Raw genomic sequence first — 115343 nt, forward strand, 5'->3', positions numbered from 1 at the left:
GTCCTCCACCACGACCAGCGATCGTGTTCCCGAGAACCTGCCGCAACCGGATCCCGAAAACGCGTTGCTCGCCGAACGCATTTCACAGCTCACCGCCACCGGCACGAAGAAGTCGTCCGCCTCCGATGCACCATCGAGCAACACGCCCAAACCATCGAGTGAGGCGTCGCCTTCGTCCCAACGCCGTGAACCCTCACCAAAGTCCACCGGGCAAAACACGGTGCACTCGGCACAGCGGACTCACGCGATGCCGCGGCACCCGGAAGACCAACGTCGTGAGCAACAGCGGGCGCGGCGCAAAACACTGACATCCTTTGGTCCCATCGACCGCGCCAAACAATTCGGCTGGTTGGTTTGGATTCTGACCGCCGCATTGCTGGTCGGAATTTGGAGCATGGCGTTGTGGGTCGATCGCAAAAATCGCGAGCAGAACGCGGCGGCCTCCAAACGTTCGCTCAGCCTGACGCTGCGTGTTGCGACGCTGAAGATGGAACGACTGCTACGACGCGACAAAGACTTCACCAAGGAGCTTGCCGGTCATCGCGAAATTCGTGAAATGTTCGGTGCGTTATCTACCGACGAAGATTCCTCCTCCGTCAACCTGCCAGAAACGATTCAACAGGCGTTGAAAGAAGTGACTCCCGCGGACGACGACATCAATTCGCGGGATATGCCGAGGTTTGAAACGCCGGACGTTCTTTTCTTCAGTCGCGACCTACAACCGATCGCGAAATTTGACTCTCAAGTCGAGTCATCCGATGTCCTGGAAAATCAACCGTTTCGACTGCCGCCGGAAGGAGCCGCGAATCTTGCTCGCGCGCTCAGCGGCCAACCCGTGCTGAATGCCCCCTCATCACTGTCGGATTTGGTCGGCACTGAGATCGCATCACAACTCAGCCGCGACCACACGAATTCGCTCGCGTGGATCATTCCAGTTCGCGGTGACGATTCGGAATCGCCGGCTCAGCAATCATCATCCAGCGGCGAAGTCCTTGGCGTCGCGGTCGCGGTCATGTCCAACACCAGTCGCTTGCTGAATTTGATGTTGGCCTCCATCAGCAACAACAACCAAGCCGACGCTTACTTGGTCGACCGCGACGGATACATGTTGAGCCACAGCGTGAACCTGAATCCCAACATAGGAACCACGCAAACAACAGCCCTGCGGGTTTCAGAGATCCCAACACCAGTGGAAGCGGAACAACGCATGCGGCGTTTGGCACAACGAGCCGAACAACTCGCCGAGACGGACGACGCGAGTGCCCGTCAAGCAAGCTCAGAAACCGTTTATCCGCTGACCTTCGCCGCGGCTTCGATCGCACAAAGTGCTGACTCACAATATCGCGACCAACCTTACCGAACTTACACCGGTCAATTGTGCCGGGGCGCGTGGCAATGGCTACCAGAATTCGGGATGGGTATGATCGTGGAAAGTCCCGCGAATTTAGGCCAAACCCTATTCGCGTCCGCTTGGCCATGGGCGGCTGTGCTTTCGCTGTTTTCAATCGCTCCCATCGTGATCGCAAAACGCCTCTGCAAGAGGTCTCAACCATCCACCACCAAGCAACCTTTGGGGCGTTATCAAATTCACGAAGAACTCGGTGCCGGCGGCATGGGAGTCGTGTACCGAGCCAGCCACATGGAACTCGGGCGCGAAATCGCTTTGAAAGTGCTGCGAGTGGACCGTCAAGACGATGATGACCACAAACGTTTCGACCGCGAAGCCCGATTGGCCGCCAGCCTGAGCAGTCCTCACAGCGTCACAATTTATGACTACGGACGCAACGAACGGGACGAAGCGTTCTGCGTGATGCAGTTGCTGGAAGGCCTGACGCTTTCCGAGGTTGTCGCTCGAAGCAACCATCAAAATCCCGGTCGCGCCATTTGGATCATGCGGCAGGTGTGCCAAGCCGTCCTCGAGGCTCATTCCAAAGGCCTGATGCATCGTGATCTGAAACCGCAGAACATCATGCTCAACTTCGACGCGATCGTTGGCGATTGGGCCGTGGTGTTTGATTTTGGCTTGGCCAAACCATTGGAACCCAACCAAGGCGTCTTCCAAACGGCGGAAACCGTTTGGGCGGGAACCCCCATGTACATGGCTCCCGAACGATTCCGCGCACCATCCGTGATGGACCCGCGGAGTGATGTCTACTCGCTGGGATGTGTCTTATACTTTCTGTTGTCGGGACGCCCTCCGTTCGCGGAGTGTGATCCCGAGTCCATGTTTGCGTTGATCCTGACGCAAAAACCGCTTGAGATCGCGACACATCGCGGAGAAGCCATCGATCCGGAACTGGACGCCATGGTTCAGGCTTGCATGGCCAAAGACAAACACGATCGCGTGGGATCGATTGCTGACCTGATCCGACGCCTTGACGCACTCGCTCCACGCTACCCTTGGACACTCGAAGACGCTCGTCGATGGTGGCAGCGTCACGCTGATGAAGAACTTGCCAAAAAGCTTTGAATGGATCCGTGGATGGTGGCTGCGTTTTTGGCGTCGGCCACGATCCTGGGTGATACTGATCGCGGTGGTGAGCATCGTCGATGCGATCACCCCACCGGACTGGGCGGTCGTCGTCGCTCACTTGATCGTTCTGCCACTGGCTTGGGTCTTTTTACACCGTCGGTTCATCACTTGGTTAACGGCAATCCAAAGTGTGTCCGTCGCGGCGGTTGGCTTGCTACATGTCTTTGGCCCGATCAGCCGGTGGTTCACCGAAAGCACGGAACTGGAAACGTTGTCCTGGATCGAACCGGTCCGACTGTGGACGTTCTTCGCTTTGATGGCGACGGGTTACTTTCACGTCTATTTGCAAGGCCGACTGCGCACACGTCTGAAGCATCAACGGATGCTGCAACACCGTGTCAATCGAAGGTCGCTGCAAATTCGTCGCGTCAACCGTGCCTTGCGGAACGAGGTCACGCGACGGCAAGAAACCCAACACCGGCTGGATCAAAGCGAGACAACCTTTCAATCCTTGATCGACCGCATGCATCTTCAGGTCGCACGCAAGAGTGCCGAAGGCGTCTTCACTTACGCCAACGAGCAGTTTTGCAACGACATTGGAATGACTCCGGTCGATGTCATCGGCAGCACCGACGCGGAACTGTTTGGTGAATCGATTGGCGAAAAGTATCGCGCCGATGACTTGGTCGTGATGTCCACCGGCCAAGCCGTCGACAAGGTCGAGGTGCACCCGGGCCCGGATGGACGCATCGGTTTTGCTCAAGTCTTCAAAGCGCCAGAATACGATCAAAACGGACAGTGCGTCGGTGTTCAGATCATCTTCTGGGACATCACCGAAAAGCACCGAAACGAAATTGCACTGCGTGACAGCGAAGCTCGCAAACGCGCTTTGTTTGACGCAGCGGGCGACGCGGTTCTGCTCATCGATTCCGAACGATCAATCGTCGAAGCCAACCCTTCGGCGAGCAACTTATTGCAGGCCGGCGGCGGTCGATTGGTGGGTCGCCCGCTGAACGATTTGATCTCACCCGCTGACACCCACTGGTCCACATTGCCGTTGACGCAGCGCCACCAACTTCGTCTTCAACGAGGTGATGGCACGTCGTTTGAGAGCGAAGTCTCCATGCACAACATCCCGGTGGGTGACGCCACGGGACATGCCGTCATCATTCGCGACGTCACGCTCCAACAGGAAGCTTTCGATGCCATGCGGGAGGCGAAGGCCGCTGCGGAACAAGCCAACCGAACCAAGACTCAGTTCATGGCCGGCATCTCACACGAACTGCGCACCCCGCTGGGCGGCATCCGCGGGCTAACGGACCTGCTGGGTCAACAAACATTGCCCAATGCGGCACGTCGATATGTGAACTTGATCGCGCAAAACACGGAACTGCTGCGCGACGTGATTGAAGACATCCTGGACTTCGCCGCGATCGAAGCCGGGCGTGTCGCGATTGATCCGATTCCGATCGATCTGCACGAGGTCGTCGGAGACGCTTTTGGTTGTCTCGCGGTTCGCGTTGCTGACAAACCAGTTCGCCTCTGCATGTCGATCGATCCGAACACGTCTCGCCGCGTGATCGCGGATCCCAAACGACTTCGTCAAATCGTGATCAACCTGGCGGGCAACGCCATCAAATTCACCAAAGAAGGCGAAGTCAGCCTGCGACTTCGCGTGTTGCCGGATTCTTCTGACTCACGCATCGGCGGCGATTCAGTCGCGCATGTCGATCACGACAGCGAATACAAGAATGCAGAACTCGCTCGGTTTGAGTTGGTGGTTGCTGACACGGGAATCGGCATCGCCCCTGAAAATCAAACTCGAATCTTTGACGCGTTCGAACAAGCCGACCGGGGGACCAACAAGCAATTCGGTGGAACCGGGTTGGGGCTGGCGATTGCCAGAGGCTTGGCACAGCGAATGGGCGGCGACATCACGGTCAGCAGCACCGTCGGCGAAGGCAGCCAGTTTCGCTGCGTGGTCGTGCTGCCGCTGGACGAGAAAACCAAGCATGTCGGCGTCGCATGTCCTGTTCCTCGAGAAGGTGACACCGTGGTTGTCTCGGTTGGCAACGCAACCATGCAAGACTCCATTGCGGAAACGTTGCTGCATTGCCAATGGCCGATTCGCACACCGTCGAAACTGGACACCACTTGCAAACACTTGCATTGGATCCTGACCGATCAAACGGCGGATGCGGCGTTTCGAATTCGGGCTCGCAAATCAAGCGACCGGGTCATTTGGATCACTCGCGCGGGTGAACCCACGCCCCGTCGTGCCAAACGCGAAGACGCGGTGGTCATCGAACCACTGCACCCCGACGAACTACGCCGTTGGCTCGCCGGCAAACCTTTGCTTCAATCCAGTCGCGGTCAACGAAAACGAAGACGTGGGACCAAAGGCTTCACCACCAAACGGATCGAATCGGCCGTCCCCGCGGACACCCCAAAAAATCTGACCAAACACCCCACCCAAGCAGAGCCAGCGGACGGAAGCCATGGAGCATCTGAACCTGCGGAAGAATCCGGGTATCGATTGTTGGTCGTCGACGACAGTGCCACCAACCGGCTGGTCATCCACGATCAGCTTGTCGCTTCGGGACACCGAGTTCAGACCGCCGACTCGGGCGAAGTCGCGGTCGAACGCGTCGCCAACGAAGCATTCGATTGCGTCATGATGGACTTGCAAATGCCAAACATGGATGGCACGGAAGCGACGCGGAAAATTCATGAAATCGCAACGACCGAAGGCCGCACCGCACCGCCAATCATCGCACTGACGGCGCACGTCACGGATCAACACCGCAAACTTTGCCGCGAAGCCGGAATGGATGGTTACATCACCAAACCAGTGGACCTTGATTTGTTGTTGTCAGAGATCGAACGTGTCCTCGCGTTGCGCGGTGAGTTGCGTGGAGAATCGGGTCCAAACATCGGGTCCGCGTTCAAAATCGAAAACGAAACGTCGTCCGCAAACTCACCACCTGATCGAGCCCTGAATCAGACATCCGACGACGGATCGCTGAAAACTGCAGATCAATCGATCGATTCATCCGCCAACCATCAATCCTCCATCCCCGCGAATGACGATTGGGATTGGCGATCGCAACTGTCCAAACACTGCGGTGGCGACCCGGCCACGATGGATTCCGTTTGTGATGCGTTTTTGATGGAAGTCCCGGCGCTGCTCACCAATCTCAAACGAGGTGCCAAACAAGGCGACCCCAAAAAACTGCGTTCCGCATCGCACACATTGAAGTCGTGCCTGCGATACTTCGCTCCGAAAGACGACGTGGCTCATGCGGCGAAGATCGAATCGGCCGTCCAAGACAAACAGTGGGTTGAACGATTGAAACAAGCGACGCAGACCGGTTCCGCTGCCGATGGCTCTTCCGAGGAAGCAGCCGCCATCGAAGAACTTCATGCGACCGCCACCAAATGGGTGACTCTCATTCGCGAATCTGCGGACCAACGTTAGAATGAATCACCGGGTGAAGAGTTCGATTCTTCACACGAATCGTTTTCGCGTTGAGTGCGCGAAAACCGTTGTACGCATGGTGGATTGCCCTTCGTTTCGAGTTGCCACATGAAAGCCGCTTTCATCACTGAACCTGGACCTGCGAACTCCATCGAGATTGGTGAGTTGCCGGATCCAACTCCCGGCAACGGTCAAGTCGTGATTCGCGTCTACGCTTCCGCGATCAATCCCATCGACACCTACATTCGTTCGGGCACGATCGCGATGGAATTGCCGCAACCGTTCGTTCCGGGATGCGATGCGGCGGGGGTCGTGGAAAGCGTTGGCCCTGGCGTCAAACGACTGGCCATCGGAGACCGCGTGTGGTGCACCAACCAAGGTCTGCTCGGCCGGCAAGGCACGTTGTCAGAATTGATTGCGGTCGATGAAGGTTGGACGTTTAAACTGCCGGAGCCTGTTCCCTACGAAGACGCCGCCGCTTGCGCGTTGGTTGGTGTCACCGCCCATCTTGGACTCTTTCGCGAAGCCCAACTTTCGCCGGGCGAGAGCATTTTGGTGATCGGCGGCAGCGGCGGTGTCGGTTCGATGGTTGTTCAAATGGCCGCGGCCAAGGGTGCTCGCGTGATCACCACCGCCGGCAGCGAGTCCAAGGCTCAGATGTGCCGCGACTTGGGTGCCGATGAGGTCATTCTTTACAAAACTGAATCGATCGAAGAACGAACCAAAGCGTTGGCTCCGGATGGAGTGAACGTGTTTTGGGAGACTCGTCGCGAACCTGATTTCGAAATGGCTGTCGATCTGATGGCGGGACGCGGACGAATGGTTTTGATGGCGGGTCGCGATGCGAAACCGGCGTTTCCTGTTGGTCCGTTTTATGTCAAAGAATGCTCGCTGCATGGCTTTGTCATGTTCAAAGCGACTCCCATGGAAATGAAGAACGCCGCCGAGGAAATCTCGCAATGGCTGGCCGCTGGCAAACTTTCGGCCAACATCAGCGCTCGCTTCGATTTGGACGACGCCGCCAAGGCTCACGAACTGCAAGAATCCGCGACGCTGGATGACAGCAGTCACCTGGCCGGGAAAATCATCGTCAAACTCAACTCGTAATCCAACATGTCATCAACCATCCCCAATTTTGAAGCTGGTGTTCCCTGCCCCAACACCGGACAACCGCTGCTGCCCGCCATTGCGCAAGACGCCGAGACCGGCCGCGTGTTGATGCTCGCTTGGATGAACCGCGAAGCATGGGAAGAAACACTGGCGGGTGAACGTGCCGTTTACTTCAGCCGTTCGCGAGGCAAACTTTGGCGGAAGGGTGACACCAGCGGGCACGCACAAATTGTCCGCGAGATTCGGATCGATTGCGATGCGGATACCATTCTGCTGTCAGTCGAACAGACCGGAGCCGCGTGCCACGAAAATTATCGAAGCTGTTTCTTCCGACGCGTCGATGCCGATGGATCGACTCACATCACCGAAGAAAAACTCGCCTGAGCCGAGACTTCACGATGTAGGCTTAATCTGTTTCGCAGCGGGAAATCCGTCGGGCAATGGATGTACATCCGGATGCAGCGTGTTGGCCAGAATCTCCAAGCTGTCCACCAATCGCGGCCCGGGGCGGCTGAAGTAAGCTGAACCGTCGACCACATAAACGCGTCCGTGCTGAACGCATTGCATCGATTGCCAACCGGGATAGTTTTTTAGAATCGGCAGGTCTTGCAGAGTTCGCTCGACACTGAACCCGCAACACGCGATGAACAAGACCTCCGGATCGGCTTGCCGAATTGCATCCCATGGTGTGGTGACCGATCGTTCACCGGCTTTGCCGATGCATTCGCGACCACCGGCCAAGTGAACCAATTCGGGACTCCAGTGCCCCGCGCTGAAGGGTGGATCGATCCATTCCAACAACATCACGCTGGGAATGGAATTCTGCGAACTGGATCTTAGCTCGTGACTTCGCTTGGCGACCTGCTCCACGCGACGGGTCAGTTGCTTGATCAGTTGTTGTGCTTGGCTTGGACACTCCGCCGCATCACCCACCATCTGAATGCACTGCATCATCTCGGAAAGGTTGGTGGGCTCCAGGTTCACGACGTTCGGCTGTCCCGGCAGCGAACACGCGGCGGCGTTGACCTCCGATTCCGCGACGGCACAAACATCACACAATGCTTGCGTGACGATCAAATCAGGCTGGAGCGATTCCAGCACCGGCATGTCCAACGAATACAACGCCCGTTCGGTTTGAAGGCGTTCGCGCACGAGAGCGTCAATCTCGCCACTCGTTGCATCGTTCGGGATCAACGTTTGCGTCACCTTGGGCAGCTCTTCCACGCCGGTCGGGTAATCGCACTCGTGCGTGACGCCCACCAATTGGTCCTGCAAACCAAGAGAGCAAATGATCTCGGTCGCACTGGGAAGCAGCGAAACAATCTTCATAGATGTTGGTCGTTGAGAATTGATGCAAACCGGTCACTGTAGCACCGTCATTGAGAGCCCAACATGTGCCCAGCCCCGGCAAGGCCCGGATTCAATCGCTGGCACTTGCTTGGCGAGTTCGCAGCAACGATGATCGAAGCCCTCTCATTCCCACCCACGGGAAAGATCCCGCCCACACCCCACCTCGAGTCGCCCCCATGAAGCTCGCTGCACTTCGGAATCCCGGCATTGGAATGTTCCTGCCGAAGCTTTCCATCTCTCGCGGAAAACAATCGCTCACTTGTTTGTCGTTGTTTCTGCTGATCACGTCGTTCACGAATTCATTGCCGGCGGACTCACCCGATGCATCCAACCAGGCTCGGCGAGAGATCCAAGAAGGTGTTCCCCAAGGGAAATTGACGCGAGGCGTTTTCGAGGCGAGCAAGGTGTTCCCGGGGACTCGTCGTGACTATGCGGTCTACGTTCCGGCTCAATATCAATCCGACCAACCCGCCAACCTGATGGTCTTCATGGATGGGTTGAACTACGCCAAGCCCAATGGTGCTTATCGCGTTCCGACGGTGCTCGACAACATGATCGCCGACGGAACCTTGCAACCCACCATTGCGGTGTTCGTAAACCCCGGAACCATCGTCGCAACCAAGCCCGACGCAAAGAACCGTAGCAATCGATCGTTCGAATACGATTCGCTCGGTGATCGCTACGCAACGTTCTTGATCGACGAATTCCTTCCAGTCGCATTGGGTGATTTGAATGTCGCGACCGATCCCAAACAACGCGCCGTCGCGGGCAGTTCCTCCGGTGGGATTTGTGCCTTCACCGTGGCTTGGGAACGACCGGACCAATTCGGAAAAGTGTTGTCGCACATCGGCAGTTACACCAACATTCGTGGTGGATGGGAATACCCTGGCTTGATCCGCAAAACAAAATCCAATCCAAAACCACTTCGTGTCTATTTGCAAGACGGACGTGATGACCTGAGCAACTTGCACGGCAGTTGGCCACTCGGAAATCGTGACATGGCAGCCGCGTTGCAGTTCGCCGGTTATCCCTACAAATTCGTGATGACCGATGGTGGACACAGTGGCAAATGGGCGGGTGAAGAACTTCCCGCGGCGTTGGAATGGTTGTGGGACGAGAACGCTGAATCCACCCACATTCCTCATGTCTCGACCAAGCCTAAATGGGAACCGCACCCGTTGGCTGTTGCACGCGAAGATGTCCCCCACGGCACCGTCACCGAAATGCCCATTTGGGAATCCAAAGTGTTTCCCAACACGATTCGGAAGTGGGCGATCTATGTGCCGGCTCAGTACGATCCCAGCACGCCAGCAGCATTGATGGTGTTCCAAGACGGCGAGCGGATGCGTGACACGAAAGGCCGCTGGCGGATCCCGACCGTGCTGGACAACCTGATCGCCAGCGGCGACATGCCGCCAACCATCGCCGTCTTTCTCGATCCCGGCCACGACAAGGACAAACCTAGGCGAGGAAAGAAATCATCCAATCGTGGGTTTGAGTACGACAGTCTTGGAGATCGCTACAGCCGGTTCCTGTTAGAAGAGATCCTGCCGGAAGTCGAGAAGCAATACAACTTGTCCGACGATCCCAAGATGCGAGCCATCGGTGGATCCAGCTCCGGTGCCATTTGTGCCTTCACCGTCGCTTGGGAACGCCCCGATCAATTCGGCAAGGTCTATTCGAGCGTTGGCAGCTTCGTGAATCTTCGCGGCGGCGATGCGTACCCAGGATTGATCCGCAAGACGGAACCCAAACCGATTCGCATCACGATGTCGGACACCAGCGGTGACAACGACAATCCATTTGGGCATTGGCCCATCGCGAATTTACGCATGGCTGATGCGCTGCAGTACATGGGTTACGACGCTCGATTGGATTGGGCCGAAGGCTATGGGCACAACGCCGACTACGGCAGCTATCAGTTTCCCGCCGCGATGAAGTGGCTGTGGCGAAACGAGTCCCACACACCGCAAATTGACACATCAGATGACTTGCGCGGCGACCTGACGTTGTTGAACCTATTGATCCCGGATAAAGATTGGGAAGTGGTGGCCAAAGACTTGGGATTTTCAGACGCACCATGCAGTGATAACGAAGGCAACTTCTACTACTGCGACATGCGTGCTCCTGCCATCGTTCGAGTCGATGCTAGAGATCAATCCAAAACCACCATCGCGAAGGAATCCGTCAGCGGTTTGATGTTTGGCCCGGACGGTTTGATGTACGCCTGCCAAGGATCTCAAAAGCGAGTCATCTCGATCGATCCCAACAACGGCGAAGTCAAAATCATCGCGGAAGACGTCGCCCCGAATGACTTGGCCGTCACCGATGACGGTTACCTGTTCATCACCGAAACACGCACGCATCACGTCACGCGAATCAACATTGCCACCGGAGAGAAAACGATTGCCGATGAAGGGTTGGTCCGCCCTAATGGCATCGCCTTGTCCAATGACGGAGGAACATTGGCCGTGTCGGATCACGGCGGCGAAGTCACTTGGACTTTCCGAGTCAATCCAGGCGGAATCTTGGACGCGAAGATGCCGACCATGCCTATGCGATTGCCAATCGACCCCAAAGGCGAATTCAATTTCAACCAACCACCGCCGTACTTGACGGCCTCCAAGGGAGACGGAATGGCCGTCGACAAAAAGGGTCGCTACTACGTCACCAGCGCCGTCGGTGTGCAGATCTTTGATCCGACCGGGCGTCCTTGCGGAGTGCTCCCCACGCCCGATCCGACGAAACCACTGACCAGTTGTTTTTTGGCGGGGCCCGAACATTCACATCTGTATGTGACCAACGGCCCAACGATTTTTCGTCGCCAGCTTAGCGTCGAGAAGTAGCGAGGAAAGACCAACGTCGTTCAGGCTGGCGTGACTCCGCCTGAACGACCAATGGTCGACATCGCTTCCACTCTGACGCGGCCTCGATCCGCGTGAGCATGCCTCAGGCGGATCGATTGCTGGGCAGCAACGATCGAAAGAATCGCGGCAGCATCCCCATGTAGCAGGAACACTGCGGGCACACGGTGCTTTGTTCACTGACGAGGAATTCACACCTTGGGCAGGGGCGTCTTGATTCGGTTGTCTCGGCGACCGTTTCCTTGGTAGCGGACTGTGAACCGGGAGCGACATCGGCCACGCCCAAGATTCGCATCACCCCGGTGTCTGACAGGGGATCCCGCGGTGCAGTGCTGTTCATGGACGGCATAACTGGTTCCTCCATCGGGATGGTGACCATCGCTTGGCATTTGGGACAGGGAAGAGTTTTCCCCGCCAGCGCCCCAGCGGCTCGCAAATGATGCCCGTTCGGACAGGTCAGTGATCTTCGATTCATTGTTTTCATCCTGAGTTTGAGTTCCGCGCTGCGATCCAATGGCGTTCGGCACTGCTGAGCTTCAATGCCACTGACCGGCCGGAGTTCCGGGGAAACAACTGAAAAGAATGATTCTCAATAAAACGCACGCTCCATAGAGTTCCGGCGGAACCTTCGCGCCGCATTGGGGTTCCAACGCACGAACGTTCAGCTACGAGTAGGAAATCCTGATGCAGAATCGACTGTTACTAGTCGAAGACGATCCCCATTTGGCAGCGATGGTCTGTGACTTTCTTCATGAAAACGGTTTCGAAGTCGAAATCGAAAACGATGGAGAGTTAGCCGCCAAACGAATTGTCCACGACCGCTTTGATGCGGTTGTGCTGGACATCGGTTTACCCGGAATGAACGGGATCGATGTGTGCCGCGAGGTACGCCGTCAATTCAACGGTCCGATTCTGATCCTGACTGCTCGTGGCGAAGAAATCGACGAAGTGGTCGCGTTGGAAGTGGGGGCCGACGACTTCATGAGCAAACCGGTTCGGCCGCGTGCATTGCTTGCGCGGCTCAAGAACCACCTTCGAAAATCGGATTCGCAAATGCTAGAGGAAGATCAAATTGTCGTTGGCGATCTGATCGTTCATCCCGCAAAACGCCAAGTCACCATCGCTGGCACCACCGTCGACATGACCACCGCGGAGTTTGACTTGATTGAATACCTGGCGATTCGTGCCGGATCGGTCGTGGCCCGCAAAGACATCTACGTCGATTTGCTGGGATTACCGTATGACGGTTTGGATCGATCCATCGACCTGCGAGTCTCTCGGGTTCGTCGCAAACTCGGGGACGATCCCAACCAACCCACGCGAATCAAATCCGTTCGCGGGGTGGGTTACCTGATGGCGAAGTGAGCCGTTGCGGCTCAGTGGGCCGCCGCGTGTTGCTCCATCCGTTTCGCCAATTCCCGAGCGTGTTCGCCTGTCAGCATCGAGAAGTGATCCCCGCTGGTCTGCTCACTGCGAACTTCACTGGCCAATCGCGTCGACCAATCCAGGTGGTCAGTCCAGTTCTCCCCAGATGAGCTTTCCAAAGCCGTCGTGCTTTCGGGCAAGATCAATTGCACCGAAGGACTCTTTGGATTGATCTGGTACCCCTTGATGAACTTCACATGTTGCCGGCTGGTGTCGATCAACTTGCGGACCATCTCCGGGGACGCGGATTGACTCAGTACTCCAGCACGTTGAGCCTCTTCCAACACGCGTTGCCAAATGCGGTCCGTGCCTCGAACATCTTCCAGTTCGTCCGAGGTCAGGTGCATATCCGTTCCTGAGAACGCATTGGAAAATTGGATCAGATCAGCGACGAACTGAACGTCATCGTTGGGATCCACGTTGCGATAGATCGACGGCAAAGGCGTGTCGAGCAAACTGACCGAAATATTTTCGCGGCCCGCTTCTTCTAAACGACGAGCCAACTCCAAAGCGAACACGCCGCCGGCGGACCAACCGATCAATCTCAGTTCATCGTCGGCAAAGTGTTGTTCAACGAGACCAACATACTCGCGCATCATCGAATCCAACGACGTTGGCGGTTCGCTGACGCCATCGGATCCACCACCCACCAACGCGTACACGGGTTGATCCTCGTCCACTTGCTGAGAGAAATCGAGGTAGCACGCGGATGAACCACCCAACGGGTGCACACACAACCAAGGCGACCGGTTCCCGTCAGACTTCAAAGGAACAATCAAAGCCGACGCTTCTTGCTTTCCGGATCCCTTCGCAGTCGTTTTGTCGGTCGCCTTGGAACCGTCGCCGTCACCAAACTGAGACACGACATGTGACACCAAACTGTTGATCGAAGGAGATTCCACCAAAGCTGACATCGGGATCGTGATCGCCAAGCGTTGTTCGAGGTTGTTCTTCAGTTCCATCGCGATCAACGAGTCCATCCCCAACTCGCTCAGCTTTTGCTTGACGTCAATTTGCTCGGCTTCCCATCCCATCAGACGAGCCAGCTCCGTCGCAAAGTACTCCCGCAAACGCTCGGATCGGTCGTCCTCATTGAGCCCTGCAATCTGTCCCCGGAATTCATGATCGACCTGATCTGTCGAACGTTCCGAGTCCGCTGTTGCTTGATCAGCAAACTCAGCGAAGAACGGTCGGGTGCGACGCATGCTCTGAATCATCGCCGGCCAATCGACGTCCATCACGGCGACATAGCGATCACCAGCATCGACGACTTCCTGCATGGTTTCGAAACAGGCTTCCGCGGGAAGCAACCGCATGCCACGAGACTGCAACTGCGACGAGCGATCTTCGGTCGCTGCCATTCCCGATTCCGCCCAGGGCCCCCAAGCGATGCTGGTCGCTGGCAAACCCATTCCCCGTCGGTAATCTGCCAGTCCATCCAGAAAACTATTCGCCGCAGCGTAGTTGGCTTGTCCGGGCGAACCCAAACACGCAGCGATGGACGAGAACATCACAAATGATTCCAGAGGCAGGTTTTTTGTCGCCTCATGCAAGTTCCATCCACCCTGAACCTTGGGCTGGAACGGCACTCGCAGTTGTTCGTCGGTCATGTCCATCAGCAATCCATCACGAAGCACTCCCGCAGCGTGATAGACATGGCGAATCGGAGGCATCGTTGCTGGCAGGCTGGTCAGAGCCGCCTGAAGCGATTCCAGCCGACCGACGTCTCCTTGCACCACCTCGATGTTGACGCTGTCCGCTGACGCTCGAATGGAATCAATCGCCGACGCAACTTCGGCGGATGGTTCCCGGCGTGACAGCAATGCCAAACTGCGGTGCCCATCTTCCACCAGTCGTTGAGCCAGCTTGAGCCCGATCGCTCCCGTTCCGCCGGTGATCAACACCGATCCTAATTCCGTTTGCGTCGAGGATTCCGACTCACCCGAATCAAGATCCACCCCGGTCGCCATCCGCGTGATGACTTTGCCGATATTCTTTCGCTGCGCCATGTAGCGGAAAGTTTCGACCATTTCGGTTTGATCGAATTCGGTGCAGGCAATCGGTTGCAGTTCGCCCGAGTCAACCTTCTCCGACAGCTCGTTCCACAACTTTTCAATCTTTGTCGGACGTTGGCGAAGCACACGGTCCAAGTCGATGGCGTGATATGACAAATTGTCCTGAAAGGGAAGCAAACCGACTTTGCGGTCTTGGTAGATGTCCGTCTTGCCGATCTCCAAGAACCGTCCGTAGGCATTCAGCACGCCCAAGCTCTTAGGAATCGCATCACCGGGAAGCGAGTTCAGGACAACATCGACTCCTTCGCCGCCAAAGGTACGTCGAATGTCATCGGCAAACTGAGTCGTCCGTGAATTGAAGACGTGCTTCACGCCGCAGCCACGCAAAAATTCACGTTTCTCGTCGCTGCCCGCGGTCGCGATGACTTCTGCCCCCAACAATTGAGCGATCTGGGTCGCAGCCAATCCAACGCCGCCTGCACCGGCGTGAATCAAGACTCTCTCACCGGGTTGAACATCGGCCAAATGCACCAAGCCGTACCACGCCGTTAAAAACGCGATGGGAATCGTCGCCGCATCCACGTCGTCCATTCCGGCTGGCCTTTTGACCAACGTGTACTCGGGCGTCTTCGCATGAGAACCAAATGCAAACGGAGCGACTCCCATCACGGAATCCCCCACTTCGAAACGCTTGGCATCGGGACCGACCGCCGTCACCGTCCCAGAGCACTCGATCCCCAATGGAACCACTTTGTCAGTGATCCCGGGATACAGCCCCATCACTTTCAACACGTCGCTGAAGTTCAAACCAGCGGCGGCGATACGAATCTCGACCTCGTTTCCGATCGGCTCCTCGCGTTCCATCGGCTCGAAGTACAGTGAATCAAAACTACCGGTTTGACGGAAACGCAAACGGTGCGGTTGAGCCGGGATGGTGATCGCGGTGTCACCATCGGTTGACTGCGGCAACTGCCGTTTCGCCAATCGACCGACCAGTCGTTCCCCACCGCGAAATAGCACGTGGTCTTCGCCATCTGCGTTCACCAGTTCCGAGGCAAGCAAGGAGGCGTTCTGGGCTGCTGATTGTTGCGGATCCAAATCCACCAAAGCCGGCTTCAGGTCGGCGAGTTCCATCATGCCAACACGAACCATTCCCCACAGAGACGACTGCGTCAATTGCGTCGTTTCCATGTTGCGTGCATTCCCCGAAACGCTAGATTGTGCACCTTCGGTGACATGCCACCACCCACGAAATTCGCTTGAGACGGGGACGTCGACGATCGCGGAGCGAAGTTGTTGCAATGCCAATTGGCAAAGCGTTTCCGATTGATTCGCCACGTCAGAAACTTCCGCCGAATCGCCAGCGGCCCACAGCGAAACGATCGCAGCCAACGGCCCCGCGTCTGACTGTTCACCCGCGAGCGTTTTCCAATCGCTCTGGAGATCGCCAGCGACGACCGTCGCGCCCTGTGCTCGCAAGCTCGAAACGACCGCATCGCGACGCGTGACATCGTCACCAAGCACCCACACTTGTTTTCCGCCAAGATCGCCCTCCGATTCAGCCGGAAATTCCTTCGATGCTTCCCAAGATAGCTGATACAACGCATCGTCGAGCGACTCCGTGGCCTCGCCACCAGCACGCCCAACGCGAGTCACTCGCACTCCGGTCCATTCCGCGACCACCTCATCGCGATCATTGACCAGCCACACGTCGCCTTCCACGAACTCCGGATCCAAGACGTCGCCGGCGGAAGTTCGTTTGCCGTAGGTCCGCAGCGTTCCCGCGGGGGCTTGGTACACCGTGGCCACACCAACCTTCGTCGGCATGTAAGTGGCTTCGCTGAACGTGTCATGGTTGGGGCGAGGCACCAACGCAGAAAACGTTTGCATCAACGCATCGCCGAGCACGGGATGCAAAACGTATTCTGCGAACTCGTTCTGCGTTGCTTCATCACATTGGATCAAACCGACGGCTTCATCCAAGGAATAATCCACTCGCTGCAGCATTCGAAAACGCGGCCCGTATTCCAATCGCCGTTGCGACATCAGGTCGTAAAATTCGCCGTGATCCTTGCCCCCGACATAACGTTGACCGACCGTTGCCAACTCGTCGGGAGCCGCGACCGCGACGGGCTCTGATCCCTCATTTACTTCGGCGGGCACCAGCGTTGCTGACATGTGGCGTTGCCAGGTGTCCGAATCGTCGGATCGATTGCGAGAAAAAATCTCCAGCGAAAGGCTTTCGTCAACGATGGTCTGGAACGCTTTCCAACTTTCCTTGCTGACGAACATCGCCTGTTCAATCGATGCGTCCGTCACTTGGTGATGGCCCTCGCCGAACCGTTGTCGTGCAGCGGCGAAGGCAGTTTCCACAAACGCCGCTCCCGGCAAATTGACAGAACCCTGCACCGCGTGATCGGCCAAGAACTCGGGCGAATCGGCCGACAACGCATTTTCAAACAGACGACTTTGAAGAGCCGTCGGTTGCAGTCGCCCCAGCAACGGATGCAACGCATCACCGGACGCATGACTCCGTGACGGATCCCCCACAATTTCGTCGGATGGATCCAACCAATACCGTTGTCGATCAAACGGATAAGTCGGCAACACCAATCGCCGACGTTTCCACGGCTGATCAAACGCCTTCCAATTAACCTTGGCTCCTCGACAGTGCACATCCCCAAGTGCTTCGCAGAGCGTGTTTTCGTCATCGTTTCCGGATCGCAATGACGTGGCCCAAGTCAACTTCGAATCAGGCAAACAACGACGTCCCATGCCGGTCAAGATCGGAGAGGGCCCAACCTCGAGCATCACGTCAACATCCATTTCTTGCAAAGCATGCATGCTCGGTTCAAACCGAACCGCTTGGCGAATGTGGTTGCACAAATAATCCGCATCCCACGTGCCCTCAAGCGTCTTGCCGGTCAGGTTACTGACCAGCGGAACGCGGGGCTTCTGGAACTCGCATTGCTCTGCGATGGATCGAAACTCATCCAGCATCGGTTCCATCAATTGCGAATGAAATGCGTGAGACACCTGCAGCGACTTCGATGCGATTCCGGCTTGCTCGCAGTGACCGGCGAACTCCTGCAACTCAGTCAAAGAACCGGAAACGACCGTATTCTGAGGCCCATTCTCCGCGGCGATCGACAGTGTTTGCTCATCATCGACGCAGAACATCCGCAATTGTTCGGCAATCACATCGGACGATTCAAACATGGCCGTCATGCCGCCGCCCTCCGGCAAGGCTCCCATCAAACGACCTCGATGAGCGATGAGCCGCAACGCGTCGTCCAAAGTGACAATGCCTGCGACACAAGCAGCCGCGAATTCGCCCACGCTGTGCCCCATGACGACGTGCGGCTTCACGCCCCAAGACAACCAAAGCTGTGCCAACGAGTATTCGATCGCGAACAAAGCCGGTTGGGTGTACTTCGTTTGATGAATCAGATTTGAGTCCTGTTCATCGCCATACAAGACGTCCAACAAACGTTTGGGCAGCAGGTCTTTCAACCCTTCGTCGCATTGGTTCATCGCCTCGCGAAAAACGCCGTGCGTTTCATACAGCCCACGCCCCATCCCGGGAGCTTGCGACCCTTGGCCGGTGAACAAGAACGCGGTGCGAGTCGATCGACTGGTGACCGTGTGGCCACTTCGGATTCCGGGGCCTTTCTTTCCTTCACTCAGCGACGTCAATTGCTTGAGCAGTTGAGCTTCATCGGAAAAGACGACGGCCGCACGTTGCGGATGATGCACACGTCCCACGTTCATCGTGTGAGCGACATCCAGCACGTCGTCTTCGGTGCTTTCTAGATGCTGCTGCAATCGCAAGGCGACTTGGGAAATCGCTTGTTCACTTTTTCCGCTGAGCGTCATGACATGACTGGTTCTCTCTGGCGGTGGTGCCTTGGGTTCGCCCGCATCCACCGTTGCGGACGAGAGATGCTGCTGCAACACCAAGTGCGTATTCGCACCTCCAAAACCAAACGAGCTCACCCCAGCGACCAAGGGTTCTCCATCCACCGGCCAAGCGGGTGATTCACTGGGGATCACGATTCGCGAACGTTTGAGCGACATTCGCGGATTCAGTTTCTGCAAGTGAAGCTGTCCAGGAATGGTTTGATGTCGCATCATCAGCAACAACTTGATGATGCCAGCCACACCCGAGACCGTTTCCATGTGACCGACGTTGGCTTTGACGCTGGTGACATAACATGGCGGATCGACGCCGGGTTGCCCTGCAAACACCTTGGTCAGCGCGTCAACTTCGATGGGATCTCCCAGAGGCGTTCCGGTGCCATGTGCCTCGATGTAGTTGACTCGCGAAGCGGGAATACCGGCTTCCTTGAGAGCCGCGCGAATGACCGCTTGTTGAGAAACGCCGTTGGGCGCAGTGATCCCGCTGGTGCGACCATCTTGGTTGGTGGCGCTGGCAAGAATGGTTCCCCAAATGTGGTCGCCGTCGCGTTCCGCGTCACGCAAACGTTTCAGCAACAGCATGCCGCAACCTTCGCCGCGAACGTAACCGTTGGCATCGGCGTCGAATGGTCGGCACTGACCATCCGGCGACAACATGCGAGCCTTCGAAAACGCGATCGTTGTCTCAGGAGTCAGGATCGCGTTCACTCCGCCGGCCAGCGCCGCATCGCATTCGCCCGATCGGAGACTCTGCACCGCCAAGTGAATCGCCATGGTCGACGATGAACACGCCGTATCAATCGCCATACTGGGACCGCGAAGATCCATGATGTATGACAACCGGTTGGCAGCAATGGACAACGCGTTGCCCGTTCCGACGTGGGCATCGATGTATTGGTAGTAACCATCGTAGGTCGATGGCACCTTCGAATAGTCCGTCCCACCGATGCCGACGTAGGCACCGACCGAAGTGCCCGCTAATTGGCTGACGGGAATACCTGCGACTTCAAATGCCTCCCAACTGACTTCCAACAGCATCCGTTGCTGCGGGTCCATCCGAGCCGCTTCGCGTGGTGAGATGCCAAAGAACTTAGGATCAAATTGGTCGATGCCATCGACCATGCCGGCACGACGCACCGACATCCGCCCCGCTTTTTGACCGGTCGGATCATAGAGCGAATCCACGTTCCATCGTTCGGGCGGGATTTCGGCCGTGGCATCAATGCCTTCTGAGATCACTCGCCAATACGCATCCAGATCCGGTGCACCGGGGAAGCGGCACGACACGCCCACGATGGCAATCGGTTCGGCGGAATCACTCGCTCCCAGTTTCGCATTTCCGCTTTCGCTCTTGGTTTGTGATCCGCCCGCGGCCGTGGCACTTTGCGATTTGGCCAGTCGTTTTCGCAGGGCCGCTCTTTGTTCCGGAGAGAGCTTTGCGAGTCGTTCGGAAAGATCACGTTCGGGCGAATTCACGATGCAGAAGCTGGGTTGTTTGGTCAGGCGGTTGTCGAACGGATTCACGGAGCCGAGCGATTCCCACGATTTTGGTTAGAAAGCCGAGAATTACTAGCACGGAGTCAGACCGGGAAGCTCTCAATTGTCAGTCGTCGATGCGGGAGTTTGCATCTATACTAACGACGAAACGCTCCCCTGATCGCCCATTCTCCTCTCGGGTGAGCCTCCCTGGCGTTCCTTTTCGACCACGCACCTTCCTGCCGACGATTTCTTGATGCCGATTCGCTTGCAATGCTCCTGTGGCAAACAACTTAGCGTCCGAGATGAATTCGCTGGAAAAGCGGTGAAATGCCCGGCTTGCTCCAAACCCATTCGGGTGCCAGCCGCCGGTGCGGCCAAACCCGCGGCGGCTCAGGCGGGGAAACCTCGCGCGGCAGCAGCGGCCCGAACAGCCCCAGCCCCTACACAACAGGCCCGGCCGACCCCGACGCGAGCACCTGGACAAGCCGATTCGCTGGACGATTTGTTTTCGGAAGAAGGGTTCGACCGCCAAATTTCCGCGGTCTGCCCCGCGTGCAAGAGTGAAATGGCCCCCAACGCCGTGCTGTGCACGAAATGCGGTTTCAACAAAGAGACCGGAACCATTCTGGAAGGCCACAAGGTCGCGGGTGTCGACATCGATATGGGAACTCTGGCTCTGATGAAAGCCGAGAGCGACATGGTTCGCGACGAGGCCTTGCAACAGAAGATGCACAAAGGTGCCGGCATGCCTCCGTGGATGCTGGCGTTGGTCTTGTTCATCCTTGGCAGTGCCGTGGCGATCGCCGTGTTGGCCGTGAACGCCTCGCGACGAACCGAACAACTTCAGTTCAAACCACTGCAGATGTTCTGCAACCTCGGTGGCACCGCGTTCGCGTTGGTCGCAATCGGAACCGTGCTGACACTGATCGGACGCGCATTCAAGGTCAGCCGCAATGAAGGCCTGCTGTCACTGACGCTGATCTATGTTCCGGTCTTTGTCATCCGCCACTTCCGAGCAAACTGGAAAGCCGGTCTGACCGCTATCATCTGTGGCGGATGCGCCGGCGGCTTCTTCGCCGCCGCATCTGGCATGTGATCACGGGTGTGAATGCTCACGGGCGTTCACGGCCGGTGGTCGAACCAACCAAGCCGTCCAGGCAAGGCGACCGGTCCGTTTTGATCAACAACCTTCATCCACCAGCGGGCAACCCGCGGGGCCTTCCACATTCCAACGTATCTGGTCACTCCCACCGCGAAACGTGACCTCGTGTGAACCGTTTGGGTTCCAAACGGAAGTCAGGTTTCCATCGGTCAGGTGACGCACACCCACATACGACGTGGTCATTCGCGGATTGATCTCAATCACGCAATCGTCCTCCGGCCGGTCCCCGAGAATCATGTCGATTCCAATGAATCCCAACTGAGAACTCGGCAGAGCACGACAAACTCGCTCCGCCAACGCCAGCCCGCGATGTTGCATTGCCTCCGTGGCTGGACCGCTGCCCCCGCGGTATCGGACCGACGAATCACCCGGTGATGAGCCCAGTGATAAGCCCGGTGATGAGCCCGGTGATGAGCCCGGTGATGAGCCACCCCGAACGCCGGACTCCCAAGGACAATCCTGCCACATCACCGGACAGACCATCGGTCCGACTCTATCGGCACGCTCGCGAAAGAACTCATGGTCGTAGCTGAGCACAATCACCGAAGCGGAACGTCCGTCCACACGTGCTTGAAGAACGTCGCTAGTGTCCATGCCCGCAACAAGTGATCTCCAATCGCGACTCGCACGCACCGCGTCTCCGCTGCAACCGTCGCGTGGCTTCCGCAGCCAATTAGAACCTTCGTGACGCGACGTGCTGCCGACGCATCCAACGGCCAGTTCACGCGGCGGGCCGGATGGATGCTCCGCGGCCAGCAGTTGCTCAGCAGACCATGTCAGCGGTGTCGGAATGCCATGTTGGCTCAACCACTGAGCGGTCAGCCATTTATCCGACGCCATGCGGATCACTGATTCCGTGCACGCCAACATTTGAACGCCGGCCTCGCGAAACGCCGCAAACGTGCTTTCGAGTACCTGGCCCGTTTCCGGAGCAACAACCAATGCCCAATCGCAAGCCTTTGCTTCCGCGATCCAGTCATTCAGAAAGCAGTCCGCATCATCGATCTTCACCGAGCGAACCCGCGGGTTTGCTTGCGAAAACTCGTCCACCAGCCGTCGATCAAGAGGCGTGACGACTTCCGCCCATTGACTGAAATCTTCGACCAAGGCTTGCCACATCGACGTGCCTTCGCAAAGCAACGTCGACGGAATCCGCTCAAGATCCGTGGCCGGCATTCCACCACCACAAAGAAATTCACCCACGAAGATTCGCATGCTGATCGCCGCGGCGGAGACTATTGCGGCTGGGGATCCAACTTGGGCAAACGGGTGAGTTTGCCACTTCGATCAATGCACGCAATCACCGAATCAGCCTCAACCAACAACTGGCCATCACGATGGATCTGATAGCGATGACGCATTCGGACCTTGCGAACTTCGGTGACCGTCGTGGTCAGTTCAAGACAGTCATCAAATTCCGCGGGCGCCATGTAGCGGACATTCATTTCCGCCACGACCAACATCCGACCGTCGTCTTCGATCGATTTGTAGTTATGGCCGAGATCGCGCAACATCTCGACGCGACCGCGTTCGAAGTAGTTGAGATAATTCGCGTGGTGTACACGGCGTTGCCCATCCGTTTCTTGATAGGCAACACGAAATCGGTACACGTGCGTCAGAGGAGAATCGCTCACCGAGATCAAAAGATGCCGAGGTGATCACGGGCTTCGTCTGTCATGCAGTCGGGAGTCCAAGCGGGCTCCATCACGACTTTGACTTCGCAGGTATCGACCTCTTCCAACGACTCAGCGGCATTCTTGGTACCGGCAACCAACTGTGGACCCGCGGGGCACATGGGGCTGGTCATTGTCATTTCGACGTTCACGTCGTGACGGCCATCTTCTTTCTCTTCTCCCACTTTCACGACGTACACCAATCCCAAGTCAACAATGTTGACGTACAACTCGGGGTCGATGACTTCTTTCAGTGCTTCGCGGACTTTGTCTTCAGCCAGAGCCATTGCAGTGCTCGTTTCGGTCAATGGTGGGATGCAGTTTTAACAAACGGTCGGTCGCGGCTAACTGTGACAGGGCACAATCGCGATGCCGACAACATCGCTTGAGATGTTCTTGATTCGACAAGTGACCGCCGATCGGATGAGCCCTGCCTCTCGCAAAGAGATTTCCGGGCGTCGACGGTCTTGCTTCGAAAACCCGTACGAATCGGCTTTCGTCAGGGGTTCATCATGGCTGGCTCTTGCGAAATCGTCAAACCGAACTGCCACTCGGCGAGGTCTCGGTCGATTCCGGCTGGCTGAATTGCTGGCCCGACCCTTTCAGGTACTTCCACGTGCACCCACCGTCTCAGCGACGCCAGCAATTTGGGCCCGACGCCATGGACATCGCCAAGATGTTCGATCGACCGGAACGGTCCATTCTGTTCGCGGTGCCGGACGACGCGTTCGGCCAGTTTTGGACCGATTCCGGGTAGCAACGTCAGCTCTCGGCAGTCAGATGCGTTCAGGTCGACACTGAGCGGCGGCGAAAGCTCGGCGTCCGCAGTGATCGAAACATCTGGATTTGCCGTCGGCTGCTGCGACGTGAACCGACTGAAGCCCAGCAAAACGACCATGCCAGCAAACAACGTCGATTGGATGCCCGGGACCGTCAATGCAATCTTGGGCGTTGGCGTGGCAATCATCGAAACCGAATCGCCACGGCCCATTTCGGCGTGATCGGATCCGTCCTTTGCGGCAACTTCCATGACAGCGTCCCGGCGATGTCGTCAGTCAAACCTGCTCAGATTCCGTTCTGCCCAAACTCCGCGGGTCATCCTTCCCGTCGGGTGGTCCCTTCCCATCCAGTGGTCATTGTGCGACCGCCGAGTAGCGGGGCAACGCGAAAGTCTCGCAATTGTGAGAGATGTTGCGAGTCAGGAAGCGAGCACTGCCGGGTTTCCCGATTTTGCAGCGGCGACAATCACCGTGCCTCAGGGACGCTGGCTCGGCCGCTCCTCCCTGTCGATTTCGCGAGCCGCTCGCTAGATTGGCGAGTTGGCAAGCGATTCATTCATCTTCCCTTTCACCCCATGGTTCAGTTCGGTGGCAGATTCAACAGGTCCAATTCTCCTGACAGTTCACGGTGCCGCGGGACGCATGGGCCGTCGCGTGGTGGCTCTCGGGTTGGCGGATCCAACGTTCCAATTGGTCGGTGCGATCGACCATGCGGACAGCGACCAAGCGGGACAGGATTCGGGATCGGTGGCTGGTGAAGCTCCCTCCGGCGTGGAGATTTCGGCACAGTGGCCCACCCTGGACGACGCATCGTCACCCAAAGCCGTGGTGGACTTTTCGTTGCCCGAAGCCATCGATGGGTGCATCGAACAATGCGTGAAAACTCAGTCGCCATTGGTGGTGGCCACCACCGGATTGTCCGAAGAACAAAAACAGCGTTTGGCCGAAGCCGCCAAGACCATCCCGATCGTTTGGGCTCCCAGCATGTCGCTGGCGGTGAATCTGTCGATGAAAATCGCGGAACAGATCACAGCCGCTCTGAAGGACGTTTCGGGCGGTCTCGACGTGGAAATTTTGGAACGGCACCACCGATTCAAAGCCGACGCTCCCAGCGGAACCGCTTTGAAGTTTGGTGAGTTGATCGCGGGACAGTTGGGTGAATCAACACAACATGTTCACGGTCGAGAAGGACACACGGGGGCGCGGACTCGCGAAGAAATCGGCTACCACGCAATCCGAGTGGGCGATAACCCGGGTGAACACACCATCGTGTTCGGGATGCTGGGCGAGAAGATTGAACTGAACGTCGCCGCAAGCAACCGTGACTGCTACGCGTCCGGTGCATTGGCCGCGGCCAAGTGGTTGATTCAACAGCAAAAAGGCCCAGGGCTGTACAGCATGTTCGACGTGCTGGGCATGGCTTAGGCGACCAAGTGTGCATGGTGTCTTCGGCCTTCAAAACCTCCTCAGCTAGCGAACCTTTCTTAGCAAACCGGTGAACGCCATCGATTCCGCACCTCATGAGCTTCGCATCGGCGAAGGCCCCGAATTGCACCTGGGCATCTCCACCTGCCCCAATGACACCTTCGCGTTTTCGCGATTGCTGGACGCGGCCGCGGGGAATGACCAAGCATCGTTTGATACCGGCGGGTTCACTTGGCGGATCGAGCTTTTGGACATCGACGAGCTGAACCAGCGATTGCTGGCTGGCGAGTTTGATCTGGCCAAAACCAGCTTTCACGCGGCATTGCTGATGGCGGACGAAACCGTCGTCTTGCCCGTTGGATCGGCGTTGGGATTCGGCGTCGGACCGTTGCTGCTGGCCGCCCGAGGCAACACCCGGCCGGAAGATTCGCAGCAGATCACGCTCTGTCCGGGTGAACACACCACGGCACACTTGTTGTTCCGGCTGTTTTTCCCCGAAACGACGTCCGTTCGGCAGGTCATCTTTTCGGACATCATGCCGGCGTTGCAGAACGAGTCGGCCGATTTCGGCGTCTGCATCCACGAAGGCCGATTCACTTATCAAGATTCGGGACTGCATTTGGCCGCCGATTTGGGCGAAATGTGGGAAAAAGAGACCCGCCGGCCTCTCCCGTTGGGGGGATTGGTCATGCGGGACCGTTTCGACAGTTCGGCGATGGCGACCGCCTGTAACGTGATTCGTCGATCGCTTGAATCGGCGCGTCAAAACCCCGATTCAGCTCTTCCGGCGATGCGACGATACGCCCAAGAGATGGACGATAACGTGCTGATGAAGCACGTGGAGCTCTACGTGAACGATTGGACCGTCGATCTGGGCGAGCTCGGCCGGGACGCTCTCACCACGCTGTCGCTGCGGGCTCAGCAGGTTGGCTTGGGCACATCGAAGCTCCGCTTTTTCTGCGGCGAAACCGGCATCCACGGTTAACGTTTGTTTGCTCGTTGCGGGGGAAAGAACTATCCTGGAAGGGAATGGATTGCCTCTTCTCTTTGCTCTCTTCCGCCGCTGCGTCGCATGGATTCCCGGTCGCTTCCACCTGCCGATTCCTCGCACCCGGACCGTTCAGCGGTTTTGCCGGAGGGGTCCACGGTGCAGCGTCGCCAAATGGCGGCGGCTGAATCCGATGCAGCTTCCGAGTCGGCGGGCCCAGAGCTGCACAGAAGCTCAGGGCGGCCCACAAGCTCAGAGCGATCCAATCAAGAAGCCGAATTGGCCGAAGCCTCGCCATCAGACGAAAGCCGTTCGTCCAGCAAAGCGGCACGTTCCAAATCGAGCGGGTCGGCCTTTGACGAAGTGATCGAAGGTGCGGACACGGTCATTCGAGCGGGCTCGAGCCGGTCCAACATTTCTGCAACGCAGTCTCACCGGATGACCGGCGACTCCTTTCCGCTTCGTGGTTCGTCGCACAACTCTCACCGTGCTAACACGCCGGCGTCCATTACTCGCGAACTCGGTGGGCAGCGACTGAATCACTTCCTGCTGCTGGATCAAATCGGTGGCGGTGGGATGGGCGCGGTCTTCCGGGCTCGCGATGAACAACTGGGTCGCACCGTCGCGGTGAAAGTGATTCCGTTTGCCGCTGACGATCCGGACTTGCAACGTCGATTTCGAAACGAGGCACAAAGTGCGGCCAAGCTTGATCACCCACTGATCGCTCGCGTCTTTGATGTGGGCAACGACGGACCGTGGCACTACATCGTTTTTGAATACATCGATGGGGCGAACGTTCGTGACATGGTCGCCAACGAAGGCCCGTTGTCGCTGGACGATGCGTTGTACTTCACCATCCAAGTCGCCGAAGCGATTGGCCACGCGTCGCGCCGGGGCATCGTTCATCGCGACATCAAACCGTCCAACGTGATTGTGACAACGGATGGATCCGTGAAGTTGGTGGACATGGGCTTGGCCCGATCCGACAACTTCGACACCAGCGAAGACATGACGGCCAGCGGTGTTACCTTGGGCACGTTTGATTACATCTCGCCCGAGCAAGCTCGCGACCCGCGGTTGGCGGACATTCGCAGCGACCTCTATTCGCTCGGTTGTTCGCTGTTTTACATGCTGACAGGATCGCCACCGTTTCCCGGTGGAACGATGCTGCAAAAGCTGCTGAGCCACGGCAACGCGGCCATCCCCGACGTTCGTGAACAGCGCGAAGATGTGCCCGCGGAAATGACGGCGATTCTGAACAAGATGCTCGCCAAAACACCGGAGGAACGCTATCAGCGCAGCGAAACGCTGATCGCTGACCTGCGCGAATTGGCGGCTCGCGAGAATCTGCCACGCAGCCGGGGCGTCGCCGTCACGATGGTTGAAGACGACGACCACCGCGAATCCATGCGGCGATTGCGTCGCCATTTGCCTTGGATGATTGCGGCTGCCGTGTTGCTGTTCAGCGCGTTGGCGGTGGAACTGATCTCGCTCCCCACTCGACGTGAATTCAACCGAGTTGTCTCGTCGTCGGTTTCCGAAGATGCCATCGAATCCAAAGCTCCCCGTTCGATCGACTTGCCACCGGGAATACAAGGCGAACTGAGAACGGAGGAAGCGACCGGCAACGGGACCGACACGATCAATCCTCCCGGTACAGAATCCAACATGGAATCGATGCCGAGAGCAGCCGCAGACGCCGACCTTCCCAGCGCGAATGGCACCACCAATGTCGCTCCCGGCATCACCAATCCCGGCCTATTGCCACCGGGACAATTACCCGCGTCATCCGTGGGCGATCGCATTCCGGACAACGGAGTTGCTGCAACCGGAACGGCGAGCGGCGGGACGGCGGGCATGCCGGACGCTCGCACGCTTCCCGGCGACGCTTCACCAACCGCCGGTGCACTCAGTGGCAACACCGCAACCTCAGCCATCGGCAGCGAGATCCCCTCCTTGCCGCCCAATCTGCAACCGGGATCGGTTGTGTCAGGTTCCGTCATCCCTGGGAATACACCACTGGCCGGCGGGCTGACCGCATCGGAAGGCGTCTCGCCGAGCAGCACCGAAGCCAGCGCCGGCAATCCAATGCCCAGCTTGGAAATCGATCCGCCGCAACTGAGCGGTTTGCCACTTCCGCCCGGCATGGGCAACGAAGTCTTTCAAACGCTTCCTTTGGTTCCTCGCGTGGTTGAGCCCGACGAAGCAACCATGGACACCGCCCCAGCAACCAGCCTCACTGACTCTGCCACGGATTCTGCCACTGACCGCGACGGCAATACCAGCCCGCTGACCGGTGATTCCGTCGGCACTCCTGTCCCTCCAAACGCACTCGCAGCCAGCATGCTGCTGCCCAACGCAGAACGCTCCGCTGACACGGTGGCGGGCATCGATAGCACCTCGCCTCGTTCGCGAACCAGCGGCTCACCAACGGAGGCGATGACCATTCCGGCACCAACACGGATCCAGATTGTTTCGGCCGAAGCGTTGCGGGTTCCTCAACTGCGCGAAGAAGCGGCTCGTGCGGGCGTCCAGTTGGCGACGACGCTAGCCGATGCATTGCAGCTGTCGAATGAGTTTGAAATTGAACGCATCGACATCGCGACTCCCAAACTGGTTTCGGCCCCCGTCATCATTCCCCGAAGCGATTTGATTCTGTCATCGAGTTTGCCAGGCGGAACCGAAATCGTGTTTCGCTCGACCGACAACGTCGACATGCAGCGAAGTGAAATGATGACCATTGGTTCGCACCGCATCGAGATGTCCGGTCTGCACTTCAGTTGGACCGTGCCTGCGACCGAAACCGATGGCGGCGCACTCTTCGCGATCAATGACAACCGTCGTGTTCGCCTACGCGATTGCTCCATCACAATCGACAATGCGACACGACGCGATGACGTCCAAGCGTTCAGCGTCGTCACCGATCCGGAACGGTTGCCTTACGACCGCATTGAGAGCACCGCTGTGACGCAGACCAATGGTGCACTGCCGTTGGTGTCGATTGAAATGTTCAACGTCATTATCCGCGGCCAGATCACCATGCTTCGCATGGACGTTGCCGCCGAGTTGCAATTGCTGTGGGAAAACGGACTGCTCGCGGTATCACGCCGGATGATTGAAATGGGCGGAGCGTTGGAACCACCACGTCCATCGTCGGGGTCCGTTCGATTGTCGCTGGAACAATTGACCGCGATCACCCCAAAAGGCTTGCTGCAGATGCGGATGGGCGTCAGCTCTCGATATCCGGTCGAAATCGAACGTCGCGCGGAAGAATGCGTCTTCGTCGTCGATGCGGGAATTCCTCACATTGAATTAACCGGAATCCCACGTGTCGACCGCGATGAGATTTGGGTCCGTCTGCGTGGTTCCGGAAACGCGTATGACACCGACACGACCCTCGACGACCCGATGCTCCTGATTCGCGACGAATTGGGGCAAACTCGGATCACGACCATGAGTGATTTGCTTGAAATCCTGGAGGACCCGCCGCCTTGGATGAACGAGCGTCCACCTCGATGGACCGTCCGCTGGACCGAAAAACTGCCTGAAACCACCCCCTCCAACAGGTGGACACCGAGTGATTTTAGGCAAGATGGATCGGTCGTGGGTGGATTCCAGGAGCGGACTCTCCCTAGAATGCCGATGGAAGCAACATTTGACTTTCCCCCCTCACCGTGACTTTAATAGGACGCCGACGGATTTGTCGGTCCCGCCTAAAACCCACCTTGATCTTTACCTGAGGAACTCTCTTGATGAAACGTTTGGCTCTTGTTCTGGGCATCGCTGCCTGTTTCTGCACCCCTTCTTTCGCGATCAGCGAATTCGGCAAACAGTGGAAGGCTGACTACCTGACGGACGACACGGACGCTGACTTCGTCAAATCCGCTCGTCGCGCCGGTTGCAACGTTTGCCACGTCAAAGGAGCACCCGAGAAGAAAGAAGCTCGCAACGAGTACGGACGTGCGCTGCACAAACTGCTCGACAAGAAAGACTTCCCCAAGGAATACTTCAAAGAGAAACCAGAAGAAGCTGCCGCCAAGATCACCGCTGCTTTCAAGAAAGTGGAAGAAGTGAAGAGCAAAGACGGCAAGACCTTCGGCGAGAAGATCAAGAACAACGAATTGCCAGCGACCGACGCAGGTCTCTGATTCGATCTGATCCGAACTAGCGACCCACGAGTCTATAGAAGGATCCAATTCGACTAGACTACGAAGCCCAACGAGTGTCTCGCTCGTTGGGCTTTTTTTGCGCTTCCTGCCAAATGCATTCCCACCTCCCGTCCTCTCCCCACCGGACTCATCCTCCCATGCACACTCCTCTCCATCTGCCAACAAGACTTCGTCATGGCTGGCACCGCTTTGGCTGCTGGCAAATTGGTTTGGCTTGCCTGCTGCTCGCGAACGCGTCCCACTTCGCCTTCGCCGACGATACCAAGCACGACGTGGTGGTTTACGGTGGCACGGCCGCAGCGGTTACCGCCGCCATCCAGTCGGCCGACATGGGGCAATCCGTCGTCATGGTTTCACCCGATGTGCACCTCGGCGGACTCACCAGCGGCGGCCTCGGGTGGACAGACACCGGCAACAAGAACGTGATTGGTGGACTGGCCAAAAACTTCTATCACCGCGTCTACAAACACTATCGAGACGATGCGTCGTGGAACTTCCAAACCCGGGCCAGCTACGGCAACCGAGCTCAGGGCCACCGTGCCAGCGACGACGATGATGCGACGATGTGGGTATTCGAACCGCACGTCGCCGAAATGATCCTGGAAGAGATGCTCGCCGAACGCGATATCACCGTGATCCGCGACGCGTGGCTGAATCGCGAAAATGGAGTGACCACGTCCGATGGACGCATTCAATCCATTCGAACGCTGGACGGCCAAACCTTCGCCGGCCGCATGTTTATTGACGCAACTTACGAAGGCGACTTGATCGCCGCTGCCGGGGTCTCGACGACGTTTGGACGCGAGGGCATCGCGGACTACAACGAACCTCACGCCGGCGTGCAAACCGGCGTGCTGCATCACTCTCACCACTTTGACGTGTTGCCGCGGCGAGTTGATCCCTACATCGTCCCCGGTGACCCCAGCAGTGGGGTGTTGCCTTTGGTCAGCCCCGACCCACCGGGCGAATTTGGTTCCGCCGATCATCGTGTTCAAGCTTATTGCTTTCGGACCTGCATGACGAATCACGAGGCAAACCGCATCCCATGGAAGAAGCCCGAAGGCTATGACCCTGCGACCTACGAGATCATGGCTCGCACCTTTGAAGCGGGATGGCGGAACGTGTTCAACAAATTCGATCCGCTTCCCAACTTCAAAACGGACACCAACAACCACGGCCCCGTCAGCTTCGACAACATCGGTGCCAACTACGACTATCCCGAAGCAAGCTACGAGCGACGGAAGGAAATCATCGAACAGCATGAGCGTTATCAACGTGGGCTGCTGTACTTCATCGCGACTGACCCACGTGTTCCCAAGGAAGTCCAAGATGAGATCAATCGTTGGGGTTTGGCGGCGGATGAATTCACCGACAACGACCATTGGCCGCATCAGATCTATGTCCGCGAAGCGCGACGCATGGTGGGTCAATTTGTGATGACAGAAAACCATCTTCGCAAAGACCTGCCCACTCCCGAATCGGTCGGAATGGGTTCGTACAGCATCGACTCGCACAACACCCAGCGATACATCACGCCCGAAGGTTACGTGCAAAACGAAGGCGATCTTGGTGTCTCCACTCGCGGGCCGTACATGATCGCCATGGGATCGTTGTTGCCCAAAAAAGACCAGTGCGAGAATCTGCTGTCGCCCGTTTGCGTTTCGGCAACCCACGCCGCCTTTGGTTCGATCCGTATGGAACCCGTGTTCATGATTTTGGGCCAATCCGCCGCGACCATCGCGGCACTGGCCAACGAATCAGACGTTGCCGTGCAAGAGGTTCCCTACGAAACCGTCCGCAAACGCTTGTTGGACGACAAGCAAATTTTGGAAGCACCGGCGGGCAGCACCACAACGCAGCACGCCAATGCGCGGAACTTGAAATCGATCGCGGGAATCACCGTGGATGACGCTCAAGCAAAACGCAGCAGCGGTTGGAGCCAAAGTCATGCGACGGGCGACTTCTACGGATGGGGTTACCATCACGATGGCAACGCTCGCGACGTGGTGAAGACCGCGACGTTTCAGACCAATCTGCCGAAGTCGGGGGCATATGAAGTTCGCGTGAGCTATCCCGCCAGTGACAATCGATCCAAACAAACTCGCATCGACATCGAACACTCCGAAGGCACCACCACGCACCGCATCGATCAAACGAAGCCGGTTGGTGACAAGAAAGCCAATTCGTTGTTGCTGCTTGGAACGTACCGCTTTGACAAGAATCAGCCCGCGAAAGTGGTGATTTCCAATGAAGACGCCAACGGCTATGTCGTGATCGACGTCGTCAATTGGCAACCGGTGTCGGAGCAATGAAGCCGGTTCAGTCGTCGATGTTCAGACCGTAGTCTTTCATCTTCTTCGACAACGTGTTTCGATTCATTCCCAAACGCGATGCGGTTTTGGTTTGCACACCGCCGCATCGCATGAGCAACTGGGAAATCAATTCTCGTTCGACTTGATCGACGACGACCGAATGCAGGTTCTCGGCGTCGTCGGCTTCGTCCAATCCGCGCTGCACCACGATTCGTGCCAGCGTTTTTAGATCCATTCGGTTGATATCAAACGCGGGATTGTGGCCGCCTGGACCGCCCGCACGATTCTCGGTGGCAGGCATGGCCGCGGGGGTCTTGCCGACAACCGGCGTTGACTTCAAACCGCCCGCCAAACTCTGCAATTCGCGAACGGGTGCACTTTGGTGTGGGTCGCGAACGCACAACGGCAAGGCATCGAGCACCAATTCATCCGTGTCGCTCATCACCACGGCGCGTTCGATGTAGTTTTGCAACTCACGAACGTTTCCGGGCCAATGGTAATCTTGCAGGGCTCGCATCACGCCGCTGCCCAAGTGCGCGACATAACGGTCGTTGACTTCGTTGTAGTGATCCAAGAAGAACGCAACGAGCGCCGGAATGTCTTCGCGACGATGCCTCAATGCGGGCAACTCGATTGGCACCACGTTCAATCGCCAATAAAGGTCTTCACGAAACTCATCCAGTTGCACCTGACGCATCAAGTCGCGGTTGCTGGCGGCGATGATGCGAGCGTCCGTGCGATGACTGGATGTGTCACCGACGCGTTCGAATTCTTTCTCTTGCAACACACGAAGCAGCTTGACCTGCAACGTCAGCGTTGTGGAGTTGATCTCGTCCAAAAAGATACTGCCACCGTCGGCGGCTTCGAATCGTCCGGCACGATTGGCAACGGCACCGGTGAAGGCCCCACGCACGTGACCGAACAATTCACTTTCCAGCAAACTTTCGCTGAGTGCGCCGCAGTTGACCTTCACGAACGGACCGCCGCTACGGTGACTCAAACGATGCACCGCGGATGCGATCAGCTCTTTCCCCGTTCCGGTTTCCCCGAGGATCAGCACCGATGCATTGCTCACCGCGACTTTTCGCGTGACGCGATCGACTTCGCGCATCGCGGGCGAATGGCCGATGACGCCAGGCAGCAACTGTCCTCGAGAACTCACGAAATCACAACCAAGATGCGGATTGCCCGAACGCGTCAGCGAAGACTTGATTCGTCAGCGGCGTGCGTTCACGCGGCCCGCTTTGACGGTCTTCCAATTCCTGTTCCAGATCGGAATTGGGCTCCCGTTCATCGGCATAGCCAATCGCGATGGCCGTCGCGGGCTCGTAGCCTTCGGGAATTTGGTACTGGCCGCGGATCTGACTCATGTTGATGCCCGCCATTTGGTGCACCTGCAGTCCCAATGACGTGGCTTGAAGTGTCAGGTGTGCGGCGGCGGCCCCCAAATCGTGCAGGGCAACGCGATTGGGTTTTTGATTGTAGGAAAAGTTGGTTCGGATCACGGTGCAAATCAAAACGCCGGCCCGCGCCGCCCAATCTCGGTTGGCTTCCACCAAACATTGCAACATCGCGTCAAACGCCTCGCCGTCTTGGCGACGTGCAACAATCCAGGCCCACGGCTGATCGTTGAAACTGCTGGCCGCCCAACGAGCGGCTTCCAAGCACTGACGCAATTTGTCATCTTCCACTTCGCGACTATCAAATCGGTAGGGGCTCCATCGCTCCGTGATGACGGGTAATACTTCTACATCCGTTTCGTTCACAGCCATCTTTACCCAACACTTTCCAAGATTGTTTTGAGTCACGCACCCCAGGATGTTTCGTCGGACGACGCAATGTCGCACCGCCCCGGAGCGGAGCGAACAGGGTATCACGGCGGTGCAAATTGGGCTACGTGGCCGATCAACCAGCGATGCCGAATTGTCGGCAACACACGTTTCGAACTGGCGTCTCTGGTCGTCCAGTTCACACGATTGAGCCGCACAGAACAACGCGTCGACGACGCAGAAACGGTGGCGTCGGAGTTGTTCCCCTTGTGCGATGCGTTGCGGTGGATAACCACACACGGCGCCAAAACTTTGGCCGACCGGAAAGTGGGGTGGAAAGGTCGTCCGGTGTGGATGTGGGGAGTCCACAGCGTGGTTCAACGCGTGCCGCTGGGGCGGGTGCTGATCCTGGGAACTTGGAATTACCCCTTGCTACTGCCCGGCGTGCAAATGGCCCAGGCTCTCGCCGCGGGAAACGAAGTGTGGCTCAAACCCGCCGAAGGCACCGAAGCGGTATCGGCGGAGCTTGTGAGATGCTTCCATCGCTCTGGCGTGCCGGAGACAGCCTTGCGTTTGCTGGATTCCTCTCCGCAAGCCGCCATGGACGCACAATCCAAAGGCGTCGATCTGGTGGTGCTGACCGGATCGGCGGCCACGGGCAAAAAGGTTATGCACCAAGCCGCGGACACGCTGACCCCATCGATCATGGAACTGTCCGGTGTCGATGCCGCGGTGGTGCTTCCCGGTGCGAAGCTGAACCGAGTCATCGATGCGGTCGCGTTTGGACTGCTTTTCAACAGCGGCGCCACATGCATTGGTCCGCGGAGGTTGATGGTGAGCCCATCGGAGCAAACGGACCTCCTGGTGAAAGGCTTGACCAAGCGATTGAAAGCCGCTGATGCCGTCACGGTTCACCCGGCGGCTCGCGAAGAAGTCGCTCGTTTGGTTCAAGACGCAATCCATTGCGGTGCCACGGACCTGACCGAACGTTTTGATGGCGAGAAACTTCTGCGAACGGGACGAATGCATCCGGTGATGCTGAACAACGTTCCCGGCGATCATGCGGTTCTTTCCAGCGACATCTTCGCACCCGTGATTTCGATCGTGCCGGTCAAGACCAAGGACGATGCGGTCAAGCAAATCAACGAATGCCCCTACCGCTTGGCAGCATCCGTGTTTGGTCCCACCGCCGAGGCTGGGGCGTTTGCGAAACGACTCAACGTCGGCGTGGTCACCGTCAATGACATGGTCGCTCCCACCGCGGATCCACGGCTTCCGTTCGGCGGACGGGGGCAAAGCGGGTTCGGAGTCACGCGCGGTCCCGAAGGCTTGCTGGCGATGACCACCACGCGAGTCATCGCGACGCGAAAGGGCAAAACGGCCATGCACTTGTCACCTCGGAACGATGCCGATGCGGAACTGTTGTCCGCGGCGCTGCAATGGACGCACGGATCGAAATGGTCGAAGCGAAAAGCCGCCTTGAAACGACTCACCTCTGCCGCCGGGAAATGGCGTGCATTAAAAAAGAAGTGACGAAACGTCGGTTCATGACCGAACCACAACTGCACGTCGCGAATTCGCCATACTGTTTCGCCATGCGGTGCTGAATTCCAAGACAGATGAAATTCGAAACCGCCGACTCACCCAACATCGGAAACCTGATCGACGAGACAACTACCGTCGGTTTCCCTTCCTCTCTTCTCCACCGTTCATTTGCCACCTGGAGCGAAAGCCTTCGATGATCGCCACTGAAACCCCTGCGAATGAATCGCTCGCTTCCGCCCAAAAAACAGATCGACCGCAACACGTCGTTGTGGTGGGAGGCGGCTTGGCTGGCCTCTCGTCGGCCTGCGTCTTAGCGGCTCGCGGCCACAAAGTGACGTTGTGCGATAAAAATGATTGGGTGGGCGGCAAAGCGGCGGTGCACCGCACCGATGGTTACCGATTCGACATGGGTCCCACCATCCTGACCTTGCCCAGCGTCCTGCGTCGCGTTTTCGCAGAAGCCGGTCGAAAGATGGAAGACTATCTCGAGCTGGTCGCATTGGATCCGCAGTGGCGATGTTTTTTTGAGGGCTCGTCACACGCCAACACCACCGAGAACACGGTTTTGGATTTGGTCGCCGATGTCGACCAAATGAAACGGCACCTGCGAGACTTCACAGGAAACGACATCGCAGGGCAGGGGTACGAATCCTTTATCGAACGCAGCCAACAACTGCACCGGGTCTCCGATCGCTTTTTCTTCTGGCGTTCGGTTGGTGGTTTGTCCGACACGATGGAAGTTGGCGGAGCCTTCAGTGCCGCCGTGCTGAAGGATGTGCTGTCGCTCAAGATGGGACGCAGTGTCGCTTCGATCGTGCGTTCGCATGTGCCAGAACATCGCGTTTCACAGATGATGGATCACTTCACGCAGTACGTGGGTTCCTCGCCCTATGCGTCGCCAGCCGTGCTCTGCGGCATCGCTCACATGCAAACTGAAGAAGGTATTTGGTACCCCATCGGTGGCACGCGAGCCGTCCCAGAAGCCCTCTCGAAATTAGCGGGTGAACTGGGTGTCGACATTCGTACCGGCACCGACATCATGCGAATTGAAACCAGTGGCAACCAGGTCAGCGGCGTCACGACCGCCGGCGGAGAAACCATCACTTGCGATGCCGTGGTCAGCAACTGCGACGCCGTTCGCACCTATCGCGAATTGCTGAGCGGAACACCAGAATCCACCAAATTTGAAAAGTCCAACCGGTACGAGGCGGCTTGCAGCGGCGTCGTGCTGTACCTGGGATTGAACCGTCGATTCGATCAACTGCTGCACCACAACTTTGTGTTCTCGAAAGATCCCGAAGAAGAGTTCGATTACATCTACAAAAAAGGCGAACCGGCTCCCGACCCAACGGCCTATGTCTGTGCACCCTCGATCAGTGAACCCGAGGTTGCACCGGAGGGCGGTGAAGCGTTGTACATTCTTGTGCACACGCCGTACTTGCGGCCGAGTCATGACTGGAAATCCATGTTGCCAAACTATCGCGAAGTCATCCTCGATAAACTCGAACGCACCGCGGGAATGGAAGGCATTCGCGACGCGATTGTGACGGAAGATTCGCTGACTCCTGAGGGAATTCACAATCGCTATCGTGTACTGAATGGTGCGATCTACGGATTGGCCAGCCACGGCAAATATCTGGGTGCGTTCAAACCGGGCAACCGCCGCAAGGATCTGCATGGGTTGTACCTGGCGGGCGGCGCGGCTCATCCCGGCCCAGGCATGCCGATGGTCTTGATGAGCGGCTGGATCGCGGCGGATTCGCTGGACCAAGACGTCAGCAACGGAAAATTCGCGTGACGTCGCAACCCGACGTCATTGCGAAACCGGCCGATTGGTTCCAAAACGGATTTCATCGGTTCCTGCATTCTTACCTCCGCCGCAACTTCCACGCGATTGCAATCGATCGCGAAACTCGACTGCGTGAACAATTCGCGGCGGCGTCATCGGATCAGGCCGCACCGCAGGACGACGAAAGCTTGCCGTTGATCGTGTACAGCAACCACGCGTCGTGGTGGGATCCGCTGCTGGCTCACTTCATCAATGAACGATTGCTCGCACCGCGCCAGTTTTACGCTCCCATCGACGCCGAAGCGTTGCAGCAATACAAGGTGTTTGAAAAGCTCGGCTTCTTTGGCGTGCAAGCGGATTCCAAGCAAGGTGCCGTTCAATTTTTGAAGACCACCGAAGCGTTGTTCCAACGACCACACAGCGCCCTTTGGATCACACCCGAAGGCCGCTTTGCCGACCCGCGAGACCACTCGGCTGAACTGATGCCCGGACTGTCACATCTTTGTTCCAAACTCGATCGTGGCTGGGTCATTCCGCTGGCGATGGAATACGTGTTTTGGGACGAACGCTTGCCGATGGTTCTGTTTCGATTCGGCGAGGTGGTGGCAATTCCCGACGCCTCGGATTGGGACAAACCTCGGTGGTCACAGGAACTGACCACGCGTTTGCGAACATCCCAGCAACGACTCGCGGAACTCAGCATGGCGCGCAGCAGTGATCCATTCGAAAACTTGCTTCGCGGCAAACGCGGAGCTTCGGGCTTGTACGATGTCGCGAGGCGTCTGAAAGCGTTCGCATCGGGTAAATCGTTTCAGGCCAGCCACGGGGACCAATTCGAATGATCGAATGGTTGACTTGGTTCATCGCCGTTGTGCTGCCGTTTGTGGCGTTGGGCTTGGCCGGCATGGCAGCGGGTTTGTTCATGCAGAACCTGCCCCTGTTCACCGACGGTCGTTCGACGGAGGGTGCTCAACCGGCGGAACAAACGGAACCACCTGCTGTCTCCGTCTTGATCCCGGCTCGCGACGAAGAAGGCTCCATCGAGGCCTGCGTGCGGTCGATTTTGCAATCGCAGAACGTCGAACTGGAAGTCATTGTGTTGGATGACGGATCCACGGACGCAACAGGATCAATCGTCGCGAAATTGGCTGACGAAGACAGCCGGGTTCGTTTGCTTGCCGGCATCGACCTGCCGTCCGGTTGGAACGGCAAACAGCATGCATGTTGTCGGTTGTCACAAGCCGCCAGCCTTCCGCATTTGTTGTTCTTGGATGCCGACGTTCGGTTGCAGCCAAACGCCATTCGCGAATTGCACGAGCGGTATCAAGTCCGCTTGCATGATTCTTCGATCGGATTGCTCAGTGCGTTTCCGCATCAACAGACGGGCACCGTGGCAGAGAAGATGCTGATCCCGATGATGCACTTTTTGCTGCTGTGCTACTTGCCGTTTGCCCGCATGCGAGCCAGTGCCCATCCGGCGTACGCTTCGGGTTGCGGCCAGTTATTTTTCACATCGAAGGAAGCTTACGAGAACGCGGGCACCCACGCCGCGATTCGTGACAGCCGACACGATGGATTGAAGCTTCCCAAAACGTATCGCGAGCAGGGAATGCTGAGCGACTGCGTCGACGGGACCGATTGGGCGTCTTGCCGGATGTACACCTCGACCGGTGAAGTCGTCCAAGGATTGTTGAAGAACGCGAATGAAGGGATCGCCAATCCGAAGCTGTTGATCCCATTCACGATTCTGCTGGGCGGCGCCAATCTATTGCCTTGGTTCACTTTGCCAGTCGGGCTTTGGCTGAGGACGGAAACGATTGCTGAGAGCCAAACGATTCCCATCTCGCTGGTGGCCGGGATTTTAGCGGGTCTGCTGGCGATATTGATCAGTTACGTGCCCCGGTTGGTGGCCGTTTTTAGGCTGCGACAAAGCTTTCTCGGAGCCATCCTGCATCCCGTCGCGATCGCGACGTTTTTGCTGATTCAGTGGTGGGCCTTTTTCAATCAATTGCGCGGACGCCAGGTCGCTTGGCGTGGCCGAGCCAACTGATCCCGGGAACGGCTCCGATCGATCGGCGACGGATTGACGCAGCCGGTTTGAATGCGTCTTTTTTTCCGGTTGGCTGTCCAGGGCAAATGTGCTCCGATGAGCGATTCCCCTCCGTCCCTGGGTTCCCCGTTTCATGGCAAGGAAGAGTTCTTTGTTTGGTCGTCACTGGCATCGTTGGCTATTCGCACTGGGGTGCGTCGTGGTTTTCGCGGGGTGCAGCGATGGCACTTTGGAATTCACTCCCAACCGAGTCCATGCGTTGGCAACCGAGCGTTCGCGAGACATGCCGACGCAGGCGGCCCTCGACGACGTCACGGTCGTGCTGAACAAGCTTTTCGGCACACCGGAGGAGCCTCGCTGGCCAGCGGATCTGCTGGAAAACGAGCAACAAGAACTGGTCTCCCTCGAACGATTGCAACAAGCCTCCGGATCGGTTGAGAGCGACGAAGAGAACGTCCACCGCGGGCTCTACACCGAGCACTGCGTGATCTGCCACGGCGTTTCTGGCAGCGGCACCGGTCCTGCATCGATGTATCAGTGGCCTTATCCGCGAGACTTCCGAGCTGGGGTTTTCAAATGGAAATCGACCGAGCATGACGCCAAACCGACTCGCGAGGATCTGCGAGCCTTGCTCCAGCACGGCATCCCCGGCTCACCAATGCCCTCCTTTGCCACGGTGTCCACCGATGACCGCGAATCGTTGATTGATTACTTGGTCTACCTTTCTGTTCGTGGCGAATTGGAACGCAAACTGATCGCGTTGGCGGTGGACGAGATGGACTACGGTGACGAGGCACCGGAGCAGGATTGGCGATTGTCGATCACCGATTCGGAGGAAAAGTCAGAAGGCGAGCAGGCGGTCATTGATACCCTTCGCGAAGTCGCGGGTGATTGGGTCGCCGCATCCCAAACCAGCGTGCCGCCGGAACCCATTCCCGGCGCCGCGGATGAACTGCATGCTTCGATCGCTCGGGGTGCCGCTCTGTTTGGCGGCCAAGTTGCGAATTGTGCAGGGTGCCACGGCCCGCAAGGGCAGGGCGGTATGGTGCTCAATGACTTTGACGATTGGACCAAAGAATTCACGACTCGGGTCGGCATCACCCCCACGGATTCGGATGCGGTCAAACCGTTCCGCAAAGCCGGAGCGTTGCCACCACGCACAATTGAACCACGACGTTTGGCCGGTGGCGTTCTGCGAGGCGGCGACGATGCGGAGACGATCTTCCGTCGCATCCAACACGGCATCGCGGGAACCCCGATGCCTGGGATCGAGCTGAGTGAACAGGCGGCGGGAACGACGGGGCTGTCTCCCGCTGACGTCTGGGATTTGGTCCACTACGTTCAGTCGCTGGTCCGCCCCACGCCAAAACCCACCGCTCACGCGGAAGAGGAGAATTCTTTGGCGGCGATTCCTGAATCAGGTGCAACGTTATGAGTCGCGAACACTTTCGAATGATTGGTGCAATCGTCGGTTTGGCGTTGGGGCTGGGTGCGATGTTTTTGGCGGGGATGTCAGGCGTGGTCCCCGGTGCGGCGTTTGGTGCGGGCGGATGCGTGCTGGGCGGGATCGCAGGCGAGCAACTTCATGATCGAAAGGGGCAATCATGAGCGACGTTGCCGAGAACGAACCCGCGTTGAACGCGATGCCTGATTCAGTCAACGAACCTGTTCCGACTCACGCGGACCAAGCCGCCTCGTCTTCGGATGGTGTCGAATCCGTGCCCAAGTGGCCACGATTGCTGACGCGAGTGATGGTTTGCCTGACTTGGCCACTGATCTGGGTCGGCGGGCTGGTCACCACTTACGACGCGGGCATGTCCGTTCCCGATTGGCCGGGGACTTACGGGTACAACTTGCTGCTGTACCCGCTGTCGACATGGTTGCTTGGGCCGTTTGACTTGTTCATCGAACACGGGCACCGATTGCTGGCTGCGTTGGTCGGATTCATCGCGATCGGATTGGTTGTGGCCTCGTTCACCTCCGAAAAACGACGCTGGGCCATTGGATTGTCGGTGCTGGTCCTGGCCGCGGTGATCGGACAGGGTGTCCTGGGTGGCTTGCGAGTCACGCTCAGTGCTCGAACGCTGGCGATGATTCACGGTTGCACCGGACCGGCGTTTTTTGTGCTTTGCGTTGTTGCCGCGAGTGTGACCGGTCGAAATTGGATCACCAGCTCCGTTCGCCGATCCGCAGAGGGAACCTCGTCCGAAACGCCCACGGCCTTTTGGCCCATCGCTCTTTTGGCTTTGGCGTACATGCAGTTGGTGCTGGGTGCCCTGATGCGGCACGCGTTGCCCGGAGCCAGCCCCGTTGGATTTGCTCATATTGTGAAGACGCACATCACCATTGCGTTCGTTTTGTGGGCGGTGTCGGGGCTTTCGTACTGGCGAATGCGGCGCTGCGGCGATTTGACGCTGTCGCGACCGGCGGGTGCCTTGATATGCTTTGTGGCCGTGCAAATCGGCCTGGGTGTGGCGACGTGGATCGTCAACTACGGCTACCCACGGATTCTGGCGTCATTCGCGGCTTCTGATTCGTATTTGCTTCACAGCAAAAACGTGTTGGACGCGTGGATTGTCACCGGACACGTCGCGACCGGATCGCTGATTTTGGCGGTTTCCTCGTTGTTGCTCGTCCGGTTACTACGGCGTCGCCGCGTTTTATCCTTCTCTGTCTCATCCTGAATCCGGAACGATCATGGCGTCTGATTGCCGCGAAACGCTCGAGATAGTTGCCGGGAATGGCTTGTCCCTGGATGGCAGTTTCGGCACCGCCGTGCTGGAGCCGTCTTCACGGGTGAAACCCAGTTCTCAACCGCGCCCCTCGACCGACCGAGTCAGCCCATTGAACGATGAGATTCCAGTGTCGAATCCCGTCGTCGCCGCTGACGAACCTGCTGCATCCACCGGCAAATCTCGCAGCCGCACCGAACGCGGATGGATGTCGGATGTGGTGGAACTGACGAAACCTCGTATCGTGACCATGATTTTGGTCACGACCGTTGCCTCGGCCTTGATCGCCGGAACCGCAACGTTGTCGTTGGTCGATTGGTTTTGGTTGATGATCGGCACCGGATTGATTGCGGGCAGCGCGGGTGCCGCCAACCAGGTTTGGGAAAGCGTCATCGACCTTCGCATGCCTCGCACAGCGAATCGCCCGGTCCCCGGGGGTCGGCTGAGCCGTGGTTTGGCAATCGCCATTACAAGCTCGATGGGCATCGCTGGAGCCGCCATGTTGTGGCTGGGCAACGGCATGGTGCCAGCCGGCGTCGGCATCGCGACTTGGTTGCTGTATGTGTTGGTTTACACACCGATGAAGACACGCACGTCTTGGAACACGACCGTGGGTGCGATCGCCGGAGCCTTGCCCGTCTTCATGGGTTACACCGCCGCCGGAGGATCGCTGACTGACATTCCCGGTTGGATGCTGTTTGGCGTCTTGGCGTGCTGGCAATACCCACACTTCATGGCGATCGCATGGTTGTACCGGACTCAGTACGCCAACGCCGGTTTTCAGATGACCACGACCGTCGAACCCACCGGACGACACGCGGCTTGGCAAAGCATCGCGGGCAGCTTGGCGTTGGCCACTTGTGGTGTTGTCATGGCGTGGTTCCCCGCCGGCGAATTGGTTGTTTCGATCGCCAGCGTTGCCGCAACCGTTTTGATTCTCGCCGCGTCGTGGCCACTGCTTCGTGCTTCGCTGAACTTCCGAGCCACGCCGAATGACCAAACAGCTCGCAAGATGATGCGTTGGTCACTGGTGGTGCTTCCAGCGGTCCTGTTGGTGATGACTCTTCGAGCCGCCCTGTAGCGACATTCATGGCATTGAGTTCCACCGCCTCCGCTCCTGACGAGGCCCCCGCGACCACGTCCGACCCCTCGCTCGGCGACGTGCTGTGCGAAGTCCGTGACCTGCACCACCGCTACGGTGAACACGTGGCCTTGGCCGGTGTCGATCTTTCGGTGCGGGGCGGCGAGATTGTCGCCGTGCTCGGTAAGAATGGCAGCGGCAAGACAACCCTGTTTCGTTTGCTGAGCACGCTGCTGCCGATTCAAAAGGGCGCCGCCATCATCGATGGTTTGGACGTTTCTCAGCACGTCCACGCGGTCCGAAGTCGGTTGGGAATCATTTTCCAATCACCCAGTTTGGATATCAAACTCACCGTCGATGAGAACCTTCGTTGCCAAGGTGCACTCTACGGGCTGTCGGGACGCGAACTTTCCAACCGCTGCGATGAGTTACTCAATCAATTCGCTCTGACGGATCGCCGACGCGATTTTTGCCAGACATTGTCAGGTGGTCTGAAGCGACGGGTGGAACTGGCCAAAGGCTTGTTGCATCGTCCGCGAGTGATGCTGTTGGATGAACCCAGCACGGGATTGGACCCAGCCGCGCGGCTTTCGCTCTGGGAGGCGTTGCAACAGTTGGCCGATTCGGGCGTCGCCGTTCTGCTGACAACGCACCTGATGGAAGAAGCCGCCAAGGCAAACCGCGTCGTTCTGATGGACCAAGGCCAAAAAATCGCCGACGACACTCCCTCGCGATTGCGAGCGGGACTTGGCGGAGGCGTCCTGACCATCGTGCCCGACGACATCGCCACCGCGAAAGAAACTCTGCAGCGTGAATTGCAACTCGATACACAAACCGTTGGCGAAACTCTCCGCACACCATGCGATGCACCGGAGTTGGTGGCAACGGTTTCGCGAATCTTGGGTGACAACGTGCAATCAATCAGCATTGGTCGCCCGAACCTAGAAGACGTCTTTGTGGCCAAAACAGGGAAGCAATTTCAATGAGTTCGGCCAGCGTCCACCAATCGGAGATGCCAACCTCGGCTCGCATGGGCGCCGCTTGGATGCTGGCACGTCGTGAGTGGACGCGGTTCTTCCGCCAACGCAATCGAGTCACCGCGGCGATCGTTCAACCGCTCCTGTTTTGGTTGCTCTTCGGGACGGGCCTGCGGGGATCGTTTGAATCGGCCGGAGGCGAAAGCTTCTCGCAGTTCTTTCTGCCCGGCACTATTGGCTTGATCGTTTTATTCACCGCCATTTTCGCGACGATCTCGGTGATCGAAGACCGCCGCGAAGGCTTCATGCAATCGGTGTTGGTTTCTCCGGCTGGGCGTTTTCCAGTCCTGGTGGGCAAAGTCTTGGGCGGGGCCGCGATTGCATGGGCTCAGGCGCTGATCTTCCTGGCTTTGGTTTATCTGGTCGGCGCCGCCTCGATCGCGTGGACGTTTCCGCTGCTGTTGCTGCTGTTGGCGGTGATCGCCATTGCGATGTGCGCCCTCGGGATGATCGTTGCCTGGCCGATGGAAAGCACGCAAGGCTTTCACGCGATCATGATGCTGGGCTTGATGCCCATGTGGCTGTTGGCGGGAACCTTCTTTCCAATTCCCGCCTGGAAGATCACCGGTCCCGTTGTCGAATCGGGGACCGCGACGCTGGGCGACTGGGGCGGCTGGGCCTTGGCCGGTGTGATGCAGGCCAATCCTCTCAGTTATTCCATGTTGGAACTGCGTCGTTTGCTCAATCCCACGTTGGACCTCAGCGACGCCGGGTTCGCCCCGTCATCAGCAACCTGTTGGGCAGTGACCTTGATCGCGACCGTTGCCGTGGTGGTGATCGCGTGGTTGCTGATGCGAGGAAGTCGCAAAGCCGACACGATGGTGTAAATTCAACGCGGCAAAGTTTCCTTCCTCTTGCAGGCCAATCGTGTGAATTTCATTTGGAATGATGGCGGGCGTTCGACGTCAGGATTTGTTGGCTTGGCCGGAGACTGCGTGACTCGCGCCATCGCGATCGCAACCGGATTGAACTACCGCGACGTTTACAACTCACTGGGGAAAGCGGCCAACAAAACGGTTCGCAACGGAGTGGCCTGCTCGGTCGGCGACGACTTCCTTCGCCAGCGTGGTTGGAACGTGGAACCAGGCGGCGATCTCCCGTTCCAAATGGAACACCTGCCTCGTGGCGTCGTTGTCACGCACTTGGAGAAACGAGATTCGCGTCGCGGAGGGCATTTCTGCTGTGTGATCGATCACGAGATTCATGACACATGGAACCCAATGGACGATGGCGACTACGTCATTGTCGGTTACTGGATTCATTCCGGTGCCAAGACTGGTGACGACAAACTTTCACGAGCCCCACTGCGTCCGCGAGACGACAAACAGGAACTGACGCAGAACGAGTTTGAGAAGATTCTGAAACGATTGCGGGCGTTGGACACCACGGCCAGCAACCACGCCAGCACGGAAGGAGAGAAACGCAACGCTCTTCGGATGATGCAGAGTTTGATGCTGCGTCACAATTTGTCTCGCGATGACATCACAGACGACGACAACGTCGAGAATGTCTCCTACACGCGGATGGCGTGCCCGGTCAACGGACGTCGCGCGTGCACGTGGGAGAAGTCGCTGGCCGCCTACGTGTGCGATGAAATGTTTCCGATGGTGCAGTGGTACTACGGACGCAAGCAAAACCGAACGCTGTTTTGGTTCTACGGTCCCGTTGACGACGTGCAGAATTGCATCGCCTTGTTTCGCGAACTGCTACTGACAATCGCCACCGCGGCGCAGCTGCAATACGGCGGCTACTCACGTGGCAGCGGCGCCTCGTATGCGGAAGGTTACGTTCGCGGCATGCCCAAACAACTTTCTGAGCCGGCTCCTGAAACGTCAGCCGATCACATCTTCAGCCAATCCGCTTTGATTCATGTACGAACGCTGGCGGTGCATCAGGCCGCATTGGATTGGCTGCGTTTGGAGTGTGGCATTTCATTGGTGACCACACGCGGCAGCGGTCGCGGACAACACGATCCCGAAGCCGCGAACCGTGGAAAACGTCACGGTTCGAAACATGATCTGTCGTCAGTCGCTGGCAGGAAGCGGATCACCCATTCCAACCGATGACTCAGCGTCTTTTCAGCAACGAATCGACAAACTCGAGCACGTCATTGTTGTAGACCTCGTCATCAAACTTCTGATCACCATGACGAGCCCCTTCGACGACAACCAACTTGCTGGACACGCCGTGACTTTTCAGTAGCGAGTTCAATAACACGCTTTGCGTCATTGGGACACGCGTGTCTTCGTCACCGTGAAAGATCAAGAATGGCGGCGAGTCTTCGCTCACATAATTCGTCGGTGATGCGGCGCGAGCTAGATCAGGGCGAGTCAGTGGCGAATGCCCCAGAAAGCGAGCCTCCGGAGAAGCATCGTTTTCGTAGTCGATTTCGTCGCGTTTGCCTTGCAAGAAAACCAAGTCAGCCGGACCGTAGAAATCCACCACACCGAGCAGCGTCCCCAGGGATTGCTGCGGGTCCGAAACAAACTCCGCTGGCAAATCATTGAATGCGGAACCGATCAACGAAACCAAATGTCCTCCTGCCGAAGTCCCCATCAAGAACATCCGATCCGTATCCAAGTGATACTCATCGCGATTGCGATTCAGAAACGCCAGGGCGTCGACACAGTCGCGAACGGGTTCTGGATAGCTGGCTTGGCCGGACAATCGATACTCGATGGAAACAAAGGCCATTTTTCGCTGGAGCAGGCGTGACGTCAGTTGATCGAAACGATGCAGGTCGCGGGCTTTGTTGCCTCGCATCCAGGCTCCACCGTGAATCCAAACCGCGACCGGCAACGATTCACCGGATGGATTTTCAGGAAGCAGCAGGTCGAGCTTCAACTCCGTTTCGTCAACGGTCTTGAAGACCACATCGCTGATGTATCGCGTTCCCTTTGGCAGCTTCGTTTCAATGAATTCCTGATCCAAGACCGGAGACGTTTCGTTGCGAGTGCGACCACCGGATCGCTCGCCGCCGCTGGGGCCGCCGCGATTGCTTCGCTCACTGCGGATACCACCCGATCGATCGGGGCGTTGAGCGGAGACTGGCCCGCAAACAATCATTCCCATGACAATCGCCAGCAGCGAACCTCCATGAAAACAACGGCCCCCAAAAAGGCAGCGACTTAGGAGCGAACATTTCATATCGGATTCGTTTGAAACGAGTGGGTGGTAGGTAGGCGTGAGCCATCCCGTTGGCAGAAAGAGACCGGAACGATCGGAAATCGGTTTGTCCGCCAAGAATGCTCAAGAAGCCCCATCCCTTCAAGCTGTCGACGAGCATTTGTTACGAATGATTCTCAATAAGACAAGATTCCCTTCTGGTTTCGATTGTCGCACAACCGGATTGCCGGTTAAGCAACGAGGAAAGCTGGCTTACAATTTTGTATTCGCATCGCATACCGAAAACTTTTTTGGCGGATTTGCATCGATCCAACTTTGGTGCACGCTCGTCTTGACCAGCGGACGCTGAGTCAAAATCAACCCAAATATTCATGCTGACATGAAAACCTTTGTTCACATCGGATTGATCCTTTGCACGGGAGTCGTGCTGGGTTTGATCACTCGCCATTTTCGATCGCCAGGCCGCACGATGGATGGACCTCCGCCGGGCGAAGTCGTTTACACGAACGACAACGCGGTGATCGACAACGACACTCTTTCGCCCGAAGACGTGGCCAACGACACGCCGTCCAAGCCACCCGAAGACGTCGCTTGGCTCAGTGAATTTGAACTGCTCGAACGCAGTGGCGAATTGGTGTCCACGCGAGACCTGAAGGGCATGCCTTACGTGGTCAGTTTTTTCTTCAGCACCTGCCCCAGCATCTGCGTCAGCCAAAATCAGAAACTGAAAGAACTGCAGGATGAATTCGAAGGACGCGGTGTCCGATTTGTCGCGATCTCGGTCGACCCTGAGACGGACACGCCTGAAGTTCTTCGCGAATACGCGGCGAGGTTTGGCGCCGACGAAGACCAATGGCTGTTTCTGACTGGTGAACTGAATTACATTCGCCGCATCGGAGCGGAGATCTTCCAACAACCCGTCAACAAACAATTCCACACCGAGCGTTTTGTGTTGGTTGACAGGCAGGGAAAGATTGAAGGCTTTTACAACTGGCCTGAGAAACGCCAATTCGCAGAATTGAAAGAGAGCATTGAATCGATGCTCGACCAAGACGCCTCTTCATAGAACCAACGACACATGTGGGACACTTTGGCGGCCAACTTGCCGCACTTGAACGCGGCATTGAACCTGACTGCGACCGTGCTGTTGGGCTTGGGTCTGTACTACATCAAGAACGGCAGAGCCAAGATTCACAAACAAATGATGCTGCGTGCGTTTGGCGTCAGCATTGTTTTCTTGCTGTGCTATTTGCTTCACAAATTCGCGTTGTTTCAATCGACGGGCGAGTGGAACCGTAAGTTTCCCTCGGACGCTCCCGTGGCGGCTCGTTACACGTACCTATCGATTTTGATTCCCCACATTTTGCTGGCGATCGCGGTTCCCTTCTTGGCTTTACGAGCGATCTACCTCGCCAAAAACGGACGCATCGTGGCTCACAAAAAGCTGGTCCGAATTGCCTATCCGATTTGGATGTATGTCTCAGTGACGGGAGTTCTGGTCTACCTCATGCTGTACCAATTGTACGGGTAACCGTTTGAAACATTCCGTCTCGGCGGTTCGGTTCGTGCGAACGTTGGTGCGGCAATTGCGTATTGATTGGCATGGCGCAGCGAGTGCCTGCCCAATTGGCCCGATGATGTCCAAAACCTTTGTTTTGGGCTGTCAAAACGGCTGATTCCTGGAGTTCCAGTGTTTTTCTTTCACGAGATCGCCTGGCTCCCAGAAGCGTTTGCAATCGATGTTTTTAGGGAACATTCCTTCGATGGGTATCTACTTCCTGTTTGTTTTGCCTCCGTTCTTGCTGGGCCTGTACGCGCAGTGGAAGGTGAAATCGTCGTTCGCAGCAATGGCACAAGTGCCCGCTCGCATGACCGGTGCCGAGGCGGCGCGTCGCATGCTGGATCAGGGTGGATTGCAGTCGGTGGGCATTGAACACGTCGGTGGTCACTTGTCTGACCACTATGACCCCCGAGCCAAAGTCCTGCGTCTAAGCGACGAGGTGTATCGCGGCCGTTCGATGGCGGCTTTAGGTGTGGCCTGTCACGAGGCCGGACACGCCTTTCAAGACGCGAAAAATTACGCCCCGTTGGTCGTGCGCAACCTCGCCGTTCCCGCCGCGAATTTTGGCAGTGGCATTGGTGCCACGTTGTTGTTCATTGGGGCGATCATGTCGTTTCCCGCTCTGATGTGGCTCGGCGTGATTCTGTTCTCGGCCGTGGTGTTTTTCCAAGTCGTTAACTTGCCGGTGGAATTCAATGCTTCCAGTCGTGCTCGCGAGCATCTGGTCGAGTATGGTTTGATCTCGGCGCAGGAAGAACGCTATGTCGCAAAAGTTCTGAATGCTGCCGCGTTGACCTATGTTGCCGCGACATTGCAATCGATCATGACGCTGGCGTATTACCTCCTGATTCTCACCGGTGGCCGACGTAGTGATTGATCCCGCTGATTACTTTGCCGCCTTGGACGCTCCAGAAACCCTGGCGACCAAGGCGGATGGTCCAGATGGCAAACTTCCTCTTTCGGATGAAATCCTTCGCACCTGGACCAGCGGTGATCTGTTTGGATTGACTCAAAGCGTCGGCATGGGATTTGACCCACGACGCGTTCTCGGCGATCAGTATTTGATTCTCAGCACGCAAGGTGGTGTGCGGAATCCTGATGGCACGCCACAAGCTCTCGGGTATCACACCGGGCACTGGGAAGTCGGCTTGCTCGGCCAAGCCGCCGCGGAACAAATCGAAAAGGATGGCGGCGTTCCTTTCGCCGCATTTGTCAGCGACCCATGCGACGGACGAACGCAGGGCACAGACGGCATGTTCGATTCGCTGCCCTATCGCAACGATGCCGCGATCGTGATGCGACGCCTGATTCGATCTTTGCCACGACGCAAAGGTGTCATCGGCATCGCGACGTGCGACAAAGGGTTGCCCGCGATGATGATGGCTCTCGCCGGTACAGGTCATTTGGCGAATGTTTTGGTCCCCGGCGGCGTGACGTTGCCACCGACCGTGGGTGAAGACGCGGGCAAAGTCCAAACCATCGGCGCCCGATACACTCGTGGCGAGATGAGTCTCGAAGAAGCCTCGGTTGCCGGCTGCAAAGCATGCGGCACGCCCGGCGGCGGATGCCAATTCTTGGGCACCGCGGCGACCAGCCAAGTCATCGCTGAAGCACTCGGCATGACCGTACCCCACGCGGCTTTGGCACCCAGTGGCCAACCCATCTGGACACGATTGGCACGTGACGCGGCGGCATCCTCCGCAGCCATGCACTCCGCCGGCATGACGCTTCGCGACGTGTTGACGGACAAAGCGTTTGAAAACGCGATGCTGATGCACGCGGCGGTCGGTGGCAGCACCAATCTCTTGCTGCACATTCCCGCGATCGCTGCCGCGGCCGGACGTCGTCGCCCAACGGCGGAGGACTTTCGAAAAGTCAACCAATCGGTGCCCCGGTTCGTGGATTGCTTGCCCAATGGGCCCGTCGGCCATCCGACCGTTCGCCTGTTCTTGGCTGGCGGCGTTCCCGAGGTGGCTTGGCATCTTCGCGAAGCCGGTTTGTGGAACGGCGAAGAAAAAACCGTGTCCGGGATGACCTGGAACGAACTGCTGGATCGCTGGCAATCTTCTGACCGACGCGCGGTATGCCGCGAACGTTTGCAAATGGCCGACGGTGTTGATCCCGATGATGTCATCATGCCACCGGCCATCGCCAAACAACGCGGACTGACCAGCACCGTTTGTTTCCCAACAGGCAATCTGTGTCCGGAAGGCTCGGTCATCAAAGCCACCTCGATCGACCCGACGGTCATTGATGATGATGGTGTCTATCGCAAACGAGGACGTGCACGCGTTTTCACTTCCGAACGTGATGCCATCGCGGCGGTGAAAGGACAAACCGACACTCCCATCGAAGCCGGCGATGTGATCGTCCTGATCGGCCGAGGCCCATTGGGCTGCGGCATGGAAGAGACCTATCAAATTACATCAGCGCTCAAGTATCTATCCTTTGGCAAACATGTTGCCTTGGTCACCGACGCTCGTTTTTCTGGCGTGAGTACCGGAGCCTGCATCGGTCACGTCGGACCAGAAGCATTGGCGGGTGGCCCAATCGGCAAAGTTCGCGACGGCGACACAGTCCAAATCACGGTGGACCGAAACACCTTGGATGGCACCGTGAATTTGGTCGAGACCGTCGACGGTTTGGATCCAATCACCGCTTTGAACGAACGCAGTATCGCGGATGGATTGAGCAGCGACGCAGCGATCCCGGATGACACTCGTCTGTGGGCAGCTTTGCAACAGGTGGGTGGCGGCTCCTGGGGCGGATGCGTCTACGATGTCGACAAAATCATCGAGACGCTTCAAGCAGGACAGGCCGCGTTGGCCGCCAAAGCATCCGGCGAACCGAAGTCGTCCATGGCGGAGCAATCATGACTTTTCGCGAACGCAAGATCGAAGATCCTGTCGCTTACACGCCCACTTCAATTCAGCGCGAAGGCGAACGCGGCATCCGAATCGAATGGAACGACGGCGAAGTCAGCACGTGGACCGCGAGAGAACTTCGCGACACGTGTCCGTGCGCGACCTGCCGAGAGAAACGCGGTGAGACCGGTGGTCACCAAGCGTTTACGGTGACCGATGCGAACGCGCCAGCCAAACCCATGGGACTGCCCGTGCTCAGTGCCGCGGAAGCACGGCCGCTCACGATCGATGGCATGCAGCCCGTCGGAACGTATGCCTACAACATCCGCTTCAGCGACGGCCATTCTTCCGGCCTGTTCACGCTGGAACGTTTGCGGCGACCGGCGGACTGAGCTTCACCGCCTCGTGTTCGCCGCGGTAGCACGCCACCGCGTGATCCCGATACCAATCGGCAGCACGCAATAATTCCTCGCGAGCGGGACTGTCAGTGGTCTCGACTTCCAAACGAGTCGCAAAACGATGCAGCGTTTCACTGGGACTTCGGACCCAACCAAGACGTCGGATTCGGCGGTCCATGCGTCGACGCTCCGCTGCCAGACGAACGCTGCGTTCGTCAATCTCATTCCCACGATTGCGTCGCCATAAAACCGCGACCAAGAAGATCAACAAAGGAACCTGCGCCCAACGGAACAAAGTCACCAAGGTGTCCGTTGTCCGCACCGACGCCCACCACTGAAGCAAGGGTGAAAAGAAACTGGTGCTGACGTCTTCGGCCGCATCCGCTCCGCCATCACCACCAGCCGCCAACAACGCTTGCTCTTTGCGACGCAGAGTGAAGTACGAACGCCCCGGAGTGGACTCAACCGGCAACCAGCGTGATGACTCTCGGTCAAAGTACTCCACCCAAGCGTGTGCATCACGGTTTCGGGCCAGGTACGCGTCACCGGCGTCATTCAGCTCGTCCATGATGTAGCCGGTGACATACCGCGATGGGATGCCCTCCGTTCGCAGCATCAACGCCGTTGCGCTGGCAAACAATTCGCAGTGGGCTGGATGCCGAGATCGCAAGAAATGAATCAACGGATCCAATCCCTCGGGCACCGTCACCGGCTTGAGCGAGTATTGATAGTTTGATTGAAAGTGTTCCGCGATCCGTTCGGCCTTTTCCGCATCCGTTGACGCTCCGCGAACCAACTCCCGAGTCAATCGTGCGGCCTCGCGTTCAATTGCCGTCTCCACCCGCGTCATGGAATCACGTTCTAGTTGGTAAAGCGTTTCCGCCGGGGGTAGATCCTGCACCGCGACCACCCATGGGTGACGCACTTCGACGCCATAGCTGAGCAGCCCGTGCGGCGAGACCCCCACGCCTTCGCCCGCAAGCTCCACCCAACGTGTCGTCGCCGGCAAGAAAACTTTCCGCCCCTTCGCGGGATCCCCCTGAATTTCAATCGTCCCAACGAAGTCACCGCCACCCGGATCTGCACCTTCGACGCCGTTCCAATTCAACAGTTGGATGGAGTCATCGACCTCCTCCTCCACCGAACCGAATCGCATGCTGTACCGGCGTCGTTGGTGGTCAGCCATTTCTCTCAGTGGCACCGTCGCGGGACCGGTTGATCGCAAAAAGCGAGCTTCGGCGACTCGCCGCACACCGCTGTCCGGCGGTGATTGAAAGATCCATTTTCGCGACGTTCGCCAACGCCCATCGCTGTACGAGTCATACACGTTGCCTCGAAGGTACCCCGGTTCCGTTTCAGCGAAACCTCGCAGGGCCACGTTCGCTGGGTCATTCAAAATGGACTCTCGAACATTCCCAATTCGCGACCCGTTGACGTATCGATCACCGCCTCCCCAACCGCGAGTGGTGTTGGCTTCCAAGCGTTCGTTCAGTTGTGCCATCACGCCCGCCTGAACTTCCGGCAGCACGGCAATCGTCGCGTGCGTGGTGGCTGAGGCTGCGACCAACATGGCAAAGAGTGCAAAGAACCGAAACAGTCCCGCGCTCATTCGCTTTGGATTTCGGTAGGCATCGGATGTCCCGCCGCTGGACAACGGTTGGAACGCGGACTCGGTGGAATCATGGTTTCCGGAAATGACATGTGCGGCAAAAACGAAGCCCACACAAACGATCAAACCAAGCCCCGTTTGTGCGGTGACGGTCGTGCTCAAACCACCGCCGGCGACGGCCATCAATACAACGATCATTCCCAAGATCAACATCATCACGTGCCCGTGCTTGGGCCAGCGGATCCAAAGAATGCAAAGCAAAACAAACGCGGTGTGACCGATCGTGTCGACCGCGACCAACAGGATGTTGGGCACACCTTGCAAGGCGGGAACGAATCGCCAGACAAACACGAGAAAGACTCCGCCCACCAGACTGACAAAGAGTAGCAAGCCTCGGATCAACTGCTTCTTCCACGACTCTTGCTTGACCGGACTCGTCGTCTCGCCCGCACGCGTTTCACGCAAATGCGACACCACCACCGCGACAACGGCAATGATCGCAAACGTCAGGCAACCCGGTGTCGAAACGAATGTCCCACCAATGAAGAACGCCAACCCGACCGTCAGTGCACCCAGGATCGTCCGGTTGTCTGTCAACCAATCTCGCCAATCCATTGGCCTCGTCACGGCAGTTTCTCTCACGCCAGCACCCCTTCACGAGATTCGCTTGGATTTTCAGTACGGATTTCGGTGGAAGCACCTGCTGGATCGTTTCCAAACCACTCCTCAGCAAAGTCCTCCACATTGATCCACATCAAATCGGGCATGTTGGAACCATTGACCGTTTCACGGTCACGTCTCGAAAACACCACCCCGTGGAACGTGCCGCCGGGATGAGGCAGGGCGTTCAGAATCTCGTCCGCCTTCGAAGCATCGATGGGCTGCGCCTCCGCCAGCGCCATCAGCAACGGGATCGGATCCGCAGCACCTTCGCAGAGAACGATCTGCAGATCGCCCGACTGCTCTTGCTTGTGAAGCACCGACGGCGCGTTCCATGGAACCACCAATTGCACCTGAACGTTGGCTCCCACCAACGTTTCCAATCCCGCCGAAGCGATGGACAACAACCTTTCCAATGAAATGTCTTCGTCTTCCGTGACACGCCGCCAACGAAACGATTGCGGCAACGGAACGGCTTCCTCGTTGGGTGACGTGTCGACAAATACGGTCACGGTTTGCTTCGCCGCCGAGTTGAACTCACGCAAAATCGGTTTGCCCAATCGTGCCCAGGACGCAAAGTCCCAACGCCGCACCGACATGCCAACTCGATATTCACGACTGCCGACATAGTGTTGGTGATCACCTTGGGCCAACCCGACCGCGAGCCCCCGCAGGTTCGCCTGAATCGCTCGCCAAGCCATGTCGTTCTCAAAATCCATTCGACGTGGCGTGACCACCACGGTTTCATCGCTTGCGATCCACTGCGTGCTTCGGAACAAGTGGAACGGGAACAACGACTCAACTCGTACCGCAGGCATGGACTGAACGCCCCGTCGAACAAACGTCAGTACCTGATCGAAGTAGGCGCTGCCGCGGGGTTCCATCTCGGGAATCGACAGCATTCGAATCTTGTGTTGATCCAGTTCGATCGTTGCGCGTCCCGCCGCGTCCCGTTTGGGATCCAATCCCGCATAAAGATTCATTGCCGGCAAGCGTCCTTGATGCAGAAGGTTCACCCGCGTCATCAACGGATCACCAGCGCGCACCGCAATTGGCAAATCCATCGCCACTTTCAAACGAGGCGTCATCACACGATTGATGGCCCAACCAACAACAAACATCGCGAAGCAACTCGCGAACATTCCCATCCAAGGATATCCCCAGACGATGTTCATTGAGATGATGCCAATCAACAACAACGTGACGGAACCACCCGTCAAGCTGCGTCGCAGACTCAACCACCAACCAATGGGATTGCACCAACGCAGAGTTTTGAGAAACAAACGCCGCATCGAACGCCGACGTTTCAATGCGGCCGCCTCAGCTGTCAATTCTCGTTTGCTTTGTGCCATCGTGATCTTCCGGTTCGCCGTGTGCCATCACACCAGCCAAGTTGGATGTTTCTCATCGGTCCCGCGGACGGAAACGGGGTCTGTCTCAAACGGGGATCGGCGTTTGATCCACAATCGACGCGATGATCTGACGTGCTTCCATCGAGGTGGCGGTTCCGTGACGCGTGCTAACACGGTGGGACAACACCAACGTCGCGAAATGTTGCACATCATCAGGCAACACATAGTCCCGCCCACGCAACACCGCTCGCGCCTGTGCCGCACGCAACAACATTTTGCTTCCTCGCGGGCTGCATCCAACCCGCAACCGAGTGTCCTGACGCGTCGCAGTTGCCAACGCCACCACGTACGACGCCACTTTCCGATCCGTCCGAATTCGTCGCACCCAGTTTTGCAATAAGATCAATTCGTCCGCATGCATCACCGGCTTCAAGCCGACTACTGGCTCGGACTCGGACTGCTCCAGCAACAGTTCAATTTCGCTTTCGGCATCGGGGTAATCCATCGACAACCGTAGCAGGAACCGGTCCAGTTGCGATTCGGGCAGTGGGAACGTGCCTTCAAATCCAGCCGGGTTCTGAGTGGCGATGACCATGAATGGATGCTTCAGATCGTAGCGTTCCCCATCGATCGTGACTTGCGATTCCGCCATCGCTTCAAGCAATGCACTCTGCGTTCGCGGTGACGCTCGGTTGACCTCGTCCGCGACCAACAGATTGCAAAACACCGGTCCAGGACGAAACTCAAACTCGCCTTTGGATTGCAAGTAAATCGGACCACCCAAAATATCCGCGGGCAGCAAATCGGGCGTGCATTGAATCCGCTGGTATTCCAAATCGATCAAACGCGAAACGGATTTGGCCAGGGTGGTTTTGCCGACGCCCGGTACGTCCTCCAGCAACACGGACCCTTCGGCCAGCAGAGCCGTCAGCACCGCTTCGATCACGTCGTCTTTTCCACGAATGACCTGACGCAAACGCACGGACACTTCCTGCAAATGCTTCCAAGGCAACTGCAACTCATCCGGCAAATTGGATTCAGTGTCTTTGGCGACCGTCACAGGATTCGCGGACGGGGCATCGGATGGGGCAGGGGAATACAAAACAGTTCACTCGGAAGAAAAGAGAGAAGAGGCTGCCAACGTGAAATGGATCCAGCGGGATCCGCCGCGATGACTCACGAAGGATCGTTCGTTTTGTTCTGCGACGTTGCGTTGTCTGAAGTTGTGTTGTATGACGTTGCGTTGTCCGAAGCGGCTTCGCCACCTTTGTTCTTGACCAGACAATGAAATCCGTAACAGGGTTGTTCGTCTTCGCGTTCTTCAACCGAAGCCTGCAGGATCTCTTGGACCTGCGCCATTCGGTCTTCGTCCAGCGTCATCGAAACCACTCGCTGTTGTCCGTCGGGTCCCAGCACCGCGGTGGTCAGCACCGCAACGCAACCAGGGTAACGCAGGGCTCCGATGATATTCTCCCCGACTTGCTGTTCAGCGTTCTTGATCGTCGTCACGAACTGAGCCAACTGATTCGCGTCCGGCGGATTCGCGATTTGAAAATTGGACAGTTTTTCAGGCGGCGGTTGCCCCTCGGGGAAATCCTCCGAAGGCGAGGGAAACGATGGGGAACTCATGAAGCAGCGTTCTCGAGATGGAAAGACAAGATGGAATCGATGGAACGACGACAGCAGGGTAAACAGTAGAAAAGAAACGAGACTTCATCGCACGGGAAGAACACCGCCAACGTTCCTGCCGCCTCCCCATTCTAGCCAACTCGTCCGTGCAGTCGTGACGCCGGAACAGTCTCGATCCGCCCTAATCCCGCGATGACGTGGCATACGTTGACCCGTAGAACATAAAACGCGAAATCGGAGAAGTCCGCCACCATTCGCGAATTGGGATGACGCCGCAAGAAAACTTCTCGCGCATTCATCTCCTCATCATGCGACAAAGGTTGCAGTTCCCCGATCAAGGTCGCACGTCCGGAACTCATGGGGTCGATCCCTGACAATGTCGATTCGCACAGCAAGAGCGACACCGCCGACGACCGCGCCAGGTTTTGGGTATGCACCGCCAAACGGCTCAGCAACATCGCCACCGACGCCGCCCCAACTCGAGCCACCGACACCAATGAGACATACGGAACCACATCGTCCAGCGACGCGGATGTCACAGGTGGATCCTTCGCCGGTGATTCCGCAGAGACGGTCGGCCAATCCGATCGGACGGAAACGGTCCCCAAGAAACCAGCGCCGCACTCGTTCATCAACTGCGATGCCACGTCCTCGGCCGAGCGTTTAGGCGTCGTCATACGGCTTCACCATTTTGCGGTGTGGTAAAGAAATTTCCGTGAAGGTTTCTCCCACCTGCGTGTAGCCCGCTTTCTCGTAGAACCCGATGGCGGTTTCTCGAGCGTGCAAATGGAACTGTTGATAGCCGCGTTCCTTCAGGGCTTCTTCGACCTTCTGCAACAGTTGCTTGCCGACCCCGGTTCCTTGGCACTCAGGGTCCACCGCCATCTGACGCAACTTCACCGAACTGGAGGTCAGCGGTTTCGCGGAAATCACCGCGGCGAGCTGGTCGGAACCGTTTCGCAATCCAAAGTGCAGGTCAGCGTATTCGCCGTCCAATTCTTCCGCCGTCAACTTCAGTCCCAGCGGTTCGCGCAGCACGCGATGCCGTAGATCAAGAGCTTCTTGATACAGCGGTGTGCACCATTCGATTTCCAGGAATTCCAACCGATCGTCTCCCGGTCCAGTCCAACGTGTAGGTTCCTCTCGCGGCATCGACAGAAACCATTGTAGCGGACCGAGCGAGCGTTCACCCGCCAGCACACCCGTCAGCAGGCATTCATCCGATCGGGCTCATTCGTACTCGTCGAATTCGTCTGGATCGCCGCAAATCGGATCCAAAACCAGACCGCTCCACACGACCATTCGTCCGGCGGTGGGCCACAGAGCCAACACGGCCGCGATGGAAATCGCCGTAACAAGTTCGTCCAGCATCCACGGCAATTCGACTCGAGCCAGCAAACATCCGGCCGCGGAAAAGCAGGCGGCGGAGATCAACAAGGCGGATCGATAGGCCCACGCGATGCGGCGGCTGACCCGGCATGATTCATAAATGTTCCGGCTGGGGTTGTCCCACTGAGCGATGAAGCTGCGAAGCGCCACACCACGAGGGTAGTGACGCAAACCGTTGAGCAACGAATCAAATCGAGCTTGCCGATACAGGTGAGGCATTTGCCAGTGAATCAGACCACCGGCAACCAAAGCCACAACCGCCAGTCCGAACATCCACCACGGCGACAACCAAGGTGCCAAGCCTTCTCGCACGGACGCACGCAGTGACACGGAGTGCGCGAGGCTGGTTTGCAATGGGAACATCGCCAGGGCGATCAAGCTGGCTCGCAAGAAACGTCGCTCAACCGCCAGATTCGAAAGCTGCAATTTCCGGCGTGCGATCGCGGGATACCGATGCTTCACTCGAACGCCGAACGCACGTGCAAACAGCGGAAACACGAAGAGGCTGATTCCGATCACCAGCGTCGTTGCAACCACGGCATTCAAAACGCTGATGGTCGCACCGCTCACCGATGACAACACCAACAACAGTTGGATCGTCTCCGTCACCACACAAGCGAACGCTAAAGACAACGCCAAGGAACCAGTGGCAGCCAACGTCAACGCGCCGCGGCGCATCGAGACTCGGTTGGACGTGGAAGTAGTGGGTTTCCAGAGCAAGGGAACGTCCGGGTTGGCATCGCCAATTTCGATCGATCATGGACAGACAAAGTCGTCCAACTGAGCAATCTCAGGCGGAGTGAGGAAAAGGGATTCAAAGGGAGGAGAAGACGACGACGAATGTCGACCCGCTTTCCAAAACGCGTGATCATCCGTGGGTGCCCGCATTGCAGCGTTGGCTACCTCGGCCATGCGTTTAGGAAAGCGATGGCACCGACAAAACGGTGCGTCATCCAAAGCCGGGTGATTCGCGGAAATGCCAATGGAGTCTCCGCCATCACTCACAAGCTTGGGTCACATTAGTTTCCCAAATCCTTCATAGCAAACGTTTTGCGACGACACGGGGAATTCGAGCACCCCCTAAAAGGACAATCCTTTCAACCGTCACAAACGGTCGACTTTCGGCTGTGACCAAACGTGTCACAGGCCTGGCGAACAATCTTTTCAGTGAGACGTGACCCCCACGTCCTCTCGGCCTCCCGCCCCACTGACGAAGGTTTTTCGAATGACTCAGCTGTCCCTTTTCGACGCCATCGCACCGGTTTCTCCCGTGGTCGTCCCGGCTTCCGCAGTCACTGCATCGGAACCGGCGGCATCCTCCGCTTCAAAGCCATCGTCAGCCTCTTCGAATGACTCCGGCCGCACCGACGATTCGGGCACCTCGTTGCTGGCCCTCGCCGAATTGATTCGCGAAGGCCGTGAACAGCTCGCCGCTCACCGCGGCACCACTCAGCGTCCCATTCAACGCATCGGTGATTTGGCTCAAGCCGTTTTACATCGCCACGATCTGGTGGCACGTCGCCGGGCCGCTTCGCGTCAGAAAGCCAACGACTTTGACGCTGCCACGGACAACGTTCAGGTCGCTTCCTGATCGATGCCGATGGACTCTTCCGCGGAACGGTTGTTCCCGAGCCCTTTTTTCTTGCTCGGGGGGGACGCTGCTTTGGCGGAAGTGTCTTCCTTCTTGGCTTTCGCGTTCGATTCCGTTTTGGCTTTGGAGTCGCGTGCTGACTGAGCCTTGTGGCGACTTCGAATTCGCCATGCGGTCATCAAACATCCCAGCACAAAGCTGACTCCCGAACATCCCAACAACAGCAATGTCAGTGGGTATTCGCCACTGAAAAAGAGGATGGTCAGCGGCACCGCATCTTGGTTTTGGAAGGCCACGATGACGACGACCAAAACGGCGATCAACGACAACGACCAGCGAATTTTCTGAAGCATCGGGAAATCAGCGAGAGGGAAATCTGACAAAAAAGGGATTTGCTAGCAAATGTTTGCTAGGATCAAAGGACTGACCAAATGAGGCAGGCAACAAGACGATGCCAAACAGCATTTCCACCCCCAACGATCACGCTTCGAAACGTCAGGCCGCCAATTCGGGTGTCTTGGGCGCCCATGCTTTGGATCGAACTCCTCAGCAGCAAACCTTCGCGTTTTGGGAGGAACCTGCCATTGCCCGCCCGATGGTCGCTCCCCCAATCGGTTCTTCCACTGTAACCGCAAAACCCAAACGTCGTCACAAAGAGACACGCTTTGCCGTCCCGCAGACGGTTCCCGAAGAAGCCATTTCGTCCACCCCCGCAGCAGAGGTCACGGCGGAGAAAGTCGCTGCGGAAAAAGTCACTACGGAAGACGAACCCGCATCGCTGACCCGCGAAGCACTGCTGCAAAAGCTTCGTCGGCAAACCCAAGCCATCTCGGACCCGCTGGCCTCCTCCGAATCGATCGATTGCTTTTCGACCGGATCCAACGTGTTGGATTCTTGGTTGCCCGACGGCGGCATGCGCCGCGGCACGATCAATGAATGGATCTCCGAAACCGAAGCCGGTGGGGCGGGCACGTTGTCGCTGATCGCGGCCGCGAAACTGATGGGAGCCCATCACAACTCATTGCCACATCGCTCACCGCCTCATCGCTCGTCAACCTTCACGCACCGTGGGCCCACCACGCACAACGGCCCCTTGATCGTGGTGGATCCGGGCGGGCACTTCTACGCTCCCGCCGCAATTGCTTGCGGCATTCCCGCTGAACGAATCGTTTGGTGTCGAGTGACCAATCGCCGCGACGCGGTGTGGACCCTCGACCAATCTTTGCGATGTGGTTCCGTGGCCGCGGTGTGGTCCATGTTGCCATGGAACCTGGACGATCGAGACGCGAGACGATTGCAACTCGCGGCGGAAACCGGACAAACACCTGGACTGTTCGTTCGCACGGCTTCCGCGGGAAAGCGGCCTTCGTTTGCTTCCGTTCGTTGGCACGTCCGTTCGGTGCCCGCGGCGCCCGAGCAAATTGTTCCGCTCGCTCATCCGCGTTCCGCTTTGCCGCCGATCAATCTCAAACGTTCCCGCGACCTTCGGGTCACTCATGTCAGTCTGCCTCATGCCAAAGGCAACGTGACTCGCCAAGCCTTTTTGGCTCTGACTCCTGACGCGGCCATTCACAATTTGGATTCACGTCCATTCCTTGCCGCATCGTCCACCACAGTTTCCTCTCAACCCACCACTTCCACACTCGTGGGGACCTCCGACTCCGCAGACACATCCACGGCAAACACTCATGAAAAGGCTGCTGTGCATCTGGCTGCCCAATTGGCCCATCCAACGTCGACTCGCCGAGACAACAGCCAAACCCAACGAAACGCAAACTCCCGAAGCAACGAACGACGCGACCGTCGCCGTCGCGCGGGATAGCCCGCCTCTGATCCTGTGGCACCAAGACCCACGTCGCGGACGCATCGTTGCCGCCAGTTGTGCCAAGGCGGCGCGCCTCGGAGTGCGTTTGGGGATGCCGATCGCACAAGCCGTCGATCTGACCAGCTCACAAGCCACGTCGCCTGGTCAACCAAAACACCATGTTACAAAGCCGACCAGCAACCACGCGTCAGACACAACCAACGCACGTGCTGCCACTGCCGAACACGCTACGATCGACGAACACAACCGAGTGGCCGACCGACGGGCGTTGCATTCGCTCGCCACCGAACTGCAACATCACCTCTGCCCACAAATCGCGACCGAAACGTTGGACCGTTTCAAATGGTCAGGTCGTTTTCGCCATGATCCCGAAGCCTTGGTTGCGGAGATTCAAAGCGTCACGCATCTGTTCGGCAACGAAACCGATCTTTTGGCCGCCGCGGCCAGCATCCTTCAACGACGTGGACTGCGGGCACGACTGGCCATTGCCAGCACACTAGGAGCCGCGTGGGCACTGGCCAATCATGCCCCTTCGCATTCTCGCAAACCGGACGTGTCCGATCAAAACGCCCCTTCGTTCGACTTCTTCGTGGCACCACCGGAACGCACCCACGAAGCATTGCAAACGCTGCCGCCCTCGGCGTTGCGTTTGAATCCCACCGACGTGGAAACACTGCATCGATTGGGAATCGATACCGTTGGTTCACTGCTGCGATTACCACGCAACGGATTGGCGACCCGCATCGGTCATGGACTGTGCCAACGAATCGCTCAAGCACTGGGGGAGATCGACGAACCCATCTTGGCAATCGACTTGCCGACCGAGCACGCGGCTGAACTGGAACTGGAATATCCCACCGACGCGGTCGACCTCCTTCGAGATCGCATCATTCGGCTGATTGATTCCGCCACGCAAAACCTGCGTCCACTCAACCGCGGCGTTTTGCGTTTGCGATGCCAAGTCGAGTTCACGGAATCACCGCCGGTGACTTTGGAATCGGGATTGTTCTCGCCCACGTTGGATCTGAATCACCTCAGCAACTTGATGATCGGAGCTTTTGAATCTCACCACATTGCATCCAAAGTTTCGCATCTTCGAATCGGTGTCTTGCAAGACGCTCCGTTGGCGAGCACGCAACCTTCCATCTTCGGTCCCGGTTTCGAAAACGATGCCCAAACCGATTGGACGCGGCAAACCGACGTCGCGAGATTGATCGATTCGTTGAGCGGGCGTCTGGGCGAGGACGCTGTGCGTGGTGTTCGCATCAACCGTGACCCGCTGCCTGAAAATGCGGTGACGGAATTCCCGCTGACACAATCCCGCGGTCGCAAACTGGCAACCGCTCGGCCCAAACGAAACCGTTCCAAACCACGTTCGGGAAATCAGCCACCGGATTCACCTCTTCCGCGAACCGGGCATCGTGCGGGTGTGCCCACCGCAACGGATGCCGGCCGCCGCCCGCTGCAATTGCACACATCGCCCCAACGAATCACGCCCCTGAGTCACGGCAAAGAGCCGGTTCCCGAAAACCAATTCCCACCGCGATTCCGATTCCGCGGTCGCGTTTGGGACGTGCGTCAACACTGGGGCCCGGAACGGATCGAAACGCGGTGGTGGCAGGGCCCCATGATCCGCCGAGATTACTTTCGGGTGGAGCTTCAAGACGGGACGCGGTGGTGGATTTTTCGCGACTTGAACCAACCTGCGGATTGGCAACTTCACGGTTGGTTCGATTGAATCCAGGCATCCGGCTCGGCATCAACAAAACCCCGCCCGAAAACCCCGCCCGTTGGGGACGCCCCGCGACTTGGTGGGACGGCCAAAGTTTGCAAAAAACCGCGGCCGCGGACCTCCAACGCTCGGATTGAAACCGTGATCCCCACCAGCCATAATGGTTGCACCGGATCGAGCGAAAGAAAGTCCCCGCCTTTTGCTTTTCCTCCGCATGTTCCAAGGCATGCGGACGCTCCATCCTCCCGCCTTTCTCCCCCCGCCTCATGCCTGCCAAACCATTCCCAGTGAATGCGCTTGTCCGATTTGTGCTACTCGGATGTTGCTCGCTTGGGGCGATGCCCGCTTTGGCGGTCGAGAAGTCTCCGGCGTCCGCACCGACTCTGCAGGAACTGAAAACTGAAGGTGCTCGTCAATCGAAGTACTTGCACCCAACCTCGCGTTCGACGCCGACCGAGACCCCGGAAGCTGACCTGGCCACGTTTCAGGAAACCATTGCTCCGATCTTGGAAGCATCCTGCATCGACTGCCACAACGATGACAACACGGAAGGCAACATCTCCATCGAATCCTTGGATCCCAATCTGCTGGAAGGAGACGATGTCGATTGGTGGGTGGAAGTGTTGGCGGTGCTGAACAACGGCGAGATGCCACCGCCCGAAGACATGGAAATGGACGACGCCGATCGCCGAACCATCGTCGAGTGGTTGTCGGGCGAAGTTCAAACGGCCTCCATGTTCCGTCGAGCCACCGGTGGGCACTCGTCGTTTCGCAGGCTGACGCGATACGAAACCAACTACGCACTGCAAGACTTGCTCGGTCTGCCCAACCAATTTGCCGGTGATCTCCCGCCGGAAGCTCACTCCGACGATGGTTTCCAAAACAGCTCCGAGATGCTTCACATGTCGGTGAAGCAACTTGAAACCTACCAAACGCTCGCTCGCCAAGCTCTGCGTCGCGCGATCGCTTTGGAGGAACGCCCCGCACCGCTTCACTGGAGCATCAGCATGCGGGACGCCAGCCAAATTGATTGGAAGCAACAACAAGCCTCCGTGGACCAAGCCGCTGAAAAGCTGAAGGACGATCCCGAAAAGCAGCGAGCCAAAATAGAAGAAATGCGAGCCAGCTTTCTTCGGCCAACCAACCAAACTCACTATCGCAATCTAAAAACCGGAGCCAATGTCCCGACGAGCTGGGCTTATCAAGGGGCTCGTTATTCCTTCGCCCCCGAAGAGGCTCCCACGGTCATGCCGCCGGACTTTGACCATGTGGCCATTCTGCCGGGAGCACGCAGTCGCCGATTGATCGTCGAACTGGGCAACCAAATTCCCGACACCGGCGTCATGCGAGTGCGTGTCCGAGCCGCACGTGTGCTCAAGGACGGGCAAGCCGCCGATTCGTTTCCGCCGAGTCTGCAATTGGAATTTGGCTGGCGTGCCAGCAACGAAGGCCGGGCCGACATGCGAGTCAGCGACGCCGACATTCCCATCACCGCTACCGTGGACGCACCGGAGATCTACGAATTTGAGTTTCAGCTGGGCGACATCTACCCACGCAACTCCGTCCGAAAAACCTCCCCGATGGGAAAGATGCCCAACCCTTCGGAATACATTCGGTTCGTCAACAGTTCGGTTTCGGATCAAGCCGTTCAAATTGACCATGTTGAAATCGTCGCCCCGGTGATCACGCAGTGGCCTCCCGAATCGCACACGCGAATTTTCTTTGATAGCCCACACCGCGAAAACGAAACCCGCTACGTCAGCGAAGTTCTGGCTGCCTTCATGCGGAAAGCGTGGCGTCGTCCTCCCACACCCGAAGAACTGCGTCGCAAAGAACAGCTCTTCCGCACGCTGCGTCCGCATTGCGGTTCAATGGAAGAGGCCGTCTTAGAGGTGCTATCGACCGTACTGGCGTCGCCTCACTTCTTGTACGTCGTGCGGACGAAGTCACCGTCCACGGATTCCGATTCGCAAACGGCGATGGCATCGTCACCCAAGCTGACACCGCACGAACTAGCAACGCGATTGTCTTTGTTTTTGTGGTGCAGCATTCCAGATGATGAACTGCTGACTCTGGCTAGCACCGGAGCGTTGCAAGAACCAGACGTCCTTCGGGAACAAGTGCAACGCATGCTGGCAGACCCCAAATCGCGACGTCTCAGCGAGCAGTTCGTGCACCAATGGTTGGACATGCAGTTACTGGATTTCCTCAACATCAAGGAAACCACACCAAGACTGAACACGCCATTGAAAGAAGCCATGCAGGAAGAACCCATCGCTTTCTTCCACGAGTTGCTGCAACAGGACGAAAGCGTGTTGCAATTCATTCACGCCGAATTCGCGATGTTGAACGAACGACTCGCACGGCACTACGGATGGAACACCGTGCATGGCAACCATTTTCGCCGTGTCCCCATTGGATCCGATCCACGACGAGGCGGTTTGTTGACGCAAGCTGGCCTGTTGGCAATGAACTCCGCCGGCGCGGATTCACACCCGCTGAAGCGTGGCGTTTGGTTGCTCGAAAGCATCCTGAATGATCCGCCACCGCCGCCCCCACCGGCCGTTCCTGAAATTGACCTTGCCGATCCGCGAATCGCGGAGATGACGCTGATCGAACGCATGGCTGATCACCGCAACCATCCGGCGTGCATGTCATGCCATTCCAAAATCGATCCTTGGGGCATCGCGTTTGAAAACTACGACTCGGTGGGTCGCTGGCGAACCAAGATCAACGACAAACCCGTCGTCGCATCGGCCACGTTGTTCAATCAACAAGAACTCGCGGGTATCGATGGCTTGAAGCGATACCTACTCAGTGAGCGACAAGACCAGTTTGTCCGCGCGCTGGTCCACAAGCTCGCAACCTATGGGCTGGGTCGCCCCCTCACATTCGCGGACCATGCCCACATCGACCAGATCACAGCCGAAGTCCGCAAACGCGGCGACGGCTTGTCGACGATGGTTCAACAAGTCGCCACCAGCGATCTGTTTCAATCCAACTGATTCAATCGCCCCACCTTCACGCCATCCGAATTGCCAACGAAACGTCCGAAGGATTCTGCCATGACATCGCCACTGAACCGATTGGATCGCCGTCGCTTTCTTCGCGGTACCGGGGTCGCTCTCGCCTTGCCGTGGCTGGAGTGTGCACGCCCTAATTCAGCGTTCGGCACGGAAACTGTCAGCAATCCTAAACGTCTGGCGTGTTTCTACTTTCCCGATGGCGTTCCGATGCCTTTGGCCGAAGACCCCGCTCACCAAGATTGGTCTTGGTTTCCGCATGGCGGCGGATCGGAGTTCACATTCACTCAGTGCATGACGCCCTTTGAATCGTTGCGAGAGGACCTCAGTGTGCTGTCCGGGTTCTCCCATCCCAAGTCACGCAGCGTTCATGGTCACTCCAATGCCGATCAATTCTTGACGGCAGCCGACACCGGATCCAACGGTCCCTACGAGAACAACATTTCGCTGGACCAAATCGTTGCGGAACATGTTGGTAACCAAACACGTTACTCGTCGTTGGTGATGTCCACCGACGGAGGCACCGGGACGCCGCGTGGGACGCACACGCTGTCGTTCAATCGCAATGGACGCCCGATCCCAGCGGAGAATCGCCCCAAGCGGATCTTCGACATGTTGTTTGTCAAAAGCGACAACAACGCCGCTCAACGTTTGGCACTCAGCCAAAGTGCATTGGATGATCTGTTGGCCGATGCCAAGGCACTTCGCAAAACACTGTCGGCCAATGACCAATCCAGCCTGGACGAATACTTGGACTCCGTTCGCGAAGCGGAGATCAAGGTTGAAAAGGCCAAACACTGGCTCAACACGCCACTGCCAACCGTCGATGCAGACCATCTGAATTTGAACGTCACTCCGGACGAACCACGTCAGTATCTGCAGACCATGTTCGAGTTGATCTACCTCGCGTTTCGGACCGATTCGACTCGTGTGGCGACCTATCAAATTGGACGTGAAAACGGTGTCGGAATCAGCGATCACTTGGCACGTGCGGTTGGATTCAATCTCTCGCACGCTTTGTCACATGAAACCAAGAACCCCGGTGGCTGGAAAAACTTCGGCATCTACTGCCATTTTCTGAACGAAGAGTTCGCCCGTTTCCTCACGCGATTGAAAGAGACCGCCGAACCCGCCGGAACCGGATCGATGCTCGACAATACCATGTTGCTGTACGGTTCCGCGTCCAGCGCTTTCCACCTTTCGAGAAACTATCCGTTGGTGCTGGCCGGTGGCAAGAACATGGGTCTCCAACATGGCAAGTATCTGAACTTTGCCGGAGCCAACCCGCAGGGCGGAGCATGGGACGGCGGGCGAGAACCGTGGCAACAAGAGATCTCGCACGAAGATCGACCGCTGTCAAATTTGTTCGTCACGATGCTGCAGCAACTCGACGTGCAAACCGAACAATTCGCGGACAGCGACGGCAAGGTGAATGAATTGGTCGCTTGAGAAAGTCAGCCGAACCAGTGCAGACTTTTCAAAATTGTCCTGGACACTTCTGCGTGGTCTCAAGCACGTTCTCGTTGCGTCACGCCAGAGTCGAAGACGCAATCGATCAGCGGTTCGGAATGTCTGACGTCGAAAAGGCGTCAGGCAGCAACTCAGAAAGACGACGCATTTGTTGATCACCGTCGATCACGTCAATCGTGTAGACGAACAAATCGGAACCAAACTCAGCCAAGACCTGGCGACAGGCACCGCAGGGCATCGCACCACCGATGCTGGCAATTGCAACCGCGTGGAACATTCGGTAACCACCCGCGACCGCCGTGCAGACCGCTGTTCGCTCCGCACACTGTGTCAGCGAATAACTGGCGTTCTCAACGTTGCAGCCTTCCACAATCCGACCGTCATGGGTCAGCAGTGCGGCACCCACATAGAAATGACTGTGCGGTGCATAGGCATGGTCTCGCGCCGAGATCGCCGCATGGATCAACCGTTGAACCTCTTCGTCAGAGGGAGGATCGATCTCGGACGTTTGGCTGTGGACATCGGTCATGGCAGGATAAAGAGACAAGGATGTAGACTCGCCGAAGAGAGGAGCTGATTCCGCCATCATTCCTCATTAGAGTACCCAGATCCCTCCGTGAAGCAATGCGGCAGAGCGTAAGTTCGACTCCTCCGGCGACATTCTAATCTCTTCTCACCATCGCTTGCCGCAAAGTCATCCTGAACGTCCCACTCACCCAAAAATTGACATCTCCCATCTCACCGCCTCAGGGGAGCTCAACCAGCGACTCGCAATTGTCCTGGCACGAAGTTCTCCCTCACGGCATGCCACGAAGGATTCGCAGCACGGTGAAGGATTCAGAAATGCCGTCCGCGCGGTACATTGGTTCATTCTGCTGAGCTGTCCCCCTTGGAATTCTCTCCGCGCATCATGACTTCACGTTCAACTCTCGTTGCTGACATCTCCACCCGCTGTCACCGTCCGCGTTGCCACCGTTATTGCTTCCACGGTCACTCCTTCCAAAGTCATTGTGGTTGGCCCGCCGCATTGATTGTGATGCTGCTTGGATTGACCTTCGGACTCCATCACGCAAGTCGCCTTCATGCTGACGATGCCGCACAGGTGAGTGCCCGGACACTTTCCAAAGCCTTTCGTGATGCGGCTCGCCAAGCCACTCCTTCCGTCGTCACCGTTTCCTCCTACGGCCAAAACGACACGTCCTCGAACAATGCGTCGTCCGATTCGCAAGATGGATCAGATGATTTCCAAGAGGACCTTCCGAATGAACAAGTTCAACCGTCGCCACCGAGGGAATTTGAAGATGGCAAGTATGAGCTGACGGGCCTGGGTTCGGGGGTGATCATCAATCCGTTTCACGACGCGAGCGATGACGATGCATTGGAAAGCTCCAATCAATACTGGGTGATGACAAACAATCACGTGATCAACAATGCGAAGAAAGTAACCATCCAATTCCCAGACGAAACCGAACTTGTGGCCGAAAAAGTGCATGGCGATCCAGCCAGCGATATCGCGGTGCTTCAGGTGACTTCCGATGAACCTTTGACCGTCGCCCAATACGGCGATTCAACGACGCTGGACATCGGTGATTGGGTGCTGGCGATCGGCAGCCCTTTTAAACTGGAAGCCACAGTGAGTGCGGGCATCATCAGCGCGAAAAACCGTATTCTGAAACAGATCCGACGGAGCCGTTTGCTGCAGACCGATGCGGCGATCAATCCAGGCAACTCCGGCGGCCCTTTGGTCGACCTGGACGGCAACGTGGTCGCGATCAACACCGCCATCGCGACTCGCAACGGAAGTTACCAAGGCATCGGGTTTGCAATTCCAATTGACCAAGCCAAATGGTTGGCTCGAGAGCTGGCAAAGTATGGCACCGTGCGTCGCTCGACGCTTGGTATCACGACCGCGGAGCTGACCGCCAAAATTGCCAAGAAAGTTCGCTTGCCCGAAGGGCTTGGCGTGCTGGTCTACGAGATCATTCGCAACAGTGCCGCGGACCGTGCTGGCCTGAAACAACTGGACGTCATCACCGAATTCGCGGGCCAGCCGGTTCACAAACCGATTGATCTGCGGGACGCCATTGAGCGTCAACCGGTTGGATCCAAGCAATCATTCAAGATCATTCGCGGTGGCGAAGAAATGGAACTGGAAGCGACGCTCGCTCCGGTTGACGACCCCACCGCATCCCCCGGCGAAGAAGAATAGTCGCCGGGCGTCGATTCACGTCACCGGTCCAAGCAAGCCACGACGCCGGTCACTCGGCGGCGGCTCGTTTGGGCAACACCCAATCGGGACGAGCGAAGTGACACGTGTACCCGTCGGGATATCGCTCCAAGTAATCCTGATGCTCGGGCTCGGCTTCCCAAAAGTCACTCACCGGTTCGACCTCGGTGACCACTTTCCCGGGCCATAACCCCGACACATTCACATCGGCGATCGTATCCAGAGCCGTTTGCTTTTGCGTCTCATCGACATAGTAGATCGCTGAGCGATAGGACGGGCCTCGGTCGTTGCCCTGACGGTTGGGCGTTGTCGGGTCGTGGATTTGAAAGAAGAACTCCAGCAACCGCCGATAGCTGATTTGCTCGGGATCGAAAAAGATCTCGATCCCTTCGGCATGGTTGCCGTGGTTGCGGTACGTGGCATTGGGGACTTCGCCACCGGTGTAACCCACGCGGGTTTTCTCGATGCCGGGGAGCTTGCGAATCAAGTCCTGCATTCCCCAAAAACATCCCCCCGCCAATACAGCTCGTTCGCTCATTTTTCCGTTCCAAAGTCAAAAGAAATTTGTCGCACAACAGGCGGTCGCACCATGACGCAGGCCGCAGGAGACGAGTGCGTCCGGTGGAACCGGACCTACGGTTGCGGTGCGTCCGGTGGAACCGGACCTACTGGGACGCATCCCATCATAGGCACCCGACCAGCCGTCACTTCCCGATACAGAACCGGCCAAACACTCGATCCAAAATGTCATCGGTATAAACCTGCCCGGTGACCTCACCGATCGCCTCCACGGCCAATCGCATTTCCGCCGCGACCAATTCGTGACCAGCCGATTGCTCCGTCCACACAATCGCCTGCTGCAAATGCTGCGTGGCGGATGCGAGCGACTCTCGGCAGCGTGCCGCGGTACCGATGACGTTCCCCGTCTCGCCAGCGTCTCGCGTTTCGGCAAAGGAATGTAACCGATCAAGCAACATGTCCAAACCGAATCCAGATTCGCTGCTGACCGCCAAGTCGGCTTGGATCGCTTCCGCCTTCCAATCGCTCGGCAACAAATCTCGTTTCGTGGCCACACAAATCAGCTCGGCTGACTGTTTTGCAGTTTCGATCGACAAGCCCGATTGCTTCAACTCGGCAAAGCTCGGATCGCCTGACGCGTCAATGCACCATAAATGCACGTCAGCGTTTTGTGCCGCTTCGGTCGCTTGTTGCTGTGCCTCGGCCGAGATCGTCGCTTCCGGGTCAGTGTCCTCACGCGTCTCGATTCCGGCGGTGTCAATCAGCAAAAACCGTTGACCGCGAACGACCAATTCAACGGTCACCAAGTCTCGCGTCGTCCCGGCTTGATTTGTCACAATCGCGGATTCGGATCGCGTCAACGCGTTCAACAAACGGCTCTTACCCGCGTTGGGCAAGCCTCGCAGGATCACGCGAATGGCTTCGGATCCGCCGCCTCGTTCATTCATTTGATCCCGAGTCGTGTTGAGCTGATCACAAAGCTGTGCCAGACGCTGCACCAGTGCCTCGTCCGAGATGAACTCAATGTCTTCATCGACGAAGTCCAACCCAGCTTCCACGTCAGCGATCAAATCCAACAACGTCGACCGGGCTTCTTGCAACGGACGCGAAAGATTGCCTGCCAACTGCGAGAGCGCCTGATCCAACGTCCCGCGATCTTCCGCTTCGATCACTCCCAAGACCGCTTCCGCTTGGGTCAGATCCAAACGTCCTGCCAAGAAAGAACGCATGGTGAATTCGCCCGGTTGTGCCGGACGGGCTCCCGCTTCAATCGCTCGGTCCAAGCTCGATTGCAGCAGCGGCAGGGAACCAATCAAATGCAACTCGGCGGACGGTTGCCCCGTGTAGCTGCAGCCTGTTGGCCACACCAACAGATCCACCTCGATTTCGCCGAGCGGTTGGCCGAGATCCAACGAGCGCGACGTCCGAAAAGATCGCGATGGCAACGGGTCGTCATTCAACAACCCCATTCGCCGCAGCACGTCCATGCAATCAAACCCAGACAGTCGCACGATGCCGCGAATCGCCGGGGTCACCGGCGAAGCAATGGCTGCGATCGTGTCATCCGCCTGCGAGATCACCGAGACGCCATGCCCACACTGGCCATGGCCGCTTCCGCGCCGGATGGCGATGATTGCTTCGCGGGCTGACGTGCAAGCTTGGACGCACCCGTCGTTTGACTCGGGCCGGCTTCCTTCAATGCATCCAACACCATTTGTTGCGACACCAAGTCTCGCAGCACGATCGGCTCTTCGGGCGACTTGCCGGGATAGATCGCAAGGATAGGAATCGAACGGCTTTGAAGCTCTTTCAGCTTGGCTTCAATCTCTTCGTCTTGATCGGTCCAGTCGGCCAGCATTGGCACCGCATCCAACTCTTCGATCAACTGACGAGTCGGCTCGGTGTTGAGCGCGACGTTGTAGTTCACGATGCAGTTCACGCACCATTTGGCAGTGAAGTCAATCATGACCGTGCGTCCTTCGGCTTGCAGTTGCTGCAACTTGGCCTCGTCGTAAGGCTGCCAAGCAATCGTCTTCACGCCCTCGGCAGGTTCCGGCGCGGGGCCTAACCAACTGAACGCGGCGACACCAATGACAACCGCCGAAACCACGCCACCAGCCCAAGCGTACAAACGCGAGGTCAAACTTCCCCAGTTGGGAACTTTGCCAATCATCCAACAACCGAACCAAACACCGATCAACGCTACGAACACTGGCAGCTTGTGATCATCACTGAACTGATTGAAGAAGAACGCCACCGTTCCAAGGAACAGGAACGCCAAGAACTCCTTCAACGTTTCCATCCACGTTCCCGGTTTGGGCAACCAAGCCACCAAAGCAGGCCAAATTCCAATCAGCAGATAGGGCAATGCCATGCCGATGCCGACCGTCATGATCACCGCCGTGGTTTGCAGACTGGTCAAAGCAAACGTCAAACCCAAGATGCCGCCCAACAGCGGTCCGCTGCATGGCGTCGCCAAGACGGTCGCGAAAACACCTTTGAAGTAGGCTCCCGTGTAGCCTTCCCGTTGCTGCAAAGATTGCGACGTCTTGCCCGCGGCCATCCCGGGCACGGGAATCTCCCACACGCCCAAGTAGCTCAGCGCCATCGCGAACATCAACAACGTCAGTCCCAAACGCACGGGGAAGTAAGTGAATTGCTGCCCCCAGTTGAACGACAACGCCACCGCCAGTGCCGTCAACACGGCAAAGACAGACAAGATGCCGACCGCGTAGACCAAGTTCAGCAAGAAGATTCGCTTGCGATCTTCGCCTGCCTGCTGGACAAAGCTCATCACCTTCAAGCCCACAACGGGCAACACGCACGGCATGAAGTTCAAGATCACACCGCCGATAAAAGCGAATAACAACGTGGCTCCAAAGCCGTTGCTTTTCTGCATCTCTTCGGCGTCTGGTCCGACCGACGCATCCGCAACTTCAGCCGCAGCTTTTGTCGTCGCCGCAGCGATCGCTTCTTCCGATTGAGATGCATCACCAGCATCCGCGATGGCCTGTGCCGGTTCGGTCGCCGATGGTAGAGCATCGGTTTTTGGTTGGGATTGGGCGTTCAACGCAGCATTCGCCTGCGGATCAACCCACTGAATCGTGGCCGCGTCATCCAGCACCAGCACGCGTTTTTTCGCGGCGACTTGCATCACAACGGGCGAGTCCGATGCGGTCGCCTCTTCGACCACATTCACGACCGTTTGAAATTCAAACGCTTTGGGTTGCTGGCAACTGTCATCCGTGCAGGCTTGATAAGCGATTCCGCCGACCAACTTGTGCTCACCGGCCTCAGCATCGCTTGGGATGGCAACGGGCAACGTCCAAGTCACGTTGCCTTTGTGATAAGTCACACCGGGCAACAGGTCATAGTCGATCGGCGCGGACTTCGTTTGTGGAGCACCGACCATCAATCCTGACTTCTCGCTGACAACGAAATTTGTCTTGGATTGCTCGTCGTCCACGGCGGAGGTGTAAACGTGATAGCCAGCATCCGGAATCGCGGTGAAGCGAAGCAACCCAGTTTGTCCCGGTTGCAAATTGGGCGTCAGGTTGATGGCTTCCCATCGCACCACGTAGTCTTCGTCGCGAAAGGTTTTCTTCAGGTTGACCGGATGTGCTTTCAAACTAGCCGGATCTTTGGCGTTCGCGGAAACCATGACCGGCGAATTTCCAGCCTTCGTTTCACCAACGAACTTTGCCGTGAGTGTTTCTTTAACGGGCATACACGCACCGCCCGTCATGCAGGCGAGCGCATCGACGCGAATTTCTAGATCGCCTAGTTCGCTGATTGAGGTGGTTTGATCGGTCAGCTTCGCGGTGGCGGTGAAGGTGACTTTGTCTTCGAACTCTTCCACGGTGATCCCGCCGAAGTCTTGCGAGACGCTTCGCAGGGGTTCACGGTCGCTCTTCCATTCGCCGGCGATGGAGACCGATTGCGAATCAGCCAAACTCAACTTCGTTGGTTTCGGACCGCCTTTGGGCTGAGTGGTGGAATAGAGATGCCACTTGGGTTGCAACGTGACGTCGACGCGAATTTCGATTTCACCTTCGTTCGCGCCGGGTCGATAGCTCGCAGTCAGATCCGCCGGATCGTCGGTCTGCAATGCATTGGTGGCGGAGTCGAAATCGTCGAGCGAAAAGTCCGAGAACAACCCCGTCACATCCGGCTTGTCCGCACGCGCAGGCACCACAACCAAGGCGACCAGCAGCGTCGTCAGGAACGCGGGGAAGAACAGCCCTAGGCTGCGAATAACTCGAGGTTCCGAATAGCGATCCATCGAAATCAACCTCCGACGAGACAATGCAATGAGATGAAGAGGCATCGAACCCCATCGTTCGACCGAAATGAGTCCCGTAGCTTAGCAAAAGTGGCAAACTGAATCGATCAAGCCGGAAATTCGTGCTCCCAGCCGTTTGGGCGAGGCGTGAAACACTCGCCGACGCAGCCCGATCCACTCCACCCAGTTCGCCAAGCTCACCCAAGCGTTGATACGCATCAAACTGTCGCCCAGTGCGACTTCCTCGGGTGAAGGGCTCTGCAATCGAAATGGGCCCTGTTGCGTGTGATCCGCCATTTTCGTTGAGCTGAATGGCATCAAATCATGTTCCGTCCGCTTTTGCTCCCACCGTGCCTCGCACTGATGAGCGTAGGCCCGCACGGCCCAGGCCAGGCGAACGCTGTGGACGGCACCATCGGCCGCCGTTTCCAATTGCACCGTTTCCAATTGCGCCGGAAAGCTGCCTGCCCAACGAGCCAAGTCCATGATCGGTAGATCCCAGTCCATCGAATCATGGTCGATGATGCCGGTGACTCGAGTCCGGCCCTCGTCGAAAAACACATGTTCGCGATGCACATCTCTTAGCACCCAACTCGATCGCCACGGCGACGGTTCATCATTCGAAGAATGAACGGAGTGCATCTCGCAATACGTGCTGAGCTCCGATTCCAATCGCGGGTGAACGGTGGCGGCATGTCGCCGCAACACTTCGGTTGCGCGTGACATCTGGTTTGCCAACTCTTCCATCCGATCAGGCGTGCGGCCGAACGTTGCCGCAGACACTTCTTCTTGGATCGCCCTGGCCAACAAAGCTGACCACTCCGCCGTCGTGCCGGGCAACTTCGAAACCATCGGCGACATCAACCACGAACGGATCGAACGCAAGCGTTCAGCACGATCTCGCAAACAACGCGGCAGCATGGCCGCCGTTGTCGGGAACGTCGATTCCGCTGCATCGTGACCCGCAGGTGATGGCAGATCCAGCAAGCATGCATGGGCCGCCGCGATGGCTTCGGCCCCAAGACGAATCAGCGTTTCGCTGTTTGGCGACGGATCAGCGGGAAACGCAGCCGCCTCCTCGTCATCACACGGTCGCCCGGCGACCCACGGCGAACACTGCCAACGAAAGGATGCATCGTTAACGAAGTAACGACCGTCCGACGTGACCAGAGGCGAGGGCAGCAACCCGTGCGTGTTAGAAACACCATCCAGCAGCGGCTCAGGTTGCTCGTGCGATGAATCGAACCAAGTTGGACTGGCGGCCTTGCTCGCTTGCTTCGCCAAAGAGTCTTTCAACTGGTGGGCAAAGGCATGCCAGCGAGGCGGAGGCGACAGCGCAGGCAACGCCTTGAGCGCGAAGCAAAAGGGTTGGGCGGCGGGTCGAACACGATAGACTCGCCCGCCGCTGAACCCTGAGTTCCACGAATCGATTTCGAGCGATGCCGCGTCTGGAAACCAGCATCGTGCGATTCGTGCAACGTCCAAATTCGGTCACTCGGTTTTGATGAAGCTTACGATCGTCTGTTCAGGAATCGGCAATTTTAGCAACGGTGCGAACTCCGCGGTTTGCTCATCGACCTCGTTCAAACAATCCGTCAGCTGTTCAATGTTCATGCCGGTCAAACGCTCGCAAGCGCTTTGGAATTTGTCTTTCTCGTGCCATTCCTCTTCACTGCACGAAGGCAACAACGACGCGAGTGCCACGCAAGCTGCGCCGCGAGCTGGCTTGCCCAATTCCAGCAACTGTTCCATTTCGGTGTGCTGAGCGATCAGGGACACGAATTCCTCGGGCAAGTTCCAACGTGTGGCCAAAACGGCGGCGGCATCAGCGTGATTCCAACCGAACATTTCCTTTTCCAAACCACTGAGCCGCTTGCCTTCGGCGGCGCGTTTTTCGACGAGGGCTTCGTATTCGGTGGGCAGTTCTTTCAGCAACAACGGGATGGCCATGTCCTGCAACAAGGCTCCCGCGAACAGGTCTTCGGAATCCTCCAAACGAAGAACGCGTCCCATCTTTCGGGCAAAGATCGCTCGACGCAGCGAGTCTTGCCAAAGTGCCTTCAAATCGAACGGACCAAACTTGGGATTGGGGATCACGCTGAAGACGGCGTTCCAAAGTGCGAAGTTCACGATCGCGCGAGACCCAACCAAGGTGATCGCTTGAGGCACGCTCATGATTTCGCGGCTGAACCCGAAGTAAGACGAGTTCACAAAACGCAGAACCTGGCCCATCAAGCCGGGGTCCGCTTCAATTGGTTTGGCGAAGTCCGCCGGTCCCGCTTCTTCTTTCTGGGACAGTTGCAACAAGCTGATGGCGCTGTGGGGCAGGGCAGGCAGAATGTCGACATGGAAAACATCTTCCAGGTTGGTGCTTTCAGCGACGGTTGGCATCGATCTTGTCTCGTGGGTCAATGGTGTGGTTGGCCTCCGCATGTAGGAGCATCATGCGGTTTCGATTCCGAAGGCAAATCAAACTTAGGACACAAATCCACTTCTGGACTTTGCTCCATGGATTCCTGGTTGGTTGCTCGGCGGATGTTCAACTTTCGCTGTGAGCCTTTGCCGGTCCTAGCGATTGTGCCGTCACCCGCGGATCTGAAATTTCAGACGTCGTCATCGCTCCCCATGCGTTGTGATTTGGCAACCCATGTTGCGTGTGCTCCACGGCCCTTCGGTCGATCCTGGAGTGCGGTGAAGCATGCAAACCTCTTTGAGAACAGCACTTAAGAGGACAAACACTGGCCGACGCTCACCGTGGTCTGCCGCGTGCATGGATGCGGACCATGGAATTCGTTCGTCATCGTCACCATCCAATCCGAAAGTGCGCCTGGGCGCTGCGTGGGTCGTTTGCGCGTTGTCGCTCGAGCCTCCTTGGTTGGCCCACGGCCGTTGAAGCGGTCGACGCCTCTTTCTATTGGCGTCGCCTTCGCCGCACCGCTTGTTTGGCGGGTCTGCTTGGTGTGATCAATGCGGTCAGCGGCATGTCGGGCTCAGTTCCCGCAACGCCTCCACCAGCGAATCCGCAAACAACGTCTGTCTCGAGCACAACCTTGATGGCAAGCACACCATCGGTCGACGCGGCAGACCGAGAAGCCGCGTCTCGTGAACGCACTGCGGCAACTTCAGAAGAGCGAATTTCCATTGGTCCACGGTCGGTGCCACCGGTCGGATGGCGTCGCACCGCGAACGGTTGGGAACACGTGTCGGAATGGCCTTCTGCACACACCCCACTAAAGGGGATCTCTGCCCAAGTGTCCATCTCAGATCGGATCGTTTCGCTGGAGAAAAGTGAACCCGCTCATTTGCGTCACTGGATGGATCGACTCCGCGCAACCCACCCCGTAATCATCGCACTGGGACAGATCGCTTGCGTGGGATTGCTCCTCGGCGGCGGGTGGGTGTTTCGCACCAAAGTTTCGCCAGACAGGACGACTTCTGCTCCGAACCAGCTCGCATCGTGACTCGCTCGATTGCGCTGAATCGTTTGAAATAGCGAGAAAACGGTGCGTTTAGCTGTCGCTTGCTAGGGCCGCTGCGATGCCGTGACCAAACGTGTCACGCCGGCACCGAATACTACTCGTGTGACGGCAAGACCACTTCTCGCGGTCTTGTTCTCAACCCGTCCCGTGTCGTGGAAAAGGTGTCTGGCTTTCATTGCCGAGACACGCTGCCGCGATACGATCGACCTTGCATTCACAAGGATCGCGGTGTCCCTCTCGCTTCAGTTCAGCAGGACATTGGAAAGGTCGGATTGGGAATTCAAAACGAGTATCGAAACAGAATTCAAACGTTGTTCAGGGAATAAAGGAATCAGGACATGGCGAAGAAACCTCGCACAGCAACCGCTGCACAAGCCAAGGGCGTGAAGCTGGATCCCGGGATGAAAACCATCTTGGAGAAAGAACCCGGACTGAAGACCACGTTGCAGCAAATCGAGAAGTCATTTGGTGATGGGGCCATCATGCCCTTGGGTGCTTCTCAGAAGCTGACGATCGACTGCATCTCAACAGGCAGTCTCAGCCTCGACATGGCACTCGGTGGACAGGGCATCCCTCGCGGTCGGATCATCGAAGTGTTCGGTCCCGAGTCGTCCGGTAAAACGACGCTGGCACTCCACATTGGTGCGGAGGCCCAAAAGGCCGGCGGCATCGCAGCCATCATCGATGCCGAGCACGCGTTCGATCCGAGTTGGGCGAAGAAGCTCGGCGTGGAACTGGACAGCTTGCTGGTCAGCCAACCGGGCAGCGGCGAAGAAGCGATGCAGATCTGTGAGATGCTGGTCAAATCCAATGCGGTCGACGTCATTATCGTTGACTCGGTCGCGGCTTTGGTTCCCAAGGCGGAACTCGAAGGCGAGATTGGCGACAGCCACGTGGGCCTGCAAGCTCGCTTGATGAGCCAATCGATGAGGAAGCTGACCGGTGCGATCGCGAAAAGCAAATCGGCCGTGATTTTCATCAACCAAATTCGCGAAAAGGTCGGCGTGATGTTCGGTAGCCCGGAAACCACACCCGGCGGTCGGGCACTCAAGTTCTATTGCTCGTGCCGAATCGATGTGCGTCGGATCGGCAGCTTGAAAGATGGTGAGGAACAAGTCGGTCAACGCGTCAAAGCAAAGATCGTGAAGAACAAGGTCGCGCCCCCGTTCCGCATCGCCGAGTTCGACATGATGCACTCCAACGGCATCAGTTACGAAGGCGACTTGTTGGATCTGGGAACCGAGAACAAAGTCATCAACCGCAGTGGTTCTTGGTTCAAGTACGGCGACACTTATCTGGGACAAGGCAAGGAGAAGGCGCGTAACTTCTTGATCGAGAACCCCGATGTCTCCGATGAGATCAAACAAAAGGTCTTGTCCGCGGGAGGATTCATCGCCCCGCTGGAACCCGAAGCAGAAGAGACTGCGGAAGAAACCGAAGCCGTCGCCAACAGCTGACCCGCGCATCGGGTTGGTCGTGAAGTCAGCTGACCGCGAATCGAACGGATCGCCTCAAGGAAACTTGGGACGATCCGTTTTTTTGTGCCTGCCTGAGTCACCGTCTCCACCCAATGAAATCCTGGTGCTTCCAACCCGCCAACTGGATGCCGCGATCAGAAACGGCAACGTCCACTAACTCCCAGCAAGGGAGCCCAGCCTGCCGCTGGATCAATTGCGATGCTTCTTTCTTGCCAGGGTGCAATCAGAGCCCTTCAACACTCAAACATAGCCCCATGTCTTCTCCATTCGCATGACATTGGAACAGTTCAGGCGTCGTGAACCATCAAGGAGTTTCAGTTGTGAAGATGCAAACATTTGCCCTGGCGGCTTGCTTCGTCCTTACGTTTCAAACCTGTTACGCAGAGGAATACCGTCATCTCGAACGGCTCCGAACTCCGAGCCCGGAGGACTTCAAGGAACTCGACAAAGAAGACGCCGGGATGGTGGTCGGCTGGATGCGGGACATTGAGTCACTGCTTTTGGCCTCGTCTTACGAGGTCAGCGTGGTCTCAGAAATGCTGGAAAGCACCGCAATCGGCACCAAACACTCAACCATGCACTGGAGAAATAGTTTCCGGATCGCCCGTGATCCATCATCCGCCAGGATGAGGGTCATTGTGGTGCGTCAGAACCTACTCGACAACGCTGCAATTGCGACCAGTCTTGGGATCGCTCGCGATAGCCGCCAGCATCTCGACATCCTGCGGGACTCAGACAAATGCTACCAAAGTCAGGTTGTAGCATTTGAGAACAGCACGGATGAGCAAACGGGGGAGTGCGACTGGAAGTACGGGCTCAGTGCACTTCGCTTGAGAGACGTATTCAGTCCTTGTCTCGCAACCACAGTTGGGTCAGTTCAAACAGCCAATGGCAGCGCCTGGGATTTTTCGCGACACAATGTCCGCGTGAACTCAGTGCATGGAGTCATTCAACGTCGAGGACAGACTCACGTCCTGTTACGATTCAAAGGAGCTAACTGGCTTGGACAATTGATAACGTTTGAGAACCAAGTCCCTATTCAGATGATTGAGTTGAACTGGCGTGGCGTCGATGAGTCACTTGCGAAGGTCACGTCGATCACGCGGTCCGAATGGACGGAAACTGGTCCGAGCAAGCAGAGACTGCCGACGACCATTTATGGCATCTCATACTCCGATCATCATCCGGTAGAACTCTTTGCCAACATTCGCTGGAAGCTCGGTGACGAAGTCGACAAAAATCTCTTCAAGAAAAGTACTCTTGGATCGGAGCAACCGGGCGACAAGCAAGACTTCGGAATCCCGATCAACCTTCGCTGATCGCCAGAAGCGATGATTGTTGCTCCACACCTCACCTGCACGAGGCTGCTCACCCGCGATAATATCGCTGCATGACCGCCTCTGAATCTGCCAACTCCGATTCCTACGAAACCAATCCACCGTCCTCGGACATCACCCCTGAAGTGATCTTTCTGGGGACCGGGACCAGCGTGGGTGTGCCGGCGATTGGTTGCGAATGCGATGTCTGTCAAAGCACTGACCCACGTAACAACCGAACACGGTGTGCGATTCTGATCCGTTTGCCCGAAGGCAATTTGTTGATCGACACGCCACCCGATTTGCGAACGCAACTGCTGCGAGAAAAAATCGGCTTGGTTCATGCCGTAGTGTTCACGCACGAACACGCTGACCACATCTACGGGCTGGATGACCTGCGGTTGTTTCCATTTCGCTTGCAGCGTCCTGTTCCGTTGTATTGCCGCGAAGAGGTGGAATCTCGGATTCGCACATCCTACGACTACGCCTTCTCAACACGAACTCAAACACACGCGGGTTCGCGACCGCAGCTGCAGATCCACTCCATCAACAACGACGATTCGTTCGAGGTGCTTGGCGTTCAAATGACCCCCGTTCCGTTGAAGCACGGCCCGCACTTTGATGTGCTGGGGTTTCGGATGGGTGACTTTGCTTACTGCACGGACACGAACCACATCCCGGAATCGTCGATGGAACGCTTGCGTGGTCTCGACACGCTGGTCTTGGACGCGTTGCGCTTCACACCCCACCCCACTCACTTCAACATCGACGAAGCCCTCGAAGTGATTGACCAGCTTCAACCTCGCCAAGCCTTCCTGACTCACCTGGGTCACGACATCGATCACGGTCCGGTGGAAGCCTCCTTGCCGGACCACGTCCACCTCGCCCATGACGGACTGCGTCTGTCGATGCCATCCATCTCGTAGCCGGATTGGCAAACAATTCGAAATGGGTCATCCGTTGCTCGATGGAAATCCGGCGGAGGAGATGTGGGCAAGTGTGTCCGTGAAGGGATGGGGGGTTCCGAATTCTTGACGAATTCGGCTACGGGATTTTGGGAACCGACTTCTTGATGAATTCGGCTACGGAGTTCGCCGTGTTCGTCGGCTACGGATTTGTGAAAGGATGCGCGGCTAACAGATTCTCGACTGGCTCAATTCGAGCATTCGTGGCGTGAATCGCTGCGCCAACTTCCCCCAGATTAACTGGTGGTTTGTTCACACCCGAAAGACATCCAAAAGTTCTTTCGGCGATGGACCGTGACCTAAGTCTCATGACACGCGTGGTTTCTGGAGATCGCAATCGTCACAACCACCGTTGCCGGGCCGCTTTCGATCGAAAAGGGGCTTTTCGTGTTGCGGTCAATCGCAATGGTTCGCGGCGACGGATTTTTGCCGGTGTCACGCAAGGAAGTGACGTGTGGGAGCAATGGAGGTGCTCGGCCGGTCCCTCTTCTTCAGGAGTGTTGAATGTCTCGTTTGTTTGAAACGGTCGGTTTGTCAGAAACAACCTTGTTGCCCCAGTTGGCTCAAGGTTCCATGCCACGTTTGTCGCTGCCACACCTGCCTCTTTGGTTGGCCGCGATGGGTTGCTGCATCGGTTGGTCCCTCGCCACGCCCACCGAATCTCACGCAGCTAACGGCCGAGTGGTCTATAGCGGAGCCATGCCCACCGGGGCCGGTTGCGTCAACTGTGCCCGCAATCGTAGCGGCAACCAAAACGTGGTGACTCATTCGAGTGTGCCATCATCCGCGGTGTCCAGCTCGGCAATTCCCAGCTCGCAGATGCCCAGCTCGCAGATGCCCAGCTCAACGGTTCACAACCCGGTCGTGCACAGTTCGACGGTACACAATCCAACCGTGCATGGGTCCAACCTGGTCGGCTCGAACATCGTGGTCGATGGGAAGATCATCTCGTCAAGCCAGCCCACCATCCATTCGAGCCAGCCGATGACGAGTTCAAATGTCATTCATTCGGCACCCGTGCAGGCCAATCGCGTGTCTTATGCGGCTCCGAGCCATCATGGCGGTCCCGTTTCGAACGTCTTGTCGACTTTGAACGCACAACGGTCTCGACAAGGACTACGGTCGCTTGCGTATGATCCGCAACTGCAAGCGGTCGCGCAGCGTCGAGCCCAGCAGATGGCAGCCTCGGGTTTGAAAACGCATCCATCGGGATCGTTTGCTCCCGGTCGCTACGAAGGCGTCGGGTGGAGCAGTTCCTATTCGCCGCGTGGAGTCTCAGCTTGTTACACCAGCGACCCGAACATGCGAGTCGCGGGCGCCGCGATGGCTCGCGGACGAGACGGCGTTTATTTCTGCGTCGTGTATCGCTGATCGGATCGACAGCGCTCGCGGTGCTGCTGGCGTTTTCGACGGCAGCACCTTCGAGTTATCCGATAAGTACGGCGCGATGCAGTGGGCAAGTTCCGCTGGTCGCGCCCGCCAACGGCGTCACAGGCCAGCCCGCCAACGCGGACACCTCGGCGACCGTGGAGATGACTCCCGATCAAGCCCGCCAATCTGTGCAGTGGTTGGCGGATCAACTGCTGCGTCACATGCCCAGCAAGTTCGATGGCGACGACGATTGGGGAAACACCAAATCCATTTGGGCGGGCGTGAAAGTCCGCCGAGATGGTTGGAAGATTTCCACCAAACGGCGTCGCAAAGAACTCCGGCACGGCCGATGGGTTCGCTATGACATCCAGCTACCACAGCTCGAGCGATCAACACCGCCGCAAACCGGAGGTGTGCCGATCATTCCGCGAGCGGTCCTTCCGCCCGAAGCTTCGCCGCTGCTGGTTCGTTCGGTGGTGCCGACGCGAACTCCCGCCGGGCAACCCGGTTGGTTGGTGGACGCTGTCGTGCGAACACCGGCAAAGTTCCACATTCGAATCGAACGCTGGAACTTGGGCGTGCAAGCTTTCAGCATCAGCGTCGATGGCACCATGGAAGTGAATCTGGACTGCAAGTTTGTGATGGGATTGTCCGCCGATTATCGCGAAGTGATCCCAGCGATTCAGCTGAACGTTCAGGTGCAAGAAGCCCGCGTGAAGATGAATCGTTTTAACGTGGAGCGTATCAGCAAGCTGGGCGGCGACGCGGCGGAAGAGCTGGGCAATTTGGCCGAGGACACACTGATTCGGCTTTGGCTCAAGAAAGAAAATGCACGTTTGGCGGATCGCTTGAATCAAGAAATCGAGGAACATCAGTCGGACCTCCGCTGGTCGATGATGCAGTGGTTGGGACAATGGAACGCCGCAGACGCTTCCACCGAATCCTTTCTACGCTAGACGCCACGCTTGTTCCGCCGGCGTGGTTGTTGCCCCTCGCCAATGAATTTTCTTTGTCACGCCCTGCCATATCTCGATCAGCCCGTGATGGCGGTGGCGACGGGGATTCCCGATTTTCTGTCGGTGATTGATCGCAAGATCCGGGCTCGTGGAAAGATGGCAGCGCTGCACCTGAAGGCGGACGATGAGGTGCTGCGAGACGTCGCGCGAGGCGTGGTGGCTCATGTCGAAGATGATCGCTGGTTTCATGGTGGCGAAACCTTTGCTCGCATGAACCTCGAATTCGCGGTGCAGTTGCGGGATCTGTTGCCCGGCGATGCGGGGTTTCGCCCCAGCTTTGTCGGTCACATTTTGATCGAGATGTTGCTGGATGCAAATGTGATGGAGCAACATGCGGGGCTGGCCGATCGATATTACTCGCTGTTTGATGAGGTCCCCATGCAGCAAGTGTCGGACGCCGTGCAGACCATCGCGGAGAATCGAACCGACAAGATCCCGGCAACGCTGCAGAGGTTCGCTTCCACACGGTTCTTGTACGATTACCTGGACGACGACACACTGCTGTTCCGGTTGAACCAAGTCATGGCTCGCGTCGGTTTGGCCGAGTTGCCCAAGGCGGTCGGCGATTGGTTGCCAAGTGCTCGCCTAGAGGTTCGGCGGAACCACACTCGCCTGCTCGCCCCCGATGGGCGTTCCATGGCGTATCCTGAGCTCGCCTGAGTTTGGCCCGGCTCGTGGTCGGTGACTTTCGGGCTCACCTCCATCTCCCTTTTTGAAAATCTGTAGAGAAAGACATCATGAAGTACGGCATGAACCTGCTGTTGTGGTCCGGCGAAGTCACCGAGGAAATGTTGCCGGTCTGCGAGCAACTCAAAGCGATCGGTTACGACAGCGTCGAACTGCCGATGTTCAATCTCGATTTGGACTACGCCGCGATCGGCAAGCGATTGGACGAAATGGGACTCGGACGGACCGCGGTGACCATTCGTGGCGAAGAAGACAACCCGATCTCGTGCGACCCGGCCGTCCGTGCCAAAGGCGTCGAACTCAACAAGAAGACACTTGATTGCTGTGCCGCCGCGGGTGTGGAAATCTTGGTCGGCCCGTATCACTCCGCGATCGGATTGTTCAGTGGATCGGGCCCCACCGAAGACGAATGGAAGTGGGGCGTCGAGTCCATGCGTGCCACCGCCGAGTATGCCGAGACCGTTGGTGTCAAACTTGGTGTTGAAGCCTTGAATCGATTCGAGTGCTACCTTCTGAATTGCCATGGTGACTCGGCACGATTCGCCCGCGAAGTGGATCACCCGTCGTGCGGCATCATGTACGACACCTTCCACAGCAACATCGAAGAGAAGTCGATCACCGAAGCCATCCAAGCCGGCGGGGACAAGCTCTTCCACATTCACATCAGCGAAAACGATCGCAGCACGCCCGGAAAAGGCGGCGTGAACTGGAAGGAAAACTTCGACGCGATCGTGAAATCTGGATACGACGGCTACCTGACCATCGAAGCTTTCGGATTGGCTCTGCCCGAGATTGCCGCCGCGACGAAGATCTGGCGGAAGATGTTCAAGGACGAAATCACGCTGGCAACCGAGGGGCTGGAGTTCATGAAAGCCGAACTCGCCGCCCGCGGAGCCTGATATCGGTATCTTGGGTGCCCTTGAGGCATCCCTGCAAGTTGCCCAATCGGCATCGCCCCCCTAGCTCCGTCGAACTTCCCTGATCCGCCGTCTTCCGCGCCGGATCGGATAAATATCGACGAAACCACCCATGCGGGGGTGTGGTGCCGATTTTCGCGTGGCTACATTGTTCGCACGTGTATCGCACCAGGCTCGCCGGGGGGTTTCGATCAAACGGCGAGTGATCACGTGCGTGAGACTGGAAATCACCGATCTTTGAAAGTTGGATGTCTCCCAGATGTGCTTGCTTGCTGTTCAGTACCGTTTGGTTCCCGAAAGTCCGATCCTCGTTGCGGCCAACCGCGAAGAGTATGTCGACCGCCCGAGCCAAACGCCGTCCATCCAATCCGGTAAACCTCGCGTGTTGTGCGGGATTGACCAAAAGGCCGGTGGAACTTGGTTGGGGGTGAATCAAAATGGTTTATTTGTTGGCCTGACCAACCGTGCCACCGCGACGCCGTTGTTCGGTCAACGGTCTCGCGGCCAATTGGCGATGGACTTGTTGCGATGCACCTCTTCGCGACGTGCTTTGGAAAAGGCTCACGCCGAGTTCGCCAAAAACCGCTACGAAGGCTGCAATATCATCTTGGCCGATGCCAAGGCGGGTTTTGCGATTCACGCCGATGAGCGTCAGGAAGTGGTCGAACTACAAGAAGGTTTGAACATCATCGGTGCTCGCAATCTGAACGATCCAGAAGACGGACGCGTTCAGTTGGCTCGCCGCCTGCTGACCCTTCAGACGCTCGATTCGCCGGTCAAGTTCCTGGCCGTCGCCAGCAAAGTTTTCGCCCGTTCGCCGGTCGGTCCCGGTCGCCCCAGCATGGTTGTTCGCAATGGCGACTACGCCACGGTCAGCAGCACGTTGATCGCCTTGGGTGTGAAGCCTCGGGACGCGATCTATCAGTTCAGCAGCGGAGCCCCAGACGAAACCAAGTACGAGGATTACTCGCCCATGCTGCGTGACATCCTCAGCCGCGGCCTCCGGGAAGCCCGCACCAAAGCCAAAGTCGGATCTTGATCGCGACCGCCTCGGCCCCGTCCACCGGACCGTCGTAAGTTTGGCTCCATTGGATAAGGGTGCGAGGCAACTGGTTAAACAACTCAACCTTCATCGAAACGCCCTGGCGACAAGTTCCTTTGTCGCCAGGGCGTTTTTTGATATGCACAAACGTCGTCACTTTGCCTGTGGCCGGATCAACGTGACAACCGCAACGTTTCCCATTGCGACCCAGGATTCCGCAAAGGTTTCGCTGAAAAAGAAAAAAAGAATTTTCTTTTTTAGAAATTTGGTGCGCTGACGACATCGCGAACCTGGGCGAAATACGCAACCCCTGAAAACGGATCCAGGCTAAGAAATAGAGTCACACGGAGTTCTGCGGTGAGTTTGCTACGGAACGCAGATATCGCGCCAAATCAAACGAGCATCGCCCAGGCCCCCAATTGGTGTTTGACTCAGCCCCAGCGATCCGGCACCATCAACCCGAAGTGGTGTTCCGTCGCACTAGCGATCCCTAGCGGGCAATCCAGCCCCTCTGCCGCTCGTGCTTTGGTTGTCTAGCAGTTGTGGATGGATGCAGATGATGAATCGAGTTTCTTGGTGGACCGCGTCGTTCTTTCTGGTCGCGTCTCTCGTGACAGGGGCCGGATGCACTTCTGAGCCCGTTGTGATTCAGGAGGACGAAGATGCTTTCGCAGCATACGACGCCGCCATGGAAGGAGCGGAATCCGAGGCGGCCGAAAATGCAGACGAGGTCGCTCCCTAAAGCTCGCATGGAGCCACTGTCTGTCGTTGCGACGCGTTGAGACGGGACACCACAACCAGCGGCGAACGCCGCGAAAACGTCCGAGGCGATTTGCCCGGCGAATTCATTCTTTTCTCTTTTCTGGATTTGGTGAGATGCTCTCTTTCGAAAACAGGAGTCAGTGCCCGAACGTTTGGGCGAGTGAGAATCGCGACTCGCGTCGTGGTTTCACCTTGGTGGAGTTGCTGGTGGTGATCGCCATCATCGGTGTCTTGGTCGGTCTGCTGTTACCGGCGGTTCAAGCCGCCCGCGAAGCGGCGCGGCGAATGAGTTGCAGCAACAACTTCAAACAGATCGGCTTGGGGGTTCACAACTATCACGCCGCTTACAACCAAATGCCGATGCACGGCACGGGGGCAACGAACGAGACCACCGACCTATGGTCACTGGCGGATGACCACGGAACCGCGCCGGCACCGCCCGTTGGTTTCAGCCGGCACATGCTGAGCTACCTGGTTGGCATTTTGCCTTTCATCGAGCAACAGGGCATGTGGGAGCAGATCTCCAACCCGTTGACGGATGAAGCCAATCGAACTTGGCCAGCCATGGGCCCCGCGCCGTATGCCGTTCGTTATCAAGCATGGCGGACCGATGTCCCAACGTACCGCTGCCCCAGTGATCCTGGCCGAGGCTTGCCAACCGTTGGACGCACGAATTACGCCGCGTGCACGGGCGACGCAACCAGTCGCACCCAAATCGGTGCATCGCGGTTCAATGGCGGTCAAGGACGCTGGCGTTACCAAGACGAAAACTGGTTGGTGCGTCAGTGCCGAGCAAACCTCCGCGGTGTGTTTGTTCCTCGCGGCAACACGCGTTTCCGCGACATCCTTGATGGGACGTCCAACACCATCATGTGCGGCGAGATCATCACTGACCTGGGTGACCGCGACATTCGCTCCGCGGCCGCACTTCAGAATGGCGGTCACGGCGGCCAGTGGGGCAACGGAATCATGGGCAACCCGAAGACTTGCGAAGACAACAACTTGATCGACCCCGCTCGCCCATCGTTTTGGCTCGCCGGGACAACGACCAGCGGTGGAGCCACCACTCGCGGCGGACGCTGGGCTGACTTCCGTCCCTTGTACTCCCAGTTCCTCTGCATTCTTCCTCCCAACAGCGAAGTCTGCTTGGGCGGGAATCACGGGACGGAGGGGATCACCACCGCCAGCAGCCGACACCAAGGCGGGGTGCACGTGTTGATGGCCGACGGTGCGGTCAAGTTCATCACGGACTCGATCGAAGCCGGCAACAGCCGTGCGGAAACCGTTTGGCACCGCAACGCCTCCCAGGAAAGCAGCAACGTTCCCGGGTCCGCCAGCCCCTATGGCTTGTGGGGTTCGCTGGGAACGCGTGCAGCGAAAGAAGTGATTGACGAGGAATTCTGATGCGACGATCGATTGCGTTGGAAGGTGACTGGAGGTCTTAGCGAAGCCTCAATCTTGCGAATTTCTTTCACGAGCCGAACGCTCGACGTATCCGTGATGCGTCGAGCGTTTCTCGTTTGACGCCGAAAATTCGCTCCCGAATGATCGATTTCAGCGTTTGCCGAGATCACGCGGGGGATCTATTGTGGGGGCGTCCACTCCATATAGATTTGATACGGTTCGCTTCTTCGCCACTGCGGTGTCCGAAGGCGAAGACGGGATCGATTCACGCGATCAAGTTCGCTAGCCGCGTCAGCCCGCGTTGCATTCCCCGCGTCGGATGGAGTCGGGCTCATCCACGATCACTGCCAACAGGGGTCTCTAGCAATGGGATCTTTGGCTCTCCGGGATGATCGTCAATCGATTCACTTTCTGTGTTCGTTCTGCAAATGAACTATTTCAATCTCGTCCTGCGTTGCAGCATCGTTTGGCTTGCAACCGGTTTCGGCGTTCCGGCAACCTCCCGCGCGGTTGATTTTGGAGCCGATATTCAACCGATCCTCAACGAACACTGCCTTGCTTGTCATGGCGGGGTGAAACAGGCCGGCGACTTGTCGTTCATCCATCGCGACAGTGCACTGTCCGTGATTGAACCCGGCGACGTCGACGGGTCGTACATGATCGATCGGATTGTGTCTGAGGACGAAGATGAAGTGATGCCACCGCCGGAACATGGGGCACCACTCAGCGAGAAAAAGATCGCTCTCTTGAAAGAATGGATCCAGGAAGGTGCTCAATGGAAACAAGCCTGGGGCTATGAACCACCGGTTGCCCCGGAGATTCCGCAAATCGAAAATCCAGACGCGTGCCGACAAACGATCGATCATTTCGTACGCAAGGAACTGCAAGAAAAAGGCGTTGAGCCAGCGAAAGACGCCCCGCCTCACCAATGGCTGCGTCGGGTGACGTTGGACCTGACCGGCGTGCCGCCCACGTTGCAAGAAGTTCGCGAATTCGAGGCGGATGCAAACTCCAGCGGTGATGCGGCCTATGCCGACAAAGTCGATCAGTTGCTTCAGACACCCGGCTATGGCGAACGATGGGCATCGGTATGGTTGGATCAAATTCGCTATGCCGATAGCCGCGGACTCGGGCTGGATGGCCGTCGCAATGCCTGGAAATATCGGGACTGGGTCATCGACGCACTCAACGATGACATGCCGTTTGATGAGTTCACGATCAAACAGATCGCGGGTGACCTACTGCCCGATCCCGATGTCCGTGACCTGCTGGCCACCACCGCCAGTCGACTGACGCAAACCAACGAAGAAGGCGGTACCGACGACGAAGAGTTTCGCGTGAGTGCGGTGTTGGATCGAGTCAGCACGGTTTGGCAGACATGGCAAGGCATCACGTTCGGTTGCGTGCAGTGTCACAGCCATCCTTACGATCCAATCGAGCACGATGAGTTCTATGAATTCATGGCGTTCTTCAACAACACCGTCGACTGCGATCTCAACGGCGAGGATCCGTTGCTGTCTGTCCCGCTGGATCCGAAGGATGAAGCACGTGCGACGCAGCTCGACCGAAAACTTCGCCCGTTGCGTCAACAGGTATGGCAGCAGGAGTACGACGCCGTCAGCGATGCGTCGCTGCAGTGGACTCACATCGAATCCTTGAAGGCATCGGCGACGAAGCAGACCAAGGTCGACGTCGAGCAACGCGAAGGACGCACTGAGTTCTTCACCATCGACACGCTTTCCAATGGCACCACGGTCTCACTGGACTGCGAGTTACCGGAATCCACCGACCAACTCACCGCGATCCGAACCACTTTCCTTCCACGTGATCCCAAGACTGCCTTGGCCGATTCCGAATGGGGCTTCGTGCTCTCCCATCTCAAAGCGGTTGTGGTGGATTCGGAAGGCAATGAACAGGAGCTGGAGTTCTCGCATGTGATCGCGGACGAACCTCAACCGCTGAAGAACCCTCGCTCGAGCATGGATTCCAAGAACAGCGATGGATTTGCGGCCTACAGCCGAATTCATCATGCCCGCGTCGCGGTGTTCTTGTTGAAAGACGCGGCGAAGGTAACTCCCGGTTCGCGTCTGAAGCTCGACATGAGTTGCCGTGTCCAAGCCCTGGGTGCTTTCCCGTTGGTGGTGCGTCGCGGCAGCGTGGATGTTTGCTCGGATCCGGCGGCGATGCAGGTTTGGACGGATGAGCGTTTCGCTTCCAAACGAGACGAGTTGTCCAAGCTTTCTGGCGAGCGTCGATCCATCAAGTCCGTTCGCATCCCGATCATGCGAGAACGCCCGGACCATCTGGCTCGCCCGAGTCATGTGTTCATCCGAGGACTGTTCCTGACGAAAGACAAACAGGTGCAACCCGATGTCCCCGCGGCCATGCCGCCATTGTCTGGTGAAGGTCCATACGATCGCATGGACTTGGCAAAGTGGTTGGTCGACCCGAGTAATCCACTCACGGCTCGAGTGACCGTGAACCGAATCTGGGCTCGTCTGTTTGGGCTGGGATTGGTTCCCACCGAAGAAGACTTTGGCTCCAGTGGCGAGCGTCCGACTCATCCGGAATTGCTCGATCACTTGGCATTGAAATTCCAAAATGAGCTCGGGTGGAGTTGGAAGCAACTGATTCGCTCCATTGTGCTGTCCAGCACCTATCGACAAGACTCAACGATCGATCCCGATTCCGAGTTCATCGACGAGCAAAACCGATGGTTGGCCCGAGGCCCGCGTTTCCGGATGCCAGCCGAAATGGTTCGCGACCAGGCCTTGTTCGTGTCCGGTTTGCTCTCGCCGGACGTGCACGGTGCTCCGGTTCATCCACCGATCCCCGATGGTGTGTGGAAACCGTTCCACGGTGGCGACAAATGGAGCACGCCCGAAGTGGGACATCCCGATCGTTACCGCCGTTCGATCTACACCTACACCAAACGCAGCATTCCTTACCCGATGTTTGCTGCCTTCGACGCGCCCTCTCGCGAATTTTGCACACCACGTCGTTTGCGGTCCAACACTCCCTTGCAGGCACTGACCACGCTCAATGACACGACATTTGTGGAGTGCACTCAAGCGTTGGCGAAACGGATCCAAAAGCTGGACGGTTCAGTAGGCGACCAACTTTGCGAAGGCTTTGAATTGGTCACGTCGCGCAAACCGACCGATGCGGAACGAAGAATCTTGGTGACCTTGCACGAACAAGCCAGCCAAACCAAACAAGAATCCGATGCCGAGCAAGGCTTGGCCGCATACGAAGCTGTTGCCTCGGCATTGCTGAACCTCGACGAAATCATGAGCAAATAAGATGCATCGCGAAACGATCTCTCAAACCCTTTTTCGTCAGTCCTTGCTGCAAACTAGCCGTCGGCACTTTTTGACCGAGTCGGCGGCGGGACTGGGGGCCATTTACTTGGCTACCGAGGGTGCGGCGAATGCTGTTCATGCAAGCTCCGAAACACCTCAAGGCTTTGCACCGCAACACGAAGCCACCAATCCACTCAGTCCCTTGGCACCACCCAAACCAGCCAAGGTGAAGCGGGTAATCTACTTGCACATGGTCGGTGCACCCAGCCAACTGGAGTTGTTCGACTACAAACCCGACCTGAAGGCACTCGATGGCAAAGAGTGCCCGCAATCGTTCCTGGAAGGCAAACGCTTCGCCTTCATCAATGGCACGCCACGCATGCTGGGCCCACAGTATGACTTCCAGCAACATGGTGAATCCGGAGCTTGGGTCTCTGAGTTGATGCCCAATGTGGCGAAACAAGTGGACGAACTGTGCTTTCTGAAAACGGTCAAGACAGATCAGTTCAACCATGGTCCGGCGCAGTTGATGGTCCACACCGGAGCCGCACCGATGGGATCGCCTTCCATCGGTTCTTGGGTCACCTACGGACTGGGCAGCGAGAACGAAGACCTGCCGGGCTTCATCGTTTTGCTTTCCGGCGGCCGCCTGCCTCGGGTTGGCAAAGCGTTGTGGAGTTCGGGTTTTCTGCCATCGGTCTATCAAGGTGTGCAGTGTCGATCCAAAGGCGATCCGGTTTTGAACGTCGCCAACCCGGAAGGCGTTTCCCGACAGGAACGCCGGCAAGTCTTGGACGCCTTGGCCGCGTTGAACCAGGAATCATTGAAACAGTACGGCGATCCTGAAACCGTCACTCGTATCGCCCAATACGAAATGGCTTACCGGATGCAAGCCGCGGCTCCCGAAGCCATGGACCTGTCGCGAGAGAGTGCCGAAACGCTGCAGGCCTACGGCGCGGAACCGGGCAAGGAATCCTTCGCCAACAACTGCCTGCTGGCTCGTCGTTTGGTCGAACAAGGCGTGCGGTTTGTGCAACTGTTCGATTGGGGATGGGACACCCACGGTTCCAACCGCAGCGAGTCATTGGAGCACGGTTTGCCGGACAAGTGCAAACAAACGGACCAACCCATCGCGGCATTGCTGGCCGATCTGAAACAACGTGGGATGTTGGAAGACACCTTGGTAGTTTGGGGCGGTGAATTTGGACGCACGCCAATGCGTGAAAACCGAGGCGGAACAACCATGGCATTCCACGGTCGCGACCACAGCCCCGAGGCATTCACGATGTGGATGGCGGGAGGCGGAGTCAAAGCCGGAATGACGTACGGCGAGACGGACCCGGTCGGCTACACCGCGGCCACCGAATCCGTGCACCTGAGAGACTTCCACGCAACGATGCTCCACCTGCTCGGTTTCAACCACGAGACCATGATCTACCCTTTCAAAGGCCTCAACCAACGCCTCACGGGAGTCAAAGAGAGCCGGGTCATCGAGGAAATTTTGGCTTAGAGATCGGCGTAGCCACCTCGTCACCGGTCGTCGCATCAATCAACGCTACTAAATCGACACTACTAAATTCGCCAAGCATTCGGACCTCACAACCGCTCGTCGCCGGATTCGCCAGAATTCGGGCTTCAACCAAATCGATTATCTAAATCCTGGACGAGTCCATCTGCAGCCGCTGCGTCACAACGGGGACTTTGATTCGTATAGACTGCGTCGTTCGATGATGGCCGTCTCGTCCCTTCGTAGAAAAAGTCCCCGCCTTGTCCGATCACGACCCCGCCTTGTCCGCCCACGCCCCTGATTCGTCTGTCGACTCCGCGTCACAAACCGTGACTTCCGCCTCCGCCCCGAAAGCCTCCCGGTTGGGGTTGGTTCTGTTTGTGGTTTACCTGCTGCTCTACGGCGGGTTCGTCTTGCTCAATGCGTTTGACGCCGAGACGATGGAAACGATCGTCTTCGCAGGCCTGAACTTGGCGATCGTGTATGGCTTTGGCTTGATCTTGGTAGCAATCGGAATGTCGTTGATCTACGGGCTGAAAACCGTGGACGAAGCTGCTGCGACGGAGGCATCCGAATGATCTACGAACCATCCATGACCGCGGTGGTGGTCTTCTTCGCTTTTGTTGGATTCACCATTGGGCTGAGTTTTTATCTCGGCGGCAAAGCAAAATCATCAGCCGGCTACTTCGCCGCTCACGGTGAGATCCCCTGGTTCATCAACGGCATCGCCTTCGCCGGTGACTACCTTTCCGCGGCGTCGTTCCTGGGGATCTGCGGGATGATCGCGGCCTACGGCTACGACGGATTCCTTTACTCCATTGGCTACTTGGCCGGTTGGATCGTCGCGTTGTTCGTGATCGCCGAACCCATGAAGCGGCTTGGCAAGTTCACCTTCGCCGACGCGCTCGACGCCAAATTCGATTCGCGAGGCATCAAGGCCGCGGCGGGGATCAGCACGTTGATCGTCAGCGTGTTCTATCTCATTCCACAAATGGTTGGTGCGGGAGTCCTGATTCAACCTTTGCTCGGTTTCCCTCATTGGGTCGGCGTGCTGTTGGTCGGCGCGGTTGTGATCACCATCGTGGTCACCGCCGGAATGGTTTCGACCACCTGGGTTCAATTTTTGAAAGGCTCACTGCTCGTTGTCTTCAGTGCGATCTTGGTCGTCATGGTTCTCCGTCAAGGATTCCAGGTCGACAATCAATCGTTTCCGTCTCGAGTGGTCCCCGTCCAAACGTTCGACCGCCAAGCAATCGCGGACGTGATGGGACGCTCGTTGTACGAACCTTCGAACTGGGATCCAGACAACCAGTACCTGCAATTCGCACGGGAAGATGGCGAGGGATACGACGTCTTTCGAGCGGACCAGCAGGAGGGCGGTTCGTTCGTCGTTTCAGAAGCTCAATCCATGACGACCTTGGCCGATGGGTCCATCTTGATCGGCGGACTCCCCAAAGGCGGCGAAGCCGGGCAAGGTCAACTGCGTCCCGTCGGCCGAATCAAGATGCTCCCCAACGAATACATTGGGCAGACCGGAACAGGACCTCTTGGACCGCTGAAATTCTTCGATGTGCTGAATCGCAGCACGGTGGTTTTGTGGGGCAACGAAACACTTCAAAACGCTGACGGTTCGACCACCAAAGTCTTTTATCAAAAGCCCACCAGCGGTTCACAGGTGCTTCGCCCCGGCGAACACCCACGCTTCGCGGGAATTCGAGGCGATGACTGGATGGGCAAGTTGAACTTTCTATCGCTCATGTTGGCGTTGTTTTGCGGCACCGCTTCGCTGCCACACATTCTGATCCGTTATTACACGGTCAAAGACGCCGCCGCAGCACGCAAGAGCACGGTGGTCGGTATCACCAGCATTGGTTTCTTCTATGTGCTGACGCTGTATCTGGGATTGGGTGCCATGACCAGCGGAACATTGGACGTGACCAACAGCAACATGGCCGCGCCTCTTCTGGCTCGCGGGATGAGCGGTTTGTTATTTGCCATCATTTCCGCGATCGCGTTCACCACGGTGCTTGGCACGGTCAGCGGATTGATCTTGGCCAGCAGCGGAGCGGTCGCTCACGATTTGCTCAGCGGAGTGTTCGGCATCGAGCTTCGTGAACACAAGCAAGTCCGCGTGGCCAAGTTGGCGGCCGTCGTCGTCGGAGCGATCGCGATTGTGCTGGGGATTGTGTTTCGCAACCTCAACGTCAGCTACTTGGTTGGATGGGCGTTCAGTATTGCTGCCAGCGCCAACCTTCCCGCGTTGATCATGTTGCTCTTTTGGAAACGCACGACCGCAAAAGGCATCATCGCCAGCGTCATTGTTGGGATGTTCAGCTCGCTCGGATGGATCCTGCTTTCCGCCGACACGTTCGAGAAAGTGTACGGAATCGATCCCGCCAGCAGCCCCGTCCCGTTCAGCCAACCTGGTTTGGTCACGATCCCGCTGGCGCTGATGACCTTGATCGTCGTGTCGCTCATGACCAAGCCAAAGTAGGTCAGGCCCCGCCTGACGATCAAAAATTCTCAGGTCTCACCTGACGAAACGACTGCTCGGCGTGGAACGTGGCAACACACCTAACATGGCAATGTCCGGTGGAACCGGACCTACGGATTTCGGCGACCTCAACGTGGTACGGTCCGGTGGAATCGGACCGACATCGTGCGCCGCCGAAACAACGGGCGTGTCAGTTCGATTGGCGGTTGATCAGACCCAACACTTCGGCGCGAGATTTCGGATCTGTCTTGAACGCACCACGCATCGCACTGGTCAAGCACAAACTGCCGGGTTTGCGAATGCCACGCATCGTCATGCAACTGTGCGTGGACTCGACCACCACGGCGACACCGCGAGCCGACAGACGGTCTTCGATCAAGTTGGCAACCGTGTGCGTCAAACGTTCTTGCACCTGAGGACGCCGCGCGACTTCTTCCACCACGCGTGCCAGCTTGCTCAGTCCGACGACTTTCCCGCTGGGCAGATAAGCGATGTGAGCTTTGCCCGTGAACGGCAACAGGTGGTGCTCGCACATGCTGCAAAAGCTGATGTCGCGGACCAAGACAATTTCGTCATAGTCCTCTTCGAACACCTTGGCCAAATGGCGACCGGGATCGGAATGCAAACCGGCAAACATTTCGGCATACATCCGCGCGACGCGAGCCGGCGTTTCCAACAACCCGTCTCGTTCAGGATCTTCGCCCACGGCGTCCAAGATCTCACGGACAGCCGCCTCAATCCGTGGGAAGTCAACGCGGTCGTTGTGAGGCGCGTTCTTGTCGACAAAAAAGGGAGTTCGTTCGGAGGTCGGTTCTTTGTCGGCCACAGGCTTGTTCGAATTCTGGTTGGTGGGGGCAATCATGGGCATCGGTGGAAAAACGAGGCGGTCGCAAAGACGACGGGCGAAATCGGCGTGCTCCATGGGAGTCCGCCTGCTCAACAACGAGATGTCGAGCTCGCCGCACGCTCGCGGTCGCAACTCAACCCAGGACTATAAACGAGTGACCAGGGTTGCGAAGATGAGCAATCGCACCGAGAGCCAGATTTGCTTCAAAACCAGGCAAAAACCGCATCGCGTGTCCGAATATTGATCTGAAGCACCTCATTTTGGCGATTTCAAATCGGCTCAAATCCCTGCTGGTAAAACCCCATGACTTTTCCAAAGATGCGGAAGATCATGAAAATCAAGAACATTGAAACGGCCACCCAAATGATCCCCGTGGCCACTCCCGCGATAGTTTTCATTGCCCCCTTAGCACGCTCGTCATAGTCCTTGGCCAACTGGTCGATGGACTCCGCGTCGGTGCCGGAAAGTTCCGCGATTTCGATTTGGGTAATGAACTCCTCAGGAAACAAATGAGTCCCATTCAATGCTTCGCTCAAGGTCGCGCCGCCACGAATGGCATCCTCGGCCGGCTTGGCTCCGCTTCGATAGTACGAGCTATCAGTGGAATCGAGCGATAGCTTGATGGAGTCGATCGGATTGATTCCAGCGTCCAACGACAGCGACAACGTCCACGCAAACCGAGCCAGTGTGATGGTCTGAATCGCGGGTCCAATCGAAGGAACCTGGTACACCAACGGCACGATGTTCTGTACCCCACCGACGTTCTTACTGAAGGCAACATAAAGTCCGCCGAGCATGGCTGCGAACGCGGCGATGTAAGCCCAAAAGATCAGGACACCTTTGGGTCCGCGCAAGCCGAAACCAAGCATGTCCTCCATCTGACCGCCTGAGGCCGGCGTCAGCACTCCCATGATCCAAATCATGAGCGACACAACGCCGATGCCGATCAAGAATTGCAACGCGGGCCAAGCAATCGCAAGAATGAAATTCCGACGCAACGTGTACTGCTGCGCGTAATGTTCAGCGAGCGCCAACATGGTGCGTTCCAGCCGGCCAGTCGTCTCGCCCACGCGAGTCATCACGACCATCAATGGCGGGAAGAAGGATGACTCCTTCCGCATCATTTCGCTGATTGCATGCCCGTCTTTCGCACCCTCGCGAATTTTGGTCATGGCGACTCGCTGACGAGCGGAACCGTGCTTGGCCTCGCTCTCCAGCAACTTCAACAAATCCGCACCCGCTCGCAATCCAACGCCAAACCGGCGACTGAAATCGCGGCAAGAACGCAAACCCATCCGACGCGAAATCACCGCTTCACCTCCCCGGCATGTACCGAAGCACGGGCACGCAGCCGATCGTTCGGCGAAGCGATCCACGCGGGCAACTGACCAAAGTGGTGAGCGTATTCTCGTTTTGCATAAGCCAACAGGTAATGCGGATCAGCAGCCTTGGACCTCTCGGTGCTGACAGATGACTTCGACGAAGGTGATGGATGCTTTGTCAGACGGCTCAACCGATGCAGAGCCAATTCGTAAGCCCCTTGGGCTCGCAAGCGTTCACCGTCATTCAACAAACGACGTGCGTTCTGAACCAATGCCTTCGCATCCGCGATGGTTTGTTCGGTCGATGATTTCGCCGCGAACGAGCGAGGATCATCGCCCAAAATTTGTCGGTCCATCTCTTCTTGATCAATGATGGTTGCCGAAACCGACACACCGCCGGCAAGTGCGGAACCGCCCATGGCTGTTCCGTGGGTAAGCCCACGCCGTGACGCTCGTCCGCTCTGATACGAACTACCGCCTCCAAACGTGCCTGTGCCACGGTCGGGAATCAACATGCCGCCCGTCGACGAAAACCGTCGCACGCTGGGAAGCTGCACCACTTGAGCTTGAGACACCTCCGCACCAGCGGACAGCCCCCAAATGACACTGACGACAATCAGCAAAGCACGCTGACATTGAAGCGGCACGGCGCAAGCCGTCCGGTAACCGAGCCATCCCGCCAAGCTACATCGGCCCGCCAAACAACACCGGCCCGCAACGCCAACGAAGGAAACGACCGCTCCCCTCGCATGCGTCTGGCTCTGGTATCGCTTTTCTGGCTGTCCAACGTTCACAAGGCTGCCGTCACATATGCCGTTACTTTCCCACCCGTAGCTTCAGCCAGGGCACACGACCAATGTAACGCATCACCCAGAAAACACAGCGGCCGGCCCAAACACTACTTGGCCGAGTCTTTGATCTTATCGCCAAAGGTTCGATTGAACTTGCGAACCTTGTTAGCGACCACGGCGCGACAATAACCAGCGTTCGGATTCAACCGAAAGTAATCCTGGTGATACTCCTCGGCCACGTAGAATTTGGTGGCGGGTTCGATCAAGGTCACGATGGGATCGCGGTACTCCTTGCTCATCTTCTCGATGACCTTCTTCGCAATCTCGCGTTGCTCATCGTTGTGGACGAAGACGCTGCTTCGGTACTGGGGTCCCGCGTCGGCGCCTTGGCGATTGAGCGTGGTGGGGTCGTGGGTTTTGAAGAAGACTTCCAGGATCTCTTCGTAGTTCGTTTTTTCTGGATCGTAGTAGACCTGCACGGCTTCCGCGTGGCCCGTCTTTTTGCCGCAAACCTGCTCGTAGTTCGGGTTCGGGACTTTCCCGCCGATGTAACCCGAGACCACATCATTGATGCCTTCCATGCGTTCAAAGACGGCTTCCGTGCACCAGAAACATCCGCCGGCCAGCGTCGCGATCTTTTCACCGGAACGCGTTTTCACGTCCACGATTTCCGAATCCAGCGGCAACCCGTTGTAGTTGGGATTCGCGTTGGGATCGCTGGACTGATTTTGAGGCGGAGCGGCTTGTGAGCAGGACACCGAAATCGCCATCATCCCGATCGCCGCGAAAGAGGCCAGCGAACGCGAGAACAAGGTTTGGATCGAGGATACCGGCATCAAATGCTCCTTCAGAAATCGGGATTTCGGCCGTGATCGAGGTGGTAAATGGGACTCGAGGTGGCCTACCGGGTTGATTGTTACGCCGTGGAAACTGAATACGCAGTGGATTCCGAGCTGGATCGCGGGATATGGCCCGCAGAAAACACTTTTTTGCGGTGTGGAAAGGTTCGAAGGCCAAAGATTGTGGCTGGGAGGTCGCCGCCGAAGACATTCCATGAGGCCGGTCGAACGCCAATTGGCCACCACTTTCCAAGTGACGAGCGACCACCACCAATCCGTTCAATCTCATCAGTGAGACACTGGCTCACCAGAAAGACCTCACCAGAAAGACACTGGGTTCGAGGATTGCTTGGTTCGAGGATTGCTCGGCCGCGATAGGATGATACGCCCTCGCCTTTTCGATCCGAATCCTTCGCCATCGCCCCCGATCCCCCGCATGTCACGCCCGTACTTTGACCTCCACCACACGGTTGCGATCGACGAGATCGATGCCCAACAGCACGTCCACAATTTGCGGTATTTGCAATGGACGCTTTGGGCGGCTCGGGATCACAGCGCCGCGGAGGGTTGGGATGCGGCGACGGCTTTGGAAAACGGATTCGGCTGGGTCGTTCGTGGGCACGACATCACCTATCGAGCCGCAGCCTTGGCGGGTGACGAAGTGATTGTCCGCACCTGGATCCCCAGCTGGAATCGTTATTCCTGCCAACGCCACTACATGGTGACTCGGCCGGCGGATCAAACCGTGCTCGCGCGAGTCCAAACACGATGGGTGTTCGTGGATTTGAAACAACACCGCGCGGTCGAGATCCCACCGGCCGCCGTGAACGCGATCACTCTGTGTGAGACCTCCCCACCGCTTCCATGGAACGATGATGACGCCTGACCGACAGCTTCAGTGGTTTTTGCGATTCGTCGGCGGCGTGAGTCTGCTCGCTTTCGCCGCCGCGATCATGCCCGAAAAATGGATGATCGAAATGGCGGAAGAACTCGGGTTCGATCCGTTCCCCAATTCGCCGTTGACGTTTTACTTGGCTCGCAATCTGTCGCTGCTGTACGGGTTTGTCGGATCGCTGTTGCTGATCCTGTCCAGCGACCTGCCGCGATACCGTGAATTGATCGGCTGGGCCGCCATCGGAACCATGCTCTTTGGGCTCTTGCAATTGCTCGTGGACGCAATGTCCGGATTGCCCGGCTGGTGGACGGTTGGGGAGGGCGTTTCGACGCTGGCCGGCGGGTTGCTGCTGCGATGGCTGGAGCAACGGGCTCGGTCGAACGGAACGCCGCGTGACACGGGCGCGGACCGGGCGGGTTTCGAGGAATCGCTTGGTTGAGTATTTTTCTGCTCCGCCGAGGATCTTTCGGCAGCTTTTGATTATCAAACTTCACCTTCCAAACCATTTGCTCCTGCCATGCAACGCACCCTCGTCTTGCTGAAGCCCGACTGTGTTCAACGCCGCTTGATCGGTGACATCCTCTCCCGTTTCGAAGCCAAGGGCTTGCACATCGTCGCGATGAAATTGCTGCAAGTGACGCCTGAGATGTCGAAGCAACACTACGCCGAGCACGTCGAAAAGCCGTTCTACCCGTCGCTCGAAAGCTTCATCACTTCCGCTCCCGTGGTGGCAATCGCTCTGGAAGGGTTGGAAGTCATCCGCGTGGTTCGCGACATGTTGGGCGCGACCAACGGTTTGCAAGCCGCTCCCGGAACCATCCGAGGCGATTTCAGCAGCAGCCGTCAGATGAACTTGGTTCACGCCAGCGACAGTGAAGAGTCGGCCAAGCGTGAATTGGATCTGTATTTCAACGCGGAAGAATTCTGCGACTACTCGCTGGTCCTGACGCCTTTCATGCGTGCCGACGACGAATAGTTATAATTTGGGTTCCCTCCTTCCCACCTGAGGCAACCCATGTCGCTGCTCGCCCCGCCGTCGATCGTTTGTGGATCGACTCGTTTCGCCGCCGCTTTCACTCGCTGGAGCGGCATGCTGGTTTTGACCGGGATGATAGGCGGCCTCTCCGGCGACTCGCAGGCATGTGCACAGGGATTCAAACCCGGGGCACAGAATTATGGCGCAGCTCAAGGCGTCGCCAACGAGGTCACTTCCTTCGACGCAAGGCTGGTGGCTTCCCGCGGCAACATCCTGACCGTGGAGCGAGAAGATGGCACGCAAGTCATGGTGCAGACGCCGGACTCACCGGCTCAACTCACCTTCATTGCGAAAGCCTTGCCCGCCTACCTGCGTCCCGGCATGTTGGTTCGTTTCCGAGCCAACCTGGGTCCCACCGGAACGCCGCTCGCCCCGGTCGAAAAGCTGGAGCTGTTCGCTCCGGTCAATCCGAAAATGCTCAAGGGACGCGAACGAGAACGCTATCAACCTGGCGTTCACTCCGACAATCACGCGGCCCGAGGGAACAACGGGCCTCCCAGTGGCCCGGTGACCGTGGTGGGAAATCTGATGGCGTTGAATCCGCAAGGCGGCTTGGCCTTGCGTGCCGGCAACATCCCCGTGCAAACCATGACTTCACCGGAATTGGAACTGCAGATCCGAGTCAACAACCTATCGATGGCTCAGCCCGGTGACCCGGTTCATGTGCGTGGGTTCTATCAACCGCCGGACGAAACGAAGGTCAAAGCCGAAACGATCGAGATCAAACCCGATCGAGTCTATGGCGAAACCCCGCCACCCAACGAACGACGATCGCGACGCGGAAAACGAGGCGAGGCCGACGCGGGTGAGAACGCTAACAAAGCGGACAAACCTGACATGCCTGCCGAAGCGAAGGAAGACGACGCGGGTGTGGAAGAGTGAATCGGAGAACGACGCGTTCCTTCCAAGTTCGATCGTCCGGCATCGTCACCGGAGTGCTCGCGTACTCCCGCTAACAATTGTTCCTTCGCGTTGCGGCGCAAGCCGCCCGATCCCACACCAGCCCTATTCCACTCCTCTGACTAACCGCAACACCGGCTGATCCCGATCGGGCCACGACACCGTCAAGTCAGCTTCCAGGTACGCTTGCCCAGCCAAAGTAGCAATCAACTGGTCCAGCTCCGCCAGTCTCTCCGAAAACAACTGCAGATTCTTCTGCTGCCGTCCGAGCTGTTCCTGCTGTTGCTCCAGTCTCGACTCCAATCGTCGCGCACGTGAACGTCCGGCTTGCGAGATGGCGACCTCCAACTCCGCAAATCGTTGGTCGGCGAGTTCCATCTGCTGCGTGACCACCGCCAAGGTCGTCGCGACGTCTTTCCGGTCGGTCCACTGCCACGGCATCGACGGGTCCAAACGAGCTCCGAAACGAACCCGTGCCGTCATCATTTTGGTGGTTTGAATGTCGACGCGAATCACCACAGCCACGGATTCCGAATCTCGCTGGCTGAGCACGGCGATACCGCGAACCTTTCGCGGCGACTCGTTTTCGATCGGTTCGATCCAACCAACATCAACGCCCTCGGGAACATTCAGTCCCAACGTCAAACGAGTCTGTTTGGGCTCCGGCGGCGCGGTCAAATCCCACTTGGTGGTTACATCTCGCGACGCCAGATCGATAGGAATCGCATCCGATTCCAAACTTGGTCGCAGGTAAACTTGCTTTCCTGAACCCGACGACAAACAAGCATGCGAGAGCGAGTTCAGGTCGCGGCTGGCCGACTTCTCCAACCATGCAAACCGCAGTCCGTCGGACTCCGCCTTCATCTCCGCAACCGCCTGTCCGGTCGCCGCGTTTTCGATCGACCAATTGCCATCGGCCGGACCAACCACGCGGTAGGGCGACTCCTTGCTGGGGAACTCCAACGTCGCGTCGCTCAGCGCGTTGGCTGGCACTGCAAGCAGACTTCCTTCAACCTCGACCGCATCACGAAGTGGCGGCAACGCGACAAACATCGCCTGTGCATCATCGCTGATCGACCGCGACGTCGATTCGATGACCGCATCGCTGTCCATCACGTCCGATTCTGCATCGCTCATCACATCGGCTTCTTCACCACCACCAAACGAAGCCACCGATTCACCATCGCGACTTTCCATGTCGGCCGAATCCGTCGTACCCGCGGTCTCATCGGACGTCGCCTCTGCGCCGACATCTTCCTGCATCGCGGCCGGGATCAATGCGTCCAATGAAAACGCGAGACCCGCCATCGAATCATCATCCGTGGAACCAGTCGAAGCTGGCGTCGTAACTTCTCCCAAGACATCCGTCGGGCTCATCGCCAATGAGTCTGCGATTGAATCATCAAAGCCTTGATCGACACTCGCGTCCGCTTCGATCAAGTTACTCAGCTCCAACTCGTCTTCGTTGCCGAAGCTTCGCCCGCCGGCTGCCGTCGCTGGTTGCGAGGGGGATCCACCTCGATCCGTGACCGGTGCTGAATTAGCCACGGACGAACGTTCCGCCACCGCGGCGCCTCGGCTTGGCCAAAACAGCCACAACGACAGCAGCCCCGCAACGATCAGCCCGCCGCTCAACGCAATGACCTTTGGCGAACGAGACTTCTTCTCTCGAGTCCTTTTCGATCGAACACCCTCATCAAATTGCGTCAACACCATGTTGTCCGCAACGACGTCATCCGACTCGGGTTCTGTCTCGCCAAGCTCCTCCGACGTCAACTCGTCCGACACCAGGACCAATCGGCCCTGGTGATCCACGCCGTGAGTTTGCCAATACGCATGCCCAGGAGATCGCAGTGCGTTCTCGTCCGCATTCGGGTCATCTTCCCGCCCGAGCGTGTTCGAAGCTTCAGCGACCAATCGGTTCCACACGTCCGCCGGGGGCTCCCCCAGCCGCTCGATCATTTCGGCGACGGATTCGAGACCAGGCGAATTCGTGGATCCTTGTGAGGTCGTGTTCATGACAAACGTTATAGCGAAACGTTTGCTTTCCCGGCCAACCACACGGGGCTGTAATTCCCGCACAGCCCGACTTCATCGAAACTTCACTCCGATGAAAAGTTTGCCCGCAGCAAAGCGGCCGTCACATTCCATGGGACGAACCGGCTGATATTCTGCAAACGCCCCCGGGCATACCGCACGTCACTGAATCCTGGCGAATCCAGCGACGTTGTGAGTCGCCAGCGCGAGCGTCACACCACCGGTTGCCTCACCATCAAGGAACCAGCAATGCGGTGCCACTGACGGCGGCGGCTTGGTACCAAGCCCCCTTCAAGCTCAACGGCACGGGAGGAATGATCCAAGGAGCACAGTTGCCAGGTCGGTAATACCCCAACGCGTATTGGCATTCGTGCGGAGAGTGGACACCCATCTTGTACGGCAACACGGCGATGTTGGCGAAGAAGTGAGCCGACGACAACACGGGCTGCAACACGGGGCCGGCGGTGTGGCCGTAGCGTTCCAAATTGACTTCTTCGAAGTACAACGGCTTGTGACACAAGTTGGACGCCGCCCAAACCACGGTGGTGGGTTTCCAACGACGCGGTTGGAAATCCACTTGTTCGAGCAAGCATTCGGTCGGCAATCCCCAGTTCTCCGAAATGAATCCCAAATCCGATTCGCTGAGTCGGTTGATGGGCAACTCTTCTCGCGTTCCAAACTCGGTCACGATGACCGCTTTTTCATAGGCCAAGTCAACCAAGCGACCGGTGCCCATGGTTCGTCCGTCGATGCTTCGCCATGTCCGTGATTCTTGACGTTCGTCGAAGCGTTCTTTGACCTTTTGGTATTCGGCTTCGTCAATGATGTCGGGACGATACGGCGGGCTGATGTCCAAGGACACCAAGTCAATCGTTTGGCTGGCGATGCGTTCTCGGAAGTCATCGCAAGACAAACCACTCAAGCGACGGTTGGGACCATCGTCACCCATGATGGCCGCGTCGTCACGATCCGCCTGGGGCCGCAAGCGATCCTCAGCGGGATCCTCCAGTTCCATCCGATCCAACTCATCGCGTGTTCGTTCGTCTTCGCTTCGTCGTTCAAACGGGTTTGAGTTGAAACGATCCGAGGGTGAGGTTTCCGTCTCGGGTGCAAGCTCCAACGGCTGCGGCTGAGTCGGCAAGTTGGACTCGTCCTCCAGCATGTCACGAATCGACGAATCGGGTTGCCCGAAGCTGTCCGATGGTTGCGTTGGCAAGGTTTCCGGCGAAGGCAGCTCTTCGAGGCCAGGTGGCACCATCTCAATGGGCGAGCCAGCCGGATTGTTTGGTGTCGTGTTCGGCAAACCACCCGCTTCATCTCGAAATGGATTGGCATTCCAGTTTGGCTGACTCCCCGCACCGTTGCCAGTGGTCGGTGGGGCAATTGGTTGAGCATCCGCTGGCGCGGGATCGAAGTCGGGCAACTCAAACCCGCCACCTGCTTGCTGCATGAATGCCGCGCGCTGGATGGGTTGTGGCTGCGGCGTGTTTTCGCGAACCGAGCCCGCTTGGCTCATCGGTTGGGCGTGAGCGACGGATTGTTGAAACGCGTTGCCTTCCGCGGCGGGTTGCATCGCCGGTTGTTGGAACGCTTGATCGCTGATTCGAGCGGCTTCTTGCGAGGCAACTTGTGGGCTCTTCCGCCACTGCAGATCCCAACCGGGTCGACGGGCTGCATCCGTGGTGCTGGTCACGCCCGCATTCGCGGCAACGTGCTGACGCGACGCCTGGTAGCTGGCTGGCGTGGTCGGCGTGGTTCGCAGCAAATCCGATGTCCGCATTCGCGGGATCGGTTGGCCGAGCGACGCGGAAGAGGAATTGGCCGGCTGGGCCGCTGGCGAAGTTGGATGGGCCAGCGGGTGAACCTGATCGGTCACGCGAGTGGGCCCAAAGCTGTCTTGGGCCTGGATCGCGGACGGTGCCGAGAAAGCCGCGAAAGAGAAGGTGCCGACACCGAGGCCGGCCGCAATCCAACCGGCCAACCAACGACGGCGAGCCGATTTGGCTGAATTCAATTTGGCTGAACCCAGTCTCCCTGCACATTGTGTCAGGCGACTGGCGGTTGCAACGTCCGAATCAACTGGCGTCGCCCGAATGAACATCCGGGCTGTAGTTGGGCGCTTCTTGAGTGATCGCAATGTCATGCGGGTGGTTCTCCCTCACCGTGGCCGCCGAAACGCGAATGAATTTCGCATCGCGACGGAGTTCTTCGATCGTCCGTGTACCGACATATCCCATGCCCGCACGCAAACCACCGACCAACTGGTAGGCGTAATCACTGAGCGGGCCTTTGAACGGCACGCGTCCTTCGACACCTTCGGGGACAAGCTTGCCCGCCTCGGTGCCTTTTTGGCGATACCGATCACTACTTCCTTTCACCATCGCGCCCATCGATCCCATGCCTCGGTACGCCTTGAACGTGCGTCCTTGGTAAAGAATCATCTTGCCGGGACTTTCGGCCAAACCGGCAAACAAGCTGCCGATCATGACCGTGCTCGCCCCAGCGGCGATTGCTTTGGTGATGTCGCCACTGAAACGGATTCCTCCGTCCGCAATGACTGGAATGTTCTTCTCCTGAGCGACCTTCACCACGTTCAAAATCGCGGTGACCTGAGGCACTCCAATGCCGCTGATCACCCGTGTGGTGCAGATCGATCCTGGACCGATGCCGACCTTCACCGCGTCCGCCCCCGCCGCAATCAAATCTGATGCGCCTTCGGCCGTTGCGATGTTCCCCGCTACGACATCAATGTCCCATGACTTGTTCTGTTTGATCTCTCGAACGGTCTCAATCACATTGCGGCTGTGTCCGTGAGCGGAATCGACCACCAGCAAATCAACGCCTTTGTTGATCAAGCTTTCCGCCCGCTCGTAGTCACCCACGCCAATCGCGGCTCCGACCCGAAGTCGCCCCTGCGGATCTTTGCAAGCCCGCGGGTAACGCTTCATCATGTCGATGTCACGAATCGTGATTAACCCCGTCAGTTTTCTTTCTTCGTCAATCAGCAGAAGTTTCTCGACCCTTTTTTCCGTTAAAATCTTCTCAGCTTGCGCAAGCGTTACAGTCCCCACCGCAGTGACCAAATTTTCACGGGTCATCACCTCGGAAATGGGCAAATCGGGGTTCTCGAGGAACCGCAGGTCACGCCGGGTCAAAATCCCCGCCAAAGTGCGGTCGGAATGCACAATCGGAATCCCGGAAACGTTCGCCCGATCCATCAATTCAGCCGCTTCGCTGACTTTTTGCTCCGGATTCAGCGTCACCGGATTGATGATGATCCCGTTGGCCGATCGCTTGACCTTCAGCACCTCTTCGGTCTGACGACGCACAGACAAATTCTTGTGCACAATGCCCAAACCGCCCTCTTTCGCTAGGGCAATGGCCATTTCGGACTCGGTGACCGTGTCCATCGGTGAGGAGATCAGCGGGATTTGCAGCCGAATTCGCTGGGTCATCTGGCTGCTGACGTCGACCTCGCTGGGAACGACCTCGCTGTATCGAGGTTGCAACAGGACATCGTCGAAGGTGACTCCGAGCTCGCCGATTTTGTCGTCAAACATGCCGTTTTCGTTCCCACGGGTCCGTGGGCATCCAAATGTGATGCGTTGGGGAAAACGAGCGATTATGACGCTCGCCGCGGTCGAGTTGTAGGGCACCTTGCCGGACAGACGACGAAAGACTGAGTCACCGCCCAACCCGTCGCCGGATTCGCCAAGGATTCGGACGCGACTCAACTCGAACCTCTGAATTCTGGCGAATCCAGCTACACTCCGCCCTTTCCGACTCAACGCCATGTCCACCACGACGGCCGACGCTGAAACGCAAGAATCCGCCCCGCCTCGCGCGGTGGACATTCGGCGTGACGTCCCAGCATTGCTGCTGGTTGCCGTCACGCTGTTGACGCTCGTGTCCGTTCTGACGCACGATCCGGCCGACCCGGTCCCCACGCCGGTTTGGCCGCTCAGCCAATTCTTCACCCCGGACATGGCCATCTACCCGGCCAATGATGTTGTGCAGAATGCCTGCGGATCACTCGGGGCACTGATCTCCGCCATGCTGCTCAGCGCCGTCGGCATTGGATCCTCGCTCGTCATCGCGGCGGGCGGAGGCATCTCCACGGCGCTCTTGGTGCGTGGCCACATGAACGCGCCCGTCCTGCGTTCTTTGGGTGGCTGCGTGACGTTGCTGGCCGTGACCACCGCCGCGGCCATGACCAACATCGAACTGAACGGCATGCCCGTCGTCGGCAACGGCGGCTACCTCGGGGCCATGACCTCGGCGTTCCTCCTGCAACACTTCCATCCCGTTGGTTCGTGGATCCTGACGTTGACGGTGTTGGCCGTTGGGCTGTTGCTGACCACCGACTACATGCTGGTCTACGCCGGACGAACCGTGTTGCTCGGCGGTGCCAAAGCGTCGCGGAAGGGCTTTGCCAAAGCCGCTCACGCCATGCCCGTTACACTTCGTCGACGACGTCAACCATTCAGCGACACCGACGGCCCGATCCTGATCGATGGTGACGAAAACGACGAGTCACTGGATCCCAACGGCGGTCGGATCGATCCCGCCGAACCGGCCGATGCCGCTCCCACGATCAAGCTCCGTAAACCCAAAGAACGCGAAGCCGTTGCCGTCGAGGAATCGGACGAAGCTACTGATGACACGCCGGCCTCGGGTCTCGCCAAAGCCGCCAAGCTCGGCGCCGCCGGGCTCGCTGCCGCGGCTGGTTTGGGTGCCAGCCGGAAAAAGGCCAAGGACGATCCCGAGACCGAAGAAGAACAGTACGAATACGAGTACGAAGAATGGGAGGAGGAAGAAGACGAAGCCCCCACCCGCGATTTGGAGATCGAAGGCGAAGCGACAACGTTGCGCAACGATTCCTCTCACGAGGAAACCGCCGCGCCGACGATCAAGATGCCCAAGAAGAAAGACGCCAAGCAAGAACTCTATGATGCGGTGCAAGAAGACGCACCCAACGATGTATCGGAGTACCACTTGCCCAGTCTGGAATTGCTGGAGGGCAGCGATGGTTTCGACTACGAAGAACAACACGCCGAGGCACTCCGCAAGAGCCAACTGCTGCAGTCCACCATTCGCAGCTTCGGATTCAACGTCACCGTCACCAATGTCGAGATCGGCCCGGTCATCGCGCAGTACGAGTTGGAACTGGAAAGCGGACTTCGTCTGAACAAGATCACCGCCCTCGCCGACGACCTTGCGATCGCACTGCGAGTCCCCAGCGTCCGCGTCGTTGCACCGATCCCCGGTAAGAACACGGTCGGCATCGAAGTCCCCAACGAAATCCGCCAAGTCGTCCGCCTTCGCGATGTCATCGAAGAATCCGATTCGCGGATCTCCAAGATGAACATCCCGGTCTTCCTCGGCAAAGACGTTTCGGGCGAACCGATGCCAGTCGACTTGGCCAAGATGCCTCACCTGTTGATCGCAGGTCGAACGGGTACCGGTAAATCGGTCTGTTTGAACGCGATCATCAGCAGCATCCTGATGTGCTGTCGTCCCGACGAAGTCCGCATGCTGATGATCGACCCCAAGATGGTCGAGCTTTCCGGCTACGGTCGCTTGCCGCACCTGATGCACCCCGTCATCACGGACATGAAGAAGGCGGAAGCCATCCTCGGCTGGGCCGTTGAAAAGATGGAAGAGCGTTACTCACTGCTTGCCAAAGCCGGTGTGCGCCACATCAACAGCTTCAATGACCTGGGCCGCGATGAAGTCCTGCGTCGTCTGGAAGTCGATGAAGACGACGAGAGCACAGACGTGCCTGACAAGCTGCCCTTCATCGTCATCATCGCCGACGAGATGGCCGACTTGATGATGACGGCGGGCAAGGAAGTCGAAACGCACATCATCCGTTTGGCTCAAAAGAGTCGTGCCGTTGGAATTCACTTGATCTTGGCAACGCAGAAACCAACCGTGGACGTCATCACGGGCTTGATCAAATCGAACTTGCCCGCACGTTTGAGTTTCCAAGTCGCCAGCAAGACCGACAGTCGCGTTGTCTTGGATGAAAACGGTGCGGACAAGCTACTCGGCAACGGCGACATGCTGTTTCTCTGGCCGGGCACCAGCACGCTCATTCGAGGGCAGGGCACTTATCTATCCGACGCGGAGATTGACCGCGTTTGCGATCACTGCAGCAGCGGCGGGGAACAACAATTCGTCGGCGAGCTGATGAACCTCAAGATCGACGACGAAGACGGCGACGCATCCGAGATGGATGTCGAAAACCTTCGCAAACGCGACGAGCTTTACGAGTCCGCCATCGAAGTCGTCATCCGCGAAGGTCGCGGTTCGCTGTCATTGATCCAGCGATGCCTCGGGATTGGATATGGTCGAGCCGCCCGCTTGATCGACTACATGGCCGAAGACGGCATCGTGGGTCAGTACAACGGTTCCAAATCCCGCGAAGTCTTGCTGACGATGGAACAGTGGAACCAAATGCAAGGCAACACCGACGAAGGTCCACCGACGAACACGCAAGCCAGCAACGACGAAGAAGAAGCATACGAAGACGAGGAAGAGGAAGAAGAGGTCTACGACGAAGAGGAATACGAGGACGAGGAAGATTACGAGGACGAAGACATCTAACCCCCTTCGCCACTTTCCCCCACCTCTCGCCACGCATCCAAATTCGTCAAGAATTCGCACACACGTAGGATGGGCACTCTTGCCCGTCAAAGCAGTCGAGGTCGGCCAAGAGTGGACAACCTACCAACCAAATCCACAAGCCAGTGAGCAAGGGACCACATCCGAATTCTAGGCGAATCCAGCTACGGCAAGTCCACGCAATCCAACTCGCCCCGGAGGGGCCGCCATCGATAGCTCGGGGCGGAAGCCCCGAGACCACGTGCGGACACCACCATGTCGCCCCGGACGGGGCCGTCGTCGACTTCGAAGATCACCTCTAACCAAGGAACAAATCGTTCAACTCAAGCTTTGCAGAGGGCTGGATCAATGGCGAAAGAATGTCGTTGCGTGTGCTGACACTGCGATCTTGGTAGTCACCTTGGACCGGGTGACGATGCACATGGACGCATTGGGCCTGTGCGTCGACGATCCAATATTCGACGATGTTCGATTCGGCATACAAACGCCGCTTGGTCTCCAATTCGTAAGCCAAGCTGCTGAACGCAACTTCAATCGCCAACTGCACGTCACTTGCTCGCGGATGCGCGTCGCGGTAGCGGGCTGCTCGCAGCCATAACAAATCAGGCTCGGGACGAGACTGAGTCTCAGGAAGGTCCAATCCGGTTTGCGATGTGATCAGACTCACAGCAGGGTCAACGCCGCGAGCCGACCAATTCGTCAGGTAGGTGATTAAATCGTCGTGGAGGGGACCAGCAAGATTCATCTGGATCAACTCTCCTCGGATCAATTCGACTTTTCGATCGATTTGATCGAACGCTCCGACACGAACCATGGAGTCATATTCAGCGAGCGACAAATGAAGCGTGGTTGTCATCTCTAGCAGCCTCCAAACGAATTCAAATCAACCCCGAACCCCGAATCGACATTGCAACCCAGTCTAGCACACGCTCAACAGCAAACGATAACGGGCAGCCCACGCCCCCAAGCCGCCGCAGCAAAGCCACACCACCGCATCCGAATTCGTCAAGAATTCGCACACACGTAGGATGGGCACTCTTGCCCGTCGTTGCGGTCGATGTCGGCCAAGATTGGCTAACCTACCAACAAACTTCACTAGCCGGTGAGCGAAGGAAACATCTGAATTCTGGCGAATCCAGCTACAAGCTTTCCGTCGCTACCCGCCGCTTTAGCAAGGCACGTAGGCTATGTCTCACATGGCACCCTGCCGATGCTTCGCAGAGGCGAGTCTTCCCAACTCGCCCCGGAGGGGCCGCCATCGATAGCTCGGGGCGGAAGCCCCGAGACCGCACGCGGACATCGCCATGTCGCCCCGGACGGGGCCGTCGTCCACGATGCCGCCCGATGCTCCGGCAATCGCCCCAACCCGCCGCGTCAACAACGCCAACAACGCATCCGAATTCGTCAAAAATCACACACACGTAGGATGGGCACTCTTGCCCGTCAAAGCAGTCGATGTCGGCCAAGAGTGGCCAACCTACTATCGAAAGCCACAAGCCGGTGAGTGAGGGAAACATCTGAATTCTGGCGAATCCAGCTACTACCGCTTCCCGCGGGCACTGTTCCAATGGGCATCCATCTCTTCCACCGTCGGCACTTCGATCGGCCTCACCACGCGGAATCCCACCCACGTCGCATCCGTGTGATACCACAAACTCTTCGGCAACTGAGGATCCTGTTGCTTCCAATCTTCGGAGCTACCCAGCCTCGCCGCTGACCGCAACCGATCCGGGTCGTCGTACCAACTGCCACCGCGGACCACGCGAGGATACAACCTTTCCGGCACCGTCCACGGATTGATCAACACACCGCGATCATCGGGCACCGGATAGGACTCGCCGTAAGCGTCCGCGGTCCACTCCGACACATTGCCGTGCATGTCATGCAGCCCCCAAGGATTCGGCTTCTTGGTGCCCACCTTCTGATACTTGTCATTGCTGTTGTCGTAAAACCAAGCGTACTCCTCCATCGCATCGTCGCCGAATGAATACGCCGTCGTCGTCCCCCCGCGGCACGCGTATTCCCATTCAGCCTCCGTGGGCAGACGATAGAAGTGCCCCGTTTGCGCACTCAGCCACTGGCAGTACTTGTTGGCCGCATGTTGCGTCATGCAGATCGCCGGATAGCCCGATTGCCCCATTCCAAAGCTCATCTCGGTGTAAGGCGGCGTCGGTTGACTCACACCATCCACCGCGTCATGCACCGCGGGATCAAAGCCCGTCCAGCCGCCATGCTTCTCGCGCCGAACTTCCGTCATCATGAACGGCTCGTACTCATCCCAAGTCACCTCGCACTTGCCCATCCAAAAGGGAGAGACCTTCACCTTCCGCCGCGGCCCTTCATCCTCCAACCGATCAACCTCACCTTCTGGGCTGCCCATCAAAAACTCGCCACCCGGAATCGCCACCATCTCAAATTCCACCCCCGAC

The 115343-nt window shown here is 57.5% G+C and carries 86 protein-coding genes (2 of these 86 running past the window's edge); 53 read left to right on the forward strand and 33 right to left on the reverse strand.

The window, feature by feature from the left end:
* The 4 genes from LOC70_RS09235 to hisI all read left to right on the forward strand — a co-directional run.
* Positions 1–2470 carry the 3' portion of a protein kinase domain-containing protein gene (locus tag LOC70_RS09235; protein ID WP_230253323.1) on the forward strand. The gene continues 218 nt to the left of window position 1, outside the view, so the window shows 2470 of its 2688 coding nt (coding positions 219–2688); the start codon falls outside the window, past its left edge; it ends in the stop codon at positions 2468–2470.
* Positions 2471–2474: 4 nt separating this feature from the next.
* Entirely contained in the window at positions 2475–5951 is a 3477-nt protein-coding gene (locus tag LOC70_RS09240) for a response regulator (RefSeq protein ID WP_315857241.1), read from the forward strand.
* A 108-nt stretch (positions 5952–6059) separates the two neighbouring features.
* Positions 6060–7058 (forward strand): NADPH:quinone reductase, encoded by a 999-nt coding sequence (locus LOC70_RS09245; protein ID WP_230253325.1) that lies wholly within the window; start codon positions 6060–6062, stop codon positions 7056–7058.
* 6 nt (positions 7059–7064) lie between these two features.
* Positions 7065–7445 carry a phosphoribosyl-AMP cyclohydrolase gene (hisI, locus tag LOC70_RS09250; RefSeq protein ID WP_230253326.1) on the forward strand — a complete coding sequence of 127 codons (381 nt, stop codon included), beginning with the start codon at positions 7065–7067 and terminating at the stop codon, positions 7443–7445.
* 9 nt (positions 7446–7454) lie between these two features.
* On the opposite strand, the gene LOC70_RS09255 is transcribed toward hisI, so the two are convergent.
* Complete coding sequence (locus tag LOC70_RS09255; protein ID WP_230253327.1) at positions 7455–8390, reverse strand: cobalamin-binding protein; 936 nt, start codon at positions 8388–8390, stop codon at positions 7455–7457.
* Between the two features lie 197 nt (positions 8391–8587).
* Here LOC70_RS09255 and LOC70_RS09260 point away from each other — a divergent pair, with 197 nt between their 5' ends.
* Positions 8588–11257, forward strand: a complete 2670-nt coding sequence (locus LOC70_RS09260; RefSeq protein ID WP_230253328.1) for an alpha/beta hydrolase-fold protein — start codon at positions 8588–8590, stop codon at positions 11255–11257.
* A gap of 103 nt (positions 11258–11360) precedes the next feature.
* Here LOC70_RS09260 and LOC70_RS09265 read toward each other — a convergent pair whose 3' ends face one another.
* Positions 11361–11750 (reverse strand): ATP-binding protein, encoded by a 390-nt coding sequence (locus LOC70_RS09265; RefSeq protein ID WP_230253329.1) that lies wholly within the window; start codon positions 11748–11750, stop codon positions 11361–11363.
* 209 nt (positions 11751–11959) lie between these two features.
* Here LOC70_RS09265 and LOC70_RS09270 point away from each other — a divergent pair, with 209 nt between their 5' ends.
* Positions 11960–12640 carry a response regulator transcription factor gene (locus LOC70_RS09270; RefSeq protein WP_230253330.1) on the forward strand — a complete coding sequence of 227 codons (681 nt, stop codon included), beginning with the start codon at positions 11960–11962 and terminating at the stop codon, positions 12638–12640.
* Positions 12641–12651: 11 nt separating this feature from the next.
* Here LOC70_RS09270 and LOC70_RS09275 read toward each other — a convergent pair whose 3' ends face one another.
* Positions 12652–20157 (reverse strand): type I polyketide synthase, encoded by a 7506-nt coding sequence (locus tag LOC70_RS09275; protein WP_230253331.1) that lies wholly within the window; start codon positions 20155–20157, stop codon positions 12652–12654.
* A gap of 208 nt (positions 20158–20365) precedes the next feature.
* On the opposite strand from LOC70_RS09275, the gene LOC70_RS09280 reads away from it, so the two are divergent.
* Positions 20366–21208, forward strand: a complete 843-nt coding sequence (locus LOC70_RS09280) for a hypothetical protein (RefSeq protein WP_230253332.1) — start codon at positions 20366–20368, stop codon at positions 21206–21208.
* Between the two features lie 84 nt (positions 21209–21292).
* Here the strand turns inward: LOC70_RS09280 and LOC70_RS09285 are convergent, their stop codons facing one another.
* From LOC70_RS09285 to LOC70_RS09300, 4 genes are all read right to left on the reverse strand, one after another.
* Positions 21293–22489 carry an ATP-grasp domain-containing protein gene (locus tag LOC70_RS09285; protein WP_230253333.1) on the reverse strand — a complete coding sequence of 399 codons (1197 nt, stop codon included), beginning with the start codon at positions 22487–22489 and terminating at the stop codon, positions 21293–21295.
* Positions 22490–22509: 20 nt separating this feature from the next.
* On the reverse strand, positions 22510–22908 hold the full coding sequence (locus LOC70_RS09290; RefSeq protein ID WP_230253334.1) for an acyl-CoA thioesterase: 399 nt from the start codon (positions 22906–22908) through the stop codon (positions 22510–22512).
* Between the two features lie 5 nt (positions 22909–22913).
* On the reverse strand, positions 22914–23234 hold the full coding sequence (locus LOC70_RS09295) for a metal-sulfur cluster assembly factor (RefSeq protein ID WP_230253335.1): 321 nt from the start codon (positions 23232–23234) through the stop codon (positions 22914–22916).
* Between the two features lie 212 nt (positions 23235–23446).
* On the reverse strand, positions 23447–23977 hold the full coding sequence (locus LOC70_RS09300) for a ComEA family DNA-binding protein (RefSeq protein WP_230253336.1): 531 nt from the start codon (positions 23975–23977) through the stop codon (positions 23447–23449).
* Between the two features lie 337 nt (positions 23978–24314).
* Between LOC70_RS09300 and dapB the strand changes: the two genes are divergently transcribed.
* The 5 genes from dapB to LOC70_RS09325 all read left to right on the forward strand — a co-directional run bounded on the left by dapB (position 24315) and on the right by LOC70_RS09325 (position 32620).
* Positions 24315–25151 (forward strand): 4-hydroxy-tetrahydrodipicolinate reductase, encoded by an 837-nt coding sequence (dapB, locus tag LOC70_RS09305; protein WP_315857227.1) that lies wholly within the window; start codon positions 24315–24317, stop codon positions 25149–25151.
* Between the two features lie 70 nt (positions 25152–25221).
* Positions 25222–26136, forward strand: a complete 915-nt coding sequence (locus tag LOC70_RS09310) for a 1,4-dihydroxy-6-naphthoate synthase (RefSeq protein WP_230253337.1) — start codon at positions 25222–25224, stop codon at positions 26134–26136.
* A gap of 87 nt (positions 26137–26223) precedes the next feature.
* A complete protein-coding gene (locus tag LOC70_RS09315; protein ID WP_390889020.1) occupies positions 26224–29817 on the forward strand; it encodes a protein kinase domain-containing protein in 3594 nt (1197 codons plus the stop codon).
* A 74-nt stretch (positions 29818–29891) separates the two neighbouring features.
* Positions 29892–30287 carry a hypothetical protein gene (locus LOC70_RS09320; protein WP_230253339.1) on the forward strand — a complete coding sequence of 132 codons (396 nt, stop codon included), beginning with the start codon at positions 29892–29894 and terminating at the stop codon, positions 30285–30287.
* A gap of 158 nt (positions 30288–30445) precedes the next feature.
* On the forward strand, positions 30446–32620 hold the full coding sequence (locus tag LOC70_RS09325; protein ID WP_230253340.1) for an FAD-dependent oxidoreductase: 2175 nt from the start codon (positions 30446–30448) through the stop codon (positions 32618–32620).
* 7 nt (positions 32621–32627) lie between these two features.
* Here the strand turns inward: LOC70_RS09325 and LOC70_RS09330 are convergent, their stop codons facing one another.
* Together LOC70_RS09330 and LOC70_RS09335 are read right to left on the reverse strand one after the other, a co-directional pair.
* Positions 32628–33782 carry a sigma-54 interaction domain-containing protein gene (locus tag LOC70_RS09330; RefSeq protein ID WP_315857228.1) on the reverse strand — a complete coding sequence of 385 codons (1155 nt, stop codon included), beginning with the start codon at positions 33780–33782 and terminating at the stop codon, positions 32628–32630.
* Positions 33783–33786: 4 nt separating this feature from the next.
* A complete protein-coding gene (locus LOC70_RS09335) occupies positions 33787–34392 on the reverse strand; it encodes a nitroreductase family protein (RefSeq protein ID WP_230253341.1) in 606 nt (201 codons plus the stop codon).
* Positions 34393–34458: 66 nt separating this feature from the next.
* Between LOC70_RS09335 and LOC70_RS09340 the strand changes: the two genes are divergently transcribed.
* The 11 genes from LOC70_RS09340 (at position 34459) to LOC70_RS09390 (ending at position 46689) form a co-directional block, all read left to right on the forward strand.
* Positions 34459–35922, forward strand: a complete 1464-nt coding sequence (locus LOC70_RS09340) for an aldehyde dehydrogenase family protein (RefSeq protein ID WP_230253342.1) — start codon at positions 34459–34461, stop codon at positions 35920–35922.
* 205 nt (positions 35923–36127) lie between these two features.
* Entirely contained in the window at positions 36128–37732 is a 1605-nt protein-coding gene (locus LOC70_RS09345) for a phytoene desaturase family protein (protein WP_230253343.1), read from the forward strand.
* The gene (locus LOC70_RS09350) at positions 37729–38565 is read left to right on the forward strand and encodes a lysophospholipid acyltransferase family protein (protein ID WP_230253344.1); all 837 of its coding nucleotides are present in this window, start codon (positions 37729–37731) and stop codon (positions 38563–38565) included. Before LOC70_RS09345 ends, LOC70_RS09350 begins: the two co-directional genes overlap by 4 nt.
* Positions 38562–39773 carry a glycosyltransferase family 2 protein gene (locus LOC70_RS09355; RefSeq protein ID WP_230253345.1) on the forward strand — a complete coding sequence of 404 codons (1212 nt, stop codon included), beginning with the start codon at positions 38562–38564 and terminating at the stop codon, positions 39771–39773. The genes LOC70_RS09350 and LOC70_RS09355 overlap by 4 nt, the downstream gene beginning before the upstream one ends.
* A 133-nt stretch (positions 39774–39906) precedes the next feature.
* Positions 39907–41208 (forward strand): cytochrome c, encoded by a 1302-nt coding sequence (locus LOC70_RS09360; protein ID WP_230253346.1) that lies wholly within the window; start codon positions 39907–39909, stop codon positions 41206–41208.
* On the forward strand, positions 41205–41381 hold the full coding sequence (locus LOC70_RS09365) for a hypothetical protein (protein ID WP_230253347.1): 177 nt from the start codon (positions 41205–41207) through the stop codon (positions 41379–41381). The genes LOC70_RS09360 and LOC70_RS09365 overlap by 4 nt, the downstream gene beginning before the upstream one ends.
* Positions 41382–41524: 143 nt before the next feature.
* Positions 41525–42457, forward strand: coding sequence for a COX15/CtaA family protein (locus LOC70_RS09370; RefSeq protein ID WP_315857242.1), 933 nt, complete (start codon positions 41525–41527; stop codon positions 42455–42457).
* 13 nt (positions 42458–42470) lie between these two features.
* Complete coding sequence (locus tag LOC70_RS09375; protein ID WP_230253349.1) at positions 42471–43586, forward strand: protoheme IX farnesyltransferase; 1116 nt, start codon at positions 42471–42473, stop codon at positions 43584–43586.
* A gap of 8 nt (positions 43587–43594) precedes the next feature.
* The gene (locus LOC70_RS09380; protein WP_230253350.1) at positions 43595–44572 is read left to right on the forward strand and encodes an ABC transporter ATP-binding protein; all 978 of its coding nucleotides are present in this window, start codon (positions 43595–43597) and stop codon (positions 44570–44572) included.
* Positions 44569–45450 (forward strand): ABC transporter permease, encoded by an 882-nt coding sequence (locus LOC70_RS09385; protein ID WP_230253351.1) that lies wholly within the window; start codon positions 44569–44571, stop codon positions 45448–45450. The genes LOC70_RS09380 and LOC70_RS09385 overlap by 4 nt, the downstream gene beginning before the upstream one ends.
* Positions 45451–45492: 42 nt before the next feature.
* Positions 45493–46689 carry a DUF2786 domain-containing protein gene (locus tag LOC70_RS09390; protein ID WP_315857229.1) on the forward strand — a complete coding sequence of 399 codons (1197 nt, stop codon included), beginning with the start codon at positions 45493–45495 and terminating at the stop codon, positions 46687–46689.
* A 1-nt stretch (position 46690) separates the two neighbouring features.
* On the opposite strand, the gene LOC70_RS09395 is transcribed toward LOC70_RS09390, so the two are convergent.
* Complete coding sequence (locus LOC70_RS09395) at positions 46691–47689, reverse strand: alpha/beta hydrolase (protein ID WP_230253353.1); 999 nt, start codon at positions 47687–47689, stop codon at positions 46691–46693.
* Positions 47690–48128: 439 nt separating this feature from the next.
* Here LOC70_RS09395 and LOC70_RS09400 point away from each other — a divergent pair, with 439 nt between their 5' ends.
* From LOC70_RS09400 to LOC70_RS09420, 5 genes are all read left to right on the forward strand, one after another.
* Positions 48129–48815 carry an SCO family protein gene (locus tag LOC70_RS09400; protein ID WP_230253354.1) on the forward strand — a complete coding sequence of 229 codons (687 nt, stop codon included), beginning with the start codon at positions 48129–48131 and terminating at the stop codon, positions 48813–48815.
* Between the two features lie 12 nt (positions 48816–48827).
* Positions 48828–49280: a DUF420 domain-containing protein gene (locus LOC70_RS09405; RefSeq protein WP_230253355.1), complete on the forward strand. Its 453-nt coding sequence runs from the start codon at positions 48828–48830 to the stop codon at positions 49278–49280.
* Positions 49281–49512: 232 nt separating this feature from the next.
* Positions 49513–50187 (forward strand): zinc metallopeptidase, encoded by a 675-nt coding sequence (locus LOC70_RS09410; RefSeq protein ID WP_230253356.1) that lies wholly within the window; start codon positions 49513–49515, stop codon positions 50185–50187.
* On the forward strand, positions 50168–52186 hold the full coding sequence (locus tag LOC70_RS09415) for a YjhG/YagF family D-xylonate dehydratase (RefSeq protein WP_230253357.1): 2019 nt from the start codon (positions 50168–50170) through the stop codon (positions 52184–52186). Before LOC70_RS09410 ends, LOC70_RS09415 begins: the two co-directional genes overlap by 20 nt.
* On the forward strand, positions 52183–52566 hold the full coding sequence (locus LOC70_RS09420; protein WP_230253358.1) for a DUF971 domain-containing protein: 384 nt from the start codon (positions 52183–52185) through the stop codon (positions 52564–52566). Before LOC70_RS09415 ends, LOC70_RS09420 begins: the two co-directional genes overlap by 4 nt.
* On the opposite strand, the gene LOC70_RS09425 is transcribed toward LOC70_RS09420, so the two are convergent.
* The 7 genes from LOC70_RS09425 to LOC70_RS09455 all read right to left on the reverse strand — a co-directional run bounded on the left by LOC70_RS09425 (position 52532) and on the right by LOC70_RS09455 (position 59889).
* The gene (locus LOC70_RS09425) at positions 52532–54808 is read right to left on the reverse strand and encodes a transglutaminase-like domain-containing protein (protein WP_230253359.1); all 2277 of its coding nucleotides are present in this window, start codon (positions 54806–54808) and stop codon (positions 52532–52534) included. The genes LOC70_RS09420 and LOC70_RS09425 overlap by 35 nt on opposite strands.
* 11 nt (positions 54809–54819) lie before the next feature.
* Entirely contained in the window at positions 54820–56193 is a 1374-nt protein-coding gene (locus LOC70_RS09430; protein ID WP_230253360.1) for a DUF58 domain-containing protein, read from the reverse strand.
* An 85-nt stretch (positions 56194–56278) separates the two neighbouring features.
* On the reverse strand, positions 56279–57295 hold the full coding sequence (locus LOC70_RS09435; protein WP_230253361.1) for an AAA family ATPase: 1017 nt from the start codon (positions 57293–57295) through the stop codon (positions 56279–56281).
* 74 nt (positions 57296–57369) lie between these two features.
* Positions 57370–57822 (reverse strand): hypothetical protein, encoded by a 453-nt coding sequence (locus LOC70_RS09440; protein WP_230253362.1) that lies wholly within the window; start codon positions 57820–57822, stop codon positions 57370–57372.
* A 131-nt stretch (positions 57823–57953) separates the two neighbouring features.
* Entirely contained in the window at positions 57954–58499 is a 546-nt protein-coding gene (locus LOC70_RS09445) for a CREG family protein (protein ID WP_230253363.1), read from the reverse strand.
* Positions 58486–58926, reverse strand: a complete 441-nt coding sequence (locus LOC70_RS09450; RefSeq protein WP_306796875.1) for a GNAT family N-acetyltransferase — start codon at positions 58924–58926, stop codon at positions 58486–58488. The genes LOC70_RS09445 and LOC70_RS09450 overlap by 14 nt, the downstream gene beginning before the upstream one ends.
* 126 nt (positions 58927–59052) lie before the next feature.
* Entirely contained in the window at positions 59053–59889 is an 837-nt protein-coding gene (locus LOC70_RS09455) for a hypothetical protein (protein WP_230253365.1), read from the reverse strand.
* Between the two features lie 547 nt (positions 59890–60436).
* Here LOC70_RS09455 and LOC70_RS09460 point away from each other — a divergent pair.
* The gene (locus LOC70_RS09460; RefSeq protein ID WP_230253366.1) at positions 60437–60802 is read left to right on the forward strand and encodes a hypothetical protein; all 366 of its coding nucleotides are present in this window, start codon (positions 60437–60439) and stop codon (positions 60800–60802) included.
* On the opposite strand, the gene LOC70_RS09465 is transcribed toward LOC70_RS09460, so the two are convergent.
* Entirely contained in the window at positions 60787–61155 is a 369-nt protein-coding gene (locus tag LOC70_RS09465; protein WP_230253367.1) for a LapA family protein, read from the reverse strand. The two genes, LOC70_RS09460 and LOC70_RS09465, sit on opposite strands and share 16 nt — an antisense overlap.
* A 98-nt stretch (positions 61156–61253) precedes the next feature.
* On the opposite strand from LOC70_RS09465, the gene LOC70_RS09470 reads away from it, so the two are divergent.
* The 4 genes from LOC70_RS09470 (at position 61254) to LOC70_RS09485 (ending at position 68831) form a co-directional block, all read left to right on the forward strand.
* Entirely contained in the window at positions 61254–62624 is a 1371-nt protein-coding gene (locus tag LOC70_RS09470; RefSeq protein ID WP_230253368.1) for an ImuA family protein, read from the forward strand.
* A gap of 94 nt (positions 62625–62718) precedes the next feature.
* Positions 62719–64365, forward strand: a complete 1647-nt coding sequence (locus tag LOC70_RS09475) for a DNA polymerase Y family protein (RefSeq protein WP_230253639.1) — start codon at positions 62719–62721, stop codon at positions 64363–64365.
* A 260-nt stretch (positions 64366–64625) separates the two neighbouring features.
* Complete coding sequence (locus LOC70_RS09480) at positions 64626–67364, forward strand: DUF1592 domain-containing protein (protein ID WP_390889021.1); 2739 nt, start codon at positions 64626–64628, stop codon at positions 67362–67364.
* Between the two features lie 60 nt (positions 67365–67424).
* Positions 67425–68831 (forward strand): DUF1552 domain-containing protein, encoded by a 1407-nt coding sequence (locus tag LOC70_RS09485; protein ID WP_230253370.1) that lies wholly within the window; start codon positions 67425–67427, stop codon positions 68829–68831.
* A 106-nt stretch (positions 68832–68937) separates the two neighbouring features.
* Here LOC70_RS09485 and LOC70_RS09490 read toward each other — a convergent pair whose 3' ends face one another.
* On the reverse strand, positions 68938–69381 hold the full coding sequence (locus LOC70_RS09490) for a cytidine deaminase (RefSeq protein ID WP_230253640.1): 444 nt from the start codon (positions 69379–69381) through the stop codon (positions 68938–68940).
* A 381-nt stretch (positions 69382–69762) separates the two neighbouring features.
* Between LOC70_RS09490 and LOC70_RS09495 the strand changes: the two genes are divergently transcribed.
* Complete coding sequence (locus LOC70_RS09495) at positions 69763–71061, forward strand: S1C family serine protease (protein ID WP_230253371.1); 1299 nt, start codon at positions 69763–69765, stop codon at positions 71059–71061.
* A gap of 49 nt (positions 71062–71110) precedes the next feature.
* On the opposite strand, the gene msrA (LOC70_RS09500) is transcribed toward LOC70_RS09495, so the two are convergent.
* From msrA (LOC70_RS09500) to LOC70_RS09520, 5 genes are all read right to left on the reverse strand, one after another.
* Complete coding sequence (gene msrA / locus LOC70_RS09500; protein WP_255715850.1) at positions 71111–71617, reverse strand: peptide-methionine (S)-S-oxide reductase MsrA; 507 nt, start codon at positions 71615–71617, stop codon at positions 71111–71113.
* 166 nt (positions 71618–71783) lie between these two features.
* Positions 71784–73178: a tRNA modification GTPase gene (locus LOC70_RS09505; RefSeq protein WP_230253372.1), complete on the reverse strand. Its 1395-nt coding sequence runs from the start codon at positions 73176–73178 to the stop codon at positions 71784–71786.
* A complete protein-coding gene (locus LOC70_RS09510) occupies positions 73175–75889 on the reverse strand; it encodes a protein-disulfide reductase DsbD family protein (protein ID WP_390889029.1) in 2715 nt (904 codons plus the stop codon). Before LOC70_RS09510 ends, LOC70_RS09505 begins: the two co-directional genes overlap by 4 nt.
* Before the next feature lie 72 nt (positions 75890–75961).
* On the reverse strand, positions 75962–77164 hold the full coding sequence (locus tag LOC70_RS09515) for a phosphotransferase (RefSeq protein ID WP_390889022.1): 1203 nt from the start codon (positions 77162–77164) through the stop codon (positions 75962–75964).
* A 207-nt stretch (positions 77165–77371) separates the two neighbouring features.
* Positions 77372–78271, reverse strand: coding sequence for an HDOD domain-containing protein (locus LOC70_RS09520; protein WP_230253375.1), 900 nt, complete (start codon positions 78269–78271; stop codon positions 77372–77374).
* Between the two features lie 1426 nt (positions 78272–79697).
* Here LOC70_RS09520 and recA point away from each other — a divergent pair.
* The 14 genes from recA (at position 79698) to LOC70_RS09590 (ending at position 97620) form a co-directional block, all read left to right on the forward strand.
* A complete protein-coding gene (gene recA, locus LOC70_RS09525; protein WP_315857230.1) occupies positions 79698–80816 on the forward strand; it encodes a recombinase RecA in 1119 nt (372 codons plus the stop codon).
* A 347-nt stretch (positions 80817–81163) separates the two neighbouring features.
* Entirely contained in the window at positions 81164–82156 is a 993-nt protein-coding gene (locus LOC70_RS09530; RefSeq protein WP_230253376.1) for a hypothetical protein, read from the forward strand.
* Positions 82157–82227: 71 nt separating this feature from the next.
* Positions 82228–83079: an MBL fold metallo-hydrolase gene (locus LOC70_RS09535; RefSeq protein WP_230253377.1), complete on the forward strand. Its 852-nt coding sequence runs from the start codon at positions 82228–82230 to the stop codon at positions 83077–83079.
* 543 nt (positions 83080–83622) lie between these two features.
* On the forward strand, positions 83623–84489 hold the full coding sequence (locus tag LOC70_RS09540) for a CAP domain-containing protein (RefSeq protein ID WP_230253378.1): 867 nt from the start codon (positions 83623–83625) through the stop codon (positions 84487–84489).
* 20 nt (positions 84490–84509) lie between these two features.
* Positions 84510–85445, forward strand: a complete 936-nt coding sequence (locus LOC70_RS09545; RefSeq protein ID WP_230253379.1) for a hypothetical protein — start codon at positions 84510–84512, stop codon at positions 85443–85445.
* A gap of 42 nt (positions 85446–85487) precedes the next feature.
* Positions 85488–86165: a hypothetical protein gene (locus tag LOC70_RS09550; RefSeq protein ID WP_230253380.1), complete on the forward strand. Its 678-nt coding sequence runs from the start codon at positions 85488–85490 to the stop codon at positions 86163–86165.
* A 77-nt stretch (positions 86166–86242) separates the two neighbouring features.
* Positions 86243–87091 carry a sugar phosphate isomerase/epimerase family protein gene (locus LOC70_RS09555; RefSeq protein WP_230253381.1) on the forward strand — a complete coding sequence of 283 codons (849 nt, stop codon included), beginning with the start codon at positions 86243–86245 and terminating at the stop codon, positions 87089–87091.
* A gap of 277 nt (positions 87092–87368) precedes the next feature.
* Positions 87369–88148: an NRDE family protein gene (locus LOC70_RS09560; protein ID WP_230253382.1), complete on the forward strand. Its 780-nt coding sequence runs from the start codon at positions 87369–87371 to the stop codon at positions 88146–88148.
* A gap of 559 nt (positions 88149–88707) precedes the next feature.
* A complete protein-coding gene (locus tag LOC70_RS09565; protein WP_230253383.1) occupies positions 88708–88893 on the forward strand; it encodes a hypothetical protein in 186 nt (61 codons plus the stop codon).
* Between the two features lie 134 nt (positions 88894–89027).
* Positions 89028–90317, forward strand: coding sequence for a DUF1559 domain-containing protein (locus tag LOC70_RS09570; protein WP_230253384.1), 1290 nt, complete (start codon positions 89028–89030; stop codon positions 90315–90317).
* A 413-nt stretch (positions 90318–90730) separates the two neighbouring features.
* Positions 90731–93619, forward strand: a complete 2889-nt coding sequence (locus tag LOC70_RS09575; protein WP_230253385.1) for a PSD1 and planctomycete cytochrome C domain-containing protein — start codon at positions 90731–90733, stop codon at positions 93617–93619.
* 1 nt (position 93620) lies between these two features.
* Positions 93621–95129, forward strand: a complete 1509-nt coding sequence (locus LOC70_RS09580; protein ID WP_230253386.1) for a DUF1501 domain-containing protein — start codon at positions 93621–93623, stop codon at positions 95127–95129.
* 257 nt (positions 95130–95386) lie between these two features.
* Positions 95387–95704, forward strand: a complete 318-nt coding sequence (locus LOC70_RS09585) for a DUF485 domain-containing protein (protein ID WP_230253387.1) — start codon at positions 95387–95389, stop codon at positions 95702–95704.
* Positions 95701–97620, forward strand: a complete 1920-nt coding sequence (locus LOC70_RS09590) for a sodium/solute symporter (RefSeq protein ID WP_230253388.1) — start codon at positions 95701–95703, stop codon at positions 97618–97620. Before LOC70_RS09585 ends, LOC70_RS09590 begins: the two co-directional genes overlap by 4 nt.
* A gap of 190 nt (positions 97621–97810) precedes the next feature.
* Here LOC70_RS09590 and folE read toward each other — a convergent pair whose 3' ends face one another.
* From folE to msrA (LOC70_RS09610), 4 genes are all read right to left on the reverse strand, one after another.
* Positions 97811–98482 (reverse strand): GTP cyclohydrolase I FolE, encoded by a 672-nt coding sequence (gene folE, locus LOC70_RS09595; RefSeq protein ID WP_230253389.1) that lies wholly within the window; start codon positions 98480–98482, stop codon positions 97811–97813.
* A 254-nt stretch (positions 98483–98736) separates the two neighbouring features.
* Positions 98737–99762, reverse strand: a complete 1026-nt coding sequence (locus LOC70_RS09600) for a type II secretion system F family protein (protein WP_230253390.1) — start codon at positions 99760–99762, stop codon at positions 98737–98739.
* 11 nt (positions 99763–99773) lie between these two features.
* Positions 99774–100436, reverse strand: coding sequence for a hypothetical protein (locus LOC70_RS09605; protein WP_230253391.1), 663 nt, complete (start codon positions 100434–100436; stop codon positions 99774–99776).
* A gap of 251 nt (positions 100437–100687) precedes the next feature.
* Positions 100688–101416 (reverse strand): peptide-methionine (S)-S-oxide reductase MsrA, encoded by a 729-nt coding sequence (msrA, locus tag LOC70_RS09610; RefSeq protein WP_230253392.1) that lies wholly within the window; start codon positions 101414–101416, stop codon positions 100688–100690.
* 439 nt (positions 101417–101855) lie between these two features.
* On the opposite strand from msrA (LOC70_RS09610), the gene LOC70_RS09615 reads away from it, so the two are divergent.
* The 4 genes from LOC70_RS09615 to LOC70_RS09630 all read left to right on the forward strand — a co-directional run bounded on the left by LOC70_RS09615 (position 101856) and on the right by LOC70_RS09630 (position 104232).
* The gene (locus tag LOC70_RS09615) at positions 101856–102305 is read left to right on the forward strand and encodes an acyl-CoA thioesterase (RefSeq protein WP_230253393.1); all 450 of its coding nucleotides are present in this window, start codon (positions 101856–101858) and stop codon (positions 102303–102305) included.
* Entirely contained in the window at positions 102292–102753 is a 462-nt protein-coding gene (locus LOC70_RS09620) for a hypothetical protein (RefSeq protein ID WP_230253394.1), read from the forward strand. Before LOC70_RS09615 ends, LOC70_RS09620 begins: the two co-directional genes overlap by 14 nt.
* Positions 102754–102831: 78 nt before the next feature.
* A complete protein-coding gene (ndk, locus tag LOC70_RS09625) occupies positions 102832–103290 on the forward strand; it encodes a nucleoside-diphosphate kinase (protein ID WP_230253395.1) in 459 nt (152 codons plus the stop codon).
* Between the two features lie 39 nt (positions 103291–103329).
* Positions 103330–104232, forward strand: coding sequence for a hypothetical protein (locus LOC70_RS09630; protein WP_230253396.1), 903 nt, complete (start codon positions 103330–103332; stop codon positions 104230–104232).
* A gap of 123 nt (positions 104233–104355) precedes the next feature.
* Here the strand turns inward: LOC70_RS09630 and LOC70_RS09635 are convergent, their stop codons facing one another.
* The 3 genes from LOC70_RS09635 to guaB form a co-directional block, all read right to left on the reverse strand.
* Positions 104356–106269 (reverse strand): hypothetical protein, encoded by a 1914-nt coding sequence (locus LOC70_RS09635; RefSeq protein ID WP_230253397.1) that lies wholly within the window; start codon positions 106267–106269, stop codon positions 104356–104358.
* 253 nt (positions 106270–106522) lie between these two features.
* Complete coding sequence (locus LOC70_RS09640) at positions 106523–108301, reverse strand: hypothetical protein (protein ID WP_230253398.1); 1779 nt, start codon at positions 108299–108301, stop codon at positions 106523–106525.
* A gap of 61 nt (positions 108302–108362) precedes the next feature.
* Entirely contained in the window at positions 108363–109847 is a 1485-nt protein-coding gene (guaB, locus tag LOC70_RS09645) for an IMP dehydrogenase (protein WP_230253643.1), read from the reverse strand.
* A 232-nt stretch (positions 109848–110079) separates the two neighbouring features.
* Between guaB and LOC70_RS09650 the strand changes: the two genes are divergently transcribed.
* Entirely contained in the window at positions 110080–112896 is a 2817-nt protein-coding gene (locus LOC70_RS09650; RefSeq protein WP_230253399.1) for a DNA translocase FtsK, read from the forward strand.
* 316 nt (positions 112897–113212) lie between these two features.
* Here LOC70_RS09650 and LOC70_RS09655 read toward each other — a convergent pair whose 3' ends face one another.
* Both LOC70_RS09655 and LOC70_RS09660 read right to left on the reverse strand, forming a co-directional pair.
* Complete coding sequence (locus LOC70_RS09655; RefSeq protein WP_230253400.1) at positions 113213–113770, reverse strand: Uma2 family endonuclease; 558 nt, start codon at positions 113768–113770, stop codon at positions 113213–113215.
* 684 nt (positions 113771–114454) lie between these two features.
* Positions 114455–115343, reverse strand: the 3' portion of a protein-coding gene (locus LOC70_RS09660) for a formylglycine-generating enzyme family protein (protein WP_230253401.1). The gene runs 227 nt beyond the window's last position; the window shows 889 of its 1116 coding nt (coding positions 228–1116); the start codon falls outside the window, past its right edge; it ends in the stop codon at positions 114455–114457.

The sequence above is a fragment of the Rhodopirellula halodulae genome, assembly GCF_020966775.1.
In the GTDB taxonomy this organism is placed as follows: Bacteria; Planctomycetota; Planctomycetia; order Pirellulales; family Pirellulaceae; genus Rhodopirellula; species Rhodopirellula halodulae.

Excerpts from the sequence above, each read along its gene's own strand:
- LOC70_RS09245 (WP_230253325.1), top strand. The coding sequence starts at position 6,060 with ATGAAAGCCGCTTTCATCACTGAACCTGGACCTGCGAACTCCATCGAG.
- hisI (WP_230253326.1), top strand. The coding sequence starts at position 7,065 with ATGTCATCAACCATCCCCAATTTTGAAGCTGGTGTTCCCTGCCCCAAC.
- LOC70_RS09255 (WP_230253327.1), bottom strand. The coding sequence starts at position 8,390 with ATGAAGATTGTTTCGCTGCTTCCCAGTGCGACCGAGATCATTTGCTCT.
- LOC70_RS09260 (WP_230253328.1), top strand. The coding sequence starts at position 8,588 with ATGAAGCTCGCTGCACTTCGGAATCCCGGCATTGGAATGTTCCTGCCG.
- LOC70_RS09265 (WP_230253329.1), bottom strand. The coding sequence starts at position 11,750 with ATGAATCGAAGATCACTGACCTGTCCGAACGGGCATCATTTGCGAGCC.
- LOC70_RS09270 (WP_230253330.1), top strand. The coding sequence starts at position 11,960 with ATGCAGAATCGACTGTTACTAGTCGAAGACGATCCCCATTTGGCAGCG.
- LOC70_RS09280 (WP_230253332.1), top strand. The coding sequence starts at position 20,366 with ATGCCGATTCGCTTGCAATGCTCCTGTGGCAAACAACTTAGCGTCCGA.
- LOC70_RS09285 (WP_230253333.1), bottom strand. The coding sequence starts at position 22,489 with ATGCGAATCTTCGTGGGTGAATTTCTTTGTGGTGGTGGAATGCCGGCC.
- LOC70_RS09295 (WP_230253335.1), bottom strand. The coding sequence starts at position 23,234 with ATGGCTCTGGCTGAAGACAAAGTCCGCGAAGCACTGAAAGAAGTCATC.
- LOC70_RS09300 (WP_230253336.1), bottom strand. The coding sequence starts at position 23,977 with ATGGAAGTTGCCGCAAAGGACGGATCCGATCACGCCGAAATGGGCCGT.
- LOC70_RS09315 (WP_390889020.1), top strand. The coding sequence starts at position 26,224 with ATGGATTCCCGGTCGCTTCCACCTGCCGATTCCTCGCACCCGGACCGT.
- LOC70_RS09320 (WP_230253339.1), top strand. The coding sequence starts at position 29,892 with ATGAAACGTTTGGCTCTTGTTCTGGGCATCGCTGCCTGTTTCTGCACC.
- LOC70_RS09325 (WP_230253340.1), top strand. The coding sequence starts at position 30,446 with ATGCACACTCCTCTCCATCTGCCAACAAGACTTCGTCATGGCTGGCAC.
- LOC70_RS09335 (WP_230253341.1), bottom strand. The coding sequence starts at position 34,392 with ATGGCTGTGAACGAAACGGATGTAGAAGTATTACCCGTCATCACGGAG.
- LOC70_RS09340 (WP_230253342.1), top strand. The coding sequence starts at position 34,459 with ATGTCGCACCGCCCCGGAGCGGAGCGAACAGGGTATCACGGCGGTGCA.
- LOC70_RS09345 (WP_230253343.1), top strand. The coding sequence starts at position 36,128 with ATGATCGCCACTGAAACCCCTGCGAATGAATCGCTCGCTTCCGCCCAA.
- LOC70_RS09355 (WP_230253345.1), top strand. The coding sequence starts at position 38,562 with ATGATCGAATGGTTGACTTGGTTCATCGCCGTTGTGCTGCCGTTTGTG.
- LOC70_RS09360 (WP_230253346.1), top strand. The coding sequence starts at position 39,907 with ATGGCAAGGAAGAGTTCTTTGTTTGGTCGTCACTGGCATCGTTGGCTA.
- LOC70_RS09365 (WP_230253347.1), top strand. The coding sequence starts at position 41,205 with ATGAGTCGCGAACACTTTCGAATGATTGGTGCAATCGTCGGTTTGGCG.
- LOC70_RS09370 (WP_315857242.1), top strand. The coding sequence starts at position 41,525 with ATGGTTTGCCTGACTTGGCCACTGATCTGGGTCGGCGGGCTGGTCACC.
- LOC70_RS09375 (WP_230253349.1), top strand. The coding sequence starts at position 42,471 with ATGGCGTCTGATTGCCGCGAAACGCTCGAGATAGTTGCCGGGAATGGC.
- LOC70_RS09380 (WP_230253350.1), top strand. The coding sequence starts at position 43,595 with ATGGCATTGAGTTCCACCGCCTCCGCTCCTGACGAGGCCCCCGCGACC.
- LOC70_RS09385 (WP_230253351.1), top strand. The coding sequence starts at position 44,569 with ATGAGTTCGGCCAGCGTCCACCAATCGGAGATGCCAACCTCGGCTCGC.
- LOC70_RS09395 (WP_230253353.1), bottom strand. The coding sequence starts at position 47,689 with ATGATTGTTTGCGGGCCAGTCTCCGCTCAACGCCCCGATCGATCGGGT.
- LOC70_RS09400 (WP_230253354.1), top strand. The coding sequence starts at position 48,129 with ATGAAAACCTTTGTTCACATCGGATTGATCCTTTGCACGGGAGTCGTG.
- LOC70_RS09405 (WP_230253355.1), top strand. The coding sequence starts at position 48,828 with ATGTGGGACACTTTGGCGGCCAACTTGCCGCACTTGAACGCGGCATTG.
- LOC70_RS09410 (WP_230253356.1), top strand. The coding sequence starts at position 49,513 with ATGGGTATCTACTTCCTGTTTGTTTTGCCTCCGTTCTTGCTGGGCCTG.
- LOC70_RS09420 (WP_230253358.1), top strand. The coding sequence starts at position 52,183 with ATGACTTTTCGCGAACGCAAGATCGAAGATCCTGTCGCTTACACGCCC.
- LOC70_RS09430 (WP_230253360.1), bottom strand. The coding sequence starts at position 56,193 with ATGGCACAAAGCAAACGAGAATTGACAGCTGAGGCGGCCGCATTGAAA.
- LOC70_RS09440 (WP_230253362.1), bottom strand. The coding sequence starts at position 57,822 with ATGAGTTCCCCATCGTTTCCCTCGCCTTCGGAGGATTTCCCCGAGGGG.
- LOC70_RS09445 (WP_230253363.1), bottom strand. The coding sequence starts at position 58,499 with ATGACGACGCCTAAACGCTCGGCCGAGGACGTGGCATCGCAGTTGATG.
- LOC70_RS09455 (WP_230253365.1), bottom strand. The coding sequence starts at position 59,889 with ATGCGCCGCGGCGCGTTGACGTTGGCTGCCACTGGTTCCTTGGCGTTG.
- LOC70_RS09460 (WP_230253366.1), top strand. The coding sequence starts at position 60,437 with ATGACTCAGCTGTCCCTTTTCGACGCCATCGCACCGGTTTCTCCCGTG.
- LOC70_RS09465 (WP_230253367.1), bottom strand. The coding sequence starts at position 61,155 with ATGCTTCAGAAAATTCGCTGGTCGTTGTCGTTGATCGCCGTTTTGGTC.
- LOC70_RS09470 (WP_230253368.1), top strand. The coding sequence starts at position 61,254 with ATGCCAAACAGCATTTCCACCCCCAACGATCACGCTTCGAAACGTCAG.
- LOC70_RS09475 (WP_230253639.1), top strand. The coding sequence starts at position 62,719 with ATGCCGATCGCACAAGCCGTCGATCTGACCAGCTCACAAGCCACGTCG.
- LOC70_RS09480 (WP_390889021.1), top strand. The coding sequence starts at position 64,626 with ATGCCTGCCAAACCATTCCCAGTGAATGCGCTTGTCCGATTTGTGCTA.
- LOC70_RS09485 (WP_230253370.1), top strand. The coding sequence starts at position 67,425 with ATGACATCGCCACTGAACCGATTGGATCGCCGTCGCTTTCTTCGCGGT.
- LOC70_RS09490 (WP_230253640.1), bottom strand. The coding sequence starts at position 69,381 with ATGACCGATGTCCACAGCCAAACGTCCGAGATCGATCCTCCCTCTGAC.
- LOC70_RS09495 (WP_230253371.1), top strand. The coding sequence starts at position 69,763 with ATGACTTCACGTTCAACTCTCGTTGCTGACATCTCCACCCGCTGTCAC.
- msrA (WP_255715850.1), bottom strand. The coding sequence starts at position 71,617 with ATGAGCGAACGAGCTGTATTGGCGGGGGGATGTTTTTGGGGAATGCAG.
- LOC70_RS09520 (WP_230253375.1), bottom strand. The coding sequence starts at position 78,271 with ATGCCAACCGTCGCTGAAAGCACCAACCTGGAAGATGTTTTCCATGTC.
- recA (WP_315857230.1), top strand. The coding sequence starts at position 79,698 with ATGGCGAAGAAACCTCGCACAGCAACCGCTGCACAAGCCAAGGGCGTG.
- LOC70_RS09530 (WP_230253376.1), top strand. The coding sequence starts at position 81,164 with ATGCAAACATTTGCCCTGGCGGCTTGCTTCGTCCTTACGTTTCAAACC.
- LOC70_RS09535 (WP_230253377.1), top strand. The coding sequence starts at position 82,228 with ATGACCGCCTCTGAATCTGCCAACTCCGATTCCTACGAAACCAATCCA.
- LOC70_RS09540 (WP_230253378.1), top strand. The coding sequence starts at position 83,623 with ATGTCTCGTTTGTTTGAAACGGTCGGTTTGTCAGAAACAACCTTGTTG.
- LOC70_RS09550 (WP_230253380.1), top strand. The coding sequence starts at position 85,488 with ATGAATTTTCTTTGTCACGCCCTGCCATATCTCGATCAGCCCGTGATG.
- LOC70_RS09555 (WP_230253381.1), top strand. The coding sequence starts at position 86,243 with ATGAAGTACGGCATGAACCTGCTGTTGTGGTCCGGCGAAGTCACCGAG.
- LOC70_RS09560 (WP_230253382.1), top strand. The coding sequence starts at position 87,369 with ATGTGCTTGCTTGCTGTTCAGTACCGTTTGGTTCCCGAAAGTCCGATC.
- LOC70_RS09565 (WP_230253383.1), top strand. The coding sequence starts at position 88,708 with ATGATGAATCGAGTTTCTTGGTGGACCGCGTCGTTCTTTCTGGTCGCG.
- LOC70_RS09570 (WP_230253384.1), top strand. The coding sequence starts at position 89,028 with ATGCTCTCTTTCGAAAACAGGAGTCAGTGCCCGAACGTTTGGGCGAGT.
- LOC70_RS09580 (WP_230253386.1), top strand. The coding sequence starts at position 93,621 with ATGCATCGCGAAACGATCTCTCAAACCCTTTTTCGTCAGTCCTTGCTG.
- LOC70_RS09590 (WP_230253388.1), top strand. The coding sequence starts at position 95,701 with ATGATCTACGAACCATCCATGACCGCGGTGGTGGTCTTCTTCGCTTTT.
- folE (WP_230253389.1), bottom strand. The coding sequence starts at position 98,482 with ATGATTGCCCCCACCAACCAGAATTCGAACAAGCCTGTGGCCGACAAA.
- LOC70_RS09600 (WP_230253390.1), bottom strand. The coding sequence starts at position 99,762 with ATGGGTTTGCGTTCTTGCCGCGATTTCAGTCGCCGGTTTGGCGTTGGA.
- msrA (WP_230253392.1), bottom strand. The coding sequence starts at position 101,416 with ATGCCGGTATCCTCGATCCAAACCTTGTTCTCGCGTTCGCTGGCCTCT.
- LOC70_RS09615 (WP_230253393.1), top strand. The coding sequence starts at position 101,856 with ATGTCACGCCCGTACTTTGACCTCCACCACACGGTTGCGATCGACGAG.
- LOC70_RS09620 (WP_230253394.1), top strand. The coding sequence starts at position 102,292 with ATGATGACGCCTGACCGACAGCTTCAGTGGTTTTTGCGATTCGTCGGC.
- ndk (WP_230253395.1), top strand. The coding sequence starts at position 102,832 with ATGCAACGCACCCTCGTCTTGCTGAAGCCCGACTGTGTTCAACGCCGC.
- LOC70_RS09630 (WP_230253396.1), top strand. The coding sequence starts at position 103,330 with ATGTCGCTGCTCGCCCCGCCGTCGATCGTTTGTGGATCGACTCGTTTC.
- LOC70_RS09635 (WP_230253397.1), bottom strand. The coding sequence starts at position 106,269 with ATGAACACGACCTCACAAGGATCCACGAATTCGCCTGGTCTCGAATCC.
- guaB (WP_230253643.1), bottom strand. The coding sequence starts at position 109,847 with ATGTTTGACGACAAAATCGGCGAGCTCGGAGTCACCTTCGACGATGTC.
- LOC70_RS09650 (WP_230253399.1), top strand. The coding sequence starts at position 110,080 with ATGTCCACCACGACGGCCGACGCTGAAACGCAAGAATCCGCCCCGCCT.
- LOC70_RS09655 (WP_230253400.1), bottom strand. The coding sequence starts at position 113,770 with ATGACAACCACGCTTCATTTGTCGCTCGCTGAATATGACTCCATGGTT.